The 115343-nt window shown below is 61.6% G+C and carries 94 protein-coding genes (1 of these 94 running past the window's edge); 52 read left to right on the top strand and 42 right to left on the bottom strand.

What is annotated here, in order from left to right:
• Nucleotides 1-315 precede the first annotated feature (315 nt).
• The 4 genes from VGU25_12570 (at nucleotide 316) to VGU25_12555 (ending at nucleotide 4739) form a co-directional block, all read left to right on the top strand.
• Complete coding sequence (locus VGU25_12570; GenBank protein HEV2578036.1) at nucleotides 316-1374, top strand: metallophosphoesterase; 1059 nt, start codon at nucleotides 316-318, stop codon at nucleotides 1372-1374.
• A gap of 151 nt (nucleotides 1375-1525) precedes the next feature.
• Nucleotides 1526-2170 carry a ribonuclease HI family protein gene (locus VGU25_12565; protein HEV2578035.1) on the top strand — a complete coding sequence of 215 codons (645 nt, stop codon included), beginning with the start codon at nucleotides 1526-1528 and terminating at the stop codon, nucleotides 2168-2170.
• Nucleotides 2171-2238: 68 nt separating this feature from the next.
• A complete protein-coding gene (locus VGU25_12560; protein HEV2578034.1) occupies nucleotides 2239-3075 on the top strand; it encodes a hypothetical protein in 837 nt (278 codons plus the stop codon).
• Between the two features lie 92 nt (nucleotides 3076-3167).
• Entirely contained in the window at nucleotides 3168-4739 is a 1572-nt protein-coding gene (locus tag VGU25_12555) for a TolC family protein (protein HEV2578033.1), read from the top strand.
• 58 nt (nucleotides 4740-4797) lie between these two features.
• On the opposite strand, the gene VGU25_12550 is transcribed toward VGU25_12555, so the two are convergent.
• Complete coding sequence (locus tag VGU25_12550; GenBank protein ID HEV2578032.1) at nucleotides 4798-5289, bottom strand: DUF4126 domain-containing protein; 492 nt, start codon at nucleotides 5287-5289, stop codon at nucleotides 4798-4800.
• 76 nt (nucleotides 5290-5365) lie between these two features.
• Nucleotides 5366-6631, bottom strand: a complete 1266-nt coding sequence (gene glyA, locus VGU25_12545; GenBank protein HEV2578031.1) for a serine hydroxymethyltransferase — start codon at nucleotides 6629-6631, stop codon at nucleotides 5366-5368.
• A gap of 517 nt (nucleotides 6632-7148) precedes the next feature.
• On the opposite strand from glyA, the gene VGU25_12540 reads away from it, so the two are divergent.
• Nucleotides 7149-7340 carry a hypothetical protein gene (locus tag VGU25_12540; GenBank protein ID HEV2578030.1) on the top strand — a complete coding sequence of 64 codons (192 nt, stop codon included), beginning with the start codon at nucleotides 7149-7151 and terminating at the stop codon, nucleotides 7338-7340.
• A gap of 13 nt (nucleotides 7341-7353) precedes the next feature.
• On the opposite strand, the gene VGU25_12535 is transcribed toward VGU25_12540, so the two are convergent.
• From VGU25_12535 to VGU25_12520, 4 genes are all read right to left on the bottom strand, one after another.
• On the bottom strand, nucleotides 7354-8583 hold the full coding sequence (locus VGU25_12535; protein HEV2578029.1) for an alpha/beta hydrolase family protein: 1230 nt from the start codon (nucleotides 8581-8583) through the stop codon (nucleotides 7354-7356).
• A gap of 51 nt (nucleotides 8584-8634) precedes the next feature.
• Complete coding sequence (gene alr / locus VGU25_12530; GenBank protein HEV2578028.1) at nucleotides 8635-9867, bottom strand: alanine racemase; 1233 nt, start codon at nucleotides 9865-9867, stop codon at nucleotides 8635-8637.
• Between the two features lie 91 nt (nucleotides 9868-9958).
• Nucleotides 9959-10519 (bottom strand): DUF882 domain-containing protein, encoded by a 561-nt coding sequence (locus tag VGU25_12525; protein ID HEV2578027.1) that lies wholly within the window; start codon nucleotides 10517-10519, stop codon nucleotides 9959-9961.
• A 304-nt stretch (nucleotides 10520-10823) separates the two neighbouring features.
• Complete coding sequence (locus tag VGU25_12520; GenBank protein HEV2578026.1) at nucleotides 10824-12848, bottom strand: ATP-dependent DNA ligase; 2025 nt, start codon at nucleotides 12846-12848, stop codon at nucleotides 10824-10826.
• Between the two features lie 92 nt (nucleotides 12849-12940).
• Between VGU25_12520 and VGU25_12515 the strand changes: the two genes are divergently transcribed.
• Nucleotides 12941-14083, top strand: a complete 1143-nt coding sequence (locus tag VGU25_12515; GenBank protein ID HEV2578025.1) for a carboxypeptidase-like regulatory domain-containing protein — start codon at nucleotides 12941-12943, stop codon at nucleotides 14081-14083.
• Between the two features lie 195 nt (nucleotides 14084-14278).
• A complete protein-coding gene (gene prfA, locus VGU25_12510) occupies nucleotides 14279-15352 on the top strand; it encodes a peptide chain release factor 1 (protein ID HEV2578024.1) in 1074 nt (357 codons plus the stop codon).
• Between the two features lie 58 nt (nucleotides 15353-15410).
• Here the strand turns inward: prfA and VGU25_12505 are convergent, their stop codons facing one another.
• Complete coding sequence (locus tag VGU25_12505; protein ID HEV2578023.1) at nucleotides 15411-15761, bottom strand: hypothetical protein; 351 nt, start codon at nucleotides 15759-15761, stop codon at nucleotides 15411-15413.
• A 188-nt stretch (nucleotides 15762-15949) separates the two neighbouring features.
• Between VGU25_12505 and VGU25_12500 the strand changes: the two genes are divergently transcribed.
• The 6 genes from VGU25_12500 (at nucleotide 15950) to VGU25_12475 (ending at nucleotide 23104) form a co-directional block, all read left to right on the top strand.
• On the top strand, nucleotides 15950-16330 hold the full coding sequence (locus VGU25_12500) for a hypothetical protein (GenBank protein HEV2578022.1): 381 nt from the start codon (nucleotides 15950-15952) through the stop codon (nucleotides 16328-16330).
• A 125-nt stretch (nucleotides 16331-16455) separates the two neighbouring features.
• Nucleotides 16456-18600, top strand: coding sequence for a prolyl oligopeptidase family serine peptidase (locus VGU25_12495; GenBank protein ID HEV2578021.1), 2145 nt, complete (start codon nucleotides 16456-16458; stop codon nucleotides 18598-18600).
• Nucleotides 18601-18620: 20 nt separating this feature from the next.
• Nucleotides 18621-19106 (top strand): heme-degrading domain-containing protein, encoded by a 486-nt coding sequence (locus VGU25_12490; GenBank protein HEV2578020.1) that lies wholly within the window; start codon nucleotides 18621-18623, stop codon nucleotides 19104-19106.
• A gap of 10 nt (nucleotides 19107-19116) precedes the next feature.
• Nucleotides 19117-20409 carry a rhamnogalacturonan acetylesterase gene (locus VGU25_12485; GenBank protein ID HEV2578019.1) on the top strand — a complete coding sequence of 431 codons (1293 nt, stop codon included), beginning with the start codon at nucleotides 19117-19119 and terminating at the stop codon, nucleotides 20407-20409.
• An 18-nt stretch (nucleotides 20410-20427) separates the two neighbouring features.
• Nucleotides 20428-21699: a class I SAM-dependent rRNA methyltransferase gene (locus VGU25_12480; GenBank protein HEV2578018.1), complete on the top strand. Its 1272-nt coding sequence runs from the start codon at nucleotides 20428-20430 to the stop codon at nucleotides 21697-21699.
• A gap of 76 nt (nucleotides 21700-21775) precedes the next feature.
• On the top strand, nucleotides 21776-23104 hold the full coding sequence (locus tag VGU25_12475) for an amidohydrolase family protein (protein ID HEV2578017.1): 1329 nt from the start codon (nucleotides 21776-21778) through the stop codon (nucleotides 23102-23104).
• A gap of 5 nt (nucleotides 23105-23109) precedes the next feature.
• On the opposite strand, the gene VGU25_12470 is transcribed toward VGU25_12475, so the two are convergent.
• Together VGU25_12470 and VGU25_12465 are read right to left on the bottom strand one after the other, a co-directional pair.
• The gene (locus tag VGU25_12470; GenBank protein HEV2578016.1) at nucleotides 23110-24225 is read right to left on the bottom strand and encodes a hypothetical protein; all 1116 of its coding nucleotides are present in this window, start codon (nucleotides 24223-24225) and stop codon (nucleotides 23110-23112) included.
• A gap of 9 nt (nucleotides 24226-24234) precedes the next feature.
• Entirely contained in the window at nucleotides 24235-25746 is a 1512-nt protein-coding gene (locus VGU25_12465) for a deoxyribodipyrimidine photo-lyase (GenBank protein ID HEV2578015.1), read from the bottom strand.
• 77 nt (nucleotides 25747-25823) lie between these two features.
• Here VGU25_12465 and VGU25_12460 point away from each other — a divergent pair, with 77 nt between their 5' ends.
• Complete coding sequence (locus tag VGU25_12460; GenBank protein HEV2578014.1) at nucleotides 25824-26453, top strand: N-acetyltransferase; 630 nt, start codon at nucleotides 25824-25826, stop codon at nucleotides 26451-26453.
• A 58-nt stretch (nucleotides 26454-26511) separates the two neighbouring features.
• Here the strand turns inward: VGU25_12460 and VGU25_12455 are convergent, their stop codons facing one another.
• The 6 genes from VGU25_12455 to VGU25_12430 form a co-directional block, all read right to left on the bottom strand.
• The gene (locus VGU25_12455; GenBank protein HEV2578013.1) at nucleotides 26512-28569 is read right to left on the bottom strand and encodes a hypothetical protein; all 2058 of its coding nucleotides are present in this window, start codon (nucleotides 28567-28569) and stop codon (nucleotides 26512-26514) included.
• Between the two features lie 202 nt (nucleotides 28570-28771).
• A complete protein-coding gene (locus VGU25_12450) occupies nucleotides 28772-30901 on the bottom strand; it encodes a hypothetical protein (GenBank protein HEV2578012.1) in 2130 nt (709 codons plus the stop codon).
• A 343-nt stretch (nucleotides 30902-31244) separates the two neighbouring features.
• Nucleotides 31245-33434 (bottom strand): hypothetical protein, encoded by a 2190-nt coding sequence (locus VGU25_12445; GenBank protein HEV2578011.1) that lies wholly within the window; start codon nucleotides 33432-33434, stop codon nucleotides 31245-31247.
• 435 nt (nucleotides 33435-33869) lie between these two features.
• The gene (locus VGU25_12440) at nucleotides 33870-34562 is read right to left on the bottom strand and encodes an RES family NAD+ phosphorylase (GenBank protein ID HEV2578010.1); all 693 of its coding nucleotides are present in this window, start codon (nucleotides 34560-34562) and stop codon (nucleotides 33870-33872) included.
• The gene (locus VGU25_12435; protein ID HEV2578009.1) at nucleotides 34563-35000 is read right to left on the bottom strand and encodes an MbcA/ParS/Xre antitoxin family protein; all 438 of its coding nucleotides are present in this window, start codon (nucleotides 34998-35000) and stop codon (nucleotides 34563-34565) included.
• Between the two features lie 268 nt (nucleotides 35001-35268).
• Nucleotides 35269-37338: a hypothetical protein gene (locus VGU25_12430; GenBank protein ID HEV2578008.1), complete on the bottom strand. Its 2070-nt coding sequence runs from the start codon at nucleotides 37336-37338 to the stop codon at nucleotides 35269-35271.
• 493 nt (nucleotides 37339-37831) lie between these two features.
• Between VGU25_12430 and rpoD the strand changes: the two genes are divergently transcribed.
• Nucleotides 37832-39544 (top strand): RNA polymerase sigma factor RpoD, encoded by a 1713-nt coding sequence (gene rpoD, locus VGU25_12425; protein ID HEV2578007.1) that lies wholly within the window; start codon nucleotides 37832-37834, stop codon nucleotides 39542-39544.
• 118 nt (nucleotides 39545-39662) lie between these two features.
• On the top strand, nucleotides 39663-40511 hold the full coding sequence (locus VGU25_12420; protein HEV2578006.1) for a TIGR03435 family protein: 849 nt from the start codon (nucleotides 39663-39665) through the stop codon (nucleotides 40509-40511).
• Between the two features lie 823 nt (nucleotides 40512-41334).
• Here VGU25_12420 and VGU25_12415 read toward each other — a convergent pair.
• Nucleotides 41335-42267, bottom strand: coding sequence for a TlpA disulfide reductase family protein (locus VGU25_12415; protein HEV2578005.1), 933 nt, complete (start codon nucleotides 42265-42267; stop codon nucleotides 41335-41337).
• 363 nt (nucleotides 42268-42630) lie between these two features.
• Here VGU25_12415 and VGU25_12410 point away from each other — a divergent pair, with 363 nt between their 5' ends.
• Together VGU25_12410 and VGU25_12405 are read left to right on the top strand one after the other, a co-directional pair.
• Nucleotides 42631-44184 carry an ATP-binding protein gene (locus tag VGU25_12410; GenBank protein HEV2578004.1) on the top strand — a complete coding sequence of 518 codons (1554 nt, stop codon included), beginning with the start codon at nucleotides 42631-42633 and terminating at the stop codon, nucleotides 44182-44184.
• Nucleotides 44185-44457: 273 nt separating this feature from the next.
• The gene (locus tag VGU25_12405; GenBank protein HEV2578003.1) at nucleotides 44458-47601 is read left to right on the top strand and encodes an aryl-sulfate sulfotransferase; all 3144 of its coding nucleotides are present in this window, start codon (nucleotides 44458-44460) and stop codon (nucleotides 47599-47601) included.
• A 130-nt stretch (nucleotides 47602-47731) separates the two neighbouring features.
• Here the strand turns inward: VGU25_12405 and VGU25_12400 are convergent, their stop codons facing one another.
• Both VGU25_12400 and arsM read right to left on the bottom strand, forming a co-directional pair.
• On the bottom strand, nucleotides 47732-48163 hold the full coding sequence (locus VGU25_12400; GenBank protein HEV2578002.1) for an arsenate reductase ArsC: 432 nt from the start codon (nucleotides 48161-48163) through the stop codon (nucleotides 47732-47734).
• Between the two features lie 10 nt (nucleotides 48164-48173).
• Nucleotides 48174-49082: an arsenite methyltransferase gene (gene arsM, locus VGU25_12395; GenBank protein HEV2578001.1), complete on the bottom strand. Its 909-nt coding sequence runs from the start codon at nucleotides 49080-49082 to the stop codon at nucleotides 48174-48176.
• 80 nt (nucleotides 49083-49162) lie between these two features.
• Between arsM and VGU25_12390 the strand changes: the two genes are divergently transcribed.
• The 5 genes from VGU25_12390 to VGU25_12370 all read left to right on the top strand — a co-directional run bounded on the left by VGU25_12390 (nucleotide 49163) and on the right by VGU25_12370 (nucleotide 54770).
• Complete coding sequence (locus tag VGU25_12390) at nucleotides 49163-49591, top strand: metalloregulator ArsR/SmtB family transcription factor (GenBank protein ID HEV2578000.1); 429 nt, start codon at nucleotides 49163-49165, stop codon at nucleotides 49589-49591.
• Between the two features lie 67 nt (nucleotides 49592-49658).
• Nucleotides 49659-50021: a VOC family protein gene (locus tag VGU25_12385; protein HEV2577999.1), complete on the top strand. Its 363-nt coding sequence runs from the start codon at nucleotides 49659-49661 to the stop codon at nucleotides 50019-50021.
• 56 nt (nucleotides 50022-50077) lie between these two features.
• The gene (locus VGU25_12380) at nucleotides 50078-52153 is read left to right on the top strand and encodes a SpoIIE family protein phosphatase (GenBank protein HEV2577998.1); all 2076 of its coding nucleotides are present in this window, start codon (nucleotides 50078-50080) and stop codon (nucleotides 52151-52153) included.
• Between the two features lie 199 nt (nucleotides 52154-52352).
• Nucleotides 52353-53930 (top strand): sulfatase-like hydrolase/transferase, encoded by a 1578-nt coding sequence (locus tag VGU25_12375; GenBank protein HEV2577997.1) that lies wholly within the window; start codon nucleotides 52353-52355, stop codon nucleotides 53928-53930.
• A 123-nt stretch (nucleotides 53931-54053) separates the two neighbouring features.
• The gene (locus VGU25_12370) at nucleotides 54054-54770 is read left to right on the top strand and encodes a LamG domain-containing protein (protein HEV2577996.1); all 717 of its coding nucleotides are present in this window, start codon (nucleotides 54054-54056) and stop codon (nucleotides 54768-54770) included.
• A 21-nt stretch (nucleotides 54771-54791) separates the two neighbouring features.
• Here VGU25_12370 and VGU25_12365 read toward each other — a convergent pair whose 3' ends face one another.
• Both VGU25_12365 and VGU25_12360 read right to left on the bottom strand, forming a co-directional pair.
• A complete protein-coding gene (locus tag VGU25_12365; GenBank protein ID HEV2577995.1) occupies nucleotides 54792-56030 on the bottom strand; it encodes a hypothetical protein in 1239 nt (412 codons plus the stop codon).
• 185 nt (nucleotides 56031-56215) lie between these two features.
• Nucleotides 56216-58117, bottom strand: a complete 1902-nt coding sequence (locus VGU25_12360; GenBank protein HEV2577994.1) for a pyrroloquinoline quinone-dependent dehydrogenase — start codon at nucleotides 58115-58117, stop codon at nucleotides 56216-56218.
• Between the two features lie 70 nt (nucleotides 58118-58187).
• On the opposite strand from VGU25_12360, the gene accD reads away from it, so the two are divergent.
• From accD to ruvA, 5 genes are read left to right on the top strand one after another with little or no spacing between them, the layout of a single operon-like run.
• Complete coding sequence (accD, locus tag VGU25_12355) at nucleotides 58188-59087, top strand: acetyl-CoA carboxylase, carboxyltransferase subunit beta (GenBank protein HEV2577993.1); 900 nt, start codon at nucleotides 58188-58190, stop codon at nucleotides 59085-59087.
• 2 nt (nucleotides 59088-59089) lie between these two features.
• Nucleotides 59090-59971 carry a class I SAM-dependent methyltransferase gene (locus VGU25_12350; protein HEV2577992.1) on the top strand — a complete coding sequence of 294 codons (882 nt, stop codon included), beginning with the start codon at nucleotides 59090-59092 and terminating at the stop codon, nucleotides 59969-59971.
• Nucleotides 59968-61395, top strand: coding sequence for a folylpolyglutamate synthase/dihydrofolate synthase family protein (locus VGU25_12345; protein HEV2577991.1), 1428 nt, complete (start codon nucleotides 59968-59970; stop codon nucleotides 61393-61395). Before VGU25_12350 ends, VGU25_12345 begins: the two co-directional genes overlap by 4 nt.
• Nucleotides 61396-61405: 10 nt before the next feature.
• Nucleotides 61406-62221 carry a lysophospholipid acyltransferase family protein gene (locus VGU25_12340; protein ID HEV2577990.1) on the top strand — a complete coding sequence of 272 codons (816 nt, stop codon included), beginning with the start codon at nucleotides 61406-61408 and terminating at the stop codon, nucleotides 62219-62221.
• A gap of 17 nt (nucleotides 62222-62238) precedes the next feature.
• The gene (ruvA, locus tag VGU25_12335; protein ID HEV2577989.1) at nucleotides 62239-62835 is read left to right on the top strand and encodes a Holliday junction branch migration protein RuvA; all 597 of its coding nucleotides are present in this window, start codon (nucleotides 62239-62241) and stop codon (nucleotides 62833-62835) included.
• Nucleotides 62836-62845: 10 nt separating this feature from the next.
• On the opposite strand, the gene VGU25_12330 is transcribed toward ruvA, so the two are convergent.
• Nucleotides 62846-63757 (bottom strand): phytanoyl-CoA dioxygenase family protein, encoded by a 912-nt coding sequence (locus VGU25_12330; protein ID HEV2577988.1) that lies wholly within the window; start codon nucleotides 63755-63757, stop codon nucleotides 62846-62848.
• A 107-nt stretch (nucleotides 63758-63864) separates the two neighbouring features.
• Nucleotides 63865-64800 (bottom strand): hypothetical protein, encoded by a 936-nt coding sequence (locus VGU25_12325; GenBank protein HEV2577987.1) that lies wholly within the window; start codon nucleotides 64798-64800, stop codon nucleotides 63865-63867.
• Between the two features lie 19 nt (nucleotides 64801-64819).
• Here VGU25_12325 and VGU25_12320 point away from each other — a divergent pair, with 19 nt between their 5' ends.
• Nucleotides 64820-65134, top strand: a complete 315-nt coding sequence (locus VGU25_12320; GenBank protein HEV2577986.1) for a hypothetical protein — start codon at nucleotides 64820-64822, stop codon at nucleotides 65132-65134.
• A 103-nt stretch (nucleotides 65135-65237) separates the two neighbouring features.
• Entirely contained in the window at nucleotides 65238-67064 is a 1827-nt protein-coding gene (locus VGU25_12315; protein ID HEV2577985.1) for a M20/M25/M40 family metallo-hydrolase, read from the top strand.
• Nucleotides 67065-67126: 62 nt separating this feature from the next.
• On the opposite strand, the gene VGU25_12310 is transcribed toward VGU25_12315, so the two are convergent.
• The gene (locus VGU25_12310; protein ID HEV2577984.1) at nucleotides 67127-67606 is read right to left on the bottom strand and encodes a hypothetical protein; all 480 of its coding nucleotides are present in this window, start codon (nucleotides 67604-67606) and stop codon (nucleotides 67127-67129) included.
• Between the two features lie 96 nt (nucleotides 67607-67702).
• Here VGU25_12310 and VGU25_12305 point away from each other — a divergent pair, with 96 nt between their 5' ends.
• Nucleotides 67703-69793 (top strand): SpoIIE family protein phosphatase, encoded by a 2091-nt coding sequence (locus VGU25_12305; GenBank protein HEV2577983.1) that lies wholly within the window; start codon nucleotides 67703-67705, stop codon nucleotides 69791-69793.
• Between the two features lie 21 nt (nucleotides 69794-69814).
• Here the strand turns inward: VGU25_12305 and VGU25_12300 are convergent, their stop codons facing one another.
• On the bottom strand, nucleotides 69815-70408 hold the full coding sequence (locus tag VGU25_12300) for a hypothetical protein (GenBank protein ID HEV2577982.1): 594 nt from the start codon (nucleotides 70406-70408) through the stop codon (nucleotides 69815-69817).
• 93 nt (nucleotides 70409-70501) lie between these two features.
• On the opposite strand from VGU25_12300, the gene VGU25_12295 reads away from it, so the two are divergent.
• Nucleotides 70502-71242 (top strand): DUF2461 domain-containing protein, encoded by a 741-nt coding sequence (locus VGU25_12295; protein HEV2577981.1) that lies wholly within the window; start codon nucleotides 70502-70504, stop codon nucleotides 71240-71242.
• 292 nt (nucleotides 71243-71534) lie between these two features.
• Nucleotides 71535-71831 carry an HU family DNA-binding protein gene (locus tag VGU25_12290; protein ID HEV2577980.1) on the top strand — a complete coding sequence of 99 codons (297 nt, stop codon included), beginning with the start codon at nucleotides 71535-71537 and terminating at the stop codon, nucleotides 71829-71831.
• Nucleotides 71832-71899: 68 nt separating this feature from the next.
• Here VGU25_12290 and VGU25_12285 read toward each other — a convergent pair whose 3' ends face one another.
• Complete coding sequence (locus VGU25_12285; GenBank protein HEV2577979.1) at nucleotides 71900-73564, bottom strand: DHA2 family efflux MFS transporter permease subunit; 1665 nt, start codon at nucleotides 73562-73564, stop codon at nucleotides 71900-71902.
• A 157-nt stretch (nucleotides 73565-73721) separates the two neighbouring features.
• On the opposite strand from VGU25_12285, the gene VGU25_12280 reads away from it, so the two are divergent.
• Nucleotides 73722-74513: a C4-type zinc ribbon domain-containing protein gene (locus VGU25_12280; protein ID HEV2577978.1), complete on the top strand. Its 792-nt coding sequence runs from the start codon at nucleotides 73722-73724 to the stop codon at nucleotides 74511-74513.
• Complete coding sequence (locus VGU25_12275) at nucleotides 74510-75100, top strand: 5'-3'-deoxyribonucleotidase (GenBank protein ID HEV2577977.1); 591 nt, start codon at nucleotides 74510-74512, stop codon at nucleotides 75098-75100. The genes VGU25_12280 and VGU25_12275 overlap by 4 nt, the downstream gene beginning before the upstream one ends.
• A gap of 9 nt (nucleotides 75101-75109) precedes the next feature.
• Here the strand turns inward: VGU25_12275 and VGU25_12270 are convergent, their stop codons facing one another.
• Together VGU25_12270 and VGU25_12265 are read right to left on the bottom strand one after the other, a co-directional pair.
• Nucleotides 75110-75895 carry an XRE family transcriptional regulator gene (locus VGU25_12270; protein ID HEV2577976.1) on the bottom strand — a complete coding sequence of 262 codons (786 nt, stop codon included), beginning with the start codon at nucleotides 75893-75895 and terminating at the stop codon, nucleotides 75110-75112.
• A 479-nt stretch (nucleotides 75896-76374) separates the two neighbouring features.
• Nucleotides 76375-77277: a hypothetical protein gene (locus tag VGU25_12265; protein ID HEV2577975.1), complete on the bottom strand. Its 903-nt coding sequence runs from the start codon at nucleotides 77275-77277 to the stop codon at nucleotides 76375-76377.
• A gap of 176 nt (nucleotides 77278-77453) precedes the next feature.
• On the opposite strand from VGU25_12265, the gene VGU25_12260 reads away from it, so the two are divergent.
• The 5 genes from VGU25_12260 to VGU25_12240 all read left to right on the top strand — a co-directional run bounded on the left by VGU25_12260 (nucleotide 77454) and on the right by VGU25_12240 (nucleotide 82700).
• Nucleotides 77454-78548, top strand: coding sequence for a type III polyketide synthase (locus tag VGU25_12260; protein HEV2577974.1), 1095 nt, complete (start codon nucleotides 77454-77456; stop codon nucleotides 78546-78548).
• Entirely contained in the window at nucleotides 78538-79347 is an 810-nt protein-coding gene (locus VGU25_12255; GenBank protein ID HEV2577973.1) for a methyltransferase domain-containing protein, read from the top strand. Before VGU25_12260 ends, VGU25_12255 begins: the two co-directional genes overlap by 11 nt.
• A complete protein-coding gene (locus tag VGU25_12250; GenBank protein ID HEV2577972.1) occupies nucleotides 79344-80555 on the top strand; it encodes an FAD-dependent monooxygenase in 1212 nt (403 codons plus the stop codon). Before VGU25_12255 ends, VGU25_12250 begins: the two co-directional genes overlap by 4 nt.
• A gap of 19 nt (nucleotides 80556-80574) precedes the next feature.
• Nucleotides 80575-81258 (top strand): YdeI/OmpD-associated family protein, encoded by a 684-nt coding sequence (locus VGU25_12245; protein HEV2577971.1) that lies wholly within the window; start codon nucleotides 80575-80577, stop codon nucleotides 81256-81258.
• A gap of 62 nt (nucleotides 81259-81320) precedes the next feature.
• Nucleotides 81321-82700 (top strand): A/G-specific adenine glycosylase, encoded by a 1380-nt coding sequence (locus VGU25_12240; protein ID HEV2577970.1) that lies wholly within the window; start codon nucleotides 81321-81323, stop codon nucleotides 82698-82700.
• Nucleotides 82701-82795: 95 nt separating this feature from the next.
• On the opposite strand, the gene VGU25_12235 is transcribed toward VGU25_12240, so the two are convergent.
• The 3 genes from VGU25_12235 to VGU25_12225 all read right to left on the bottom strand — a co-directional run bounded on the left by VGU25_12235 (nucleotide 82796) and on the right by VGU25_12225 (nucleotide 86950).
• Entirely contained in the window at nucleotides 82796-83881 is a 1086-nt protein-coding gene (locus VGU25_12235) for a hypothetical protein (protein HEV2577969.1), read from the bottom strand.
• Nucleotides 83882-83908: 27 nt separating this feature from the next.
• Nucleotides 83909-84994, bottom strand: coding sequence for a Holliday junction branch migration DNA helicase RuvB (gene ruvB / locus VGU25_12230; protein HEV2577968.1), 1086 nt, complete (start codon nucleotides 84992-84994; stop codon nucleotides 83909-83911).
• Between the two features lie 510 nt (nucleotides 84995-85504).
• Nucleotides 85505-86950, bottom strand: coding sequence for a glycoside hydrolase family 27 protein (locus VGU25_12225; GenBank protein HEV2577967.1), 1446 nt, complete (start codon nucleotides 86948-86950; stop codon nucleotides 85505-85507).
• 100 nt (nucleotides 86951-87050) lie between these two features.
• On the opposite strand from VGU25_12225, the gene VGU25_12220 reads away from it, so the two are divergent.
• A complete protein-coding gene (locus VGU25_12220) occupies nucleotides 87051-87395 on the top strand; it encodes an FmdB family zinc ribbon protein (GenBank protein HEV2577966.1) in 345 nt (114 codons plus the stop codon).
• Nucleotides 87396-87610: 215 nt separating this feature from the next.
• Nucleotides 87611-87778 (top strand): hypothetical protein, encoded by a 168-nt coding sequence (locus VGU25_12215; GenBank protein ID HEV2577965.1) that lies wholly within the window; start codon nucleotides 87611-87613, stop codon nucleotides 87776-87778.
• 68 nt (nucleotides 87779-87846) lie between these two features.
• Here VGU25_12215 and VGU25_12210 read toward each other — a convergent pair whose 3' ends face one another.
• Complete coding sequence (locus VGU25_12210) at nucleotides 87847-88293, bottom strand: hypothetical protein (protein ID HEV2577964.1); 447 nt, start codon at nucleotides 88291-88293, stop codon at nucleotides 87847-87849.
• Nucleotides 88294-88397: 104 nt separating this feature from the next.
• Here VGU25_12210 and moaA point away from each other — a divergent pair, with 104 nt between their 5' ends.
• Together moaA and VGU25_12200 are read left to right on the top strand one after the other, a co-directional pair.
• On the top strand, nucleotides 88398-89537 hold the full coding sequence (gene moaA, locus VGU25_12205; GenBank protein HEV2577963.1) for a GTP 3',8-cyclase MoaA: 1140 nt from the start codon (nucleotides 88398-88400) through the stop codon (nucleotides 89535-89537).
• 166 nt (nucleotides 89538-89703) lie between these two features.
• The gene (locus VGU25_12200) at nucleotides 89704-90816 is read left to right on the top strand and encodes a sensor domain-containing diguanylate cyclase (protein ID HEV2577962.1); all 1113 of its coding nucleotides are present in this window, start codon (nucleotides 89704-89706) and stop codon (nucleotides 90814-90816) included.
• 105 nt (nucleotides 90817-90921) lie between these two features.
• Here VGU25_12200 and VGU25_12195 read toward each other — a convergent pair whose 3' ends face one another.
• The 4 genes from VGU25_12195 to VGU25_12180 form a co-directional block, all read right to left on the bottom strand.
• Complete coding sequence (locus tag VGU25_12195; protein HEV2577961.1) at nucleotides 90922-92034, bottom strand: hypothetical protein; 1113 nt, start codon at nucleotides 92032-92034, stop codon at nucleotides 90922-90924.
• A gap of 44 nt (nucleotides 92035-92078) precedes the next feature.
• Entirely contained in the window at nucleotides 92079-94505 is a 2427-nt protein-coding gene (locus VGU25_12190; protein ID HEV2577960.1) for a glycoside hydrolase family 15 protein, read from the bottom strand.
• A gap of 74 nt (nucleotides 94506-94579) precedes the next feature.
• Nucleotides 94580-95458, bottom strand: a complete 879-nt coding sequence (galU, locus tag VGU25_12185; protein ID HEV2577959.1) for a UTP--glucose-1-phosphate uridylyltransferase GalU — start codon at nucleotides 95456-95458, stop codon at nucleotides 94580-94582.
• Nucleotides 95459-95597: 139 nt separating this feature from the next.
• Entirely contained in the window at nucleotides 95598-97364 is a 1767-nt protein-coding gene (locus VGU25_12180) for a DUF885 domain-containing protein (protein HEV2577958.1), read from the bottom strand.
• A gap of 347 nt (nucleotides 97365-97711) precedes the next feature.
• Between VGU25_12180 and VGU25_12175 the strand changes: the two genes are divergently transcribed.
• A complete protein-coding gene (locus VGU25_12175) occupies nucleotides 97712-98755 on the top strand; it encodes a hypothetical protein (GenBank protein HEV2577957.1) in 1044 nt (347 codons plus the stop codon).
• 143 nt (nucleotides 98756-98898) lie between these two features.
• The gene (locus VGU25_12170; GenBank protein ID HEV2577956.1) at nucleotides 98899-99069 is read left to right on the top strand and encodes a hypothetical protein; all 171 of its coding nucleotides are present in this window, start codon (nucleotides 98899-98901) and stop codon (nucleotides 99067-99069) included.
• Nucleotides 99070-99076: 7 nt separating this feature from the next.
• Here VGU25_12170 and mfd read toward each other — a convergent pair whose 3' ends face one another.
• Nucleotides 99077-103045: a transcription-repair coupling factor gene (gene mfd, locus VGU25_12165; protein ID HEV2577955.1), complete on the bottom strand. Its 3969-nt coding sequence runs from the start codon at nucleotides 103043-103045 to the stop codon at nucleotides 99077-99079.
• A gap of 50 nt (nucleotides 103046-103095) precedes the next feature.
• Nucleotides 103096-104037 carry a formate/nitrite transporter family protein gene (locus VGU25_12160; protein HEV2577954.1) on the bottom strand — a complete coding sequence of 314 codons (942 nt, stop codon included), beginning with the start codon at nucleotides 104035-104037 and terminating at the stop codon, nucleotides 103096-103098.
• 79 nt (nucleotides 104038-104116) lie between these two features.
• On the opposite strand from VGU25_12160, the gene gatB reads away from it, so the two are divergent.
• Nucleotides 104117-105595 carry an Asp-tRNA(Asn)/Glu-tRNA(Gln) amidotransferase subunit GatB gene (gene gatB / locus VGU25_12155; GenBank protein ID HEV2577953.1) on the top strand — a complete coding sequence of 493 codons (1479 nt, stop codon included), beginning with the start codon at nucleotides 104117-104119 and terminating at the stop codon, nucleotides 105593-105595.
• A gap of 13 nt (nucleotides 105596-105608) precedes the next feature.
• Here gatB and VGU25_12150 read toward each other — a convergent pair whose 3' ends face one another.
• Nucleotides 105609-106838 carry a carboxypeptidase-like regulatory domain-containing protein gene (locus VGU25_12150; GenBank protein HEV2577952.1) on the bottom strand — a complete coding sequence of 410 codons (1230 nt, stop codon included), beginning with the start codon at nucleotides 106836-106838 and terminating at the stop codon, nucleotides 105609-105611.
• A 96-nt stretch (nucleotides 106839-106934) separates the two neighbouring features.
• On the opposite strand from VGU25_12150, the gene VGU25_12145 reads away from it, so the two are divergent.
• Together VGU25_12145 and VGU25_12140 are read left to right on the top strand one after the other, a co-directional pair.
• A complete protein-coding gene (locus VGU25_12145) occupies nucleotides 106935-108398 on the top strand; it encodes a hypothetical protein (GenBank protein ID HEV2577951.1) in 1464 nt (487 codons plus the stop codon).
• A gap of 112 nt (nucleotides 108399-108510) precedes the next feature.
• Nucleotides 108511-108876, top strand: a complete 366-nt coding sequence (locus VGU25_12140) for a DUF6496 domain-containing protein (protein HEV2577950.1) — start codon at nucleotides 108511-108513, stop codon at nucleotides 108874-108876.
• Between the two features lie 71 nt (nucleotides 108877-108947).
• On the opposite strand, the gene VGU25_12135 is transcribed toward VGU25_12140, so the two are convergent.
• On the bottom strand, nucleotides 108948-110093 hold the full coding sequence (locus VGU25_12135) for a DUF5715 family protein (GenBank protein HEV2577949.1): 1146 nt from the start codon (nucleotides 110091-110093) through the stop codon (nucleotides 108948-108950).
• An 81-nt stretch (nucleotides 110094-110174) separates the two neighbouring features.
• Complete coding sequence (locus VGU25_12130) at nucleotides 110175-110696, bottom strand: lysozyme (GenBank protein ID HEV2577948.1); 522 nt, start codon at nucleotides 110694-110696, stop codon at nucleotides 110175-110177.
• Nucleotides 110697-110888: 192 nt separating this feature from the next.
• Here VGU25_12130 and lpdA point away from each other — a divergent pair, with 192 nt between their 5' ends.
• From lpdA to sucB, 3 genes are all read left to right on the top strand, one after another.
• A complete protein-coding gene (gene lpdA / locus VGU25_12125; protein HEV2577947.1) occupies nucleotides 110889-112355 on the top strand; it encodes a dihydrolipoyl dehydrogenase in 1467 nt (488 codons plus the stop codon).
• Between the two features lie 48 nt (nucleotides 112356-112403).
• On the top strand, nucleotides 112404-113144 hold the full coding sequence (gene lipB, locus VGU25_12120) for a lipoyl(octanoyl) transferase LipB (GenBank protein HEV2577946.1): 741 nt from the start codon (nucleotides 112404-112406) through the stop codon (nucleotides 113142-113144).
• An 87-nt stretch (nucleotides 113145-113231) separates the two neighbouring features.
• On the top strand, nucleotides 113232-114899 hold the full coding sequence (gene sucB, locus VGU25_12115; GenBank protein HEV2577945.1) for a 2-oxoglutarate dehydrogenase, E2 component, dihydrolipoamide succinyltransferase: 1668 nt from the start codon (nucleotides 113232-113234) through the stop codon (nucleotides 114897-114899).
• A 67-nt stretch (nucleotides 114900-114966) separates the two neighbouring features.
• Here the strand turns inward: sucB and VGU25_12110 are convergent, their stop codons facing one another.
• Both VGU25_12110 and VGU25_12105 read right to left on the bottom strand, forming a co-directional pair.
• On the bottom strand, nucleotides 114967-115281 hold the full coding sequence (locus VGU25_12110; protein ID HEV2577944.1) for a hypothetical protein: 315 nt from the start codon (nucleotides 115279-115281) through the stop codon (nucleotides 114967-114969).
• 24 nt (nucleotides 115282-115305) lie between these two features.
• Nucleotides 115306-115343, bottom strand: partial view of a hypothetical protein gene (locus VGU25_12105; protein HEV2577943.1) — the 3' end only. It continues 220 nt past the right edge of the window; 38 of the gene's 258 nt are visible here — the last part of the coding sequence; the start codon falls outside the window, past its right edge; it ends in the stop codon at nucleotides 115306-115308.

Here is a 115343-nt window from a genome sequence, read left to right as displayed (position 1 = left end):
ACCCCGGCGGCGTTCGCCGCCAAGGACGATCACATCACTAATGCTCATTCTCAGTCTGACTCCGGAGTCAGGTTCCTACTACATCTCGGTAGACGTCGCGCACGGGACAAAGGTGAGCGATAGAAAATAAACGGAAATAGTTTTCCCGAGCCGGATGAGAGCTTTGCCACGTATCGTTTGCGTTACCTCCGGACGATGAAAGAGCGAGGACGAAGCCGCCAATCTGACGCCTTTGTCATGGCACCGACGTCGCATACGCCTTAACATCGTTCTTGCGCGTCCTATGTATCAAAATTCGTGAGGACAGCGAGGCTGATGTCTAACCCGTTTGACAACAAATTGAACCGCCGCCAATTCCTACGCCAGACTTTCGCCTTCTCGGCCCTGGCGGCAGCCTCTCCACGCCTCGCTTTTGCGGCCCAGGCGGTCATTGGGCCCACCACGATTCCGCAGCCCGATCCCAACGGCCAGCACATGTTTATGGTCGGCGACTGGGGCACCGACAAGTACCTGGACCAGCAGACGGCAACGGCTCTGGCCATGAAGCAGTGGGTCGATCAGCGGCACATCCACCCCGGCGCGCTCTTCATGCTGGGCGACAACTGGTACGGCGACATGGGAGTCGGCTACATCTCGTCGCGCTGGCAGAGCCAGTTTGAACAGATGTACCCCACCTCTCACTTCCCCGGGCCGGCCTACGTTGTGCTCGGCAATCATGACTACGAGCGCAAGGTCTCAAGCAAGGTCGACCTGCAGCTCGGCTACGCCGCTCACGCTAAGGGCACTCGGTGGACGCTGCCCTCGCGCTGGTACACCTTCAAGTACCCCGAGAAAGACCCGGTCGTAACCTTTATCTGCCTCGACACCAACCTCCCGGGCCAGAAGCACGGTGCCGAGATGTTCGAGCCGTGGAGTTTTGACATGAGCAAGGAGGACCGCGACACCCAGGATGCATGGTTCCGGCAGGAGCTCGCCAAGCCCCGCACGACACCGTTTGTCGCCTGCGTCGCGCATCACCCGCTCTACACCAACGGCATCCACAAGGACCAGAAGATCCTGATCCACGACTGGGACGCGCTCCTCCGCCAGTACAAGGTCGACTTCTGGATCAGCGGCCACGATCACGACCTCCAGCACCTGGAGTTCGACGGCCACCCGACCAGCTTCGTCATCTCCGGCGGCGGCGGAGCCGAGCTGGTCGACTGGACCACCCCGCCCGCGAGACGTGGCCCCTTCGGCGGCAAGAGCATAGGCTTCAGCGATATGGAGTTCGCCAAGGACGGCATCATCTTCCGCCACGTGAACGCCCAGGGCCAGATCCTCCACTCCTTCCGCAAAACCCCGGACGGGAAGGTACAGATCTTCCCGGTCTGACCCCCTGTGCACTTTTCACCACACCCATGTTGCCGTTTGGACACAAGTCCAAGCCTAAAGTCTCTGTCTTGAAGAGTTTGCGCAATTTCAGGGGGGAGGGGGTCTACTCACCCCACAAAGCCTCCACGGGCGCTGGCGATACACTTGGGCGATGCCTTCGCTGTTCCCCGAGCCCTCCCAACCGCGCACTCCTCCAACCCGCCCGAACCCCCAGGCCTGGCTGATCGCGCACTGCGACGGCGGCGCCCGCGGAAACCCAGGCCCGGCCGGCTATGGCGCGGTTATTCAGACGGAAACAGGAGAAAAGCTGGCCGAGCTCAGCGAGTTTCTGGGCATCCGGACGAACAATTACGCCGAATACTCCGGTCTGCTGGGCGTGCTGGGCTGGGCGCTAGAGCACGGCCATCGCCGCGTCCGCGTGGTCTCCGATTCGGAGCTGATGGTCAAGCAGATCCAGGGGCGCTACAAGGTGAACTCGCCCGACCTGAAGCCGCTCTGGACTGAGGCCCACAGCCGCATCGCGCAGCTTGACGAGTTCCAGATCACCCATGCGCTGCGCCACAAGAACAAGGACGCCGACCGGCTGGCCAACGCGGCCATGGACCGCGGAACGGGCAAAGGAACTGCGGAAAAAGGAGCTCCGGAGCCGAAGCGCGAGGTGCGCGCGACTCCGTATCCGAAAGACCCGGCCTCCGCACCGCCGATGCTCCGCGGCTTCACGCGCGGCGGGGTGGTGCACCTGCTGGGCGGCGCGAAACTGCCCGACGGCGTCTTCGTCAAGATCGTTCCGGAGTAACCAGCCATCTCACTGTTTACGTCTTAGTCTGGGGTGTAATTGCATCCAACCCGCTTAGGATGAGGTATATGCGTCGTTTGAAGTTCCAGGGTCTTTTTTGGGCAGTTGTGTGTGCCCTCCTTTGCTTCTCTTCTCACAGCATTTGGGCCAGTCAGCAGAGGGGCTCCGACCCCGCCGCCGTCGAGCAGGTTCGCCAGGCCGTGATCGCTGAATTGGAAGCGAACCGGACCGATAAGAGTGTCTGGACCTATCGCGAGAGCGACTTCATGCCCGACAAGAAGGGCGTGTACACGACCATCGAAACGCCGCAAGGCACGTTGCGCCGGCTGATCGAACTGAACGGTCGCCCGCTCAGCCCGCAGGCGGCCGGGATTGAAATGCACCGGATCGACAATTACATTCATGATTCGGCGGCCCAGGCCAGGGCCCGCCGAAACGCCGCGCACGATGACGCCCAGGCCGAAGAGCTGCTGAAGATGTTGCCGGAAGCTTTCCTGTGGACGAAGGCCAGCGAGAATGGCGACTCCGACACGCTGAACTTTCGACCGAACCCTGGCTTCGACCCCCCAGACATGCAGTCGCGGGTGATGGGCATTATGGAGGGTCAGATGGTTATCTCCAAGGAGGGGCACCGCATCGTCACGCTGAGAGGGAAACTCAGCGATGATGTCCGGATCGGCTGGGGCATTCTCGGCAAGCTCGATCGCGGCGGGACGTTCGACGTCGAGCGCAGGATGGTCGGCGAGCACCACTGGCAGATTACCGAGACGCACGTTCACATTGGCGGTCATGCGCTCTTCTTTCACAACATAGGACAGCAGGAAGACGACGTGAAGACGGAGTGGAAGCCCTCCACCGCGCAGACCCTGGAGCAGGCCGCGCAACAGCTGGCGAACGGCCAGTAATCGAACGGGGCGTTGCCGTACGGTGCGGAAAATCCAAGTGGTTGCATCAGCTTTTCGCATCCCCAGCGGATGGGAGAGACTCTAATACTGAAGTGAACGAGCTTCCCCTCAGCTCCCGCCTGTGCCGGGTCCGCAGTGTTGTCGTGACGCTGCCTTTCGCGATGCTTCTCAGCGTCGCGCCCGCGCTTGCGCAGAACGACACGGGATCCGGAAAGAAAAAGAACGAGAATCTTCCATCGGCGCCAAGCGCCCTTCTGCTTTCGCAGCAGGATGAGGCACTGGGCAAGCCGGCGGGTTCCGGCTTCACCTTCAAGGCGCCGAGCACGACGCCCGGGCCGGACGGCATTCGCATCGAGCAGCCCACGGATACGCCGCTGGCTCTGTCACTCGACGACGCAATCTCATTGGGGCTCGAGCGCAACCTGCGGCTGGTCTACGACCGGGCAAAGCAGAAGACGGTGCATGGCGAGCAGCTTGGCGTCATCAACGCGCTGCTGCCTTCGCTGCGCGCGACTGCCTCGACCGGGACGGACGAGATAAACCTCGCCGCCCTGGGGTTCAAGCCGCAGTCCATTGCCGGATTGCTTTCGCAGCTTGGAATGAGTGCAACGAGTTTTCCGACCGTCCTGAAGGTCAATGTCACGCAGGCGCAGCTCAGCGCAAGCCAGGAGCTCTTCAATCTGCCGGATTATGAGCTCTACAGGGGCGCGCAACGCGAGGTAGAGGTTGTCGATCTCGACGTGCTCACCAGCCGCGGCGATTTGATCCTGACGGTCGGTTCGGCTTATCTGCAGGTGCTCGCGGACCAGACGAACCTGGCCAACGCGCAGGCGCAGGAGCAGGCGGCTAAAACACTGTTCGACCAGGCGAGTCAGCGCCGCCAGGCCGGCGTGGGTACCAGCCTCGATCAGCTTCGCGCGCAGGTGGAGTACCAGCAGCGGCAGCAGGCCGCGATTGCAACCGACAACCAGCTCGCAAAGGACATCATTCAACTCAATCGCATCATGGGTCTGCCGGCCGGACAGAAGCTTGAGCTGACCGATACGGCTCCGTTCGCGGAGTTCAATGACATGGATCTCGATCGCGCGAAAGAGACAGCCTACCGGCATCGCAAGGATCTGCTTAGCCTGCAGGCGCAGATCCTGGTGGCCGACCGCGAGATTCGCGCTGTGCGCTACCAGCGGCTGCCGACAGTCGCCTTCAATGGGTTCTACGGTGTGCTCGGCGAGACGACGGGGCTTTATCACGGCGTCTTCACCGCCGAGGGCAGCCTGAAGTTTCCAATCTTCCGCGAAGCCGAGCAGCGCGGACAGGAAGACCAGGTGAGCGCGCAGCTTACGGCGCTACACCAGCGCGTGAGCGATCTGCGCGAGACGATCGACGCGCAGATCCGAGCGTCGATGCTGGATGTCCAAGCGGCGGACGAGCTGGTGAAGGTGGCGCAGAGCAACGTACAGCTTGCCCAACAGGAGCTCTCTGACGAGCGTGAGCGCTTCTCCGCCGGGGTCGAAGACAACCTGGCCGTGGTGGATGCGGTGGCATCTCTTACGTCAGCACAGGCCCAGTTGACCCAGGCGCTGTATCAGTACAACGTGGCCAAACTGAACCTGGCGCGTAATACCGGCGTCGTCGAGACGCGGTACCGCACGTACTTGGGTAAGTAGCCATTGCATGGAGCAGACGCCTTCGGCTCGCTCACGATAAGGATGACGTCGCGTCCGGTTAGCTCATCGCCTTCTGAGCCTCGCCCACGATGCCATGATGCAGCTTCACAAGCGCCAGAACCGCGAGTGTGATCGCGGACGCTGACTCCAGCAGCGCCGCCGGTAGATCCCGGCGGAAGATACGCGCTACGGTCATGCGCACGAAGAAGCCGCCCCAGGTTCCGATGATCGCTCCAACACCGCCGAAGATAATGCCACCGGCGACGGGCTCGTCGATCGCGACCGCCGCCATCGCACCTACGAGCGACCCGACGATGACTCGGGCCAGCGCGGGACCGAGCGTGGTCCGCCGCGGTGTCTGAGGAAGCGTGTCGACCCCGTACTCGCCGAGTGCACAGACTGTAAAGATGAGCGCGACGATGAGATGTGCAATCCAGGTCGCCCAGCCGTGCTCCGGCACGAGCGCCAGCCATGCGGCCCAGGAAAGCGCGGCGATCGCCGTCATGCAGCGCATGCCGGTGACCACACCGAGCAACAGAACCATATCCATGGACCCACCCCTCCGCAGCGATAAGTGCACTGGGATCCAGCCGCAGCGATACTACATTACCTGCTGCGCAGCCGAGTTAGTTGCTGCGTAACCAGCCGTAGAGGGGAAACTGCTCTGCCAACTCGGCAACACGGCCGCGAATGGCTCGCAGGCGCGCCTCATCGGTGCGGTGGTCCAGCGCTTCGGCGATCCAGCCAGCGATCGTGCGCATCTCCGCCTCTTTCATGCCACGCGTGGTGAGCGCAGGGGATCCGATGCGGATGCCGCTGGGCTTCAGCGGAGGATTGGTGTCATAGGGAATCGCGTTCTTGTTCACGGTAATGCCGGCGACGCCCAGCGCAGCCTCGGCTTCAGAGCCCAGCATTCCGCGGCCGAAGACGTCGATGAGGACAAGGTGCGTGTCAGTTCCGCCGGAGATGACGCGATAGCCGGCAGCCTGCATGGCTTCGGCGAGCGCCCTGGCGTTTGCGACAACCTGCGCGGCATACGTCTTGAACTCCGGCTGCAACGCCTCGCCAAAGGCAACGGCCTTGGCCGCGACGACGTGCACCAGCGGACCTCCCTGTTGCCCGGGGAATACGCTGCGGTCGATGCCTGCGGCGAACTCCTGCTGGCACAGGATGAGCCCGGCGCGCGGGCCGCGCAGTGTCTTGTGCGTCGTCGAGGTCACGACATGCGCATGCGGCACAGGCGACGGATGCACACCGCCGGCGACCAAACCGGCGAAATGCGCCATGTCGATCACCAGCTTCGCTTCAACCTTGTCCGCGATCTGGCGCATGCGTGCGAAATCAAACTGCCGCGGATACGCGGATCCGCCGCCGATGATGACCTTCGGCTTCTCAGCCACGGCCTGCTCTTCGAGGTGATCGTAATCGACCGTCTCTGTGTCCTTGCGCACCTGATAGCCGACCACGCGATAGAGCTTGCCGGAGAAGTTCAGGCGATGTCCGTGCGTGAGGTGTCCGCCATGCGCGAGATCCAGCCCAAGAATCGTGTCGCCGGGCTCGAGCAGCGTCATGTAGGCGGCGGCATTCGCCTGCGAGCCGGAGTGCGGCTGCACGTTGGCATGCTCGGCGCCGAAGATCTTTTTCGCGCGGTCGCGCGCGCGGTTTTCTACCGCGTCGGCAAACTCGCATCCGCCGTAATATCGCTTGCCCGGGTAGCCCTCCGCATACTTGTTGGTGAAGACCGAACCTGCGGCTTCGAGCACCGCGCGCGAGACGAAGTTCTCGCTGGCGATCATCTCGAGGCCTTCGTGCTGGCGAACAACTTCGTTGCGGATCTGGGCCGCAATTTCAGGATCGGCCACGGCAAGTGGAGCAGACAAATTAATCGGCATATCTATGTGAAATTGTACGACGCTGAACGACAGGCCCTTCCCCAAACGTTGCACCGCGCCTCCCACTCACGACAGTCGACAGGCGGCTTGGGTGGGATAGCTGCTTTCGTACTCCGGATGCATTCTTCCTTTGGAACCGCAACTGGTTCTGAAATCACTTCGGGCCTGCGTGCCACTGTCGTCTTGTCTTTGGCAGACGGCATGCCTCCTTTAAGCGCTTCAGCAACCGCTGCAGGACCTACCCCACGGGAGGTCCAGGCCGATGCAAGTCGGGCCGTACTGACTGGCAGATGCTTCTCCTCCAGGGAACTTCTGCCAGTCTTAACCGCAGAGCAAGAAAGGCAGTGTCGTGGCAGCCCGCACAATACCCTTCCCCACACCACCTGGGAATGCTGCCACGCGAGTAACAAAGTCCCCTCCTCCTCTACCTCCAACCAGCGCCGCGAAGTTGCTATCAGCTCCGCGGCGCTATCGCGGCCTTCACCTGGTGACGCATGATCCCCTGCTCAAGATGTCAATGGAACTGAACCGGCTTGCGCAGACTCATGCGATCGTTGCGCAGGTAGAGCGCGAGATTGCAGAGCGTGCAATGCGCGACCGCAGTCGCACTGACCTTGTGCTTCTCGAGCCTGTGAAGAAGTCCGGAACCTCCGCGAGCGGACGCGCGGCTCACCGCATCGTGATGTCGTTATTTCCCGCCGGCCTATAAGCCCCGTAGAAATTTAGCTGCGCCGCTGGCGCATTGGCCGCTGTGACGCCATCCTGCGGAAAGCACTCCATATAAAGCTGCCGAGATACCATCCGTCGAGATACTTGTACGGCGCTTCCCCGGTCGTGTAGTGGCCGCACGGCAGCACCTTGGACACATACGGAATCCCGTACTCGTCGAAGCTCTTCAGCACATCCAGCGAGAACTCGCGCAGGAAGGTCAGGTCGTACGTGGCGTGCACGATCAGCGTCTGCCGCTCGGCGCTGCGTGAATACTCCTTCATGAAGCTCATGGGACTGATGCCGGCAAAGATCGCGCGCACGTCGTCGCGGGTGAGGCCGGCATGTTCGAGCGAAGCGTGCACGTGCCGCGTGCTCTGGCCGGTCCACACAACATCCCCGAACCACGTGGATGCGTGGTTGAACGCGCAGACTTCAATGCGGGGATCCATCGCTGCGGCAAGAAACGCATAGCAGCTTCCGAGGCTTGTGCCGAGCACGCCGAACTGCTCGTAGCCCTGCTGCTCCAGCCAGTCGATGGCGCTGCGCACGTCGACCACAGCCTGACGCGCAGCGGCAATGGTGCGGCCAATGTTTGAGCTGACTGCATAGTCCGCGCGCTCCAGCTCTGCCGGGCGACGAATATCGTGATAGGGCTTGGAGAGCCGCAGACAGGCAATGCCCCAGCGATTGAACATCTCGCACAGCACGTTGTGCGAGAACGCATCGGCGTTCCACTGCGGCATCAAAATCATCGCCTGACGCCGGCGCCGACCGGTGCGCCGATCGACGAAGCCCACGCCCGGCCTGGCGGGGTACCAGCGCGCGTTGGCGAAGTCGTTCTCAGCAACGCCGGTTTTCACCGCAGACGTCCAGCGCAGGAACGGCTCGCGCCGCAGTTCGCCGGCCTCAGCGCGGCGGCGCCATTCGCGCTCCTGCTCAAGCGTCTCCGGACGTGCGTTGGTCGGATGCAGCTCAGGAAAGCGCTGCTCGATCTGGAAGTCGGTCGGCGTCTTATAGGCGAAGAAGCTCTCCGGGTCAGCGAGGATGCGCTGATTCAACAACTTCATCGCTTCGAGCGGCGACCACTCCAGCCGTGCCACCTCGCGCGCGGCCTGCAGGCCGCCGCAGTCAGAGAGGTGCCGGAAACCCCATTCGAGAGGCCGCTCGACGCGGTTCTCGTCGCGGGTCGTTAGCGCGGTCTCCCACGCGAACATCCAACTCTCATAGAGCCCAGCAATCATTCTCTCTAGTCTATCTCCGCAAGACTCCGCGAACCTCTGAATGGGATGCGACTAATCGACGAGCCGACGCTTCGCGCGAATGCCGCACAGGATTTCGTAGGAGATCGTGCCACACCAGCGTGCATGATCTTGCGCATTCACGCCTTCGCCGAGCAGCAGAACCTCTGTGCCATCGGTTGCTTCGGCGATCTCACTGACATCGACCACCGTGAGATTCATCGACACACGGCCGATAACAGGAGCTCGCTGTCCCGCAATCCTCACCCAGCCGTTGCCAATGCCGCTCGATGCTTCCCTGCGGAAGCCATCCGCGTAGCCTACGGGAAGAAGCGCAAGCCGCATCGGCCGCTCGGCGATGAAGGTCGCACCGTAGCCGACGGTCTGGCCCGCGGCAATGTGGCGCGTCGCGAGGATGCGCGTCTTCCATGTGAGTACAGGTTGAAGCTGCCGGCAAAGATCTCCGGTCCTGACTGCAGGGCGGAGCAGGCCGCCATTCTCATTTTCGAGTTCAAGGCAATAACCGTAGAGCGCGAGACCCGGCCGCACAAGAACTCCGGCGCGCATCGCCGCACCGATGTGATGCACCCATTCGGTGGTCGAACCTTCGTCCAGTGCAGAGCTGTTGGCGAGGTGAATCCACTCGGGCAGAAGAATCTCGCCGTCCTCCGTCTTCAGCAGATCGAACGCACGCTGAAGGCGTTCAAGTTGCGCTGCCGTTTCGTGCCCGTCGCGCACTTCCGACGAGCTGAGGTGGCTGAAGACGCCTTCCATCCGCAACCATTTGGAGCGGTGCAGAGCATCGACCACGCTCTCCAGCTCGGCTCCCGGCGCGGCGCCCTGGCGAGCCATCCCGCTGTCGATCTCCAGGTGCACGGCCACGCGTCTTCCGGCGCGCTCGGCCGCAACCTCCAACGCCTGCACGTGCGCCGGCGTCCACACCACAGGAGTCAGCCGCTTGTCGACGATGCAGTCAGCGTCGCCTGGCTCAACCGGGGCCCCCGGCGAACGTTCTCGGTTCGCTGGGGTGGAAATGCCGCACATCACCAGAATGTGCGCGTCGCGCCTGCCGAGCACACGCCGAATGCACGCACCCTCGTCAGCGTCGGCGACGCCGAGCCACGTGACGCCGGCATCGACGAGCACCGGAGCAATGAGCTCAGCGCCGTGGCCGTAGGCGTCCGCCTTGATCACCGCGAGCACATTCGCGCCTTCACCCGCAGCCGCACGGATGGCGGACAGGTTGCTCCGCAGCCGCGACTCTGATATTTCAATCCAGCTCTTCACTGAAGACGATTGGCTCCTCGCCCATTATGCCGTCCAGAGACACGAAAGCCCGCGCTCATCGCACGGGCCTGGTGAGTGCAGCGGAAAAGCTTTACGCGAGGCGCCGGCGCCGACCGCGATGCCGCCGGACCGCTGAAGTGCCGCCGAAGCTCCACTCGCGAACCGGACCGACGTCAACATGAACGAACTGGCTGACAGGATAGTAGCCGACTCCGCCCGCGTGAAGGCTGAGCGCCGCGTGATCCAGCGTGCGGGTATTCACGCCTGGAATCCGGATGTCGATGGCCTTCGCGAGCATGTGCTGCGAGTGCTCGGCAACGCCGGTCTCCGCAGGAGTTTCCGTTCCGCCGCCGGTGCGCAGGAAGTTGTTCGACCAGGGCGTCCGGTAACCGCAAACGACATCGATCGTGGCGTTCGGCCGGTTCAGCCGGGTCAGCAGGTTGTGCAGGAGATCGAATTCCTTGGGATCGTAGCTGCTGACGTCCTGGGTGCGGTGGTCGCGGAGAAAGTGGTTGAGTTGTTCCAGTGCCGAGGGAATATAAGTATCCCCGATGCGGTAAACAACATCCAGGCTCTCGCCCGTGTGCAGGTGATAGAGCTTGAGCTCATATCGCTGCCCGGCGGTCGGGAGAACGGCTTGCGCGGCAGGCATTACACCTGGCGTGAGAAGAGGCGCTTCAGCGCGGGAACGCGGAGCGAACCCAATCAAGCCGATAAGAATGAATAAGATACCGAAGGTGCGCAGAACTCGGGGGGCCCGGTTAGGGGTCATGGAACAAAGCTCCAGTGAGAGTGACCTTAGGGAAGTGGAAGACACCAAATGCGATTTGCTGTTTTCCATTCGCCTACCTCCATTCTACCCAGAGAATCGCACAGGGTTGCGGCCGGGTCTGTAATGCTTTTGTCGCAGCGGTTGACCTCGACAGGTGCACGCGACGTGCCAAATCGGGGTAGGCTCAACCGGCTTCGGGCGGGCGCTTGTCGGGTTGCGATTCCGGGCCCCGGTCGGGCTGGGATTTATAGATCTCCTCGACGCGCTCGAGGGTGTCGATCTCCTCCACGGGCTTGTCGTCGCGAACACGAAGAATTCGTGGAAAGCGCAGCGCAAATCCGCTGGAGTGCCGGTCCGAGCGCATCACGTTGTTGAACGCAACCTCCAGCACGCGGATCGGCTCGACGGTTCGGAAGTAGCCAAGGTCCTCGACCGTGTGGGCCTTCAGCCAGTCGGTCAGCTCGGCGATCTCGGCATCCGTGACGCCGGAGTACGCCTTGCCCACATTCAGCAGCTCGCCCGGCTCTCCATTGGCTCCTCTCGGACCGCGGACCGCAAAGGTGTAGTCGCTCAGCAGGCCGGCACGGCGACCATGCCCATACTCCGCTCCCGTGATCACTACATCCAGCGTCGCGAGTTCGCGCTTGAGTTTGAGCCACGCGAGTCCACGCCGACCGGGCAGATACGCCGAGCCTGCAGCCTTGATCATCACGCCTTCGTTCGCACGGGCGCGTGCATCGCGATATGCCCGGTCGATTGCATCGGCGCTTTCGACCATGCTCGCGGGCGATAGGCGTAGCCGCTCAATTTCAGCGGAGGGGGCAGAAGAGAAGAGTTGCCCCTGCGGCTCACCCTCAAGCGGAGAGACCGCAACTTCGCCGAGGAGATTTACAGTTTGCTCGAGCTGAGCGCGTCGCTCACGCAACGGGCGCGGCAGCAACAGCTCGCCGTTGGCGTAGAGGAGATCAAAGGCCATGAAGATGACGGGAATGGCGCGCCGCATCGCATCATCGACACGTTTTCGGCCGATGCGCTGACCGAGCACCGAGAAGGGAAGCGCACGCTCGGCCTCGACGTCCCACCCCAGAATCTCACCGTCCATAATCAAACCGCTGCCGCCAATCAACCCGCCGGCTGAATCGACCTTCGCCAGCGCCTCGTGGAGCTCCGGAAAGCTTTCGGTGATGTCTTCGCGATTGCGCGAGTAGATCGCCACACGGCCGGGCTGGTCGGGATCGCCGCAATGCACCTGCGCCCGGATGCCGTCGTACTTGTCCTCAATGAGCGCATGAATCGCCGTGTCCTGCGGAGACTTTGCGCTGTCCGCCGCTTCGGCCTCGACATCCTCCGCAAGTCCCTCTTCGGCGGATGCCTCCGCAACGATTGCCGAGGGCTCCGGAATAATTTCAGTGGCCGACTTCTTGCCTCTTCGCTTTTTCGGCGTGGCTTCCAGCTTCTTCTCCGGCTTCGCGGTGAAGCGCTCAACCGCCTCCTCGGGAGTCTCGACGGGCGAAGCGAGCATGAAGCCGAGCGGATGAAAGAGCCGCATGCGCGCTTCCGCGAGCGTTCCCGCAAAGGCCCGCTCGACCGCGCGGCTCAGGTCCGCTTCAAGCATCACCGCATGGCGCACCGCCGCGACCTCTGCGCTGTTTCCGGAGAGACTGGCAGCCTCGGCGATCGCCTCCTCGACAAGGCTCTGCTTCACGCCGATGCGCATGTCGCCGAGCATCAGCTTGAGCAGATACTTTGCTTCGAGTGGGCTCGCGCGCTTGAGCAGGCTCTCGACGGCGGCAGACCGAACCGCGGTCGTGCGGGCGCGCGCCATGGTCTCGAACGCCTCCGCGACGTCAGCCAGCGCGAGCTCGCCCGGGAGATCTCTGATCTCTGTTCTGTGATCTGTGTCGGAGAGCAGATCGAACGCCGCGGCCCCCAAGTCTCCATGGCGGCGGTAGGCGAGATTCAGCGCGCTGTCGGTCGCTCCGGCAATCTCCTTCAATGCCCGCGAAAGAATTGCGCCCCCGGCGTTCAGCTTGCGCGGGTCGGCCTCGGCGAACGGCTGCCCGGCGAGATACAGGCAGAAGCGGCCGGCCTCGAATGCGCTCTCGTCAGCGGAGCGGCGCACTTCGGCAGCGATGGAGGCGCGCTTCTTCAGCTTGCTGGCCTCGCCGGCCAGGCTCTCGGCCAAGTCCGCCAGCCTTGCAAACCTCACGCTCACCTCCGACTGATTCGCCATAACTTACGGCCGCCAAACCACCGTTTTCAGCGTGGCGCTCTCCCATGTATGGTAGGGGTTCCTCGAAATTGAGTTCCGGTATCCATCGCGCGCGCCTCCGCCCGGCCATTTTCTGGGCCTGCATCGTCGCGCTTCTGCTCATTCGCGCAGGCGCCCTGGGGCAATCGTCCGAGCTGCGTGCGCCCGAGGCAGATGCTTCGGTCGCCGCCCTCCCTGAAGCGCCACGACCCACGCAGCGGCCGGCGCACCCGCCTGCTGAGAGCAGCCCGGCCCCGGCGATGGCCCGCATCAAGGGCGTCGTCTCAGACATCCAGGGCGGCCTCGTTCCCGGAGCCCACATCATCATCGCCTCCACTGCGCCCCCGACAACCCATGAAGCGACGGCCGACTCTGCCGGCTTCTTCAGCGTTGGCGGTCTCGTGCCCGGCACGTATTCGGTGACGATCAGCTCACCCGGCCTCAAGACGTACGTGGTCCACGATCTGCATCTTCGGCCCGGACAGATCTATTCGCTTCCCGAGATCTCTCTGCCCATCGCCCAAACCGAAGCTGATATCACCGTCACGCTCACGACCGAGGAGCTGGCTGAGACGGAGCTGCACAATGAGCTTCATCAGCGCGTGCTCGGCGTGTTGCCGAACTTCTACACCAGTTATCAGTGGGACGCGGCCCCGCTGACCGCGAAACAGAAGTTCAAACTGACGCTCCACGCGGCGAGCGATCCGGTCTTTCTTAGCACAACGGCGATCACGGCCGGCATCTCGCTGGCCCGCAACGATGAATCGGAATATGGCGGAGGCGAGGCCGGCTACTGGAGCCGCTACGGTGCGGCATACGGTGACGCCGTGATCGGCCGCTTTATGGGCAGTGTGGTCTTCTCGACCGTATTTCACCAGGACCCGCGCTACTTCGTGATGACGAACGGGAGCTGGCAGCGGCGGGCGTGGCACGCTGTTTCGTCTACCTTCATGCAGCGTGACGACAGAACCCGGCGCTTTGAGCCCGCGTATGCGCATCTGCTTGGCTCCGCAACAACAGGCCTGATTGCGAGCACCTATCACCCGGGTTCAAGCTCCGGAAAGATGGTGCTGGACGATACGATCCTGGACCTTGGGGATAAGGCGGCGAACAATCTAATCCGCGAATTCGTCCTGCGCCACCTGGCCAAGCACATCCCGAGTTACGCAAAAGGACGCCCGCCCGAGGACTAGCTATCGGCTACGGCTGTGAATCGGCGCGCTTCGCGGTACCATCTAAAGAGTGATGCTCCTACGCAGCGACAATCCGGCACCCCCTGCCGTGACCTCCCGCCACGACTTCCTCTAGCTGCGCCTAAGCCGCCTCCTGGCCCCTGCCCGGCCACCCCTAAAATCCGTTTTCTAATGTCTGTTCTCTGTTCTCTGACTATGTTCGACAAACTCGACCAAATTGAAGCACGTTACGAAGACCTCGGCCGCCAGCTCGGCGAGCCATCGCTGCTCGCCGACCAGAAGAAGTTCCAGACGATCGCCAAGCAGCACCGCGACCTGGAGCCGACCGTCGAAAAGTTCCGCGAGTATCGCAAGCTGCGCGACGCGATCGCCGAAGCGCGGGCCATGGCGGCTGACAGCGATCCTGACCTGCGCGCGATGGCCGAGGAAGAGCTAGCGGAGCTCGAGCCCAAACTCCCCGTCGTCGAAGAAGATCTGAAGGTGCTGCTGCTGCCCAAGGACCCGAACGACGACAAGAACATCATCATCGAGGTTCGCGCCGGTACCGGTGGAGACGAAGCCTCGCTCTTCGCGGCGGAGATATTCCGCATGTATCTGCGCTTCGCCGAGCAGCACAAGTGGCGCGTTGAGATCCTCTCCGAATCGCCCAGCGACGTAGGCGGCCTGAAAGACGTCACCGCGATCTTCGAAGGCGACAAGGTCTACTCGCAGATGAAGTACGAGTCCGGCGTGCACCGCGTGCAGCGTGTTCCCGCGACTGAGACGCAAGGCCGCGTGCACACCTCGGCGATCACCGTTGCCGTTCTGCCTGAGGCTGAAGAGGTCGACGTCAAGATCGAGCAGAAAGACATCCGCGTCGATACCTTCTGCAGCTCGGGACCAGGCGGACAGAGCGTTAACACAACTTACTCCGCCGTTCGCATCACACATCTGCCGACCAACACGGTCGTAAGCTGCCAGGATGAGAAGTCGCAGATCAAAAATCGCGAGAAGGCGATGCGTGTGCTGCGCTCACGACTCTATGAGGTCGAGATGGAGAAGCAGCACGCCGCGCAGGCGGCGCAGCGCAAATCCCAGGTCGGCAGCGGCGACCGCAGCGAGAAGATCCGCACCTACAACTTCCCGCAGAACCGCCTCACCGATCACCGCATCGGCCTCACAAATCACCAGCTCAACATGGTGATGGAAGGCATGTTGCAACCGACGGTCGACGCACTCATCGCGCACTACACTGCCGAAAGATTAAAAGCCGAAGCGACCGCGGCGTAATCCGCATGAGCAATCAAAAAGCCCAGCGCTCGCTGGGCTTTTCTCTTCGGACCAACTCTTACCTGTAGTATCCCGGCCCATACATGTGGCGAACAGCAACGTCATATCCGCGTCGGAAACCCATGCGATAGTCTTCGCGATCCGGCGGCGAGATGAAGTGCGGATTGCGGAACTCGTCGCGGTTCTCAACGTTCGGCGGCCGGTGATTCTTGAAGTCTCTCTTCGCGCCCTCGATGCCATCGTGAAAGCCTCGCTGCTGCGCGGCGCGAAACTCCGGCGGTGCCTGGTCCCATCCAGGTCCCTGCGCATATTGTTGCGGTGGCGGGCCATAGTACTGCGCAACCATCGCATTCCCACCCAAACCCATCATCAAAACAATCGCAGTTGCAGCCAGTGCTCGCGTCTTCATAGATCCTCCGCGCCGGGTTGTTTCCCGCGCACTGAGCTGAACCCACATCCTCCGCACAAGTTGCACGGGCGAATGACTTTCCGTCACGTACGTTGATGTTTTTGATCTCGCAATTCGCGACAACATCCGCAACTCCGCGGCCATCTAACTTCACGTGTGTGGCTAGTCTCTAGCCACGAGGAGAATGGATGAAAGGTATCGTTCGCTTAGTCACACCCGTAATATTCCTGGGCCTGGCAGGTGTCCCCATGGGGCGCACCGGGCAGGCACATGCGCAGGTTATTCAGTGGAACATCGAGACGCCGAACTACTACAACGATGTAGGCCGCCGCGGATTCCATGAGGGCGTTGAAGCCGCCCACCGCGACTTCGATGCACATCGCGACATGGATCCTTGGCATTATCCGCAGGTCCGCAATCCGCCCGTCCCCGGCCCGGAAAAAGAGCACTATCGGGACGCGTTTCTCCGCGGCTACAACGAAGCATTCCGCCGCGCTCGTGGATGGGACCAGGACCGCGGTTACGCCTGGCGCGATCACGACCACGACCACGATCAGTATCCTCACTAACCCCTGCACGACAACAAAGCAGGAGCCTTCGGGCTCCTGCTTTTTCGATAGAGCGCTCTTGACTCCGCGTTCACCCGGCAGTCTTTTCTATTAATCGCTCGCGCTCCTCCTGCTACCATCCGGCCATGACCGTCTGCACGCGCGTATCAGGTGGGCTCCTATTCCTGCTCGCCACCACCTTCGCGCTCCCTGCGCAGCAGCCTTTTTCGCTGCAGCAAGTGCTCAGCGCGCCCTACGCGTCGGAGCTCACCGCCGCTCCGGCCGGCGACCATTTCGCATGGGTCGAGGACGCCGAAGGGCATCGCAACCTTTGGATCGCCGCCGCGCGCTCGCCCGCACATCAGCTCACTCTGTTTGATAAGGATGATGGGCTCGATCTTTTCAGTCTCACCTGGTCGCCTGACGGAAGCGTGATTGCATTCACGCGTTCTACCGAAGATGGCCCGGACGAAAAGCCGTCGAACCCTGCGCACATTCAACAGATCCTGCAGCCGCAAATCTGGCTCGCTCCCGTTGACGGCCCCGTTCCGGCCGCACCGGCTGTGCGGGGGCAGAATCCACTCTTCTCGCGCGACGGCCACACGCTCTTTTTCATTCGCGACCACGCCATCTGGTCGCTTCCACTCTCACCCAGAGGTGTGCCGACACAGCTCGTTTTCGATCGCGGCCGCGCGTCGTCCCTGACGCTTTCACCCGACGGCAACCTGCTTGCTTTCGTGAGCGTGCGGGGCAACGGTCAGCGCGAGCACAGCTATCTCGCACTGTTCGATCTGCGCACGCATGTCCTCACCTTTCCGGCTCCGTCCACTGATAACGACTCCGCGCCCGCATTCTCGCGCGACGGCAAGCAGCTCGCCTGGCTGCGCTCACCCTTCGTTACGGCGCCGGAGTTCGCCGCCAACCGCACCTCCGCAAATCCCTGGTCGATCCAGCTTCTGGACATCGCCAGCGGCCAATCTCACGCTGCCTTTATCGCTGCGCCTAACGTCCCCGGCTCGGTGCTTCCGCACATGTCCTCCGGCGAGCCGCGGCTCCTCTGGTCAATCAACAATCACATCCTCTTCGCCAGCGAAGCCGATGGCTGGGTCCACCTCTACTCTCTGGATCCTGCGCACACCGACCACGCTCCGCTGCTTCTGACCGAGGGTCCTTTCGAGGTCGAGGACCCCGCGCTTAGCTCCGACGGCCGAATCCTTGTCTTTGCCTCCAATCAATCCATGCGCGATCCTCTCGACGTCGACCGCCGGCACATCTGGCGCATGAACCTCGACGCCGATCCTGCACCCGTTGAGATCACACGTGGCGCCGGCATCGAAGTTCATCCGGTCTTCTCATCCGCCGGCAACCTGGCGGCGCTCGTCTCCGACGCCCGCGGACCCATGCACGCGGCATTTATCAATTCGCGCGGAGACATGCAGCCGATGCATGCCAACGCGCTGCCCGCCGGCTACCCAACAGCGCAGTTCACTGCTCCACAGCAGGTCCTCTTCCCCTCGCAGGACAAGCTCTTCACGCTGCACGGCCAGGTCTTCTTCCCTCCGCACTTCAACCCGCAATCACGCCACGCCGCGATTCTTTTCTTCCACGGCGGCCCGCATCGCCAGATGCTGCTCGGCTACCCGGGCATGGACTACTACTCCAACGCCTACGCGATGAATCAGTACCTCGCCTCGCGAGGATTTATCGTGCTCAGCGTGAACTACCGCTGCGGGATCGGCTACGGCATAGTCTTCCGCGATTGCGAAAACTCCGGCGCGGCGGGCGCCGCCGAGTACAACGACGTTCTCGGCGCCGTGAGCTACCTTCGCTCGTCCTCCTACGTGGATCCGGCGCGGGTTGGCATCTGGGGCGGAAGCTACGGCGGATATCTCACCGCGCTCGCACTCGCGCGCAACAGCGACCTCTTCGCCGCAGGCGTCGACTTCCACGGCGTTCACGAGTGGGCCCGCGAGGACAACGCCACCGCCGACTGGCTTCGGGGCTCGCTCGCCGAGCAGGAACGCATTGCCGCCATCGCGCATGCCAGCTCGCCAATCGCTGACGTTGCCCGCTGGCACTCGCCCGTCCTGTTCATCCACGGCGACGACGACCCCGACGTCGCCTACCAGCAGACGCCCCGACTCGCCGATGCCCTCCGGGCTCGTGGAGTTTCGGTAGACGAACTCATCTTTCCAGACGAGGTCCACGACTTCATCCTCTACCGCGACTGGCTTAACAGTTATCAACACGCAGCCGCATTCTTCGAACGAACCTTGCATCCTGAACGTTGAGCCAGACGTCCCACTGTCATATGTCGATTGAGAACGACCTGGCCATCCTCGAGCAGCAGGAACAGATCCTCCGGTTCCAAAGCTTCAACCCCGGAACCGCATGGGAGCTCGGCTGCTACCTGCGCACCCTCCTCATGGACTGTCAGGCGGGTGGCACCATTGAAATCGAACTCGCCGACCACCTGCTCTTTGCCTGCGCGACGCCAACCTCCAACCCCGGCCAGGCCGACTGGGTTCGCCGCAAACGCAACGTAGTGCACCGCTTCGGCCGGAGCTCCTACGCGATCGGACGCATCCTGGAATCCAACAACGAGACTCTGCAATCGCGTCACTGTCTCAAAGCGGCGGACTATGCGGCGCAAGGCGGCGGCTTCCCGATCCTCCTCGAGGGCACCGGCGCGGTAGGCAGCATCGTCATGTCCGGCCTGCCGCAGCGTGACGACCACTGCCTCGTCATCGCTGCTCTAGCCCACGTGCTCAATAAAGACGTCCCCCGCCTGAGCTAAATTCAGAATCATGAAGCTGTTGAGATTCCTGCTGACCACGCCCATTTTTTGGGTGACGATCGCTGCTGGCCAGGCTACTTCGACAACCATCCCGGCTTACCATCGCGCGTTCGTCTTTGGGCAGAGCGCCCATGCCTCCGACGCCATCACCGCCGTCACCTCGCCCGCACCCTACTCAGCCGGCTGGGGGTTCGGCTTTGAAGGCGACCCTCCGTCCGTCGAAGCCTCGAGCATCGGCGGCAAGCCATTCTTCTTCAGCTTCGACGCCCCCGAAGGCAACTACCGCCTGACCGTGACCCTCGGTGCCGATGAGCCTTCCGACACCACCGTCAAGGCAGAACTCCGCCGCCTGATGATCGAGGCCGCCGCCGCGCCGGCAGGCGGAAGCGTCACTAAGACCTTCATCGTCAACGTCCGCACTCCGGCGCTGCCCACCGGCGGCGTCGTTCGCCTCAAAGCTCCACGCGAGAGCGAACAGGAAGCCCGTGACTGGGACAGCCGCATCACCCTCGAGTTCGACGGCACGAACCCAGGCATTCGCAGGCTCACCGTCGACCGCGTCGACGTGCCGACGATCTATCTGCTCGGCGACTCCACCGTTTGCGACCAGATGGGCGAGCCCTACGCCTCGTGGGGGCAGATGCTGCCACGCTTCTTCAAGGCCACCATCGCCGTCGCCAACCACGCCGAGTCCGGCGAGACCGTCGCCGCCAGCAACTCGCGCGGCCGCTTTGCCAAAATCCTCTCCCTCATTCAGCCCGGCGACGTCTTCATCGTCCAGTTCGGCCACAACGACATGAAGGAAAAAGCCAAGGACCCTGATGCCGCCAGCAAATATAAAGCCGGCCTCATCGCCTGGGCCAACGCCATCAAGGCCAAAGGCGCCACTCCCGTCATCGTCACGCCGATGAATCGTCACACCTTCCAGGACGGCCACGTCGTCAACAGCCTCGAAGAATATCCGCAGATGGCGCGCGAAGCTGCGGCCGAAACCGGCTCCGCACTCATCGACCTCAACGCGCAGTCAAAGATCCTCTACGAAGCCTTTGGTGAGAAGGGCTCGCTGCACTTGTTCGAACACAACGCCGACTACACCCAGATGGACGGCACGCACCATTCGCCCTTCGGCGCCTACGAGCTCGCCAAGCTCATCGTCCAGGGACTCATCGACGACAAGCTCCCCGTCGCCCAGCAGATCGTCGACGACTGGACGCCCTTCAACCCCGCCCACCCGGACGCCGAAGCCGACTTCCACGTACCACCCTCCATCACCTTCGCCACCGCCAAACCCTTCGGCAACTGATCACCTATCCTGAACAGGATGATCTCCACGCTGCCCATCACGCGCCGCGCCGCCGACCGCCTCCGCGCCGGCCACCTCTGGGTCTACCGCTCCGACATCGAACAGGCAGACGAAACACTCGCTCCCGGCGCGCTCGTCACCGTCGTCGACAACCGCAAGATCCCACTCGGCACCGCGCTCTACTCCACCACCTCGCAGATCGCAGCCCGCGTCGTCTCGCGTACGCCCGCACTCACGCGAGAGCAATATCTCGACGACCTGCGCAGCCGCATTCAGACTGCACTCGAACTTCGTCATGAGCTCGCGCCGCTCACCGCGGACAACAACGCCCACCGCCTCATCTTCGCCGAAGCCGACAACCTCCCCGGCATCATCGCCGACCGCTACAACGACCTCATCATCCTCCAACTCCTCAGCCAGGGCACCGCACAGGACGACGTCCGCGAAATCATCGTCGAAACACTCCGCCAGCATCTCGCGCCGAACAACGAACAGCTCACCATCTGGGAACGCCCCGACCCGCGCATCCGCGAGCTCGAGCAACTTCCTGCGCCGGCACCTGGCCCACTCTTCACCAACGCATCGGGCGAAGCCCCATCCATCACCACCTTCACGCTCAACGGCCTGCGCTTCCACTACGACGCATCCGCCGGCCAGAAGACCGGAGCCTTCCTCGACCAGCGCCTCAACTACGACGCCGCTGCACGCCACGTGCTCGCCTCCGGCCGCAAGAATCGCGCCCTCGACGTGTGCACCTACCAGGGCGGCTTCGCCCTCCACCTTGCGCAGGTGTGTGAACACGTCGTCGGCATCGACCAATCGCGCTCGGCTCTCGAAGCCGCGGAACGCAACCTCGCGCTCAACCCACACCTGCGCGCCACGGTGGACTGGATCGAGGCCGACGCATTCGCCTTGTTCCGCGCACTCGACGACGCCACGCGCAATCCCTCCGAAAATCTCCCGCTCGCGCCCGGCCCCTACGACGCCATCGTGCTCGACCCGCCCGCCTTCGCGAAATCAAAACGCGCCGCCGAAGGCGCCCTTCGCGGCTACAAAGAGCTCAACCTCCGCGCCATTCGCCTGCTCGCTCCCGGTGGCACGCTCATCACCTGCTCCTGCTCGCACCACGTCTCGCTCGCCGACTTCACCGAGACCGTCGCTGCAGCCGCAGCCGACGCAGGCCGCCGCGTGCAACTCCTCGAAACCCGCGCCGCCGCTCCCGACCACCCCGAAGTTCTCACGCTTCCCGAAACCCGCTATCTCAAATGCCTCATCTGTCGCGTCGACTGACGGCCCACCACGCTCGACCTCACAGCTCACAATTGAACGAACCATTTTCGAGACGCGCTGGGGTACGCTGTTGCGCATGAACTTTCGCGCCGCGCTGCTCGCTCTCACTCTCATCAGCACGTTCACCTGCGCGCCCGCTCAGCGGCCGGCCGTTGACCCGCAACTCGCGCGCGAAATCGACAGCATCCACGCGATCGACAACCATGCCCACCCAATGCTCTCTCCGCCCGCCGACTCAACAGATCGTGAGTTCGACGCACTGCCCGTGGACAGCATGGCGCCGCAGACCGATCCCGTCGCACTCCGCCCCGACTGGCCGCCGCTCACCGACGCGTGGCGAGCTCTCTTCGACATCGACCTCCAGCCTCCAATCAGACCCGACACCCAGAAGCTGCTCGACGCCGCGCGCGCCCGCGTCAAAGCCCGCGAAGGCGAGCACTATTCCAGTTACATCCTCGACAAATCCAACATCGGCACCATGGTCGCGAACCGTGTCGCGATGGGCACCGGCGTCGAACCTCCCCGCTTCCTCTGGGTGCCGTACGAAGACGCGCTGCTCTTTCCGCTCAACAACGCCGGGCTCGCCGCAGACCCCGATCGCGCACAATTCTTCGCCCTCGAAGACAAGCTCCGCGCGCGCTACCTCCGCGAGCGAGGCTGGAAAAAATTCCCGCCCACACTCGGCCAATACGTCGGCGGATTCATCCTGCCGACGCTTCGCCGTCAACACGACCACGGCGCCATCGCCGCAAAATTCGAGCTTGCTTACCTGCGCTCTCTTGCTATCGGAAATCCCACTCCCGCTCAAGCGGAAGCAGTTTACGCAAGATATATCAATACCAATACATCTCCTGACCCTGCCACTTATAAACCGCTCCAGGACTATTTATTTCGCGTGATCGCCGTCTACTGCGGTCAACTCGGTATGCCTGTGCATCTGCATTCCATGGCCGGCGCCGGTAGTTACTTCTCCATCACCGGCGGCAGTCCCATGAACCTCGAACCGCTGCTCAACGATCCCGGCCTGCGCCAGACGAACTTCGTCTTTCTCCACGGCGGCTGGCCCTTCGTGCACGAGATCGGCGCCATGCTCGAGAAACCGAACGTCTACCTCGACATCTCGCAGCAAGCGCTCGTCATTCCCGCGGCCACACTCGCAACCTGGCTGCGTGAGTGGCTCGAACTCTTCCCGGACAAAGTCCTCTTCGGCACCGATGGCTATCCGTATTCACCCTCGCTCGGCTGGGAAGAATCCACGTGGCTCGCCGCGCGCAACGCCCGCAACGCGCTCACAATCGCGCTCAGCGGCATGGAGCGCGACGGCGAGATCACGCCCGCACGCGCCTCACAGCTCGCGCACATGGTCCTGCACGACAACGCTGCTGCGCTCTACCACATCAAGTAAGAGCGCTACCTCAATCGCAACGCGCGCTCAAAGAACTGCACCGCCAGATCGTCCACCTGTGTGTGCACCGCCTCGCGATCGACATTCGCTGGATCCTCGCAAAATACACCGAGCTTCTGCTTGCCCTCCGCCGTGCACGTATCCAGAAACGTGTAGTGCACCACATTCGGCAGCACCGTCTCCTTCGCTCCGCGAATGTGCGCGCGAATATAGTCGGCATTGTCCTTCGGCGTCGCAATCGGGTCTGCCGATCCCACCACGATCTCCACCGGCACGCGCATCGCATGCAGGCTGTCGGGGGTCAACGTCATTCCCACCGCCGGCGCAATCGCAAAAATCGCATGCACGCGCGGATCGCGATAGCTCTCATTCGACTGCGCCAGCGACACACCGCTCGTCCTTCGTGCCGTCGCCAGCATCTGCTCGGGCGTTCCCATGTCCTTCATCTCCGGCACGTGGCACACCGTCGCGGCCGGCTGCTGTTTGCAAAGGTCGACAATCACGCTGATGTCGGTGCGCGCCCCGCCCAGCGCCAGCACTGTGTACCCGCCAATCGAAAACCCCGCCGCACCCACACGATCCACATCAATCTTCGGCCCGAACTCCGGATCCGCCAGCATGCCATCCAGCACCTCGCTCAAATCCGTCGCGCGCTCCCACCACAGCACAAACCCCTCCGCCGTGTACGGCTCCAGCGCGTTATTCCCCGGATGATTCACTGCGGCCGCAATGAACCCCGCGCGCGCCAGCGCCGTCCCCAGCCACGCCATCTGCATCGCAGATCCACCCGTGCCATGCGACAGCAAAATCAGCGGCCACTTCTCCAGCGCCGGAGCCATCGGCGCATGCTCCTCGGCCTTGCCCGCCAGCAGCAGCGGAGCATCCGGCGGGCCAATCACCTGTTGCGATTCCACCGCATTCTCCGCCGCCGGGTACCACACCGTCACGCGCAGCTCCTGGTGTTCCGCGCCGCGCCAGTTCCGCTGCGCCTTCGGATGAAACACGCGCGACGTCACTCCAACCTTGAACTGCTCCTGCGGTAATTCCTTCTTGTGCTTCTCCGCAGTCGCAGAGCCCACCACAACACAACTCAACAGCAGCAGATACGCGCCAATCTTCATGCCAACAGCTTATCTCTGCTGACCAAAGTCCAGGGTTCCGCCGCGCATCTGCGCGATATAACTCTTCGCATCAAACTTCCGCGCCGTGCTCCCGCCGCTCATATACCGCCGCTTCCCAAACACCGGCCGCTCGCCCCACGCGCGATCAAACTTTCCCAGGATCGCCCACGCGATTCCCGCATACCCGTTCGGATCACGCCCATCCAGAAAGTAGCGATCGTTCAGATAAATGGCCTGCTTCATCGCCGTCTCCGCATTCGGCGTCCATTCCAGAATCTTCTTCGCCCAGTACATCCGCATGTAGTTGTGCATCCATCCGTGATGCACCATCTGCATCTGCGCCGCGTTCCAGAGCTCATCGTGCGTGCGCGCCTCTTCCATCTGCTTCAACGTGTAGAGCACCTCGCGCTCATCGCGATCGTGCTCCGCAATCGTCCTTGCCGCCCAGTTGTCCGCGCATGCAGCCGAGTCATACCGCGGCTGCATGCGCACAAAGTTCACGCTCAACTCGCGCCACACGATCAACTGATCCAGAAATGCATCCGCCGCACTCTTCATCGCCGGATGCTTCTTCGCCGCCGCCTTCACCTTCAGAGCAATCGTCGCCGGACCAATATGTCCGAAGTGCAGATACGGCGACAGCTTGCTCGTCCCATCTGTTTCCGGCCGGTTCCGGTCCCGCTCATACCCCGCCAGCATTTCCGAAATAAATAAGTCCAGCCGCTTCATCGCAGTTTTGCGCCCGCCGCGCCACTCCTCGACCGGTGGCACCGTCCGGTCAAACTCCCGCCACCCGCGCGTGATGTCCGCGCGCACATCCTCCGCCTCCAGACCACGCGGCCGCTTCCACTGCACCTCCGCCCGGGGATTCTCATACCCCTGCAGAAACTCCGGCAGCCTCCGCATCAATCTCGGGCGAATGATACCCGCGCTGAACTGCGCCTTCTCGAGCAGCTTCGACGGCACAATCACATCCGCATCCACCGTCCAGAACGGCACACGCAGCGTCCCCGCCAGCCGCGCGCGCCACTCCTCCGGCACGCGCATCGGATTCTCATCTCCGATAACCATCGCGGCACCCACATCCGCAAAGAACCGCTCGTGGCTCTCATTAGGCGCCCGCCGCATCACAAATCCAACGCCCCGCTCCTCGCAGTCCTCTTCCACATCCGCCAGCCCTTGATTCATGAACGCATAGTGCCGCAGGTTCGCATGCGGAAAATTCTTCACCACCGCGAAGTACGCCACGCACGGCAGGCCAAGCGCATTCGCCACATGCACCGCAATATCCAACGCGTGATTATCGCGTCCCCGCTGCGCCCGCTGCATCCAGTACACGACGCATCGCCCACCCTCCGGCGCACCACCGCGCCGCACCGTCACCCGCGAATCCTCCGCCAGCCGCCGCAGCTCCTTCGGCACACGCCCATCCGCAGCGAACTCATCGCCAAGCCGCGCATACACCGCATCTTTCTCCTGTTGCGTGCTCAGTTCTTCCCCCACCTGCGCCGTCGGCGTCACCGGCTCAGCCTACTTCATTCGCCGCGACGAACTATCATCGGTCTACATCTGGATTCCACCCCACTGCGGAAACTCTCATGTCCTGTGATGTCACTGAAACCGCCTGGATCGTCCCCGCCTCAGAGCCCACGCTCGAACCCGTAAGGCTCCGTCGCGCCACCATCGGCGACGCACCCGCACTCGCTCTCGTCGGCGCCGCCACCTTCCTCGAAGCCTTCACATGGATGCTTCCCGGCGCCGACATCATCGCGCACTGCGCAAAGAATCACACCGCCGAAGCCTACCGCGACGCACTCGCCCAACCCCACACGCGCATCACCCTCGCCGAGACAGTCGCCAGCCGCGCGCCCGTCGGCTACGTCATGCTCACCGACCCGGACCTCCCCACCTTCCCGCTCCAGCCCGGCGACATCGAGCTCAAGCGCATCTACCTGCTCTCCCGTTTCCGCTCGCGCCGCTTCGCTCCCGTCCTCGACGACGCCGGCCAGCCGCAGCCCGAGCTCAGCGCCGGCCAGGCGCTCATGAATGCCGCCATCGCCGACGCCAGCTCCATGGATTGCCGCCGTCTTCTTCTCGGAACCAACGCCGACAACCAGCGCGCCATCAGCTTCTACCGCCGCAACGGCTTTGCCGAAGCCGGAACCCGCACCTTCCAGGTCGGCAGCCAACGCTGCTGCGACGCCATCTTCGCTCGCCCGCTCGGTTAGTGCTTAAAGACGTACGGGGCCCTTCAACATGGCCCCATACACGCTACGCTCTCGATCGTTACGGCTTTGTTCCCAGATTGCCGGGAATAATCGTGGTGGTCTGACTGTTTCCAGTACCCGTGATCACGGTCGCTCCGCCGTAGAACGGCATCGCAGTTGGTGTCGCCAGTCCGAGCAGTTGCGTAACAGATCCATCTGCATTCCCGGTCCACACGTTGCCCGACCCGTCCACGCCGATCACAATCGCCCCCGTTCCGCTGACTGCGCCAGTGCTGAAGCCGCTGGACGCCAGCCAGTTGCTGGTCGTGGGACTGTAGGCGCTCACCGTATTCGCGCCCGCGTTCGCAATCCAGATGGTGTTTGCACCATCCACCACGAGCTTATAAGGCTCATTCATGCCACCGCCGTTGTAGGAGGCAGTAACCGTCGTCGATCCGTTTGTGATCTCGTCCAGGTATGCGGTGCCCGTGTTCGTCGTAATCCAGACATTGCTGTTGCTGTCGCTTGCAGTCGTGTAGGACTGCGGCCCCGCCGACTCGTCGGCCTTGTAGGTTCGAGTTCCATTCTTCAAGGTGACCGTTAGGTTGGCCGTGTAAGCCGTACCCGTGCTCGGCAGCCATGACTGTCCCGTGTTGTCCACCGCGATCCAGCCAGGCGTGTTAATGTCCGGGAAACCGGTGCTTCCCTTCTCGTACTTAACCTTGGTGTAAGTGGAGCTGCTGGCGTCGAACAGCACGATTCCCGGTGTATCCTCGTTCGCCTGGTAAGCCAGATAGCCGCTGCCATCGGGGTCCAGCGCGAACGACGTCAAAATCGGCCCGTTGTTCTTAATGCTCGCCGTGACCGTCTGTGTAATGTTCCCTGAGGTGTCCAGCACATCCACAATACTGTTGCCGTAGTCTGAGACCCAGATCGTCCCGTCCGCCGGTGAAACGGCCACGCCCTTCACCATCCCGAAGCTGTAGTTATAGGTGTTCGCAGCGCCCAGCGGTCCAACCTTCACGACGCCCTTCACCCGGTCGCCAATCCAGGCGTTGCCGTTCGAATCGAAGGCGATATTGAAAGGACCACTGATGATTTTGTTGTTTCCATCTGTTGCCGGCTGACTCAAGAGGCTGTTATAGATCACCGGCATCGTCCAGTCCGCTGGCTGCGTCGTCAGTGTGGGTGTAAACACCGGCGTCGTCGGCGTCAGATTCCAGATGTTCGCTACTCGTGTCGGATTTGTCGAAGTGTTTGCCTGATTGTGCACGATATTAAATATCGCGTTCGCTTCGTCGGTCGCCTGCGTTCCGTATGTAGTCGTCGCAGCCTGAAATAGCGACATGCACTGCGACGAACTGGCGCTCGAGGTGTTCACGCACGTTGCCAGGATGTTGGCCAGCGCATAGATCTTGCTCTGCGGATTGACGCCGTTCCTGTTGCCGTTCGGCGACGCCAATCCTCCCCCATACCAGTTGGTGGTCGTAGCCGCCTGTCCGTACCACAGGTTCACAATGTTGTTCGCATTCGCGAATGCGTTCGCCAGCGCCGTCTCGCCCGCGACATCCGACGAGACGTTATACGCCGTCGTCGCAAAACCACCCACCGAATACGCGAAGGCGACCGTCGTCACCTCGTTGATCACCAGGTACGGCACCTGCGCTGCCATGCTGCCGGACGCGGGGCACTGGCCCAGCGCCGCCATCTGCACGATCGCCGTATTGTTCACAGTGCCGGACAATCCCGGATTGCCGCCCACCGCCACCATGTAGACCTGCTGCCCTTCAGTGCACGTGTAGTCACCGCCAACCGCGAAATTGCCGTTCGAGTCGGTCAGCACATAGCAGGCGCCCGCCACTGCACCATTGCTGCAACTCACCCCGCTCGCCCCCGATGTAAGCAGCGACGTCGCACTCGTGCCATAGCCGCCCTGTCCTGCCGCGAACAGATAAATCTGCGCGCCGCTGACAGGGAAGTTACCGCCGTGAACTTTGCCTTGAATTGTGCCAATGGGCGTCTTGTTCAACGTCACAGGCCCAGGCGCAAAGCTGCCGGAGCATCCCGTCAGCAGCAGAGCTCCGAAAATTAAGAGATGGAAAGGTACAGCACTCGCCTTACGGCCGCTGGAGCACATGAGGTTGCTCTCTTTCGAGTGAATTTGGACCGGTGCGACCGGGGCCCGACTGCCCGACTGCTTTGCCCAATTTCAACTACGTAGCCCGTACTGCTTGGCCCGAAAGAACTGCTGACCCGACCTCTACTTGACCCGAACTATTGCTGGCTCAACTTGACCTGAAGCAACTGCTGGCCCGACCTCCTTGCCCTTGCCCTTGCGGCTACGGCCTTGTTCCTAGATTTCCCTTCGTCACCGTGACCACATTTTTGGTTCCGACGACTGTCAGAGTTGTGTTGCCGCCATAGAACGGTGCAACCGCCGGCGTTGCGAGCCCCAGCAACTCCGTCACGGACTCATCTGAGTTCCCAGTCCACACGTTGCCGGAGGGATCAATGCCGATCACAACGCAGCTGGTGCTACCGAACGTCACCGGCGCATTGGTCCCCGCACCCGTTGTGGCCTGCGAGAGTGTTACGACACTGCCGCTGATGCTGGAGACGGTGGTTCCGCTCGGAATCCCGGTGCCTGTGACGACGCCGCCAACCGAGATGCCGGTGAAGCTGGCAACCGTAACAGTGGTGCTGTTGGCCGAGTAGGTGCCTGTCGTCGTGATACCCGGCGCGCCTGTGCTGAAACCGTTCGGCGACAACCAGGTTCCCTTCGATGCACCGCCGGAAACATTCAAAGCGCTCACAGTATTCGCGCCGTAATTCGCAATCCAAACGGTGTTGCTGCCGTCGATGACCATCTTGTACGGCTCATTTATGCCGCCGCCTGTGTAGCTTCCGCCGAGTGAGCCGGCCGACTGGTATGCGCCCTCCGTCGCGTAATAAATCGTCGGCTCGGTCGTCGTGTTTGTAGCCAGCCATACGTTGCCCAGCCCATCGGCAGCGGTCGTATAGGACTGGACGCCGGAGATCTGAAAGGGCGGATACTTCATGGTGCCCAACTTGTCCGAAACCGTCAGCTCGCCAAGAAAGTTCGTGTTATTGCTCGGAATCCAGACATCTCCTGCGTTGTCGACGGATATCCAGCCCGGCGTATTGATACCCGAGTAGTCGTCATTGCCGTCGGTGGTAGAGGTATAGTGCGACCCCGTGTAGGTGCCGGCGTCGTATGCCGAAATGCCCGTCGTGGTCTCGGTCGCCTCGTAGGCCAGGTAGTTACCGCCCGCGGGATTGGACGCAAAAGCAGTCAGGATGGGCCCGTTGTTTGCAAGGTGCGTGACAATCGTCGCCACCGGCGTCAGGCTCGTTCCGGTGGGCCGCATCACGTCAACCTGGTTTTTCCCGTAATCAGTAATCCAGAGCGTTCCATCCTGCGGCGACACCGCCACGCCCTTCACCATGTTGAATCCGTTAGCCGCATTCGAGAACGTCGTGGTTGTGCCCTGCGGATTAATCTCAATCACGCCATTGATGCGGTCCCCGATCCACGCATTGCCGCTCGCGTCGAACACAACGTTGTATGGGCCGCCGATGATCGCTGTTCCATTCACGTTCGTGCTCGGTGCGCTGATCACCTTGTTGTAGATCACCGGTATCGTCCAGTCCGCCGGCGCCGTGTTCAACGTCGGTGAGAAAGGTCCGGTCGATCCGCCAAGATTGAAAATGCTCGTAACGTTCTGTGCCTGGTTATGTGCGATGTTGAAGATCGCACTCGCCTCATCCGTCGCCGCTGCTCCCGACGAATTCGTCGCAGCGCTAAACAGACTCGAGCACGAGCCCGAGGGTGCTCCCGTCGAAGGATTCGGCTGCGTGTTCACGCATGTCGCCAGAATGTTGGCCAGGGTATTGATCTTCGCGTACGGGAGGACGCTGTTCGAATTGCCCGCCGCCACACCCCGGGCCACACCATTTCCTAGGTTCACAATGTTGCCCGCATTCGCCAGCGCGTTCGCCAGCGCTGTCTCGCCGCCCGCATCCGAAGAGACGTTGTAGGGCGTCGTAGCAAAGCCGCTCATCGCATAGGCGAAAGCGACCGTCGTCACCTCGTTCAGCGTCACGTACGGAACCACACTCGACAGGCTGTCGCTCGCCGGGCACGTTCCCAGCGCGGCCATCTGCACAATCGATGTGTTGTTAACCGTCCCGGTCAGCCCCGGGTTGCCGCCCACGCCGACCAGATAAACCTGTTGCCCTTCGGTGCATGTGTAGTCGGGCGTGAGCGTAAAGTTGCCACCCGAGTCGGTCGTCACATAGCAGGCGCCCGCCACTGCGGCGTTGCTGCAGCTCACCCCGCTCGCCCCGGAGGTAATCAGCGACGTCGCACTCGTCCCGTAGCCGCCCTGTCCCGCGGCAAACAGATAGATTTGCGCCCCCGTCACCGGGAAATTGCCGCCATGAACCATGCCTTGGATACTCCCAATCGGGGTTTTGTTCAGCGTTACAGGACCAGGGCTATAGCTCGAAGAACATCCGGCCAACACGCTTGTAGCAAGAGTTGCAAGAACAGCAGCAAACAACGGGAAACGAAATCGAATCGACATACGGGGCCCTGTCACTCTCAAAAGCTTTCCCCCAAATATGTTCCAAATCGGGACAAAAGCCTCTAGCCAGAGCGTGTGTTGTGCCTACAACTTCGGTTTCGGTCGGTTACCTCCTTCTCTACTGCGCTTCCACTGTCGATGCATCAAATCGCTGCGCTCCGCCGGTCCAACTCCCTGATTCCAAACGGCCGGACCCAAAAGTCGACTACGGCTCAATCCCCAGGTTTCCTTTCGTAACCGTCGTTACCGCAGTCCTGCCTGTGCCTGTAATGGTGGTCATGCCCGCATACATCGGTGACGCCGTCGGCGTCCCCAGCCCCAGCAATTCCGTGACAGACTGATCGGAGTTCCCTGACCAGACGTTGCCGGCAGGATCGACACCGATGACAGCGCATCCCGTCCCTCCCGGTGCATCCGTGCTGAAACCGTTCGTGGCCAACCAGTTCCCCGTCGACACATTCAACGCACTCACCGTGTTCGCGCCCGCGCTCGCCACCCAGACCACATTGCTCCCGTCAACGAACGTCTTCGACGGGTTGTTCATGCCGCCGTTCGCATACGCCCCCGTGAGCGTACCCGTGTTGACCGCGTAGAGCCCCGCGCCCGACGGAGCCCAGATGTTGCCCAGTCCATCCGCAGCTGCTCCCTCTGCCTCGGCGACCGTCTGGTACGTCGCCCCCATGTTCGGTTCAGATACCCCGTACCTCACTGTTCCGTTGTTGTTGTTGACTGTCAGGCCCCCGATGTAAGTGGTATTCGTGCTCGGAAACCACACGGATCCCGTATTGTCGGCGGCGAGCCACCCCGGATTGCTCACATTTGTATAGTTCGTGTTGTTTGCGAAGTGAACGCTCGCATAGGTACCGGCATCGTAGGATGCGATGCCCGTCGTCGTCTCCGTAACCTCATACGCCAGGTAGTTGCCGCCCGCCGGATTCAGCGCGAACGCCGTCAGCACAGGGCCGTTTCCCGTCAGGTGAGTCGTGATCGTCGCCAGGTGAGCTCCGGCCGACCCCATCACGTACACATCGCTATTTCCGAAATCAGAGATCCAGATCGAGCCGTCCTGCGGAGAGACTGCGACACCCTTCACCATCTTGAAACCGTACTTGCTGTTCGAGTACGTGGTGACCGCGCCCAGCGCCCCAATCTCCACCACACCGTTCACACGATCCCCAATCCACGCATTGCCGCTCGCATCGAACGCCATGTTGTAAGGCCCGCTCACGATCGGGCTGGACGTGCTCGGTGTGCTGATGACGCTCTTGTAAATCACAGGCATCGTCCAGTCCGTAGGCTGTGAACCCACCGGCCCAAACGGCCCTGTCGACCCGCCGAGATTCCAGATAGTCGCGACATTCTGTGCCTGGTTATGCGCGATGTTGAAAATTGCATTCGCCTCGTCGGTCGCCTTTGTCCCCCCTGACGTCGTCGCCGCTGCGAAGAGCTGCGTGCACTGTGTCGAAGCTTGTGTCGGCGAAACCGGCTGCGTGTTCACGCACGTCGACAGAATGTTCGCCAGCTCATTGATCTTCTGCTGCGGAGCGATGCTGTTCGCGTTTCCAGGAATTGTCGCGTTAGCCAGACCATTCGCCAGCGTCACAATATTGTTGGCATTCGCAAACGCAGCCGCAATCGCCGTCTCGCCCGATGCATCCGACGACACGTTGTACGCATTCGTCGCAAAGCCGCTCACCGAATACGCGAAGGCCACCGTCGTTACTTCGTTGATCACCAGGTAAGGTACCTGCGACGCCATGGTGCCCGACGCCGGGCACTGGCCCAGTGCCGCCATCTGCACCGCGCCCGTGTTATATACCGAGAACTTGACGGACACGTTCGTACCCGCAGCGGTGGTCTTGTTGCTCAGTGTGACCGTTGTCCCATTCACCGCCGTTACAGTTCCGCTTACTCCGGTACCGGATGCGGTTGACCCAATGCTGATCCCCGTCACACTCGCTACCGTGATCGTGCTGCTGTTGGTCGCGAACGTCGCGGTCGTTGTAGAGCCGGTCAACCCCGGATTACCTGCCACCGCCACCATGTACACCTGCTGCCCTACCGTGCACGTATAGTCGGGACCAACCGCAAAATTGCCGTTCGCATCCGTCGTCACATAGCAGGCGTTGCTTACAACAGGGCTGCTGCAGCTCACGCCGCTTTTCCCGGACGTGATCAGCGAGGTCGCGCTCGTGTTGTATCCGCCCTGCCCGGCCGCAAACAGATAAATCTGCGCACCCACCACAGGAAAATTGCCGCCGTGCACGCCACCCTGAATCACGCCGATCGGTGTCTGCTCCGGCGTCACCTCGCTCGGAACAAAGTTCGCGGAACATCCAGCCAGCGTGCCCGCGATTAGAAGAGTCGAGACGATCGCAACCAAACGCTTCAACATAGTCACCTGTTCAAAAATCTGTGACAACTATGCTTCTTAGCGGTACAGAAGGCTGTAACCCTTCGTGCATTAGGTACTGCAACTTGGGTCCAATTACGTAGGTCACATGACCCTAAAGTTGCTTGCCAATTTGGGAAAGATGCAGCCTATTTCGGCGTGCCACGACCCAATTTGGAACAAAAGGTGCCAAAAACCAACCTCCGACGAGCCGACCGGCTCATCCGAGCTTGGTTGCGTTGTCGTAGTAATGCGCCTTTAGGCTGATTACCTTGCTGCCGTATCACGAGGTACATCCGTGAGGACATCGGACTGTTTTGTTAAGGGCACGGCTGGTAGCCTCCCGCTTTAGCCCGAGGTCTCCGTGCCCTAACAGCGGGAAAAAAGGAAAGGTGCCTTAGCCCCCAGGTGTGTGTCTCCTCCGGACGCTAACATTCCTCACGATTGAGGCGTCGCAGCGATCACACTGGCGTTGGAGGCCGAGACGGTAACCCTGTACTGGTCCCCGCGACGGACCTTGTAAACCATCCCCGGCCGGAAACAGGCCACGCAAGTACCGCCTGCAAAGCGCACGCTCGGGTAAACGATGCCCGCTACGCCCTCGCTCAACAGCTTCGCCGCCAGCGACTGGCCGGGAAGATAGCAGTCCGGTACAGGCTCCGGCGCAAGGTAAGTATTCCGGTCTGAATCCTCGAGATTGTAGAACTCACCGCTAAAGTCTGCCAGGAAGGCCTGGTAGTCACTGGTCACATCGTCCTCTGCGCGTGTGTCTCGCAGGAACTTGCGCTTGTGGTAAGCGACTTCCATAAGGGATGTTTCGAACTCCTGACCCGCATACCATGCGCCCCGGCGCGAGTCGTTGAAGCGTCCACCCTGCGGGCCGGGATGGCAAAACGCCGCATTGATGATGGCGGCTTCCGGAACGCCCGCGACCAGCTCATCGCGGCTCACCCAAAGGCTCATACCTCGTTCTGCGGTGTTGCGGTCATTCGTGGCCGCGTCCAGCTCGCTCAGGTCCGAGAGCACGTCGGCGGGCAACGCGAGACTCTCCAGCACGCTGCCGCCATTGCTGTATTTGGTTGGGATGAGTCGAAAGGTGTCACGCGCTGAAAAGGGGCCAAGCTGTCCCACTCACTGTCCTCCGCGGCTCGCATCAAGGAGACGACGGATCTCCTGTAAACCGGGAATTCCCATTCGCAGCGCATACGACAGCGGCGTGTGCCCGGCGAACAGACGATTGTCGTTGGGACGGATCATCCATTGGTCTGCGAGAGCGTCAGGCAGAAGGATGTGAAGCGCCTTGTAGATGCCCACCACATAGGAAATGCGCGTGAGCTCATCCTGCGTCCGGGTCCCTGCAGCGGTCTTCAGCTTATGCATTGTGGACTTCCCGAGTCCGCCCAGAAGCTCGCCACCCTGCTCGATCGTAAGGTTCCAATGCTTGAGGATCGCGAAGAATCCATCCATTGCGGACTGGCTGAGCCGCTCACGAACTGCGTACTTGCTCAGGTCCGGAACCTCCTCGAACTTGTATCCGGGGGATATGTGGGATGGGTTGTAGGTGGCCACAGGACGAGCCCTCCTTCAAGAAACCACTTTACTCTCCATAAATGGATGCTTGCAAGTCCATAATCGGACAAAATCGGTAGGCAGCGGATCGGCACAGGGATTCTTCGTTGAGCGCACGGCTGGTAGCCTCGCGCTTTAACCCGAAGTCTCCGTGCCGTAACAGAGGCAAAAAAAAGGGGGGCTTTCGCCCCCCATTGCGTCAACCTAGACTTGCCCGGGCTGCGGGTCTTTCCCTGATTGCCCCCGCCCGGCAGAAACGCCCTCGCTATTAAGGCTTCACACCAATCTGTCCCGCATAGACCGGCGTCACCGTCGGCGCCGCAATCCCCAGGATCTCTGACACCGACCCGTCGCCGTTCACCGTCCACAGGTCGCCGGCTGGGTCCGTCGCTACCCCGTAGGTCGCGCCGGTGCTTCCCGTCTGGAAACCGTTGCTCGCCAGTGCCGTCGTTCCGTTGAAGCCGCTGACCGTGGACGCGCCGGAGTTCGCGGCCCACAGGTTCCCCGCGCCGTCGAACGCCAGCGCAACAGGATTATTCAGCCCACCGTTCGACAGGGTCGTCGGAGATGCAGCGATCGGAAGCCCGAAAAAGTTGGTCAGATTGAAGTAGTAGCCCGAGAGCGTCGGAATCTTATTGAAGAAATTCAGATCGTAATTCTGGTAGCTTCCGCTCGCATATGTCGCATTTTCAACAATGGTGTTGTTCGCTTGAGCTTGCCACGCGTGGTTGGACGAATCCATCGCAATGGCTGAAGCGCTGTTGACCTTCCCCGAATAATCATCGTATGCAACCTCCGTAGTGCCGTTATTCGCGAGAATGCCGACGCACGCGCAGCCGCCATTCTCCGCAAGGAACGCATTTCCATTTGTGTCGACTGCAATCGCCTCCGGTGTGCCAATGCTCCCGTAGCCATCAGCACCGCTCTGGTTGTAAGTCGCCGCCGTCTGGGCCACTCCCGAAGCGCTGAACCGGCTGATCGAGCTGTTGCCCGCGTTCAGCACCAGCGCGCTGCCGTTGCTGTTGAACGAGATCGCGTTCGGATTATTCAACTGGTTGCCGGAAATCGTGCTCAGCCACTTGCCCGTCTCGTCGAGCCGGTAAATCTGGCTGTTCGTGTAGTCCAGCGCCCAGATGACGTTGCTCGGGTCAACCGCCAGCGCGTAGATGCTTCCGTTCGCGCTTCCGTTATTCAGGTTGGTGAACCGCGTCACGACACCCGCCGGCGTAATCTCCACCACCGCGCCGCCATTGCTGCCATCGGCAGCCAGGCTGTTGCGGTCACTCACCCATGCATTGCCATTCGAGTCGAAGGCAATGTTGCCCGGATGCGAGCTCACCACGTTCTTGTAAGCGATCGACAAGGTCCAATCCGAGGGTGTCAGCTGGCTCGCAGTCCATACCGGTGTGGTCGGAAGAAGATTGAAGATGCTGCCAACGTTGTTGGCGGGATTCTGCGCCAGATAGATCATCGCCTGCGCCGTGTCACCGCTTGATGCCAGCCCCGTGCCCTCGGTAAATGTGTTGAAGCCTTGCACCGTGTTGTTCAACAGGGAATAGCAGGGTTGATAAACCGGCTTGTTGGCGTTTCCGCTGTTCAGCGTGCCCGAGGTGTTTACGCACGTAGCCAGAATGTCCGCAAGCAGCGTGAGCTTGCTCACCGGCGTCGACCCGATCGAGCCGCCGGTTAGCGTAGCGCCCGGAACCGTGCCACGCCCGATGTCGACGATGTTCGTCGAGTTCGCCATCGCAATCCGGATCGCTGTCGCTCCGGCCGTCGTGTTGTCTGTAGCGATGTCGAATTCGTCCTTCGCAAACGGCGCCATCGCATATGCAAACGCCACCGTTGTCATCTCATCCATGTCCAGGTACGGGACCTTTGCCGCCATATTCCCGGCCGCCGGGCACTCGCCCATGCCCACCATCTGAACGATGTAGTTGTTATTAGTGCCGCTCGAAAGCCCGGGGTTTCCGCCCAGCGCCACCAGGTACACCTGCTGGCCGGCTGTGCAACTGTACTCGCCGCCCAGGGAGAAGCTGCCGTTCGCATCCGTCGTCACATAGCAGGCACCGGCCAGTGCGGGATACGCGGTGCCATTCCATGTCGCGTACTTGTTGTTGCAGGTAACTCCAGGTGCTCCCTTGGTGATCAGCGAGGTCGACGCGGTCTTATAGCCGCCCGTCCCCGTCGCGAACAGGTAGATCTGGGAACCGGTGACCGGGAAGTTGCCGCCGTGGACCGCACCCGTGATGTTGCCGATCGGCGTCTTCGAGTCGCTTCCCGGCGCGATGGCCGAGGGGGCAAAGTTGGCTGAACATCCGGCCAGCAGGCTGGCCATAACGAAAACCGAAATCAACGCAAAAGGGACCCGCTTGAACATTAGTCGTACTCACCTTGTGAACTTTCGTGTTGAAACAACTATGCCGCAGCTAAGTACCAAAGGCTCTAACCCGTGCGGCTTTAGTACTGCAACTAGTGTCGAATTACGTAGGTCACGTGACCCTAAAGTTGTGCCCGCCTTTCTGCCGTTAATTCGGTCGTTTCCCCCTCCGAAAAGCATCCAAAACTGCATCTTTAAGCCCCCAAAACGCGTCTAAATTGGTGTAAACTGGCTCTGCTGGAGAACCTGCGCCTCCGAGTTGCCGAAGTAATTGGTTGTATTTCAATCACTTCCGCCCGCGCCCGCGGCCTTGACCGCACCCGAGTCCCCCGGCGACCCCTATAAATCAAGGGAGTTCCTCGCGCGAAGCACGTTACCTAGCGCAGGTCTGTCCCCACCATGACTTTCGCCCATCTAACCCCAGTGGGCCTTTTCCGAGGAGCGCCAAACCGTGGCAGAAGAGCTCGACAAGTACGAAGAAGACGTAGACCGCATCATCGACACCGGCAAGGAGAAGGGATATCTCACCTTCGGTGAGGTCAATGACCTCCTCCCCGGCGATATCACCTCGCCCGACGATCTCGACGACCTACTCACCACCATCAACACCCAGGGCATCGATGTGCTGTCCGGCGACAACCGCCGCGGCGCCGCCGAGCGGGATGAAGAGCACGAGGCCGGCGAAGAGTCTGACGACGTAGAGCTCGATCTCTCGCCCGGGACCCTGGAAAAGACCAACGACCCCGTCCGCATGTACCTCCGCGAGATGGGCACCGTTCCCCTGCTCACCCGCGAAGGCGAAGTCGAAATCGCCAAGCGCATCGAGCGCGGCCAGATGCGCGTCATGAAGGCCATCTCGCGCTCGCCCATCGTCATTCGTGAGATCGTCGCGCTTGGCGAGGACCTCAAACGCGGCGTCCGCAATATTAAGGAGGTCGTCACCTTCGACGAAGAGGAGCTCACCGAAGAGATCCTCCAGGCGCGCGTAAGGGCCACCGTCGCCCGCATCGACTCCCTTCTCAAGCACCAGAAGAAGGCCGCCGAGTGGCAGGCACGCGGCGAAGAGCCGCACGGCAAAGACGCCAAGGCCAAGGACCGTGATCGCCGCAAGTCCCGCTGGCACCAGGGCCGCGAGACCGTCTACGTCACCCGCGTTGTCCGCGAGCTGAAGTACACCAACGCCGAGAAGAAGCGGCTGCTGGACAAGGTCAACAAGACCGTCGACTCCATGCGCACGCTCGAGCGCCAGATCCGCTCGCTCGACGCCAAGCACGAAGCCTCCCGCTCCGAAGAGCTCAAGAAGGAATACCGCCGCCAGCAGAAGAACTGCCGCACGGATTTGGAACGCCTCGAGCAGGAGTCCGGCATCTCCATCGATGCGCTCAAGAAGACCCAGCGCGAGATGATCCAGGGCGACATGGACGCCGAGAAGGCGAAGCGGGAGCTCATCGAAGCCAACCTCCGCCTGGTCGTCTCCATCGCCAAAAAGTACACCAACCGCGGCCTGCAGTTCCTCGACCTCATTCAGGAGGGCAACATCGGCCTCATGAAGGCGGTCGACAAGTTCGAGTACCGCCGCGGCTACAAGTTCTCGACCTACGCCACCTGGTGGATCCGTCAGGCCATCACCCGCGCCATCGCGGACCAGGCCCGCACCATCCGCATCCCGGTGCACATGATCGAGACCATCAACAAGCTCATCCGCACGTCGCGTCAGCTGGTGCAGGAGCTCGGCCGCGAAGCCTCATCCGAAGAGATCGCTCGGCGTATGGACATCCCTGTCGCGAAGGTCCGCAAGGTCCTCAAGATCGCGCAGGAGCCCATCTCGCTCGAGACTCCGATCGGCGAAGAGGAAGATTCGCACCTCGGCGACTTCATCGAAGACCGCATGGCCGTCTCGCCCAGCGATGCCGTCATCTCGGTCAACCTGAAGGAGTACACCTCGCAGGTCCTCCGCACCCTGACGCCGCGCGAAGAGCGCGTCATCAAGATGCGCTTCGGCCTCGAAGACGGCTCCGAACACACGCTCGAAGAGGTCGGCCAGAGCTTCCAGGTCACCCGCGAGCGCATCCGCCAGATCGAAGCCAAGGCCCTCCGCAAGCTGCGTCACCCGTCGCGCTCGCGCAAGCTCAAGGCCTTCGTCGACGGCGTCAAAGAGCTCTAACCCAACATCAACTCAGCAACACCAGAGGCCGCGAGCAATCGCGGCCTCTTTGTTTGAACTTGACACAAGCAGCCGCCGGATAAGACCGCGTGTAGGATTCTGGCCGAGGGCTCAACCAATGATCCGCAGGATTTGCCTGGCTGGAATTTTGTCTACGAACCTGGCAGTGGCGCAGATCGCAACCGCTCCGTCTTCACACAAAACGTATGCATTCGATGTCGTATCGATCAAACCGGCGCATCCCGACGGGAGCTGGCACTTCGGCTTCCGTTCCACCGGTTATTCCGCCGCCGGAGTGACTCTCGGCATGGTAATTCAGCAGGCTTACTTCGGATTCAACATGGGAGGCAAAGACGCGGTCATCCGTGCTCCAGACTGGGCTGGAAAGGACACCTGGGACATCGAGGCCAAGGTCGCGCCCGAAGATTTAGCGGAATATCAACGGGGAGGCGCGTTGAGCCCGATGGACAATCCAGTCGCTCAGCAGATGCTTCAGAGCATGCTTGCTGAACGATGCAAACTCGTCGTACACCGCGTACCGGCTGAAGTGCCAGGCTTCGCTCTCGTGCTCGCCAAGGATGGCCCTAAGCTGACCGAAGCCCCCTCAGACCAGACCCAACCATCGGGAAGCATCCGTGCCCCCGGCGGCGGCTTTCTGGTCCCATATCAGCGAGGCCAACGAGCCGTAGTTGGTTACTACGCAATGTCCATGCCCGCATTCGCGTTACATCTGCGCGGCATGGCAGGTGGCCCCGTTGTTGATCGCACCGGCCTCACCGGCAAATACAATTTCACTCTCACATGGTTGAGCCTGGATCCAAATGAGCGCGAGGGCTCTGTCTCTTTCGATGATCCGTTTCCGCTCTCTCACTGGAACTTCGCCGCCCTCGGCCTCAAGGTTGAGCAGATCCAGGTTCCCACCGAGCACATCGTCATCGACCATATTGAGAAGCCTTCGCCAAACTAGTCTTGACCAGCGGGACGATACCGCCGGATCTGCTCGATGGAGATTGGCTGATGCCAAGGTTCAAAGTCTTGAAGAGTGTCGCGCATAACATCGGTCATTCCTTTACCAGCCCGATGGATTACGCGGTTGACGATTACTCGATGGGGCACATCTTGCGCTTCGCACGGGAAACCGGGATCAACGCTCTGACCATAGATTTATTGACGGGCCACGGAACTCCAGCGTCCCTATTGAGGGAACCCATCTCTGGCTTGCCCGAGTGGTACTCGAAGATGTTTCTCAAGATAGTGCAAAGTTCTGGGTCGGACCGGGAGCTACTTCAATCGGCCACACTGACCTTGGTCTATGATCTGCAACGCAGCAAACCCGGCCCGATTCCAGATGAACCTCAGAGTCCTTTCAACTGCGATGTCTCCATAGTTGACATTCGGGGCAAAAGCTACGCTGCTCACTTCGACGGATGGTGGTATGTCGAAAGAGCGACAAGCAGCATGCCGGACGTCTCACCTGTGCACCGCTCGTGGAATCCGTTTAGTTGGCTACGATCGCGATGAGGCACCGATCTGCCACGTAACGGGCTCCGGTTTTTTGTGAAGCAGCTCGGCTTCACCAACCGTTCACGTCACCGGATCGCGAAGCCAAAGCCCTCCGCAAGCTGCGTCACCCGTCACGCTCGCGCAAGCTCAAGGCCTTCGTCGACGGCGTCAAAGAGCTCTAACCCAACATCAACTCAGCAACAGCGAGAGGCCGCGAGCAATCGCGGCCTCTTTATTTCGAGTGAATAGAGCGCAATTCACGACGATTGACTCAGATTCTCCATCGCTCACATTGTCGTAAGGAGCCTATCGATGTTGCTGTGCAACAACCGAGTAGTTGCTTCATCTGTATCGAACCCATAGCGGCAAAGCCGAATGTGGCCGCGCTGATCGACGACGAGAAGGAGCGGCAGTCCCTCATTGTGTAGCTTGCTGCTCAGTTCGAGATAGGGTGTACCCGGATCAAGCGCAATCGGCATCGTAATCTGTTTGCGCTTCAGGAAATGCGTGATCTTTTCCTGCGTGTCCCCTTCGATCTCGGGGTTGACCAGCAAAAAGCGGACCTTGGCATTCCCTGAATACTCTTTATAGGTCCTCTCCAATGAGGGAAGCTCAGCAATACAAGCACCGCACCACGTTCCCCAAAAATCTAAGACAGTGACATGTCCCTGAAGTTCGGATGGACCGATCGGCGTCCCGTCCAACGCGGTTAGCTTCAGGTCGGGTAAGGGCATGTCAAAGCCGGATTGTGCATTTGAAGCCTGCAGAAACCGGGCTTTTCTATCGATAGACCGCAAGATTCGGAAGCCACACACCCAGGTCGCTACGACGCACCCCACGGAAACCACAACAGTAGCGAAGGAAAAGAGCCGACGCCGTTCACGCCATAGAGCCGTGCTTTGGGCGCCCAAGGATGTGATGACAAGAATAGACGCAAATCCAATCCATAGCGCGCCCGAAGGACGGCCTAACATATATCTCCATCCTCTGAGATCGGGAGACAGGGTATACAGGGCGATAACGAAGCCGGGAACACCCATACCGACCCCCGCCAGCAGGCCATGCCAGCATGCGTGGCTCCGTGCAGATCTCCCCGCCACAATCGCAAGAAGAATCACTGAGAGGCATAGAAGGTCGCCGAGCAGCGGTGTGCCGAAGATGTTCCGAAGATGAAACGTCGTCAAAACTCGGATCAACGCTATAAGAACGATCAGAACCAACAGTCCGGTGAGAAGAGCGCGGAGAGCGCCGTTGCGACCTTGCACCATTTTTTACAACCCCAGTCGACACTACTCACAAATCGGCTTATCTTCATTGCTCGCAACTAAATAGTCAAGGATGCGCACGATGACAGACTGGTTCGCGCGCCCAGCAACAGCTCAGAGGCCGCGAGCAATCGCGGCCTCTTCTTACTCGCCCGCGCACCTTTACCACGAATGGGTTATCGACCGCTGGCCTATATGATGGATTCAACGCAATCAATCGCAGAGAGTCCGCCCCTGGAACCCCGGAAGATGCTGCAGTCATCTGAGAAGCCGAACCATTCCACACATCCTAAGAGTCGCATTCACAGCTCGGGAGAGATGGCGGAGCTGGTGCGAAACTTCGACTGGGCGCAGACTCCGGTGGGTGCCATCGAAGACTGGCCGGAACTTCTGCTGAACACGGTAAACACGCTGCTGAGCTCAAGGCAGCCGATGTTCCTGTGGTGGGGTGAGGACCTCATTCAGTTCTATAACGACGCCTACCGGCCGTGTATAGGTGCGGACAAGCATCCTTCCGCGCTGGGGCAGCGTGGCTCCGAGTGCTGGTCAGAGATTTGGGACGTCATCGGCCCGCTGATTGAAAACGTGATGACCAAGGGCGAGGCCTGCTGGAGTGAGGACCAGCTGATCCCGATCTATCGCGACGGCAAACTGGTCGATGTCTACTGGACCTTCAGTTACAGCCCCGTGTGGGACGCAGCGGGAAACGTCTGCGGCACCCTGGTCGTCTGTTCCGATACGACTGGGAGGATTCAAGCTGAGAAAGCCATCCTCACCGAACGATCCCGGCTCCTCGAGGTGCTGCGGCAGGCCCCGGCCTTCTTTGCCTTGTTGCAGGGTCCGGATCATGTAATCACCATCGTCAATTCGCTGTATCTGCGTTTGGTGAATCACCGCGACGTCGTTGGGAAGCCTGTTCGTGCGGCACTCCCCGAGGCGGCTGAGCAGGGGTACCTCGAAATTCTGGATCGCGTTTATCAAGGCGAACCGTATGTAGGGCAGGGCGCTCGATTGGACGTGTACGCCGGAGAGGGTGTTCCGCCAGACGAGCGTTACCTTGATTTCATCTACCAGCCTTTGCGTGAGGGCGACGACACTATCTCCGGCATCATCGTTCTGGGCGTCGACGTCACCGATCGGAAACGGGCACAGGATGTGCTGCTGCAAACCGAGAAGCTGGCTGCGGTCGGGCGGCTTGCGAGCTCTATCGCGCACGAGATCAATAATCCGCTTGAATCGGTGACAAATCTCCTCTACCTGGCGCACCAGACCGCCGATGATCCCGAAACTCGCGGATACCTCGCAATGGCCGATGTGGAGCTGCGGAGAATGTCTTCCATCACCAACCAGACCTTGCGGTTTCACCGGCAAAGAACCAGCCCTGCGCCTATACAGCCGGGAGTCCTTCTCGAGAATGCGCTCTCGATCTATCAGGGGCGTTTGATTAACTCCAGCATCGAGACCTCTACCCGTATACGTGCAAGCCGCCCGCTGGTCTGCTTCGATGGTGAGATTCGGCAGGTGCTCAACAATCTTGTCGGCAATGCGATTGACGCGATGGCCGGTTCCGGCGGAAGGCTTTCGCTGCGAAGCCGGGAAGGAACGGACTGGGCTTCCGGAGCCAGCGGCATCGTCTTTACGGTTGCAGACACAGGGGTGGGAATGAGCCCCGAAACGGCATCCCGGATATTTGAGCCCTTCTTCACCACCAAGGGACTGAGTGGAACTGGGCTGGGATTATGGATAAGCCATGACATTATCCAGCGGCATCGGGGCAGGCTCAAGGTGAGATCGACCACAAAGCGCGGCCGGTCGGGTACAACCTTCACGCTTTTCCTGCCTTTCCGCTGCGACGACATCAAGGACATCTAAAACCTTCGAAAGGCGCGCTTTTCAGCGGGCCTTTTCTCTTTCTACCCGGTCTCGCTGCCCCTCTTCTCTCGAGATTCTCTCCCGGACCGCCCTTGCGTCCCAAAACGGGAATCACCCCCCTGTGCAGGTAACGTTACCCATCTGGTTGCCCCGGTCCAACGAACGTTATGCTCCCGAACCCAAAGTGGCAATAGTCGCGGGGCGAGGTTTGCACCAGACTGTGTGAGTGCCATTTCGGGAATCCACTTCCCCACATAGGAGTTTCTCCGTCAAATGAGGCCCGCTCGACTCGCCCTGTTCCTGCCCCTGGTTGCCTGCGGATGTAGCAGCATCTCCAGTCCGACCGCGTCCCCGAACTTCACTGTGGCCGCAGCACCAACAACTCTCGCGTTGCAGAGTGGCGGCGCGCCGCGTGCGCTCACCGTCACGGTTAACCCCGTCGATGGCTTTGCCTCGCCGGTTACAGTTGCGCTTTCGGGGCTACCCACCGGTATCACCGCCTCCCCCGCGACCCTCTCTGTGGCCCCTGGGCAGCTTGCGCAATTCCAGTTGAGCGCAGCCAAGTCGACACCCACCGTCTCCTCGGCTCCCGTCACCGTTATGGCTACCAGCGGCACAATGAGCAGCAGCGCGGTGGCAACGCTTGCCATCACCAGCGCGCCCACTCCGGACTTCTCCCTTGCCGCCTCGCCCACATCTCTCTCGCTTCAGGCCGGAGGCTCGGCTCGCTCCGTCACGGTCACCGTCGACCCGGTGAACGGCTTCACCGATCCCGTCAGCGTTTCGCTCACGGGACTTCCCGCCGGCGTGACTGCCACGCCCGCAACAGTCTCTGTCACCCCGGGCCAGCTCGCGCAGTTCCAGGTGAGCGCTTCCAAGTCGGCCGCCACAACCTCCTCGGCCTCCATCACCGTCACGGGCGCCGACGGCTCACTGAGCCATACGGCCGCGACGGCGCTGGCCATCACGTCCGCGTCGGTTCCGGACTTCTCGCTCACCAGTGCGCCCACCGCTATCTCGCTGCAGGCCGGTGGTTCGGCCCGCTCCGTGACGGTCACCGTTGACCCGGTGAACGGCTTTACTGATCCCGTCAGCGTCTCGCTCACCGGACTTCCGGCGGGCGTCACTGCCACCCCCGCAACAGTCTCTGTCACCCCGGGCCAGCTCGCGCAATTCCAGGTGAGCGCGTCCAAGTCCGCCGCCACAACCTCTTCGGCCTCCATCACCGTTACGGGTGCCGACGGCTCGCTGACCCACACGGCCGCGACAGCGCTGGCCATTACGTCCGCATCGGTTCCGGACTTCTCGCTCACCAGTGCGCCCGCCGCTCTCTCGCTACAGGCCGGCGGCACGCCTCGCTCGTTCACGGTCACGGTCAACCCGGTAAACGGCTTCACCGATCCCGTCAGTGTTTCGCTCACCGGACTTCCGGCGGGCGTCACTGCCACGCCTGCCTCACTCTCGGTTGCTCCGGGTCAGCTCGCGCAGTTCCAGTTGAGCGCAGCCAGCTCGACAGCAACAACCTCCTCGGCCTCCATCACCGTCACGGGCGCGGACGGCTCGCTGACCCACACCGGCGCGACTCCTCTGGCCATCACCGCAGCGGCGAACGTCGTCTCCAATGCCTCGCTCAGCGCCACCAGTTATGACTTTGGCGGCAACCTTGTCGGCTCCACGCTGACCAAAACGGTCGTGACGGTCACCAATACAGGAACAGCGGCCGTCACGCTCAATCCCTCGGTATCGGGCGATCCCAGCTACTCCATCGCCGCCGGCTCATGCGGCACAAGCCTTGCTGCGGGCGCCAGTTGCTCGGAGTCGGTGAGCTATGCGCCCACCACAGCCTCCGGTAGCACACCGCAGACAGCCACGCTGAATCTTGGCCTTGGCAACGTCCCGGCAGGCACCGCACAGACCGTCTCACTCACCGGCATCTCCGCGGTGCTCGCGCAGGGAACAGTCACCAGCAGCAACAACCCGCAGGTGGCTCTCTACACGATGACTCTGCCGTTTCCCGGCTCTGTTACCGTCAACTTCGGCAAGGACACCAACTACGGCCTGCAGACCTGGACGCAATCCACCACGCAGGCTGGCGGCTCCGTCAGCATCTATGTTGCCGGCATGCAGGGCAATACCGCCTACCACATGCAGGCCTCAGTCCAGCTTCAGAACGGCATCTCGGCCACCGACATCGATCACACCTTCACCACCGGGAAGCCGCTGCTGTCGCCGAACCTCACCGTCACCACCACTGCCGGCCTTACCCCACAGTCGGGGCTTGAGGAGCTCACGCTTCTGGCCGGCTCCATGGTCGGGATTGCAACCACCGATCTGCAGGGCAACGTTGTCTGGTCCTATACCCTGCCAAACTCGCCATCCACCGATGACATCGAGGGCGTCAAGCAACTGCCTAACGGCAATTTCGTGATCGGCATCGGCCAAGGCTCGTCGTACCCGATCATCAGCGGCAGCGCTCCTGGTCCGGGCACCGTTGTCGCCATCCGCGAGATCGATCTCGCAGGCAACATCGTTCGCGAAATCTCGGCCGCGGATCTCACCGATGAACTCAAAGCCGCCGGCTACAACATCATCCTGCAGCAGTTCCACCACGAGGTAACGCCGCTGCCCAACGGGCACATCCTGGTCCTCGCCAACACAACACAAACGTTCACGAATCTCCCCGGCTATCCCGGAAATACCAACGTGCTCGGTGATGTCATCATCGATCTCGATCAGAATCTTCAGCCCGCCTGGGTCTGGAACGAGTTTGATCACTTCGATGTGAACCGTCATCCGATGCAATTCCCGGACTGGACGCACACCAACGCCATCGTCTACTCCCCGGACGACCACAACATCCTCGTGTCCATCCGGCATCAGAACTGGGTCGTCAAGGTCGACTACGAGGACGGCGCCGGCTCCGGCAAAGTTCTCTGGCGCCTCGGTGAGGGCGGCGACTTCACCCTCCAGGGCGGCACGGATCCGACCGACTGGCAGTACGCGCAGCACATGCCCCACATCGTCGGGCCCACCAGTGCCGGCATCTTCTCGCTGATCCTCATGGACAACGGAGACGATCGCATCTTCCCGGATGGCGGCCAGTGTGGCACCGGCTCCGAACCCGCCTGCTACTCCACCATTCCGGTCTTCCAGATCAACGAGACCGCTATGACGGCCACACTCACCTTCCACCAGATTCTGCCAACCAGCCTCTATAACTTCTGGGGTGGCAACGCAGAGCAGCTGGCGAACGGTAACTACGAGTACGACATCTCCGGCCTCGCGGCGGCCTCCGACATCTTCGAGATCACGCCCGACAACACCAACCCCACCACCGTCTGGCACATGCACCTGAGCGGCGCAAACGCCTACCGCGGCTTCCGCGTCCCCAGCATGTACCCCGGCGTTCAGTGGTAAACAACTTCAACTCACACAAAGAGGCCGCGAGCAATCGCGGCCTCTTTGTTGTTGCGATTGCACCAGCTGTCCAGGCGTCCGGTCCTTTGCCTCGATCGGGAATTATCTGGTGGCCTGACACGAAGGTTCGTCAAGCGCTTTGTTGCGCAGACGAAACCATCGCCTCACTAACTTTCTCTCTCACTATCAACTCTTCCACGCGGCGCTTCACCTCGTCACGAACCGCGCGAACCTCCTCGACAGGCAAGCCCTTCGGATCCCGCAGCGGCCAGTCGTCGCGACGCAGGCCGGGAACAAACGGGCACTGGTCACCGCAGCCCATGGTGATGAGAAGCTGCGCGTCTTTTGCCAACTCCTCCGTAAGCTTTTGAGGCTTCGCATCGCTGAGATCGATTCCAACCTCCTGCATAACTGCCCGCACCTCGGGGTGAACGCGCTCGCCCGGTTGCGTGCCCGCCGATATGGCCCGCGCCTTATCCGAATCGGCAAGCTGGTTGAAGAACGCGGCGGCCATCTGCGACCGCCCTGCGTTATGAACACACGCGAAAATAACCTTCAGCATCTCCGGGCTCCTATGCGCAGCACGATGGCCCGCAGCATGCGGCAGGTGTCGCAGCGGCTTCGGGATCCTTCGTCGGCTTGATCGCGTAGACCTTCACGCTTGCGGCTGCCGTGTTCACGTCGTACTTCGAGAGCAAGTCCGATAATTCAGCATGGAGCGTCGGCGTATCCCCTGCCGGTGAGCAGCACGAACTTCCATCCATGCCAGGCGAGCAGCAGCCGGACTGATTCTCGACCTTCGCATACGCATTGAGGTCACTTCCGCTGTCTACGATTTCGACGTGCTCGAACCCTGCGGCCAGCAACCCGGCGCGGTACTCTTCAATCCTGATCGCTCCCGCAATGCAGCCCACGTAGGCTGCCATGCTGCGCGCCACGGCCTGCGGCAACTCGCCCTTCAGAGCAATGTCACTCACAGCAAAGCGTCCGCCCGGCTTGAGCACTCGCGCAATCTCACGAAACACGGCAGATTTGTCCGGCGCCAGGTTGATGACGCAGTTCGAGATGACACAATCAACCGAGGCATCAGGAAGCGGTATGCGGTCGATCGTCGATTCGTAAAACTCAACGTTCGTATATCCACCCCCTGCCGCGTTCGCACGTGCCCGTTCAATCATCGCCGGTGTCATATCGATCCCGATAGCGCGGCCCTCCGGCCCAACCTTCTTCGCCGCGAGAAAGACATCCAAACCGCCGCCGGAGCCCAGGTCTACCACCACCTCGCCGGGACGCAGATTCGCGGTTGCCGTGGGATTCCCGCACGACAAGCCCATGTTTGCCTCTGCCGGGATCGAGGTCAGTTCCTCCGCCGTGTAGCCGAACGCCTCAGCGACGGCCTTCACGCCTGCATCGTTGGTTGAAAGACTGCTCTCCGCTACAGCTCCATACTTCGACCGCACCGAATCAAGAATCTGCTCCATGACAACAACCTCCAGCGACATATTCGCCATGGTGAATATATGGGTTGCGGAACAAATTCGTCAAGGCGTATATATAATGTATGGCTCCCAAGGCAGCTTTCGACATGCAGCAGTTCTTCCAGGCGCTCGGAGATAACACGCGCCTCCGGCTGCTCAACCTCATGGCGGATCAGGAGGTTTGCGTCTGCTATTTCGTTGAGATCCTTGGCGGACTTCAGCCGAAAATCTCCCGGCACCTCGCCTATCTGCGGAATGCGGGCATCGTCTCAGCGCGGCGCGAAGGCAAGTGGATGCACTACAGGATTGTGATGCCGCCACACGCAGGAGCTACGCAGATTCTCCGCCAGACGCTCGACTGGCTGAAGGAAGATAAGGCGATGCAGGCAGACCGCGCGCGGCTCGCAAAGGCCTGCTGTGCGCCGGCCAGATACGATCTCGAGGGAGCTCCACTGCCCACGCGCTTATCGCAGAGGCGTGCATCTGCAGCGGCAGGTTGCGAGATGAAATGAAAATTTCCCCCCGCACCGTGACCCTGCCGGCGTAAGCTCTGGAGACATCTTCGTCCGAGGAGACCCTATGGCTTCCATCACTGGATTTGGCGGAATATTCCTGCGCGCCAACAATCCGAAAGCTCTGTACGCGTGGTACGAGCAGCATCTCGGTGTCGTAAAGTCCGACGGAGCGTTTCGATTCCCTGCGCCGACCCAGGGCGCCCAGGTCATCTTCGCCTTGTTCAAACAAGACGACGCCTACTTCCCTCCGGCACAAAAAGCCATGCTCAATCTGCAGGTCGACGACCTCGATGGTTTGCTCGACCGCCTGATCGCCGAAGGGGTCACCGTCGATCCGAAGCGCGACAGCTACGACTTCGGAAAGTTTGGCTGGATCACCGATCCCGAAGGAAATCGCATCGAGCTTTGGCAGCCCATCGGCGACTAACCCATACCGAGCCGCGACGACCGGCGTGTATAGTGCTCTCATTTCCCGCGAGAGTTATGAGACGTCATCGAATTCCAAGGCCATCGCCGACCTTCGTTGCATCGTGCGGCTTGCTCATTGTCCTGTCGCTTGTTGGCGTGAAGCCTGCGCTATCGCAGACACCTGCTCAAATCGGCAACCCCACGATCACTCTCACCGGTCCATGGAAATTCCAGATCGGCGACTCGCCCCTCGATCCAGTCACACACAAGCCGCTGTGGGCTGATCCTTCCTTCGATGATTCACGCTGGGAGAACGTCGATCTCACGCCGAACGGATCGGCAGACCCCTTCACAAACGATCCGCGATATGTCCGTGGCTGGACAGCAACAGGCCACCTGAACGACTGGGGCTGGGCGTGGTACCGCATCCGCGTTCCCGTACTGGCTCTGCCGGGCACGCCGATATCCTTTGCCACCTTCGGCTGGGTGGATGGCGCGGATGATGGCTACCAGATATTTTCAGACGGAAATCTGATGGGCAGTTGGGGAGACTTCCGCAACCAGAATGACCCGACCGTCTACTTCACTCAACCCGCCACCTTCTCTCTATTTCGCGCAACTGGAACTCCGCAGCAAGTAACGCTCGCCCTTCGCTTCTGGTTGAGCCCGGTCAGGCTCGCATACCACCCCTTTGTTGGCGGACTCCACTACGCTCCGCTTCTCGGAGAATCGTCTGCAGTCAACGCCGCCGCTGACATTTCGCTTCTGCAGAATCTTCGCCTGCAGGCTTTCCCGCCCTTCGATGTTTGCCTTGGCCTCTTTATGGCCATCGTCATCGCCAGTCTCGTCTTCTTCGACCGCTCGGATCGCGTTTATCTCTGGGTTGCAGGCGCTCTTCTACTCGATGTCATCAACGAGTTCGTATTTTTCCTTGCCAACTTCACGCAACTCGTCAGCCTTCGAATGTTCTTCGTCGAACTGGAAGCATTCTCGGCTCCGCTCATTCTCGGCGCATGGGGAATGGTCTGGTGGCTTTGGTTTCAACGGAAACCGGCCTGGGCTCCCAAGGCATTAGCTATCGGAACATGCATCTACATGACGGTCGGGCTATTCGGGCACGATCTCCTTTTTGAATTTGTGCCGCACTCCGTCAGCGCGGTGGTCGAAACTCTGTCATTACCCTGCGCACTCTTCCTCATTGTCATGCTGCTCGTCATCGTGTGGTCGGGCTTAAGGGCGCACAGACGCGAGGGATGGTTTGTAATTCCTGCGGTTGTTTTTCTGATCTTCGGCCAATTACAGGCGGTACTCATCAAGCTGCATTTTCACGGCTGGGTGATTGTGCATGGTGTCATGTTGTTTTACTCCAACATCGCCAATCTCCTTAATATCGCCGCCATTTCAGTGCTCCTCATCCGGCGCCTGCTTCAGTCGCTGCAACGGCAGCGCGAAACAGCCATCGATATCAAGAACGCCCAAGAGGTCCAGCAGGTCATTCTGCCCGAAGCCCGCACGGTGCTGCCCGGCCTCGTCATCGAAAGCGAATACCGTCCCGCACGCGAAGTCGGTGGAGACTTCTTCCAGATCATTCCCAACCAGGCCGACGACAGCCTGCTCATCGTAGCGGGCGATGTAACCGGCAAAGGCCTCAAAGCCGGCATGCTTGTCGCGTTGCTTGTGGGCGCCCTCCGAAGCACCGCCGATGAAAACAACGACCCAGCGTACATCCTCGAAACTCTGAACCGCCGTCTCGCAGGCCGCGCCGATGCACAAGCCACCTGCCTGGCTCTTCGCATCGCGAAGGACGGCCGCGCCGATCTCGCCAACGCCGGACACCTTGCGCCTTACCTCAACGGTGTTCCGCTGCCCATGGAAGGCGCCCTTCCGCTGGGCATGATCGATGCATTGGAGCCATCCACAATGCAGTTTCACCTGGAGGAAGATGACCGCCTTGTGCTGGTATCAGACGGCACAGCCGAAGCCACCAACGGCAAGGGCGAACTGTTCGGCTTCGATCGTCTGCAGAACCTGATCAGTTCTTCCTCAAACGCAGTTGAAGTGGCCACCGCTGCCCAGGCATTCGGTCAGGAAGATGACATCAGCGTGATCCTCATCACACGAACCCCGGTGTTGACGCCGTTGCTGGCATAAGCACAGCTCTCCGCGCCTCGACAATTCGACCTGTCACATTCGGCTTGCAACGGTTTCAGCGAACGTCCTTGCCGGCGGTGTGAGCGACAACAACACATGCGGCAGCTGGAATCCGATCATCATTCCCTGCCCGTTCTTCAACACGTACAGTCGTTTTGTGTACATCGTGAGTAGATTTAGGAAGTAAGCGGGAGACCGGATGAATCGCAGGGACTTCGTAAAATCGGCTGGCGCGAGTGGAGTCGCTTCCTTGGTCAAGAACAATAAGTCAGTTGCTGCAGGCAGAAGCAAGTCCGCGAATCCGCGGCAGGTGGTCATCATCCTCGGTGAGTCGGTTCGCTACGACATGTTGCATTGCTACCGGGACACTGGCCTCAAGACCCCGAATCTCGACCGGCTCGCGGCTGCGGGCTGCCGGTTCGACAAGGCCTACAATTGCCAGCCGGTGTGCGCACCGGCCCGTTCCTCTATCTGGACCGGCCTATATCCGCACTCCAACGGAGTCTGGGGAAACAGTATGCCGGTCGGGGAGACCGAGCACTCCATCGGCAAGCGGCTGCACGACAAGGGAATCCATTGCGCCTTCATGGGCAAATGGCATCTCAGCGGGACCGATTACTTCGACACGGGCATTCCCGCACCGGGCTGGGATCCGGCTTACTGGTATGACATGCGCACCTATCTCAATGAGCTTTCGCCCGAAGACAGGGTGCGTTCGAGAGATCCGAAAACTGCGCGAGACGGCTCCTGGACCGCCGACAAATGTTATGGCCACCGCGTCACGAATCGCGCTGTTGATTTTCTGACCAATCACACCGGTGAAGACTATCTCCTCGTCGCCGCATACGACGAGCCACACGGTCCTTCCTTATGCCCGCGCGAATATATCGACATGTACGAGCAATATCAGTTCCCGCGCAGCGTCAACGTGGACGATTCCCTGGAGAACAAGCCGGTTGAACAACGGATTTGGGCGGATGGCCGCCTCAACAAAACGCAACCACCCATTCACATGCCCCAATTCTTTGGTGCCCATACATTCATCGATCACGAAATCGGCCGGCTGTTGGATGAAATCGAGAAGTCTGCTCCCGGTGCGCTCATCATCTATACGTCGGATCATGGCGTGTTTCTCGAATCTCATCGGCTGACAGATAAGGGTCCGGTGATGTACGAGGAGATCACGCACGTCCCCTTTCTGGTGAGCTGGCCCGGACATACGCCACCGAAAAGCACCTCAAGCAGTCTCGTGTCACACATCGACCTCAACGGCACATTGATGGAATTCTTCGGCTTCGATATCCCGAAGACTCTCCAGGGAAACAGCATGCTGGCCCTGCTTCGAGACCCGGCGGCGAAGGTGCGCGACGAAGTGTTCATCGAGTGGGGACGCTACGAGGTCGATCACGACGGATTCGGTGGATATCAACCGATCCGCTGCGTTTGCGACGGACGTTACAAACTCTCCATAAACCTGCTCGTGACCGACGAACTGTACGATCTGCAGACCGACCCGAGTGAGATGAATAATCTGATCGACTCCGGAGAACACGCTGCAATCCGGAATGGGTTGCACGACAAGTTGCTGGATTGGATGAACACGTCTCGCGACCCGTTTCGCGGATACTACTGGGGCCGCAGGGCCTGGCGGCCCGAGTTTCCGGAGAAATGGGAGAACGCGGGAATGACGCGTCAACGGGAAGATGACGGGTATCTGCCGCGCGAACTCGACTATGACACGGGTCTCACAATGGTCAAGGCGACGCGGTCGAAGTAGACGGCTTGGACTCAGCGCGTTGGCTGCGGGCGGGTTCGAACAAGCGTAAATACGTGCCGCCGGGAACGAGGTGCTACGAACAGCTCACCTGTTGCGTGAGCGCTTCCGTATGCTGGTGTGCACATGAAGCTCCTCGCCGCCGCAATTCTTTCCCTCGCCATTCCTTGCTCCGCTCAGCAAGCGATCAGCTGGCGCTTCGACAACCTCACCCGAATCGGCGGCACACCCGTCACCACCATCGGCAATCCGCAGGTCGTCGACACATCCATCGGCAAGGCCATCCATTTCGAGGGCCACGGAAACACAAACAGTGATCCAGACACCGGCAACCCCACCGGCGATGCGCTCTTCCTGAACACCGCTCCGCTCACCGGTGACTCCACTTATACCTTCGAAGTCCTCTTCCGCCCATCTTCGAAAGGCGCCCCGGCCCAGCGCTTCTTCCACATGCAGGACCAGAACTCGCCATCGCGCCGCATGTTCGAGATCCGCATCGTCAACAACCAATGGTGTCTCGACACCGTCGGCATCGATCTCCGCGGCGGCCCCGAACAGCATGGCGTCATTCTCGCCTGCGACGCCCCGCATCTCCATCCGCTCGATCGCTGGTACGCCGTCGCCGCCACCTACGACGGCAAAACCCTCCGCGGATATGTCGATGGCGAGCTCCAAGGCCAGATCACCATCACCCTCGCGCCGCTGCCGCCCGGCACCACCTCGGTCGGCACACGCATCGACAAGCGCGACTTCTTCACCGGCGAAATCTACTCCGCCCGCTTCACCCGCACCGTTCTGCCACCGGCAGATTTCCTGAAAGTGCCCGCTTCACCGACGCGTTAGGTTTGCATAACGGCACCACAATCACCAAATGCCGCCAAATGCGCCCCTGTGCCGCAGCGTGTCGTTCTGCGCGAAACCCTTCCTAAGCTGTGCCTGCGCGAGCGGAGAATCTTCAAACACGCCACAGAAGTCCAACTCCGTCATTACGAAGTTTGCCCCATACCAGGGAACAAGAATGTATCGTTTCCCGGCTATCAAACTCTCAGCCGCATGCGATACCTGCACGTCTCCTGGGTCAGGCTCTACCGTAAACACAGCTCCTGGAGCCAGTGGAATCGTCCCCTTGATTGGCTGCATCAGCCGCACCTTTGCAGTCTCGATGTCCCGCGACTCCCCATAGACGTCTTGCTTCGTCGTTCCGACCGACAGCACATCCACAAGTAAGATTCGCTCCGCGTCCCGGGCCACCACGAACAGCGGGATGTCGCATGAATGCGGCGGCGGTGGCACGTCCTTATAAGGTGGTTCAGTCGTCGGATAAAGATGCCAGTCCCGCGCAATCGGCAGAACGTCCGGAATGTTCACGCAACGATGAAAGCGCGTTATGCAGGATAGGTTGTAGTCCGTGACACGCTTCAACTCCTCGGGCGAGATCGCAGGCGTGAACGTCACTTCCGCCATTAAACACATCTCACATCCGCCCGGTCTTCCCGCCTTGTAGTTTGGGTGTTGCGCGAGCTGATCGTCCGTTCCCAAAACCCACGGACCAACAGAACGACCGCGCACGAAGTCCCACCTTTGGCGAAGAGAATCGCTGGCTTTCGCTGACACCCCGATCCAATATCCATAGTCGTCTTCCTTGTTCACGGTCCGTGGCGGAACATCGAAGCCCAGCCACACGCCGCTGCGCCATATGGTGCCGTCCTGCACCACGAAGGCAACGCGCATGACAGCACCTTTCCCGCCTAGCAGTTCGTACGAACGGAACACCCAGGGGAGCCACCACCAAGTCCATTTTGAATGAACGCCTCCCTCCAGATCCGTCACAGCATCCGTGAGGGTGATTGTGTAATCGCAGTCTTCGGAGGTGCATTGCCCGTCAGAGTGCCCCCACGCTCCCCATCGATTCATCAAACGCTGCGCGTCCGCCCACTTACTCTGGTGCAGCCGGATCGACTGGAAGTCCGCAAGCAGCCGCTCCGCGCGGTGCCGCAACAGATGCTCCTGCAACTGAGCAAAACAGAATGCAACGAAGAACAGGGCAAAGACCACAACCACGACAGTACGGCCGATCGCCAGCAAACGTACCTTCGAGGTCACAGGACTCTGCTTGCCTCACGCTTCATGCGACCACTATGTAGCATGCTACATCAAACCGTGTCAAACAGACTGGGGGGGTCCTGAGCACTTTTAGACACACCTGTCTCTTTGTTCGCCACAGGTCCGGACCTAAAAGTCTCTGTTCTGAAGATTTTGCGCAATATTAGGGGGAGGGGCACCCGCCCTCATTTCAACCCAAATGCCACCAATCGATCCGGCTGCTTGCCATCATCCGAGCCCGTCGCCACGACCAGAAACTGCCGCCTCTTCACCAGGTAGGTCATCGGCGTCCCGGTTGCCGGAGCCCGCAACTGCCCCTCCCACAACTCCCGTCCGGTCGCCGCGTCGTAGGCCCGCAGGAACGCATCCCTCGACGCACCCACAAACACCAGCCCACCCGCTGTCACCACTGGCCCACCCATCCCAATCGACCCCGCCCGCCCCGCCATCCTCCCATGCGTCACCGACCACACCTGCTTCCCCGTGTTCAGGTCGGTCGCTACAACCCGCCCATAAGGCGCGCCACCACACGGCGTCCCATTCGGCCCGACCAGCGCCGCCATATTTACGGCATACGGCGTTCCCCCCATCAACATCCCCCCACCCCCCAGCGCTGCATCCGGCGGCCGAAACAGGCCTGATTTCAGCTGATCTCGCGGGCTCGTTGAGCTCTTCTCTGCACCCTTCGGTGCGCCCTCGCTCAGCCACACCAGGTACGCCATCGAGTTCACCCGCACGTACATCACACCGGTCGTCGGATCAAAAGCCCCGGACCCCCAGTTCGGCCCACCCAGCGACGCCGGATAGATCACCGTCCCCGCCATCGAAGGAGGCGTGAACGGGCCTTCGTACCGGACGTCTTTCATGAGCCGCTCACAAAAATCCTGATCGGAAGCATCAGTGGCTGCCATCTGATCCACTTTGAACTGCATGGATAACAGCGGCTCGACTGCAGAAAACGGCTGCGTCGGCCAGGTCTGCTCTCCCGCGATATCGCTCTGCGGAACGGAACGTTCTTCGATGGGGAACAGCGCCTCGCCATTGAGGCGATTGAACACATAAATCATGCCCGTCTTATTCATCACTGCAACCGCAGGCACCTTTCGGTGCCACATGAACAGGAGCGGCTGCGACGCCGTGTCGTAGTCCCAGAGGTCGTGGTGAACAAGCTGAAACGCCCACACCTTCTCGCCCGTTGACGCTCGCAGCGCCACGATGGAGTCGGCATCGCGGTTATCGCCGGGCCGCATGCCGCCGAAGTAGTCCACTGAGGGACTGCTCGTCGGTACGAACACCAAGTCATGCTCGGCGTCCGCGGCCAGCGGCGCCCAGGCATTTCCCGCTCCACTCTTGTGCGGCCCCGGCCCGTTCACCGAAGCCAAGGGCTCCCACTCCCACAACGGTTTACCGGAACGCACATCAAACGCGCGTACCGCACCGGAAGGCGTGTCGATGTTCTGGTTGTCCGCGATCGATGAGCCGAGGATCACTCGATCTCCAACCACCACCGGCGGCGACGTGTAGTACAGATAGTCCTTGTTCGGCAGGTACAGACCAACGCTAAGGTCGACTGCGCCGGCGTTGCCAAACCCCTTGCACGTTGCGCTGGTTCGCGCATCGAGGGCAATCAGCCGCCGATCCAATGTAGCCACGAGCACGCGATCGGAGCACGTTGCACCGCCGTGCCGGTCATGCCACACCGCCACGCCGCGAGAGGTCCCGATGTAGTGGACATCTGCATCCTTCACACCGGGGTCGAATGTCCACAGTACCTTTCCGGTCGTGGCATCGACAGCAAGCACCACATCCTTGGGCGTCGTCAGGAAGAGCGCTCCTCGCCAGAGCACCGGAGTCGCCTCGAAGCTGCCGCGCGGCCTGTCTCCTTCGTACTGGCGGACGTCCAGCGACCAGACCTGCCGGAGCTGCGCGACATTGCGGCGGTTGATCTGCGCTGCAGCCGAGTACCGCTGGCCTTCGAGCGTTCCGCCGTACTCCGGCCATCCCGGCTCAATCCTTTTCCGGGCACCGGTTTGGCTCCAGCCAGCGATTGCGAAACAGGCCAGCAAGCCCACAGCTAACCAGTTCATTCGTCAGCTCCTACTTCGCCCATGGCGTTACAATCTCAGATGGGCATCCAGCCGACCAAGGAGCCGATCGATGACCTGGTTCAAGCGCGACGAACACGAGATTGTCCCGCCCTCCGACCACGAGGTTCGAACGGAGGGGCTCTGGACCAAGTGCCCGCAATGCGGCAAGCCCATCTGGAATGCGGACCTTGAGGCTAACCTGCAGGTTTGTCCTTACTGCAGCAATCATTTCAAGATAGGCGCGCGTGAACGGATCGAGATGCTTCTTGACCCCGGCTATGAGCTTGTGGACGGCGACCTGCGCTCGACCGACCCGCTCAACTTTTCTGATCTGAAGCCATACAAGGCACGCCTGCAACAGGCGCAGAAGAAGACCGGCCTGAATGACGCCATCGTGAATGCGGTTGGCAAGATCAATGGGCTGGATGTCGTTGTCTCCGCGATGGAGTACAGCTTTATTGGCGGATCGATGGGCGCGGTGGTGGGCGAAACCATTGCACGCGCCGTAGACCGCGCTTTGGAGAGCCGCACACCGCTGATTATCGTGTCAGCGTCTGGCGGCGCGCGCATGATGGAGGGCATCGCCTCGCTTATGCAGCTTGCCAAGATCTCTGCTGCCCTGGCGAAGCTGGACGAAGCACGGATTCCCTACATCTCGCTGATGACCGACCCGACAACTGGCGGCGTGACAGCCAGTTTTGCGATGCTAGGCGATCTGAATATTGCGGAACCGGGCGCGCTGATCGGCTTCGCCGGGCCGCGCGTGATTGAGCAGACAATCCGGCAGAAGCTGCCTGAGGGATTCCAACGCTCGGAGTTCCTTCTGGAGCACGGATTCCTGGATGCGATTGTGTCGCGCAAAGAGCTTAAGGCGTATCTTGCGAATGCGATCGACTGGATGAGCCACCGCGAGGTTGTGGAACTGGAAAGCGCAGCTCCCGCGGACACGACCGCCGCCGCAGCCGATTAGCAGTGGACGAGGCACGGCCTTCACGCACCGCGCTTCGTGTGGCCATGCGGCGCGCGGCGCACCAGCTCCACGACGAACGCCCGCTTGTCTTCGAAGATCCCTTCGCAGTCAGGATTCTGCCGCCGGAGATTCGGCTCGAGCTGCAGCGCACACCGGCAGCATCGCGTAAACCGTTCTCCGCCGCGATGCGAGCGTTTATGGTGTGCCGCGCGCGGTTTGCAGAGGATGTGCTGGCTGATGGCGTTCGCGAGCAAGGCGTGCAGCAAGCGTTGATTCTCGGTGCCGGGCTTGATACGTTCGCGCTCCGCAACCCTTTTTCGAATCTTCGCGTGTTCGAGGTCGACCATCCTGCGACGCAATCCTGGAAGCGCGAACTGCTGACTGCGGCGGAGCTGACGGTTCCGGATAACCTGCATTTTGTTCCGGTAGATTTCGAGCGTCAGTCGCTTCGACAGCAGCTTTTGCATGCCGGCTTCGATTTCAATGTGCCTACAGCGATTGCATGGCTTGGTGTTGTGCCGTATCTCACGGCGGAGGCATTCGCTGCGAGTGCACGTGTTCTCGGCCGCTTGCCTGCGGGGTCAAGCCTGGTGTTCGATTACTCACTTCCGCGCGAGGCGCTGCCGCCGGTTGAGCAGCTAATGCTCGATTCGCTCTCCGCTCGATTGGCGCAGGCGGGTGAACCCTTCCAGATCTTCTTCACGCCAGAGTCGCTCGCCGAGGAGCTGGCTCGTTACAACCTGGCAGTGGTTGAAGATCTCGATTCGCCGGCGCTCAATGCGCGGTATCTTGCCGGCCGCAAAGACGGACTGCATCTGCGTGGGCGTGCGGGGCGGCTGTGTCATGCGCAGGTCGGGGCAGCTCGCGAGACAATGAACAAATGACCTACGACGAAGTGCTGGCGCGGCTGGCGACGATGGGTCCCGAGCTCCGCACAGGCAAAGCCGGTGTGCCGCGCAAGTGGTCGCTGGAACACATTCGTATACTGCTGCACGCGCTCGGCGATCCGCATCGCGGGTTTCGCTCCGTGCTGATCGCGGGCACGAACGGCAAGGGCTCAACGGCCGCGACGCTGGCCTCGATCCTGAACGCAGCCGGCCTGCGCACCGGGCTTTATACATCGCCGCACCTCTTGCGCGTGAACGAGCGCATTCGGCTCTCGACCGGCAATCCATCGCAGCTTACTGAGATCTCCGACGCTGATTTCGCGCTTCTGTTTACGCTCGTGGATGAGACGGCGGCGAAGCTCGTGAATGAAGGCGAGCTTCCCTATCCGCCGAGCTTTTTCGAGCTTCTGACTGCGATTGCGTTCTGCTTCTACGCGGAGCAACGAATTGATATCGCCGTGCTCGAGGTTGGGCTGGGCGGCCGACTCGATGCGACCAACGTTGTTGAGCCGATGGTGTCGATTATCACGGACATTGGCCTGGATCATGTTGAGTTCCTGGGGAACACGCTGAGATCGATTGCCACAGAGAAGGCTGGGATTTTGCGGCAGGATGGTGTGCTGGTCACGCTGTCACAACATCCTGAGGCCAATGCGGCTATCGGCGAAGCGGCTGTAGCACTCAATGTTCGCGGTGTGGATGCATCGCGTTGCCTGCCGCCGCGAGGCTATCTGGGCACGGTCAGCGATTCTATTGATATCAAAGCATCTCCGGACTCGCCCTGGCGCAACAAGTATGCGATATCCATTGATGGCAAAGTAATTCACGTGGATTCCCCGCTGGCGGGGCAACATCAGCAGCGGAACCTGGCGCTCGCGATTGCGGCTGCGCTGGAACTTCGAGCGAATCATAGGATTGAGATCTCGAACGAAGCCATTGAGGAGGGGATTCGCAAGACGCAATGGCCGGGACGGCTGGAATGGATTCGATCCTCCGCGGGGCATGCGCCGGTTCTGCTGGATGTTGCGCATAACCCTGCCGGTGCGTGGGCGCTGCGGGCTGCGCTTTCGCAGCTTGCGGAGGAGATGCCACGAACGTTGATCTTCTCGTGCCTTGCGGACAAACCGATTGCCGAGATGGCGCAGATTCTGTTCCCGCTATTTGACGCGTCCTCTGCTGACCCGACACGCGGCCGCGACCATATCCTGGTCACGCATATCGACAGCCCACGCGCGGCGCGCGTGGAGGAGATCCTTGCTGTAGCCGAGCGGCTGGAGATTCTCGCCGTGAGCGCGCCGGATGCAGCCAGTGCGATCCGGCAGGCGGAGACGATCACGCCGGCAGAGGGTGTGATCGTGGCGACCGGCTCGCTGTTCCTGGTGGCGGAGATTCGCGCTCAACTGCTCGCCCGGTCACAATAAGATGGAGCAGATGCCGTCCAACGAATTCCTGCAGCCGGAAGAGCACGTCGCGGCGACCGAAGCTCCGCGCAAGGTTGTGGGCGTCGGGCTTCGCTGGCTGACGTACCTGCTTGTGTGGCCTCTGATTGGGGTCGCAACGGCGTTCTTCGGGTCCATCTCGCTGGTTGCGGGCCTTTGGGACAGGTCCGGCCGACAGCAGCACGATATCGCGCGAGTGTGGGCGCGGGTGCTGCTGCGAGTTGCGCTGTCACCGGTTGTAGTCGAGGGGATGGAGAGGCTGCAGCCGCTGCGGCGCGAAGGCAGCCACCGGCCGCTGGCGGTGTATGCGTCGAATCATCTGAGCTATTACGACACGCCAATGCTGTTTGCGAAGCTGCCGTTTCAGTTCCGGATTCTGGCGAAGGCGTCGTTGTGGAAGCTGCCGTTCATTGGGTGGTATCTCCAGAGGTCGGGACAGGTGCCGATTGATCAGAGCTCGGCGCGCGCGGGTGTGGCGAGCCTGATGCGCGGGGTGAAGACGCTGGAAGCAGGTATGCCGCTGATGCTGTTTCCGGAGGGTGGGCGCTCGGCTACCGGCGAGCTGAAGCCGATGGTGTCGGGCGCGGCATGGATGGCGATCAAGGCGCAGGTGCCGCTGGTGCCACTGACGTTGATCGGAACATATGAGCTGCTGCCGATTCACACCTACACGCTGCGGCCGCGGCCGTTGAAGCTGGTGATCGGAGAGCCGATCTCGACGGCCGGGCTGACGACACGGGATGCGGATGCACTGACAAAGCGGCTGCGGGCGGTGATTCATGAGACGTACGTCGCGCACCACGGCTAGCCGATACAATCGCATTCGTGATTGCACATCTTCGCGGACAGATTCTTTCGAAGTCGCCCAGCTCGGTCATTCTTGATTGCAACGGCGTTGGTTATGAGCTCGCCATCTCGGTGACGACGTTCACGGACCTCGGCGACCAAGGGGCGGAGGCGAAGCTGCATGTGCATACCCATGTGCGCGAGGATGCGCTGGCGCTGTTCGGGTTCTCCGAACTGACGGAGAAGCGGCTGTTCGAGAAGCTGCTGACGATCTCGGGGATTGGGCCGAAGCTGGCGCTGACGGTTCTCAGCGGGATTTCGGCTGAGCGGCTGGTGGGAGCCATTCGCGGTGGAGACCATGCGACGCTGACGAAGATTCCAGGGATCGGGAAGAAGACCGCGGAGCGCGTGGTGCTGGAGCTGAAGGACAAGCTGGACGACATGACGGGCGTCGCCCCGCAGCAGACTGCGGCGCCGTCGCTCGGGGCGGTGGCGGATGATGTGTTGTCCGCGCTGGTGAACCTGGGCTATCCGCGGCCGGTGGCGCAGAAGGCGGTCGAAGCCGCGGCGAAGGACAGCGCGGTAGCGGGGGATTTCGAGAAGCTGTTCCGGGCGTCGATGTCTGCGGTGCGCTAGTTGTAGCTGCTCAACAAACGCGCCCGCGCTTGCCTGCAGAGCCGTGGCCGGGCGGGTTTTCGCCGATCCAGCGCTCGTCTACAGGCTCGCTGGCGAGTTGGTAGCGCGAATCGGAGGACAGGCGCAGGCGATTGGAGCGGTTGTCCAATCCACCATGGACTAAATCCATGCAGAAGACGACCGCGTCGCCTGGTTGGTATTCCGCGACAAGCCAACGCTCGCCAAGCTGACGGCGGACCTTGTTTGAGTCGGGCGAGAGGAAGCCGTTGTAGCCATTGGAGGTGCGCGCCTTGTCTTCTGTGCGGTTCTCGCAATAGCTGTCAACGTCGCGCTGTCCGTAGGTCTGCTGCAAGCGGGCGTTGGTGTGGCTGCCCTCCAAGACCATCAGGCCGCCGGTTTCGAAGTCGGCTTTTCCAAGCGGGACCCATGCGGTGTAGAGGCGGCGCGTGCCGCGGCCCATGTAGACGATGTCGCAATGCGACGGCGTGCCAGGGCCAGGCGAGATACAGCGCAACCATGTGAAGTCAAAGTGACGCACGGCGCCGCCGAGGAAACGATGGAAGAAGGACATCAGCTCGCCGTCTTCGGCGTAGAGCAGCTCCTGCAGCTCGGGGTTGTTCTTCTGCGCGAGCTCGGGCTGGAAGTACAGCTTTGCGCCGGGGCGGGGAACTCCGTCCATCATCGGCTTCTCGGGGTCGAGCTGGCCGGCGTCGGAGAGTTGCTGCATTACGCGGCGTCGCGCGGCGAGAACCTTTTGCGGGTCAAGCAGGCCACGCAGCAGAAGGTAGCCGTCGGTCTGCATCTGTTCCTGCAAATGGGCGATCGACGCGGTGCTCTGAGTCTCTCGCATCAGGCCGACGTATTCGTCATCCAGATGGATTCCGCAGGACCACAACTCAGGAAGCGATGCCACGGCAGCCATGGTGATTCCCTCCGTCAGAACAACATCATAGTCGTGAATGAAGACGAAAATCCAGATGAAACCGGTATCTGACGGTTTACATGCAGGGGCTAAGGAACAGCGCGGTGTCAGGCGCGCCGGCGATAGCGGACGCTGAATTGATAGCCTTGGTTCGGCGGGAAAAGCTCGGCTACCAGCTTGAGGCGCGCCGCGAGAGCTGCCGGGGCCAGAAGCGGGTACTCGCGCTCACGCAGCTCGGAGTAGTCGAAGTCGAGTGCCAAGGAGAGCAGGTAGATGGCCACGGCATCGGAGAACGCCGCTTCCAGGTAGATTCCGCGCTCCTTCTCATCGATGACCGGCTGGGCTGAAGCGGAGGCTGGCGCGTTCCCGGTCGAAAATGGCCGCGACTTTGCGGTGTAGGTCTGGATGCGCCGTTTGGGTTCGTCGCCGTTTGCGTTGGGCTCGCGGCCGAAAGCGAGATTGCGCGACTCCCAGGCGTCGAGGCTGGTCTCGCCGCGGACACCGTCGATTGCCTGCTGCCAGGCCAGCGCCGCGAAGCTCTCGGGGACACCTGCAGCATCGACGAACGCGTGCGCGACGTTGATGAAGAACTCAAAGCTCAGGGCGAAGCGGTCGCCCATCAGGCGGGTCGAGATGAAGACGCCACGGTGGCCGCTGCCGAGCTCCACATTGCGGTGACAGATCGCCGACTCGCCGAGCTCGTCGGTCCAGGCGCGCGCCACCATGGCCAGCTCCGGAGACTGTGAGGCTTTCTTTGCGAAACCTTCCGGTTCATCCGCTTGACCCGGCTCGGGGGACTCTCGCAGAGCCAGCGGCACAAAGTAGTAGGTGTTCGCTCCCAGGGCCGCGCCGATGGCCGGCGGGACGGCTTCGAGCATGCGATCGAGATCGGTACCCGGGACACCAGTCTCGCCAAATGTAGCAAAACGCAGGCCGTTAGCCGACTGCCGCACCTCTGCCTCGCGGGCCACCTGGGCCGCCCGCACCAGTTCCTCGCGCCGAACTGTGTTGGTTGTTAGTACGCCCTGCAGGCCTTCTGCCATCAGGTTTATTCTACTTGAGATGGAAAGTATTCACGATGTTGCGCGCGCGCGCCGCGAAGGCGTCTTCCTCGGCATTCCGCTTGGCGATCTTGGCTGGTTTTCTTCGCTTTTGATGGGAATGGCGACGGGTTTTGCAGCGTTTTTTGCGACTACGTTTTTCAGCATCATGACACTGCTGGTTTACCGCATTTCCAGCGGGCACAATCCGGACTTCGCAATCGCCTACCGCGATGTCGGTTTCCCGGTTGGGGTGGTTGTGTTGATCGCGGCGCTCAGCTATCTCGGCTTCCTGTATGCCCGCCGGATGCGCCGCCGCCACGCGCAGCAGAGCTAAGCCACAGAGCATCCTCAGGTTTTCCGAGACTTTTTCCAAGGCACCACGTAAACTCCTCATCTGCAAGATTTCCATCTTCACTGCACCTCCAGGAGTTTGCTAGATGTCCTTCGTGCGCTGTTCTTCGGCCGTGACCGCCTGCGCGGCCGCTCTCATCCTGTGTTGCTCCGCCCATGCCCAGAAGAAGCGGTCTGCGGCTCCGGAAGCTGCCGAGAAGCCTGTTCCGAGCTACTACGGACCGCAGCCGGCGACGGAAGACATTGATCTGAACATGTATGCCCGCATCCGCGAGGAGGGCTTCCAGCACGGCAAGGTGATGCAGTTCGGCGATGCGCTGGCGAACGGGATTGGGCCGCGCCTGACCGGCTCGCCAAACATGAAGAAGGCGAACGAGTGGACGCGCGATACGCTGACCGCCATCGGCCTTTCGAACGCGCACCTGGAGGACTGGGGCGACTTCGGCATGGGGTGGCAGCAGATCAACACCTGGGCGCGCATGGTCTCGCCGGATCCTGAGCCGCTGTGGATGCAGGCCGCGCCGTGGTCTCCGGCGACGAACGGCGCCGTCACGGGCGAGATTGCGTACGTCGTGCTGACGGATGCTGCCGATCTGAACAAGTGGAAGGGCAAGCTGAAGGGGAAGATCGTTCTGCTGGGCGCTATGCGGCCGACGCCGGACATCACTGAGCCGCTGTTTCATCGCTACACCGATGAAGAGTTGAAGGACATGGAAAGCGCGGAGCAGCAGGGCCCACGGCGTGCGCAGGCTGGCCCGCCACAGACAATTGAGCAGCGCATGGCCGAGCGCACCCGTCTGCTGCGGTTGCGTCAGCAGGCTTTGAAATTGTTTAGCGATGAAGGCGTGATTGCGATCATCACGCCCACACGCGATGGCGGCGATGGAGGCGGCACCGGCATCATCTTCGACGACAACGGCGCAAACCTTGTTCGCGATGCGCAGAAGCCGGAGAACGCGGTCAAGATTCCGAACGCCGTGATGATGATCGAGCACTACAACCGGCTCGCGCATCTCGCCGAGGCCCATGTGCCGGTCACGCTCGAGGTGAACATTGACACAAAGATCACTGGCGATCACGAGCACGGATTCGACACCGTCGCGGAGATTCCGGGAACCGATCCGAAATTGAAGGACCAGGTGGTAATGGTCGGCGGCCATCTCGACAGCTGGATTTCAGGCACGGGAGCGACCGACAACGGCGCGGGCACGATTGTCGCGATGGAGGCTGTCCGGATCCTGAAGGCGCTGGACGTTCACCCGCGCCGGACGATTCGCATTGCGCTGTGGTCCGGAGAAGAAGAAGGTCTGTACGGATCGCAGGGTTACGTGAAGCAGCACTTCGGCACCTTCGCCGAGCCCGCGCATCCTGACACGAGCGGTCTGCCAGCATTCATGCGGCGCGAGCGCGGTCCCCTGACGACAACGAAGGAGTGGGAGACGCTGGACGCCTACTACAACCTCGACAACGGCACCGGTAAAGTTCGAGGCGTGTACACGCAGGAGAACTTCCCGATTGGCCCGATCTTTGCACAGTGGATCGCGCCGCTCCGGGATCTTGGCGTGACGACGATCAGCTACCGGAACACCGGCGGCACGGACCACCTGAGCTTCGATGCTGTCGGCCTGCCAGGCTTCCAATTCATCCAGGATCCGATGGACTACGAGACACGCACGCACCACTCGGACATGGACACGTTCGACCGGCTGCACCAGGCTGACCTTGAGCAGTCAGCGATCGTCGAGGCAATCTTCCTGTGGAACACGAGCCAGCGCGACGCGATGATGCCGCGTAAGCCTTTCCCGCACCCGGAGCGCGAGCATGAGCTCTCGGCGCCGATTCCAAATCTCTACCCCAATGCGCAGGTGCCTCCGCCGGATGACGGCAAGCCTGCTCCGCCGCAGCAGCACTAATCAGTTTGCACGCAACTCGAACGGCGGAGAGAGATCTCCGCCGTTCTGCTTTAGCCCACGACCTATGCTTCCCGCTCGCACTCCACGACCATGAACTCCGTCCACTCTTTACCATCCTCAGAACTCTCACCTCGCCACGTGAAGTGCTGATCGGAGATGTCGGTGTAGGTTGCGCGAGTGAACGTGTGCCCCACCATCGGCTCCCTGAACTGATAGCTCACCGAAGCTCCCTCAAAGTGCACTCCACCAAGCTCCTGCGAGCCCAAATCGGTCCATCTTCCCAAGAGCGCGTCCAGCCATTTGATGTTCCACTGCTTCTTCGCAACGTCGTATGCGCGGATGTTCACGCCGAGCACAAGCGTCTCTCCGTTCGCGCCGAACATCCGGTACTCATCGACAATCGCGTGACCGTCGAGGGCCCAGCGACCTTCCCACAGCGCGTCGAACCGCTGCGATTCTTCGGCGGGCAATTTCAGCTCTGCCTGGCAGCGATACCGGCCGACGAGAAAAGCGAAGCGCTGCAATTCCGATGGGGCACTCACATGTCATCTCCTTGAAGGGAACCATTTTGCGCGCCGAGTACGTATCCTGCAACGGGGCTACGCTAAACTCATCTGCACTACTCCAGGGCATCTTTCATGAGCGCCTCAACACCACAATCCGGCACCGGTTTCCGGGCATGGTTCAAACGCCGGAGCCGCATTGGCCGCGTCAGCTTCGTCCTGACTGCGCTGATCGTCATGCTGGCCCTGCTTGGTCAGATCTCTCACGTTCTTGAGCTCGTGGTGATTGGCCCGATTTTTCTCTGCTCGGTCATTCTCTTTCCGCTGCTCGTTATCCTGCTGTACCGCTGGACGACGCGCCGCTTTCTGTGGAAGGTGCGCAACCGGCTCATCCTCACCTATGCGCTGATGAGTCTTGCTCCGGTTGTCCTCTGCCTCACGCTTTTCTGTATCGCCTCATACGTATTCGCCGGGCAGTTTGCGACGAACAATGCAATCACACTGCTCGACCGAGCCTCCATTGAGCTCCGCGATGAGACCGCCGGGCTGGCGCTGCTCTCGAGTGCCAAGACGCCTCGCGGCAAGCAGTCGGCGGAACCCGTTGTGGTGAGTCCGCTGCCCATCTCGCTTGCTGTGCTCAAAGGCGACACGTTTCAGCCGGCCACACCGGAGGCTGCACCTGGCAATCCCTTTTTCGGGCAGCCGATGCCTTCGTGGCTGCACAACGGCTACCACGGCATCGTTGTGCTGAACGGAAAGCTGTATTTGTGCACCTTCGTCGTGATCCCGCAGTCAGGCCGGGAGCTATCAGTACTCGGCACGCGTCTCCTTGATGAGTCGACTCTGAAGGCAAGCGTCAACAGCCTTGGCCGCATCCTCGTCGTCCCCGGGTGGATGGGCAAGAACGGTCCCAACGGCAAGGGCAGAGTGAACGTAAACGTCAAGGACGACGAGGACAACGTCGTTGTCGGAAGCCCGAAGGTTGACATTCCTGATGCAGCCGAAGCGGGCGCGGAACACTTCGACACGATTGACTCCGGGCCTCTCCCACGACGCACTCACTTCTTCGATGCTCCAGTCTTCTTCAGCGCTCCGTTGAACGTCACCTCCTGGCAGACAGGTGACAGGGTCCGCTCTGTCATCGCTGTCTTTTCGCGGCCGTCGATTCTTTACGGTCTCTTGTTCTCCTCTACGAACGGGCTCGGCACAGTCGTGCGCGTCGTGCTCATCGCGATAGCGATCTTCTTTGCGCTTCTTGAGCTTTTCGCGCTGCTGATGGCCGCCGGCCTCAGCCGCACGATCACGCGCTCGGTTGCCGAGCTCTACCGCGGCACACGCGAGATCGATCACGGCAACTTCGAGCATCGCATCGTCATCAAGCGCAAGGACCAGCTCGGAGCGCTGGCGAATTCGTTCAACGGCATGACCGCGTCGATCGTGGACCTGATGGCGCAGCAGCGGGAGAAAGAGCGCCTGTTGTCGGAACTTTCGATCGCGCGCGAGGTGCAGGCGAATCTCTTTCCGCATTCTCCCGTCGCGCTACCCGGCTTTGAGATCCATGCTGTGTGCCAGCCTGCGCGCACGGTCTCCGGCGACTACTTCGACTTTATCTTCGGTCGTCACCGGGATGATCTCTACCTTGCGCTCGGCGACATCAGCGGCAAGGGTATCTCCGCCGCTCTGCTCATGGCCTCCCTGCACTCCGCCGTCCGCGCCTTCGGACTCAGCTCCACCAACCGGGCCGCAAGCGAGCCGGTGCGTTCCTCACCCGCGACGCTACTCGAGCTCCTCAACAAGCACCTCTTCACCAGCACGCCACCCGAGAAGTACGCGACACTCTTCCTGGCCTACTACGACGCCGCCACGCGCAAACTGACTTACTCGAACGCCGGACACCCGCCGCCCATCATTCTCTCCTGCGACGGCAAGTTGAAGCACCTGGACTGCGGCGGCCCTCCTGTCGGTCTGCTCAACGGCGCCGAGTACCAGGAGGAGGCCCTCGAACTTCAGCAGGGCGACCTGCTGATGGCCTTCTCTGACGGCCTCACCGAGCCCGAGCAAAATGATGAGCAGTTCGGCGAAGACCGCCTCTTCTCTTACATCCGCCAACACTGCACCGAGCCGCTGCCAACATTGGCGAGCAACACGCTGCAGTGCTTGCAGGAGTGGATCGGCAATCACGAGCAGCCGGATGACATGACGCTGCTGCTCGCACGCCAGCTTTAGCAACTTGTAGATTCGGTCGCGCTACTTGGACTTGACGAGGACGAAGCGACTGGGAACGACGCTGCAGGAATCCGGTGTGGGCGCCCGCCAAACGCTTCCGTCCGCAAACGTTGCGCTCATCAAATGCACGCTCGTGATCGTCGCCGCCGGGCCGACCAGGAGATCGGCGTCAACCTTCATCGCCGCTTCGCGATCCAGGTTGAAGTTCTTCTCGCGCTCAGACGTCGCGGTCGCGGACCCATTCGTTCCCGGCGCAACCGGCACCCGCTTGAGCCCGAGCGGCTCATAGCTGACGCGCAGTTCTAGTTGCTTGACGGCATTGTGGGCGACCTGAAAATCGACGTGCACCCCAAGGCCGCTGGGCCTGACCTTTGCGGCGTCCTTCTGATCCTCGAGCGCCGTCGTCCACACGGTTGCGCCGCCGGTCGCCTGTTGGGACGCTCGCAGCGCACCAGGGCATGACCCCTGCAGCGCGGTTTCCCTGCCCTGCAGCACGACCATCGCCTTCTTCTGCTGCTCTGTCGGCACCTGCGGCTCCGGCGCCTTCACCTGCTGAGCCTGCGCCACGCCTACCGCCATCATCAACCCGGCTACCGCTATCACATCGAACCGCATAGGACCCTCCCGCGACTGCGCAACCATTGTGCGCCCGTTCTGTTGGAGGCGTCCACAGCCCGCACAGCTCTCTGCTCGGCTATCCTCACCTGCATGCCCACGCATTTCACGCCGGCTGCGATGACGTTTCTACGCGGCCTGGCGCGGCACAACGACCGCAACTGGTTCAACGACCGCAAGCGCGTCTACGAGACCGAGCTCAAGGTGCCAATGCTCGCCCTCGTTGACGAGATCACGCAGTCCATGGCCGACTATGCGCCCGAGCACATGCGCCCCGCGCACAGATCGATGATGCGCATCTACCGCGACATTCGATTTTCGCCGGACAAGCGTCCGTACAAGACACACGTGGCGGCTTGGTGGTCGCGCCGCGGCATGGAGAAGACTTCAGGCGGCGGCTTCTACCTGCACATCGATCCCAAAGGCTGCTATGTCGCCGGCGGCGTCTACATGCCCGAGCGCGAGCAACTGCTCGCGTTGCGACGCTGGATGGCGGAAAATCATCGCGATTACAACAAGCAGCTCAACAAGCTGCTCAAGCCTCGTTCCTCACGCGCGCCCGCAATGCACCCGATCGACCCGGAGGCGCTGAGCCGCATGCCCAAGGGCTTCCCCGCCTGTCACCCCGCGGACGAACTGCTGCGCGCGCGCAATTGGGGCGTGCGCTGCTCGCTTCCGCCGGCGCTGGCGCTTCGAACGACTCTCGCGCGCGAGGTCATCGCTCGCTTCCGGCTGATGGCGCCTCTTGTCGACACACTCAACGAAGCGATACTGTCCAGCGCCCCGGCCTCTTCCGAGCCTCTTCGTCGCATCCGGGCGAACGCCTTTCTCTGACACTCCAGTTGCATTTCTACCCTCGTTTTCCGCCGAAAATGGGCCAATTCTGGGTACTTTCGGCTGAAAACCCTAAAAATACCTGTGGAAACAGGTGTTTTCTCATTGACAAACACTCGCTAAAGGGCGATGGTGAATCACGGCGCGGTTCTCCGCACCCGCATAAACACTGACGATTTGGTGCGGTGCAGAAGGCGGCAAGCGGGTCCCGGGGGCCCCGGCGGATGTCTTTATCCAATGGGTCGTCCTCATCAGCCCCCTAAAATCTGTTTCAAAAAAAAGGAGTCCCTCAATGGCAAAAGGCATGACCAAGACACAGCTCGTCCGTCACCTCGCAGAGAAGAACGAGCTCACCAGCAAGCAAACCGCGAACTTCATGCAGCTTCTCGCAGAGACCGCGGTCAAAGAGACCAAGAAGAACGGCGAGTTCACCATTCCCGGCCTCGGCAAGCTCGTCAAGGCGGAGCGCAAGGCGCGCATCGGCCGCAACCCGCAGACCGGCGAGGCCATCAAGATCAAGGCCAAGACTGTCGTGAAGTTCCGCGTTGCGAAGGCCGCGAAGGATTCGATCGCTCCCCCAAAGAAGTAGTTTTTGTTTTACTTCATGCAAAGGCCGAAGCTTCACGCTTCGGCCTTCGTGTTTTCTGGCGGCGCTCTCTAGTGGCCCGCGTGCATTCCCTTCGGCGGCTTCGGAATGAAGAACAGCACGGGGATCATGAACGCGCAGAAGAGCGTCAGGTAGCGGATGATGTCGATGTAGGCGAGCATCGCGGCCTGCCTGTGCATCTGGTTGTAGATGAACGCCTGCGCCTGGTGAATCGCACCCAGCGACGCTCCGCCGAACGGACCTCCGGTTACTCCCTTGCCATTGCCCGCGGCGAATCTGCCCGCAAGCGCCGTCACCTGCCGCGTGAACCCGGCGCTGCCCGCGGTCATGTTGCGGACCATTGAGGTCTCGTGCGCGGCAGTGCGGCGTATCAGCATCGTCGCCATGAACGCCGTGCCCGACGAGCCTCCGATGTTGCGCGCGAGATTCATCAGGCCCGACACATCGTTGCTCTCCGTCTGCTTCACGCCGATGTACGAGATCGTGTTAATCGGAATGAACAGGAACGCCAAGCCTGACGCCTGGAAACATCGCATGAACACGAGCTCGCCGTAGCTCAGGCCCAGGTTCATCTTGCCCATGTAGAGCAGCGCCATCGTGAGCATGAAAAAGCCATAGCCGATCAGCTTGCGCGCGTCCACCTTGCCCGACAGCACACCAACCACCGGCATCATCGCCATCATCATGAAGCCGGCCGGAGACAGGACTTTCCCCGAGAGCTCCGCTGTGTACCCGAGCAGCGTCTGCACAAACTGCGGAATCAGGATCGTCGTGCCATAGAGCGCGAACCCGAGCACAAACATCAGCGTGAAGCTGATGGCAAAACTTCGGCGCTTGAAGAGCGTGAGGTTCAGGATGGGCCGGTGACCCACGCGGAGCTGTCGCAGCTCCCACCAGATCATGACCACGAACGCGACGACTGTCATCACCGCGAACAACGTGATGACGTGAGAAGAGAACCAGTCGTCCTCCTGGCCTTTATCGAGCAGGAACTCCAGCGAGCCAAACGTCAGTGCGAGCAGCGAGAAGCCGATCAGGTCCAGCTTGATGCCGCCCTTTTGCGATTCCTTCACTTCTTTCTCGATCCACGGCGGATCTTCAACGATGCGCGAAGTGAGAAAGAGCGACAGCAGGCATACCGGAATATTCAGGAAGAAGATCCAGCGCCAGTTGAAGTTGTCCGTGATGTAGCCGCCCAGCGTCGGGCCAATCGCGGGCGCGCACACGACAGCCAGGCCGTACATCGCAAACGCCTGCCCGCGCTTGTTGGGCGGAAAGGTGTCGGCAAGGATTGCCTGTTCGCTGGGCGCCAGACCGCCGCCGCCGATGCCCTGCAGCACGCGGAAGAAGATCAGCAGCGGAAGTGACGGCGCGAAGCCGCACATCGCCGAACTCACGCCGAACAACAGCACGCAGATCATGTAGAACTTCTTGCGTCCGATGAACGTCGTCATGTACGCGCCGGCCGGAAGGATGATCGCGTTCGCGACGAGGTAGGCGGTGATCACCCATGTCGCCTCTTCCTGTGTGGAGCCCAGCCCGCCTGCAATATGCGGCAGGGAGACGTTGGCGATGGAGCTATCCAGCACCTCCATGAACGTCGCCAGCGTCACGGTCATGGCGACGATCCACGGATTCACGCGTGGACGCCACGCCGCATGCGGGTCCATTGGCTGCGAAGCGCTCTCGACCTCAGATAAGGTAGCGGTGGCCATTCGGTCGGTAGTTGGATACTACGGGTCGCGACGCAGATTCAGGAAATCCGCTCGACGTCCACAACAAGATAGTCGTTCGACGAAGGTGCTACGCTTAATGTTTGGCTCGCCCCTTGCAATTGTTGCAGAGCGCTGCCCTCGGAAAGACTCCCAAGCAATGAATCCCGACCTCGAACATCTCGTCATCCTTCAGGCGCAGGACCTGGAACTGCAGCGTCTTCGCCAGGAGCAGGCCGAGGCTCCGCGTCGCGTCGCCGCTGCCGAAGCCGCGTTCAAGTCCGCAGAGCAGGCGCTCGCGAAGATTCGCCAGGACCTCGCGCGCGAAGAAAAACTTCGCCGCAGCCAGGAGTCCGATACCGACGGACATCGCAGCAAGATCGCGCGCCTCCGCAGGCAGATGGAGACCGCGACCAGCGCTGCGCAGATCACCGCCCTCGAGCACGAGATCAGCTTCGCCGAATCCGCCATTCGCAAGTTGGAGGACGAAGAACTCGCCTCGCTCGAACGGACCGAGTCGCTCGAGGGCGCGGAAGAGACTGCTGCAGCAGGCGTGGAGAAGACCCGGACCGCGCTCGACGAAGAACGTGTGCGTGCCGCAGCCACAGTGGACCGCACGCGTACCGGTCTTGAGGCCATTGAAGCCGAACGCAAAAATCTGCGCTCACAGATCAGCGAGGCCCCGCTGGCCAATTACGACCGCGTCGCGAAATCGCGAGGCACCGGGCTTTCCGAAGCGATCGATCACAAGTGCTCCGCCTGCCAGATGATGGTTCGCCCGCAGCGCTGGAACGACCTCACCGGCAGCGAGCACGAGGACCAGATCTTCACCTGCGAGACCTGTGGCCGCATGTTGTTCTGGGATCCGCGCCGCGACACGCCGCGCTCCTGGGAGGCCGGCGAACGGCTCTCCTCTGCACAATCCCACGCCGCCGCGGAGCCGCGTAGATGAGCGTTCAGCAACCCAACGGGTCCCGACGCCTTGAACCTAAACCAGCCCGTCGCATCATCTGCGTGGACATGGATGAGGTTATCGCCGACGCGCTCGGCGAGCACCTGATGCGCTACAACCGCGATTTCGCCGAGCGAATCACGCGCGCCGATCTCCAGGGCCAGTGGCTCTGGGATTTCGTTCCGCCCGAACGCCAGCAGGCTCTTGCCGATTACATGATGTCGGAGGATTTCTTTGCCGTCCTGCGCGTCATGCCGCATGCCCAGCGCGTTCTGGAGCGCCTGCAGGAGCACTACGAAATCTACATCGCCACAGCAGCGATGGAAGTGCCATCCAGCTTCAATGCCAAGTTCCACTGGCTGAAGCAGCACTTCCCATTCATTCCGCCATCGCACATCGTCTTTTGCGGCAATAAGAGCATCCTGCGCGGCGACTTCCTCATCGACGACAACCCGCGCCAGCTTCGCCTGTTCCATGGCGAAGGCATCCTGTTCAACTCACCGGCGAACGTCAACGTCACCGGCTTCCGCCGGGTACACGACTGGCTGGAGGTCGAAAGGCTGTTTCTTCCGGTAAACGCTGTCTAGCTGGCTGCGCTAATCCCCGGCTTGGCGGGCGCGCTTCTTGGCGATTGTACCGTTGGCTGCGCTCTGTGTCTGCGGAGCCATTCGGATGGGCGCCTGGCTGGAGCGCATTCCCTCCGGCATGGTCAGGATCAGGGCTGTACACTGCTCGTCCCCGATCCGCTCATAGCTGTGCTTGACCGCCGGATCGAAGTAGACCGCATCCCCGCGCTCCAGGATTTCCGAGCGGCCCTCGTGCAGAAGACGCAGGCGTCCGCTCAGCATGTACAGGAACTCGGCGCCCGTGTGCTGGTGAGGAGTCGGCGTGCGGCGTCCGTTGCCGGGCAGAAACTCCGCCACATACGGCGCAATCATCTGCTCCGCCGGCACCTGTCCCAGGCTCTCGAAGAAGTAGTCCGGGTCTGCGGCTCCGGTCTGCGGCAGCCGCTGCCGATCCGTTGCGCGCTGAATCTTGAACAGTTCCGGCCGTTCCGGCTCGAAGAAGTAGCTCAGGTCCCGCGAGAAGACCATCGCAATGCGCGCGAGGTTCCGCAATGTAGGGACCACCCGCCCCGTCTCCAATTGGGAAAGGAAGCTGGCGGACAGGCCCGTATAGCGTCCGAGCTCCACCAGACCCATGTGTTTGCGCTGCCGCAGAAACTTGATCCGTTCGCCGATTCGCTTGCCTTCGATCAGGGCCTCGGCTGCTTCGGGCGGCACACCGATATCGGAAGCTCCGTCAACGCGCTCCGCCAAGCCCACTGCGCCCGAAGGTTCAGCGTCCTGGATTCGCTTATGCGGAGGTCTGGTCTCCAGCATGCGCATCGCCTGAGGTGAGAGTTCGATCCGACCATTGTGAGGGCCCGGAATTGACGACGGCGAGGGTTGCCCTGCGCTAGCCGGGAAAACGACCTCCAGCCGACGTTGGCTGTTGAGGGGATTGGATGATTCCATCGCGGACTGGCCTCGGACAAGAAAGTGGTGCGTACGGCATGGCCAGACTCAAGAAGCCCTGCCGTTTAGAGGGATGTTTCTATTCCACGAAAAGGATGTATCGCCGGTAACCGGAATCGGCAACCGATGTGCTCACAGAGCGCAAGCTCGCGAAGAAGACATCCCCACCGGATGTCTTCAATGCGGCCGGCCGGGCTCGACCCGGCTCGCGCTGCTCCTTGGCGGCCACCCCGAAACATAGCACCCAGAGCCGTCGGCACACCGTACGCCACCCGACACAACTCGCCCCAGGCGAAAGAAAAAGGCGGCCAGGGCTGGCCGCCTCTCACGTGAGACTTCAGTAATTACCTCCGGCCGCGGAAACCACCGCCATGGAAGCCATATCCACCACCAAAGTAGGTAAAGCCCAGCCCGAAGCCGTAGGGATAGAACCCGTAGCCGTATGGGTAGAAGCCATAACCGTAAGGGTAATAGCCATACGGATAGTAGGGATATCCCCAGCCCGGATAGCCATAAGCGTAGTACGGGTAGAAGCCGTCACCATACGGCCCGTAGCCGAAACCCGGCGCCATGCCACCGCCGCGCTCGCCGTAGCCGCGTCCCGGCAGGATGTCTGCGCTTGCCTCATAAGGAACGAATTCGTGCGGACGCTCCTTGGTCCCGCTGTAGACGATCTTGTTGTTCTCCTTGACTTTCATCGGCTTGGCGTCTGCGGCACCGCCCGCCGGGAACGCCAGCGCCTCGCCCTTCAGTACGCGCGCGGTGTTGGTCTCCGCGTTGAAGGTGTAAAGGCCATCCTTCAGGATCTGCGTCTGCCCGCCCGGCAGGTCCACCAGGATAATCGTGTCCTTCGCCGGCTTGTGCACGTTGACGTTCGCCAGCCCGTGCTCCACGCGCAGTTCCAGCTTCTGGGCGTCGGAGCTCACCTCCCGCACCTTGCTCTGCGGCCCCACCCGCAGGATCACTCCCTCGATCGGTGTGGCCTGCGCCTCTCCGGTCGTCGGGGAAATCTCCTGCCCCGGGCCGATGGTCACCGGCGAGATCTGCGGCGGCCCCACCCGCTGGGGATATGCGTAGTGATATGTGTTCTGGTTTGCATAGGCATGCTCAATCGGCGCTGCCTGCTGTTCCTGTACGGTCGAGTTCACCGGGCCCGGCTGATTCGCGGTTTGCGCAGAGCAAACTGCGGTCGCCGCAAACAGAGTGGCCGCAGCGAGCATCGTTGTCATCTGCCTTGGCGTTGTCATCGTAAAAAACTCCTATCCATCAGGAGCAAAAATCTCCTATCCAATTAGATGGGATGTAAAGGAAAAAGTTCCACTTCGCCCATCGCCAGCGCCGCTCGCGTACCTTGGTCGGATACGCAACGTTCTGCTGACAATTGCAGGACAAGCTTCGCATCCAACCCTGCAAGGATGGTGCTGTGAACGACGTTTACCTGAACCGCATCGCAACTGCTGTCCCCGACCACGACGTCCACACTGCGTTCGTAGACTTTGCCGACAACCTGCTCTCCGAGTCGCCCGACCCGCGCATGCGCGCCCTCTTCAACCGCATGGCTTCGCGATCGGGAATTCAGCACCGTTACTCCATCCTCTCGCCGCACCGCGACGCACCTGAAGATCACACCTCCGAGTTCTGGATCAACGCGCACCGCTTCTACACCCGCGGCAGCTTCCCCGACACCTCGAACCGCATGGAAATCTTCGAGCGCTTCGCTCCCGTGCTCATGCGCCGGGCCGTAGACCGCCTCGAGCTCACCCCCGCGGAGCGCCGCTCCATTACGCACGTCGTCGTCACCACCTGCACCGGTCTGTACGCGCCGGGACTGGACTTCGACGTCGTCGACCATCTCGGGCTCTGCCCCTCCGTCGAGCGCACCATGATCGGCTTCATGGGATGCTACGCCGCGATCAACGGCCTCAAAACGGCGCGTCACATCATCCGCTCCGAACCCCATGCGCGTGTCCTGATGGTGAACCTCGAGCTCTGTTCGCTGCACTTGCAGGAATCCCACGATCTCGAGCAGGTGCTCAGCTTCCTGCTGTTCGCCGACGGTTGCGCGGCCAGCATCCTCTCCGCCGAACCCATCGGGCTTGCGCTCGACAGCTTCCGCGCGGTCACGATCCCGGAGACGCGCGAGCTCATCACCTGGAAGATCCGCGGACTCGGCTTTGACATGTTCCTCTCCGGCCAGGTGCCTTCAGCAATCGCGAAGGGCCTCGAATCCTGCAGCGAGGACATCGTCGGCCCGTTCACCGCCGACGACATCACGCTCTGGGGCGTGCATCCTGGCGGCCGCACCATCCTCGACGGCGTGGAGCGCGGGCTAGGCCTTCCGCCGGAAGCCCTCACCTCCTCGCGCTCCGTACTCGAGCGCTTCGGCAACATGAGCTCTGCGACCGTCATGTTTGTTCTGGACGACATCATGCGCACCGCCCAACCTGGCGAACGCGGCTGTGCAATGAGCTTCGGCCCCGGCCTCACCGCAGAGACGATGCTCTTCCATGCAGCCTGATTCCATCACGCCGGCCCCCGTCACTCCACTGCCCGAACTCACGTATGCCCGCCGCGCGGAGCCTGCCGAGCTGCCCGAGCTGATGGACCAGCCTTGCAGCTACGAAGAGTTCCGCGACTGCCTCCGCGACCTCGGCGAGGTGAACCGCATCACCCACGCATACAAGCCCACCCTGGAGTTCCTTGCCCGCGTGGCCAAACGCCACGACACCGCCCAGCCATTGCGCATCCTCGACGTCGGTTGCGGTGGCGGCGACATGCTGCGCACGGTCGCTCTCTGGGCCCATGAGCGCGATCTTCCCGTCGAGCTCACCGGCATCGATCTGAACCCTTACTCGGAGCGCGCGGCCCGTGAGTTTGGCGATAGAACCTCAGTCGCGTCCAACGCCCGCGCCCGCGAGCTTGCTCGCTGGAGTGGAAACATCACGTGGCTGACCGCAGACGTCTTCTCGTACGCGCCGGAAGTTCGGCCCGACGTCATCATCAGCGCGCTGTTCACGCACCATCTCAGCTCGCCCGAAATCGTGCATTTCCTGCGCTGGAGCGAGCAGAACGCCCGTCTCGGCTGGTTCATCAACGATGTGCACCGCAGCCGCCGCGCCGCATTCCTATTCCGCTTTCTCCCCATCATCTTCGGCTGGCACCACTTCATCTTCCACGACGGTCCGGTCTCGCTGCGCCGCGCGTTTGTTCCCGCCGACTGGCAGCGCATGCTTGATGAGGCAAACATTTCTGGTGCGGAAATCGAGTCGCACGCGATGAACCGCCTGTGCGTTGCGCGCATCCGACAAGTCTCATGACCGTTTCGAATCCAACCGCCGATCTCGATGCCGTCATTCTCGGCGGGGGGCCGGCGGGCGCCGCCGCCGCCATCGAGCTCGCGCTGGCTGGTCGCCGTGTCGTACTGCTCGAGCGCACGCTGCACGCGCACCACAAAGTCTGCGGTGATTTTCTCTCCGGCGAAGCGCTCTCCAGCCTCGAGGCTCTCGGGCTCAACGTCGCCGCGCTTGGAGCTGTTCCCATTCACCGCGTCCGGCTCGCCGGCGGTTTCGGCGTTCCCTCTGCAACTCTCCCCTTCGCTGCGCAATCACTTACCCGTCGTGCGCTGGACGATGCGCTTCTGCGCCGCGCCTCTGCCGCCGGAGCGCTGGTCCTGCGCGGTCACACGGCCCAGGCGCTTCACCGCAGCGGCAATCTCTGGCAGGTCGGCGTCTCCGGCCCGAGCCGCAGCTACACGCTCAGCGCGCGGCACATTCTGCTCGCCACCGGCAAGCACGATCTCCGCGGGCTTCCTCGCCCTGAGGGCACGCACACCGATCTTGTCGGCCTCAAGATGTACCTGCGCCTCGCACCTGAGCAGAGCGACGCCATCCGGGACACGATTGAGCTCGCACTCTTCCGCGGCGGCTACGGCGGCCTTTCGCTGGTCGAAGACACTGCTGGAAAAAGAGCGGAAGGCGACAGGGCCAACCTGTGCTTCGTCATCCAGCGTAGTCACGTGCGCGACCTCGGCCGCGACTGGTCCGCCATCACTGGAGTCCTCACGCGAAACCCGCACCTTCGCACGCGCCTGGCCGGCGCACATCCGCTACTCGAGCGGCCGCTCGCGATCAGCCCGATCCCGTACGGGCATCTGCTGCGGCAAGCCATCGCCGAGGACCTCTTCGCCATCGGCGACCAGGCAGCGGTCATCCCGTCCTTCACCGGCGACGGCCTCGCAATCGCGCTGCACAGCGGACGCCTTGCCGCACGCGCCCTGCTCGCAGGTCACTCGTCCCACGAGTTTCATGCCGAGCTTTACGGCCAGCTTCACCGCCAGATTTCCCTCGCCACCATGCTCTCCCGTGCGCTGGTAACCCAGCCGCAACGCTCCATCCTCTCCGCGGCGGCGTGCGTCCTACCCGGCGTGCTCCGCTCCGTAGCCTCCTGCACTCGACTCGCCTCCCAGCACCAGGTTCCTGCGCAGCCGTTCCCGGCGTCGCACGAAAACACTTGCACGGCAGCGTGACGCGCGTATGCTGTTCCGCATGGCTCCCACCCAAGTGAAGTCCCCGCCTTCGCGCAAGGCGGCCGGGCCGGTTGCGCACAACAGCTTCTATTCACCCAGAGTCGATGCGTACATCGCGTCCGCGGCTCCCTTCGCGCAACCAATCCTCACGCATATCCGCGAGCTCGTTCACAAAGCGCTCCCGGATGTCGAAGAAGACATCAAGTGGTCCATGCCATTCTTCATCTATCGAGGGCTCATGCTCGGCAACATGGCCGCTTTCAAGCAACACTGCAGCTTCGGTCTATGGGGCAAGGAAGCCGCCGCCGACCTGCGCGAAGACGGTCTCTATGACCGAAAAGCGATGGGCGTGCTTGGCAAGCTGACCTCCGTCAAAGACCTTCCCTCTGACCGCGAATTCACGAAATACATCCGCTCCGCCGCTGCCGAGATCGAGACCGGCGCGCGCACCCAGAACTACTCGCGGCCCAGGAACGCCGCCCCCAAACCACCACCTGAGGTCCCACCCGCACTCACCGCTGCGCTCAAGAAGAACAAGGCAGCAGCTACCCAGTTTGCCGCCATGCCTCCCGGCTGCCAGCGCGAGTACTGCGAGTGGATCTCCGAAGCCAAGCGGGACGAAACCCGCGACAAGCGCGTTGCCACGGCCGTCGAGTGGATATCCGAGGGCAAACGCCGCAACTGGAAGTACGAAAACTGCTAGAACCAGGCTAGCGGCTGACTTGACCGATACATGCAATCCATTTCGCTGTTCTCTGCCCACGCATGATCACGCGCACGCCTGTACCCAATCCGCTGACCCGTCGCACACCCCGCCCCCGTTCCGGCGAGAGTGTCGCTGCAAATCTATCTGGTGCGCGGCCTGCACCGCCCGCCCTCCCGTTTGAGGCCGAGCCCTTCCGCCGCGCGCTCCTCTCCTGGTATCGGCAGCATGCGCGCGACCTTCCCTGGCGCGGCATCCGCAATCCTTACGGAACGTGGCTCTCCGAGATCATGCTGCAGCAGACGCGGGTCGCCACGGTCGTCGAACGCTACAACGAATTCATGCGCCGCTTTCCCACCCTGGAAGCGCTTGCCGAGGCGAGCGAAGAGGACGTCCTCGCGCTCTGGAGCGGTCTGGGCTATTACCGCCGCGCTCACCTCCTGCATCGCGCCGCGCAGTTCGTTCAGCGCGAGTTCCGCGGACGTCTCCCGCGCACTGCGCACGGTCTGCGCACGCTGCCCGGTGTCGGCGAATACACCGCGGCCGCCATCGCCAGCATTGCCTTCGGTGAATCCGTCGCCGTGCTGGATGGAAACGTCGAGCGCGTCCTGCTGCGCATCCTCGGCCTCGCTGAAGATCGCTCCGGCAAAGCGCGCGCTCGTCTTTCCGCGGCCGCGCAGACGCTCGTCCCTCCGCCCGCTAAGAGGAAGGAGCGCAGCAACCCTCCCGGCGACCACAACCAGGCCATGATGGAGCTCGGCGCCACAATCTGCCTGCCGCGCCAGCCGCTGTGCCTCGAGTGCCCGGTGATGAGCTTCTGCCGCACGCGCGGCGAGCATGCTACGGCCTCGCGCGACAAGCCGCAGAGCCGCATCGTCGCCCACCTGCTCACGCTTCGCAAGCGCGGCACCGCAACCGAGGTCCTGCTGTTGCGCCGCCCGCCCGACGCCGCGCTGATGCCGAAGATGCTGGAGCTGCCGCCGCTTCCGCTGGAGGCCACTGATGGACGCGAACCCGTGCTGCGCCTCCGCCACTCCATCACCAACACCAACTACTACGTCCAGATCTTCGCGGAGAGCGCGCCTGGAGTCGCTCCGCACGCGATCCATGTCGCCGGCGAAGAGGAGTCCGAATTATCCGGGTCCGGGGATGACGAGCTGGTCTCGATTACGACCAATCCTCGGCCCTCCGCGGATGGCGCGGCGAGGAAGGTCTACGAAGAAGGCCTGTTTGTACCCGAGGATGCGGACATCCCGGGAATCGATGCCGACCCGCGCCTCACTGCTCCTGAAGGTGCGCTGCTCAGCCAGATTCCGGCCAGCAAGTCTGACCTGGAGTGGATGCCAACGTCGCGGCTGGCCTTTCTGCCGCTCACCGGCCTGACACGCAAGGTGCTTCAGCGGCTGGGCGTGATGAGCCTCCCACGGCTGCAGATCAGTTGAGAATTGTCGGGGAACCCCCGCCCGGGCAAAACTGCGCAAAATCTTCAGACGACAGGACTTAGGCTCGGACCTGTGTCCAATCATGGGTGTGCCCTTTATGGCACAGCGTCCACGGTTGCGGTCTGGCCCTCGACACTCTTCTTGGAAACTGCCTGGACGGTATAGCGATAGCGAACTCCCTGCTTCGCGGTCGCGTCGTGGAAGGCGGGGAGTTCGACCGGCTGGGGCGTCAGGCGCTCGGGGGAGCCGAGCGGCGTGCCGGCGGCATCGATCGCCTGCCGCGTGACGACGTATCCCTTCAGGCCGGGCTCCTCCACGGGCTCCCAGACAAGGTCTACGGCGAAGGCTCCAGCCTCGGCAAACGGCGCCGCACTCAACCCGGACGGAGCCGGCGGCGGGAACGCGTTGTGCCAGGTGATGACCACGGGAGCCGACGCCGCGCTGTCGATCTTCACGGTCTGCTGACCGAGGGTTACGGTCTTTCGCCGGACCGCAATGTACCGGTATGGCGTGTCCTCAGCGGCCGTGCTGTCGATGGTCGAAGCTGCACCCGTCGCGTGGCTGTCGAGCCAGACCGGCTCCAGATCCTCGCGCTTAGCCTTCATCGGCGGCGAGACCAGCTCGCGGCGCAGCAGAACATTTCCGCCAGACGGGCCTTCGGCGGACTGCCAATGCAGCAGGATGCCCGCGCGCGTTTCTTCGGCGGTGAGGCCCTGAACAGCCGGCGGCGCCGCGCCCGCGGCGGTGAGCGCCGGTTCCGACCATCCGGCGGTTTTGTCTTCGAGGTTGCTGAGTCGCACGCGATAGAGCAACAATCGCGGCTCGCCGGTCGACTCGGCTGCAGGGAGTTGATCCTGCCATGTGATAGCGCGATCCGCTGCGGTGGTGCGGGGCGACACGCTGATGCCAACGTCCTTGAGCGACGGGACCGGAACACAAGGCTGTGCCTCTGCACCGCGGCAGACGGACGCCTTCAGCAGCCCCTCACGAATCGGCAGACTGTCGGTGGTGCGTTGGGGCAGTGTGAAGCGAAGCGTAACCTGATCGCCTTCGCGCGTTGCACTGAGGTCGCGAACTGGCTGAGGGAGCTGCAACGACGGCGGCCTTGGCGGCCCGGGGCTCGCGCATCCCACCAGCACGATGGCCCCGCTAATTAGTCCTGCCGCGCGTCCTCTCACCACCTGAGCCTAGCATCCGTTCTCACGCCGTTACTGGAAGAGCGTCGGAGCTGGCGGGTTACGGCGCGGCATCTCGATGCCGAGGTGCTCGTATGCCCGGCGCGTCGCGACGCGTCCGCGAGGCGTGCGGTCGAGGAAGCCAATCTGAATCAGGAACGGCTCGTAAACCTCTTCGAGCGCGTCCTGCTCTTCGGCGAGCGCGGCCGCCAGGGTGTTCAGGCCTACCGGGCCGCCGTCGTACTTCTCAATGATTGTTCGCAGCAGGCGGCGGTCGAGCTCATCGAAGCCATGCGCGTCGACCTCGAGCAGTTCAAGCGCGCGCATCGCGGTCTCGCGGTCGATGCGGCCGGCGGCACGCACCTCGGCGAAGTCGCGCACGCGGCGGAGCAGGCGATTTGCGATACGTGGGGTTCCGCGGGAGCGCACTGCAATTTCGGCCGCCCCGTCTTCATCGATCGGCACACCAAGAACTTCAGCCGAGCGCGTGACGATGAAGCGCAGATCGTCCTCGGTATAGAACTCGAGCCGCAGCAGAATTCCGAAGCGCGACCGCAGCGGCGAGCTCAGCAGGCCGGGCCGCGTGGTTGCGCCTACCAGCGTGAACGGCTTCAGCTCCAGGGTGTGCGTGCGCGCGCTCGGCCCCTGCCCGATGATGATGTCCATCTGGTAGTCCTCGAGCGCGGTGTACAGCTTTTCCTCGAGGACGGGCTGGAGACGGTGAATCTCGTCCAGAAAGAGCACCTGCTTTTCGCGCAGGTTGGTGAGGATGGCGGTCAGATCACCCTGGATCTGCAGCGCCGGACCGGAGGTTTGCTGGAAGGCGACCTCGAGCTCGTTCGCGATGATCGTCGCCAGCGTGGTCTTGCCGAGACCGGGTGGGCCGAAGATGAGGACGTGATCGAGGGCTTCGCCGCGGGCTTTGGCGGCTTCGAGCGCGATGGAGAGCTGCTCCTTGGCCTTGGACTGGCCGATGAATTCCGCCAGACGCTTGGGCCGCAGCTTGAGTTCAAACTGGGAGTCGTCGTCGACCGGACCGGCCGAGACAATACGGTCCGCGTTCTCGGCGCGGTCCTTCGATCCGGATTTTCGTTGCGGAATCTGGAACGGAGCGGGCACTGAGGCGAGGATACGGCGAAGATAGCGCTAATACAATGCATGGCTTGAGGCCGCCTGTGCAAAGTGAGCCAGCAAAGCCAAGGGGCCGGCACACAAATGCAAGGGGCCGTCCCGGCAGGACAGCCCCTTGCAAAAGTAAGAGCCAACAGATGTACAGACCGGTGTAGGCGAGCCCCGCGTTCTCTCCCCCAAGAGAACGCGGGTTCCTGCCTCGCCCCCCGCATGCTCAGGCTGTTTCGCCTTCCAGCATGGTGCACAGTACCCGGATCAGCTCTTTTCAGAGCCCCCGTGATCAGGTCTGCGCTTGCGCGAGCACCTCGAACAGATTCGGACTGCGAGTGCCCTTTTTGACCCGGGAAAAGGATGGGCTCTCAATGTCTCTTTCCTGTCTGGCGCTTCTTGAAATCAAAACTAAGGGCTGACTGGCAAAGCGTGAAGATTCACTTGGTAATCTTGCGCGCAGCTCTGGTAACTGCCTATTGGCCGGGAAGTAACGTGACAACGGTGCGACTAGCTCCCCTCCAGCAGCACGCAGCCGTGGGGTGGAATGGTGAGCTTCACACGGTCGTTGCGCCACAAGGTAGTGTGTGCCCAGACATCGAACAGCTCCGCAAGTGGGCCCTTGACCTCGCCCGAGAAACCAAGCTCAGTGCGCGGGCGGTCGATCTTCATCGGAGCGTCGCTCAGGTTGAATAAGGCCACAGCAAACGCCGGTGTGTAATCCAAACCCGGCTTCAATTTAACTCGCCACACGCGCAGATCGCCGGTTGCGAGGCCGTCCACAGGTTTGCCGCGCACCGATGTGTATTGATCGAGGTCCAAAACTCCGCGATTCGTCAGCAGCTTCAGGGTCTCTCGATCGAGCATCGTCAAATTCGCGCCAAGGATCAGAGGGCTTTGCGTGATCGACCAGAGAGTGATCAGCGTCTTCTGCTCGTCCGGTGTCAGGCGGGTGTGGCGAGGATCGCCCCATCCGGGAGAGGGCCGCAGTTCGCCGAGCGGGAGCATGTCGGCGTCGGGCCACTGGCCGGGCTTGAAGTCGAACTGCGACCACGTGGCGAGCCGGTCGAACTGGCCCTTGAGCGACTGCGGGAAGCCATCGGCGAAGTTGCCACCGCTCCAGAGGTCCCAGAAATCGTTCGAGATGCGCCACATGTTGGCGAGCGAGGCGACCTCGGTGGCGTGCGAGGGGTTCGTGGGGCCGGGTGAGAGGCTGAGCACCATGTTTCTGCCGGTCTTATCGATGGCTCTGCGAATCTGGCGGATCTCGCTGACCTTGTAAGGGTGGTCGGCGATGCAGTCCACCTTCAGTAGGTCGACGCCCCAATCGGCGTACTGCTGGAGGAGGGCGTCATACCAGGCCTGGCCGGCAGCGTTGTCCTTCACGCCCCAGTTGGTCGGGTCCCACGGGCAGGCGTCGCTGGTGTCGGCTGCATCCTCGGCGTGGAAGCTCGAGTTGGCGATGGGTAGGTTGCGTTCGACCGAAGCGCGTGGGATCCCGCGCACGATGTGAATGCCGAACAGCAGACCTTTCGCATGCACCCAGTCTGCGAGCGGTTTGAAGCTTGTCTCCTCGATGGTCGCGGCGAGCCTAGGCTTCGGCCCCGCGTATCCATCGCCAAAGACCATTGGCTTTCCGACAGCCGACGGGAACCTTGCCGGCACGGGCACATACCTCCCGTACTGATCGATCGCATACCGCAGCGTCTCGGGCTTCGGCCTGTCCTGCGGGTTTTCGAAGAACCAGCCCTCATCGATGACTCCGTAGCGCCAGCCGAAGGGCAGCAGCTTGTCGTGCAGGACCTCGACGTTGGCGCGGAACTGCGCTTCGGTGATGGTGAGCCCGTAGGCGTCCCAACTGTTCCAGCCCATCGGCGGAGTGGACGCGGGCGATTGCGCGATGGCGGAGAGCGCGGAGAGCATCACAGTAATGAGCACCAACAGCCGACGGAGCATGCCCGGAGCATACATCGGCTGCACCGGTTCATTGGCAGCCCGATCGCGCCAGACTGTATTCTTAAAACAGCGAACGTTTTCAAGCCCAGAAGGACCCGCAATGCCGCTTTACGAGTACGAATGCAAAGAGTGCGGACGCCGCACCGAAAAGATCCAGAAGTTCTCCGACGCTCCGTTGACCGTATGCCCGCACTGCGGTGGCCCGATCGAGCGCACCCTGACCGCCCCTGCCGTCCAATTCAAGGGTGGCGGATGGTACAAGGACCTCTACTCTTCGGCGAAGCCGGCTGCGTCCTCGAACGGCGACACGGCCAAGTCGGGTGGTGAGACTTCCAAGCCGGCTGAGAGCACGGCCCCGGCGAAGAGCTCCAGTGAGAGCTCGGGTGCTGGCTCATCGAGTTCGACGTCGACATCATCGACGCCTGCGACCACGTCAAAGAGCTGATTTGCGGGTTCTGATTGCAAGAGTTTCGCCGCGAGCAGCGCTCCCGGCATCTGATTCAAACGCCGGATGTTGACTTCTGGGTTACTTGCACAGAGGTGGCAGAAGGCGGGAATACCCAACGTTAACAGGGGTGCGCTATTATCCTTCGCATGAGATGTAATCACTCACTCCGCGGTGCCGCTCACGAGGACGCCTCGGAGGGGGGCCGGACCTTTATGCGCAACGTAGGACTGGTTTCAGCCGGGATTACCGTGCTGGCCATCGGTGTGGTCGTGGGACGAGAACTGCGCGAGCGGTACAAGTTCCATCGCCGCACGCCGTACGACGTTTACTCCCACTCGGGAGACCAGACGCAGGAGATGGAGTTCGGCGTCGGGATTTAGCCGCGCTGCCGAGATTCACGCATGCGCTGCCGCCTGGCTGGATCGGGCGATTTGAGTCTGCCCACGGTCTAGGCAATCTCCGTTCTGATAATCCGCGGCTCGGCCTGGAGAAGGCGTATCAGGTCCTCGACCGTGACGAGCGGAGTGGGCTGGAGACCCGGGCTGTACTCCCGCCGCAAGGCGAGCGATAGATCGCGGACGGTCTGCTCGACATCCTCCGGCGTCAGGCCCAGGTCTTTTTCCAGATCGTCGCCCGGAAGTACCGGAAACGGCACGAGTTGTACCTCGCGCAGGTAGCGGAATGTAGACGAGGTGATGACCGGATCGAAGCCGTACTGCTGAAGCTGTGCGGTGAAGGTCTCATGCGTTACGCCGGCGCGCTTGCGGCGCAGCGTGTGCTCACGGGACCAGGCAGACAGTCGTAGCAGGACAATACACAGCACCGCGGCCGCGAGAAGCAGCCAGAGGGGCCAGGCGTGGTGCCCCAGCCATGCCGTAATGGAGGTCGTCCGCACGAGATTCCTGCCTCGCAGGAGGGAACAGCGCAGCCTGCCGCTGGGGGGTGCGGACCTGGATGGTTCCTCTGTAAGTTGCCCTCAGTATGACATGGATGCCGGGAATGGGCTTCCGGAAACTGCATCTGAAGAAGTACTGTTTCCTTATGGCCGCTGCGCTGCCGCCCATCCTGAATCCGGTGCAAGACCCGAGCCCTGCCTTCCAGGCGGAGCCCTGGAGCGTTCGGCCGGATCCAGCCGAGCCTGGGACGAGGCTGCGCGATAAGCACGGGCGAGCCATCACCGACCTGCGGCTCTCCGTCACAGACCGCTGCAACTACAAGTGTGTCTACTGCCGCACCGGCAACGAGGGAGCCCAGTACACCGAGCTGCCGATCGAAGAGTACAGCAGGATGGTGCGGCTGTTCGTCTCTCTCGGCGTGGAAAAGGTGCGGCTCACCGGCGGCGAGCCACTGCTGCGCCGGGGCCTCGTCGAGCTCATCGGCGAGATCGCCGGCATGCACGCGGCTTTCACGCCCGATCCTCTCGACATCGCGCTGACCACCAACGGCCACCTGCTCGCCGGAATGGCGAAGAACCTCAAGCGCGCCGGGCTGAACCGCGTGACGGTCAGCATGGATGCCGTCGACGCCGAGACCTTTGCGCGTATCACGCGCGTTCCCGGCAGCTTCGAGCGTGTGCGTGATGGCATCCGCGCCGCGCAGGATGCGGGCCTCGGTCCGGTGAAGGTGAACGCGGTTCTGCTTCGCGGCTTCAATGACAACCAGGTCGAGGCCTTCGCGGAGTTCTCGCGCGCTGAAGGCGTCATCGTGCGCTTCATCGAGTGGATGCCGCTCGAAGAGGACCGCACCTGGACGCCGGAGGCCGTCGTACGCATGGACGAGATCATCCATCGTCTCAACCATGTACGCCCGCTCGTCGCACTGCCGGCAAATCACGCGTCCGAGACTGCGCGGCGGTTCACCTTCGACGACGGCATCGGGGAGATTGGAATCATCGCGCCTGTCTCCCATCCTTTCTGCGGACACTGCAGCCGCATTCGCGTCACATCAGACGGCAAAGTCAGGACGTGCCTCTTCTCGCAGAGTGACCACGATCTTGTGGGGCCGATGCGGAGCGGTGCGAACGATGATCAGTTGCGCGAACGCATTCGCAAGATTGTTGATCGCAAGGAGTCTCGGCATCACATCGGCGAGCCCGGCTTCCTGAAGCCGTCGCGATCCATGGTGCATATCGGCGGATAATTCGCTTGTTCTTAATCAAAACAATCCTCGCGTTTCATCCTGATACGCCGATGCACCTAGTATGCAAACGCGTACACTGGCAAATAGGCAAGAGACCGGTACATTCTTGCGCTATGCTTGTCAGACTGATGATGAGTACGTCCTGACCCGATACCCAGGAAGGAACGTGACAAACAGTCGGCATCCCGAGCTAATGGACAGCAGGCAGCTGGACCACCTGCGCGTCTTCCACGAAGTTGCGCGTGCGCTGACGGCCAACCTTGAGTTGGAGCCGCTGCTGCGGGCGATTCTCTCGCAGATGGAAGAGTACTTCGGGCCTGAGCAGTGGTCGCTGCTCATGCTTGATGAAGAGGCCAACGAGCTCTACTACGCGCTCCACGCCGGCATCGATACAGAAAATATCGGGGACCTTCGCATAAAGATGGGCGAAGGCATCTCCGGTTACGTTGCACTCACGGGCAATCCGCTCGTGATCCCCGATGTGACCGCCGATCCGGACTGGTCCGTCTTCGCGCGTCAGCATCCGGAGATGCACCTGCTGTCGATCGCCTGCCTTCCGCTGCGCCACGGCGGACGCACGCTGGGCGTGCTGCAGTTGCACAACAGCAAGCTTGACCTGCTGCCGGAGGCGTCGATCTCGTTCCTTCGCGTGCTCTGCGACTACGCAGCGATCGCGCTGGCGAACGCGCGTTACGTCAAGCTGGTACAGCACCTGACCATCACGGACGACTGCACAGGGCTGTTCAACTCGCGCTATCTGTACACGATGCTCGAGAACGAGATCGCTGCGGAGAATGATCCGCGCGTTATCCCGATCAAGCCGCACTTCAGCCTGCTGTTTCTCGACCTCGATCATTTCAAGAGCGTGAACGACACGCACGGCCACCTGGTTGGCTCACGCCTGCTTGCAGAGGTCGGCAACGTGATCAAGCGCACACTTGGACCTGCACATGCCGGCTTCCGGTACGGCGGTGATGAGTTCGTCGCGCTGCTGCGCGGACTCGACAAACCCGCAGCGACCGAAGTGGCGGAGAAGCTTCGCGAAGCGATCATCACCAATGCCTTCCTGAGCGGCGAAGGGCTCGGGCTGCGGCTGACCGCAAGCTTCGGACTCGCGACGTATCCACAGGATGGAGATACGCTGCACTCGATCATTCGCTCCGCCGACACGATGATGTATCACGCCAAGGCGCGGGGTCGCGACCAAATTGCTATAGCTGATCCCGACTCGCTGGCGTCGATGCCGATGTCGAAGACCTCACGGCATGCCACGGCGTGAAGAAGTTAGCGAGTGAGGAGTTAGTGAGTTAGGAAGGCAGTGCCTTCGTTCTCGCCTTATTCACTATTCACTACTCACTATTCACTCCAATCGCTGAGTCGGAACTCATCTCGACCTGTGCTCCAGAGTGGGCGGCCGCCTCGCCTCCGGATGAATCGCCTCGATATTTTCAGGCGCGTCCGAGTGCACGCCGAAGTCCCACACATCAAGATTCACCGCGTTGGCTCCGAGCACCTCGATCAGCGCATACTCGCCGAAATCCAACGGCTGAAGCGGCGTGAGTTTCATCCAGTGCCCGCCGGGCAAAATCTCCGCACGCGTCTCCACAATGTCGCGCTGCGTGCGGCCAGTGCCGAGCCACGCGATTCGTAGGCTGTCCACGATGCGCGCGTCCTGACGCACATCCACGCGTTCAATCACATACCCATTGTTCGGATCGCCACCAGAAGGCGTGGCGCGTCCGCTTGCGCCGTGCGTGTCGACCGTGAACGTGCCGCCGCTGGTGTAAACAGCGTCATCCGGATTGCCGCCATTGACGCGCACATAGAAAACCGGATCAGGCACATGAAGCTGAATATCGGCGCGTTCCCGCGGAATATCCGTGATGCGATGCGGAGCAGAGGCCGGATTGATCGCGCCCTTCTGCACCGCGTGCGCCGTCTCCTTGTTCAGGTCGGAGGCAGACTGCGGCATCGGCACCAGCTCCGGCGTGCCGCGGAACGTATCGAGCGCGAGCACGCTGTCCTCTTCGGGCAGGTGCAGGTCAGGCGCAATCTCCGGCGTCAGCGCGGCGCGTGCGGCTTCCTCCTTCGCGAGCTCCGGACTGATCACCGGCGCATGCGACTGCTCCGCCTTGCGCGCCCCGGGCTCGTGGTCTTTCTTCCACTTCTCGGTCGCGGGCAGATCGACCAGCGCGAGTGGAATCTCTTCTTCTTCACCTTCGCGCTCCGCACTGCGATAGTGCACCACGTTGCCGACGACCTGGTAGCTCAGCACAAGCTGATAAGTTCCGTCCTTCAGGATGAGCCGTGTGCGCGCAGGTTCAATCGTGTTCTGCGTAGGGCTGGGAACTTCCATCGGCCGATGCTGCTGTCGTTGCTGGCCGATGCCCGAGAACGAACAAGCCAGCAACACGCCTACAACAGCCGCGCGCTGCACTGTCGTTGAGCACCAGATTCTCCCACCGCCAAACACCTGCAGCCTCCCGCGCGTCGTCACAACAACTCCAAGCTAGCAGAGTCTGGCAGACGCGGTCTCGACGCTCACGGCTTCACGCGCACGATGAACGATGACGGAATCTCAGTCTTGTCTTTCGACTTGCTCTTTCGCTCGAGCGAAATCCGAATCACCGCGCCCGCTCGCAGCTCGCGGGTGGGCAGCGTTGCATAATGCAGGCCGAGGCCCGTGTCGCATGTCTCTGCTGTACCGCTGTCTCTGCCCGAGCTCCAATTCACCTGCGCAGCCACGGGAAGATCAAGGCGAAGATCTTTGCCGTGCGTGAGCCAGCCGCGCCGCTGCTCCGGCGTCCAGATTTGGAAGCTCGCCGTGTGGCGCTCGTGAATGTATCGCTGCTGAAGCGCCGGTATGCAGTCCCACACGGCGCCTTCGTGCAGCGACCGCAGCAGCTTGATGTACTCCGCATGCGCCCACGCCAGCGGCATGCCGGAGCCGGACGGATGTCCATTGAAGAGGAAGCGCTCCGGGATGTCTTCCGCATCCCAGACCTGTTCGGGGATCATTCCGCACTCGCTCGTCTGTCGCGCCATGGTCTTCAGCAGCTCAAGTGCCACGTCCGCGCGGCCCGCAGCGAGCTCATAATGCCCGCGCTCTCCGGCAAGCAGCGGCCAGCAGCGGCCAATGCCGCGTTTGTCGTAGGGCCTCCCGTCGGCTTTCTCACCATAGCCGTCATCGGTCGAGCGCCTCCAGCCCGGCCCGGTCTTCGTCTCTCTACGCAACGTCGCATCGATCACCTTCAGCGTGTCGACAATGCGTGGATCGTCCGGCGCGCGCAGGCCGAGACGAACCAGCGTCAAAAAACCCGGACTCACAATATCGATCGCGCGACGGCTGAGCGGACCCGATACAACGTTCGGCATGCGAACGCGGAGATGGCCGACCTCGCGAGTCTCGATCCGTTGCGGCGGAGTCATCCGCACGTAGTAGCCGCGCACGCCATGCTTGCGTGCAAGCGGCGTGTCCTCGACGTAGGTCAGCTCGTCGATGGAATCGTTCCATGCATCGGCAGTTTCGCGAATGAACTCGGCGTGATCGTGTTTGCCCGCGAGCTCCGCGAAATCCGCGGCCATGAGCAATGCCGCGACCTCGGCACCCATTGTGTTGGGCGAATATCCGGGCGTCGTCTCCCATCGGTCCTGCTGGGTCACCGGCCCGTGGCGCAGCAGAAACCGCGTTGCGTTGCGCACCATCGGGACCGGGTCGTAGCCGTCGAGCGCATGATCGCGGCGCATCTTGTCCGCAAGCAAAATCGGCAACGCAATCGCGTCCATCTGGATCGCGGTCCAGTGCGGCGTTCCGTCCAGCCACATGTTCTGGCTCCAGCTGCCGTCCGCGTTCTGCGTGCAGGCGAGGAAGAAAAGCGACGACCGCGCTGCGTGAGCGTCACCGCTGGCGAGTTTGCCCATCGCCGTTTCGACCGAGTCGCGCGGCCAGAGAACGTGATACCCACCGATGTCCTTGTCACCACGGGCGAAGCCCCAGGGAACAGAAAGGCCTGCGATGAAGCCGCCCGGAAAGCGCTTGGATTGATGCGTCTCAAGCACCGCGGTGCTGACACGATACATATCGAGGCGTTGGCCGGAGAGATCTTTGAGGTCGCGGTATCGCCTCTGCTGCTCGCGCCACTGCCGCAGGAAGAGCTCGCGTGCTGCACCGTAGTCTTGCAGAAGCCCGGCACGCGTCTGGCGACCTGCTTCCGCCGAATCATCACCACCAGCCAGGGAGATGAGGAAGCTGCCGTCCCCTGTGCTTTTGTAATCGATCTCAATTGTTAGGCCGATGTTGCCATTGGGTGCGTAGTTGGATTCGGGCAATGGTTCGCCTCGGCGCAGAACGGTGAAGCCGTCGGACTTGCCGATGTATCCGACGCTGCACTGCAGCGGGCGCGGTGAGCTGCCGCACGCCAGGCACAGGGCTCCCCGCTGTGCAAACACCATGGGCTCGCCTTTGTACTCGCCGACCCAGGCTTCATTGTTCGCACCACGATCACCGATGTGTGCGTCGATGACCAGATAAAGCCGCAGTTGCTGCTTCTCGGCCGGGAGGAAGCGGCCGCGCAGAAGCAGCCCGTCGCGCATCGGATCGGGAATGATCTCTTTCGTCAGTCGATAGGCGCCCGATTTGCAGGCCGATTCGATGCGGCAGCCGGGGACGCCGGTGTCGAGCCATTCGACCTTGTGCTCCGCGTCCCACATCTCGTCAGAAAAAAAGCCGTCTTCACCCGTGACGACGAAACGCACCGAGCGGGTGTTCGCCTGATCGACATCCGGGAAGTAGACCTCGGCGATTGTGCCGTCGTTGATGGTGTACCAGATGCGGCTCTCGGGAAGAACCGCCGTGCCGACCATGGTCTTCGCGCCGGATGCCCAGCGCGGCTTTGCGCCGGGCTGGCCCCGAGCCTTCTTCCGCTTGCGCGGACGCGTGATGTCTGGTTGTTCAATCCCCTTGTCCATAGATGCCAGAGCTCAGTAAGTGCCCTGAAGACCTAGGATGCAGAGAACCAGCCTCTTCGTTTGCGCTGAATGACTTAGAACGTCTGCTGCTGCAGCCATCGTCTGAAGCGCGGTCCGAGATCATCGCGCCGCAGCGCGAACTCTACCGTCGCCTTGAGGAATCCGAGCTTGTCGCCGGCGTCGTAACGCGTGCCCTCATACGTGAAGCCGTAGACCTTCTCGTACTCCAGCAGCGCCTTGATGCCGTCCGTAAGCTGAATCTCGCCACCGGAACCCGGTGTCACCTTCTCCAGCATCTCGAAGATGCGCGGCGTGAGGATGTACCGCCCAATGATGGCATGCTGGCTCGGCGCCTCCTCCGGCTTCGGCTTCTCCACCATGTTGCGTACGTCCAGCAGCCGCGGATCGTCCGGATCCTGCTCGCAGTCCAGGCAGCCGTAGGAAGAGATGGCCGCGCCTTCCACGATCTCGGACGCAAGAATCGATGCCTGTGTCTGCTCGAACGCATCGACCATCTGCTTGAGGCAGGGAACCTGCGCGTCCACGACATCGTCAGGCAGAATCACCGCGAACGGCTCGTTGCCGACAAGCTGCTTGGCCTGCAGCACCGCGTGGCCCAGCCCCAGCGCATCCGGCTGGCGCGTGTAACTGATCTTCGCCAGATGCGAGACGCCGCGCACCATCTCCAGCAGCGCGGTCTTGCCGCGCGCCTCCAGCGCTGTCTCCAGCTCATACGATTTGTCGAAGTGATCTTCGAGCGACGACTTGCCGCGGCCGGTAACGATGATGATCTCTGTGCAACCGGCGGCAACAGCTTCCTCTACTCCGTACTGGATCAGAGGCTTGTCAACGAGCGGAAGCATCTCCTTGGGAGTTGCTTTGGTGGCGGGCAAAAAGCGAGTGCCAAATCCGGCTGCCGGAAAGACAGCCTTGCGCACCTTCATGGATGGCATTGTGTTGTTCCTACTCCTGAATGACTGCAGTAATCCTACCAACGCTTCGATGCAAAATTTCGCCGTGAGGCCGCGAAACTATCATCGTGCGCGCCTCAGCCCGGGGTCCCCAGCGAACTTGTTCGCTGCGGTGGACAGCCTAGAGCACAGGCGAGTCATCATGCAACATTGTTTTCCGGATTACCTTGATCGGCGCAAATCCCTGGCGCATGAAGTCATCATGAAAGCGTTGTAAAGAAAACTCTGCGCCCTGCCGCTTCTCGACATCCGCGCGCAGCTTCAGGATCTCCAGCTTGCCGAGTGTGTAATACAGATAGAGCGCATCCGATGTGCCGCGCTTCGTCTCCACCTCGGCGATCGGCCGCGCCTGATATCCCTCCTTCACGAAAAAGTCCTCAGCCTCGGGAATCGTGAGCTCACCGCCAACACCTGTATGCATCCGGATGGCGACGATGAAACGCGCGTCGCGTAGCAGAGCGTCCTGCAGCTGACCGAGCCGAATCAGCTTCGCTTCATGTTCATCCTTAGCACCGACACCCGGTGCGTTGTAACCCTCGTCCAGCATCATCTGCTCGCAGTAGTGTGCCCAGCCTTCGATGTTCGTGTTCGCGCCGATAATCTTGCGGATTTTGGAAGGGAACTGCGGCGTCCACAGAAACTGCACATAGTGACCGGGATAAGCCTCATGCACGCTCGTAGACACGATGGTGCCAATGTTGAACGCAGCCATGTATTCGCTCGTCTTCTGCGCGGGCCAGTTCGACTCCGGCAGCGTGACGTTGAAGTACGCCTTTGTCGAATGCGTCTCAAACGGTCCCGGTGGATCCATCGAAGCCTGCGTCGTCGCACGCATAAACGGCGGCGTCTCTTCGAGCGTCGGCTGCACATCGCTGGGAATCGTGATGATGTTGTGCGCGCGGATGAAGCTGATCTCCGAATCGAAACGGTCGTGGAACGCTTTGAGGAGATCGGCCGGGGCTGGATGAATTGCGGCCAACTCCGCCAACTCCTGCTGCGGCGTTTTCGTCGGATCGATCTCCTTCGCTACGCGCGCGAACTCCGCCTGGTTCTTGTGCAGGTCGTCGTAGCCGATCTGCAGCAGCTTATCCAACGGGATATCAACCATCTCGTTGTCCGCAAGCGCCTTGCGGAAGTTGTCCGCGCCCCAGCGAAAATCGCCATTGGAGCGCGGCAGAAGATCGCTCTTCATCCACGCCGCATACGATTTCATCGCCTCAATCACCGCCGCATTCGTCTTCGCGAACTCCGCCTTCGTCTGCGCATCTGTTGCCGCGTCGAAAGCCTTTGGAACATCATTCTGGAAGAAACTGACGTCGTCATCGATCTGCTCGAGCGCAATCTCCGTGTAGATGCGCGGCGGGTTCTTCAGATTCTTCCGTGCCTCAGCGAACACCTGCGGAATCAGCTTCTCGCGCTCCACCGCCGCGCGCAGCCGCGTATCCACGGGAGCATACGGCCGCTCCATGATCGTGAAGATCGCGTTCGTCACGCCGGTTGAATAGTTATCCGGATTCTTCTCCCACCCGCGAATTACCTCGAGCTGGAGGAGCTGGCCACGGATAGAGCCCAGCAGAATGTCGCGGTCCGCCGCAGGCTCCGCGTCCAGCGCCGAGCCATCGATCGCCGCAATCTTTCGCTCCCACTCATGCAGCGCCGCAATCTCCTTCTGAATCCCCGCCGCCGAGTAGTCCTCAAGCTGCGTGTCGTACTGATGCAGACCCGCCGTCGTGCCTGCGGTCGGCGCGTACTTGAAGTACACCTGCTCGAAGTACTGCTCGGACAGCGTGTTGAATGTCTGGCCTGCGCCATCGGCGGAAGGATGTTGTGCGAACATGGGAGCCGCAAAAAGGCTGAGGGCCAGCGAAGCAATGGTAAAGTGCCGCATGTGTCCCAGTGTAGTTGCTGAGCAGATCCAGGAGAGCCGTGAAATACGACCGGATACCCGCAGTGATATTCCTATTTTTCGTCTGCACAATGACCGCCCAGAACGTCCGGTCTATCCACGTGATCGGCTCTTGGGGTGGGCTCGGTACACCCGCTAAATCGGAGATACACATCCACAGTTCAGCAACGGAAACCAAGGAGAAGGGGATTGCCGTCAGTCCAATCGCACTAGCTCGACTCGTCAGTGCGCTTCAGGAACCCGCACTCGCTAAACCCTCTGCCTCAAATCTTGGGATCAGTACAGCTTGGCTGCGGAGTCATGTAGAAGTGGCTGGACGGAACGCGAGTATGCTCTGGTTCGATCAGGGTACACCAGCTCAAAAACAATTCTTCCGAGAAAAATTTGCTGATCTCTCGACTCTCCAATCACGGCTCGACGACGTCTATGAAGGACGCCACACGGACGATTATCCGGGGATGAAGATCGATATTCATCTAGAAAATGGCGACACAATGACCGCGACTTCACGATCACAAAACCCATTGATGCTGCCTTGGTGTGTCGGCTTGGGCAGTGCGCCATGCGCAGAGACCTTTAATTCTCATATTTCAGAGGCGCTGTATGACCTGCTACCAAAGAATTTCACGAACAGAGAGCGGTTACGCGATACCGACACGTTCGTCGGTCTGGCTCCCCAAATGGGGCTGTATATGTCCTCGGCGCTCGAGAAGGACTGGAACATGATCGGTGTCCAAGACAAGGACGCTACGTCACTTGCAAAGCTGCGACAGCACTTCACGATAAGGTATGCCGACATCAACACGTATAACGATCTACCCTTCAACGAAGTGCCGAATCAGGGCAAGAAAGTAGACGAGAATCTTCAGGTGATCTTGTGGAGGCCAGAATTTCCGCCCCACTTCACAATCGAAGCACACCTGTTGCGTGAACAGGGCCAGACGCTCGGGGTCGATGAGGTCTTCGACAAAACCAATCACTACGCGAATACAGTACTTGCGGTTCCGTGGCTCGCGGGTTTCCTCCGTGCTCACCCAGAGCAAGGGGCATATATCGTCTATGTGCACGGCACATCCATGACCGACAAAGCGATGCGGATATTTGCTCAGGATATGCACTTAACCGGACACGACGCCTTGGTACAGCGATCCCGCGCCTCGCAGAATGAGGATGTCCTCTTGGAGACCGGCAGTGGTGATTGGTGGATCATACTGCCCGATCACTCGATGATCCTGTGGCGCTGGGCGAGCCTGCACCCCATCCTCAAATGGCCCACGAATACGTTCAGTGCCAAACGATGCACGGACTATCAGGAAGTAACCGGAGGATGCGATGGCTCGCTAATTTCCCCAACAGGTGAAATTGTTCACTAACGAGTTGAGCAGGACTCAGTGACCACCGGATTCTGTATTCAGCATCGCCAGCAACTCCGGCGCCTCCTTCAAGACCGTCTTCGCGCAACCGGCCGGGCGGAGACGCCGCGCCTAGTCGATCCCGCATCAGACAGGGAATGCAGATGCCACGACCCGCTGCGCTCACCCTGCTCACCGTTCTGCTGCTCTCCTCAACCGCTCTGACCGGCTGTGTGGTCGCCGGCGTCACGAGTGGCGGACACTTCTTCATCTTCCCGGGCATCGCTGTGCTCGTGCTGATTTTTATTGTGCTGATGGTGTTCCGCCGGCGTTGAGCGGCCGTCAGTCCGTTGCGCCGCCTAGTTGCGCCAGCAACTCGCGCGTTTCCTTGAGCACCGTCTCCGCATTCGACCCCGACAACGGCCAGCGCAGCACACCCTGCGGTGTAAGCTGCGCGCCATTCTTCGCGTTGCGCGAGACAAGCTTCATCAGCACGCCGACGTTGATGCCTTTCCCAGCCTCCGCCGGCGCGGCGTGCAGCTTCTCGCTGAAGGTGATGAAGAGCATGTCGCGCATCGGCTTCATCTTGCCCGCCTGCGCGAGCGGCGAGTTTGTTGCGCGCGTTGCTATGGCATCACGAGCAGCCTTCGCGGCGTTCGATTCGCCGCTGCGATTCAGCGCTGCTCGCGAGGAAAACTGTAGGGATGCGACCTGCGGCGCCTGTCCATGGCGGCCGGCCAGCGGTTGCTGCGTCCGATTCAGCATCGTCGACGGCTGCCACGCGTTGGTCGGTCGCGCGACTTCCCGTCCCGCCCAATGCACTGTCTGCGGGCGGGCGGGTGGCTTCTGTTGCGGAGCGGGAGCACCCTTCTTCGCCTCGGCCTTTTCCTCCACCGCCACGCGCTTGCGTTCGATCTGCGCGATTGACAGCCGCTCGCAGATCAGCCGAATTTCGCCGACTGCCATCAGGTGCTGCACGTTTTCCGGAGGCTGCCCGTAACGATCCTGCAACTCGTCACGAATCTCAGTGAGCATCGCGTCCGTGTTCGCGCCGGCGATGCGCTTGTACATGCGCAGTCGTTGATTCTCCTCAGCGATATAGCTCTCGTCGATGCGCAGCGAGATGCCGAGGTTGATCGTGACCTGCAGGCGCTCCTCGTGGCCTTCGCCTTTCAGCTTGCTCACGGCCTCTTCAAGCATCTGCGTGTAGAGCTCAAAGCCGATCGCCTCGATGTGGCCAGATTGCTCGCCGCCGAGCATGTTGCCCGCGCCGCGCAGCTCCAGGTCCAGCGCGGCGATTTTGAATCCCGCACCGAGATCCGAGAACTCTTTCAATGCTGCAAGCCGGCGCCGCGCAATCTCCGTCAACTGCTGCTCCGGCGGAATCAGAAGGTACGCATAGGCGCGCCGATTCGACCGCCCTACGCGTCCGCGAAGCTGATATAGCTCGCTCAATCCGTGACGGTCTGCGCGGTTGATGATGATCGTGTTTGCGCGCGGAATATCAAGGCCGTTTTCGATGATGCTCGTCGCGCACAGCACGTCGTACTCGCCGTTCATGAACGCGAGCATCGCGCGCTCGAGCTCCGCCTCCGGCATCTGGCCATGGCCCACAACGACGCGCGCCTGCGGCACGAGCTCGCGAATCTTCGTCGCCATCTCGTAGATCGTCTCAACGCGGTTCGACACAAAATACGTCTGCCCGCCGCGCTCCAGCTCCACTTCAATCGCTGTGCGAATCAGCTTCTCGTCGAACTTCGCCACGACCGTCTGAATTGCCATACGGTCCTTCGGCGGCGTCTCAATGACACTCATGTCGCGCAATCCAACCAGACTCATATGCAGCGTGCGCGGAATCGGCGTCGCCGACATCGACAGCACATCGATCGCGGCGCGCATCTGCTTCAGGCGCTCCTTATGCCGCACGCCAAAGCGCTGTTCCTCATCCACCACCAGCAATCCGAGGTCCTGGAACTTCAATCCCTGCGCAAGAATCGCGTGCGTTCCGATCAGGATGTCGACTTTACCATCGGCCACACGCTCCAGAATCTCCTTGCGCTCCTTGGCCGTGCGGAAACGCGAGATCATCTCGACGGTGACAGGGAAGTTTGCGAAGCGCCGCTTAAAGCTTTCGAAGTGCTGGAAACAGAGCACCGTCGTCGGGGTGAGCACAGCAACCTGTTTTGAATCCTGCACGGCCTTGAACGCCGCGCGCATCGCCACCTCGGTCTTGCCGTAGCCCACGTCGCCGCAGAGCAGGCGATCCATCGGCTGCGTCGACTCCATGTCCGACTTGATGTCCGCAATCGCACTGATCTGGTCGTCCGTCTCGTTGTAGTCGAACGCGTCCTCGAACTCGCGCATCATGTTGTTGTCGGGCGAAAACGCTGTGCCCATCGCGGCCTTGCGCTGCGCGTAGAGCTTTAGCAGCTCCTCAGCCATGTCCTCCATGGCTTTCTTCACGCGCGCCTTGGTCTTGGACCACGAAGGATTTCCAAGCCGATTCAACTGCGGCGCGGGTCCTGCTTCCGTTGAGCGATATTTCTGAATCAGATCGAGGCGTGTGAGCGGAACATACAGCTTCGCGTCCTCGGCAAAGGTGAGGATCATCAGCTCAAGCTGCGAACTCCCATCGCCGTCGCTGCTCGTTTTTTCGTCAATGACACGCAGGCCGTCGTAGCGCGCGATTCCATGCTCGACGTGCACGACATAATCGCCCACCGCAAGATCGCGCAGGTCCGAGACAAACGCCGAGGTCTTGCCGCGGCGCACGGGGCGCGCGTGCACGTCGACCTCGTCGTTCAGATCATTCGCGCCGAAGAGTACAAACTGCCGAGCAGTCGCCCGATCGAGATCGAGCACCTGCACGCCATTCGCAATCGCGGCGCGCACCAGCACTGGCGTGCGCAGGTCGCCGGCGAGATAGCTCGACTCCGAAAACACGGTCGCCGACGCGCCGTGGTCCGTGCGCCAGCCGATGCGGTACGGCACGTTGTATTCCTGCAGTAGCCCGGCAAGCCGCTCCAGCTCACCCTGATTGGGAGCAGCCACGAGCACGCGCGCCTCACTCTCCATCAGCTTCTTCAACTCATCGATGAAACTCGGAATCGATCCATGAAAGCGCAGCGTTGGCCGCGTCGCAAACTCGATCTCGCTCGCGTCGCTCCGCGTGCTCTCGAGCACGTCTACCGCGCCGAGTTGATCGAGATCACAGCCCGAGAATGCACGCAATCTGTCCTCAAGCTCCCACGGCGAGAGATACAGATCCTCCGCGCGCACCAGCGACCCGATGCCGGAGCGTTCATGCCGCTGCTCGACCTTGTTCCACCAGCGCTCGCCCTGGTTCAGCACCATCGCGGGCTCTTCCACGAATACCCGCGTGTGCTGCCCCATCAGTTCCAGCAGCGACGACCGCGCTCCGGCGACTGGCGCGTAAAACTCCCACCCGGGAAAGATCGTCGCCTCACGCGCATTGCCACCGACATGCGTCTGCAACTCCGCTGGAGTATCACCGCCCTCCAGCGCAGCGCCCGCACTTCCGCTGCGCGTCAGCCGTGCATTGATCGCCTCGAGCAGCTTCTCGGTCGCGGGTGTCTCTGTGAGCGGAAGCAGCAGCGCCTCGTCGATCGACGTCGAAGAGCGCTGGGTCTCCGGATCAAAGCGCCGAATCGACTCGATCTCGTCACCGAAGAAGTCGATGCGCACCGGCCGCTCCATCTCGGGCCCATACACATCCAGAATGCCGCCGCGAATCGTCACCTGCCCCGGCATGTCGACGACATCCACGCGCGTGTAGCCGACCGAGATCAAATGATCGACCAGCATCTCCGGTATGTGTTCCTCACCGCGACGCAGCATCAGAGCGAGCGCAGCGTAATGATCGCGCGCAAACAGCCGCATGCATGCAGCCTCAATCGGCACGATCACGAGCCGTGCCTGCCCGCTTGCAATCTTCCAGAGCGTAGCTGCGCGCTGCTCCTGGATCTCCGGATGCGGCGAGAGATTTTCAAACGGAAGCACATCGTGCGCGGGAAGCCGCAGCACCTCTTCGGCACTCAGCGCGCCGCTCAACTGGCAGGCCGCGAGCACATTTGCATGCAGCGCCTCGGCGGCCTTGTTGTCCGCCACAAGCACGAGCGCTGGCGCCTCAGCGGCCTTCACGAAGTAGGGAAGATAGAGAGCCCGCGCGGTCGCGGTCAGTCCGGACACACGTCTCCGGCCCGTGCCGCCCGCTAGATGGCGACGCACACGCTCAAAGACTGGAGATCGTTCAAGGTCCGCGACCAACTCGCGGACGAACGGAAGAATCATGCAGTCTCCAGTGTAGCCCGGCGCCTGTCGCGGCGAACGCTCGCCCTCGGCTACGGCTCGACCGGTGTGTCTCCCTTGGCCAGGATCGCCTGTCCGTACTCCAGCAGCGTGACCATGAACACGCCCCCGCATACGTTTCCGGCGACAGCAATCCAAAGCCAGTGAAAGTAGCTGCCTGTGCCAAGCTGGTGACCCAGCACGGCGGAGAAAATTTCACCCGAGGTCGCGATGCAATGAGCGAAGTTCCCCAGACCCACCACGTAAGTGAGAATCCACAGGATCATCACTGAACCCGTAATCGAATGCGATCCGGAGACGAGCCATGCGGCCGTCGCGATGATCCAGCCCGCGGTGACAGCGCTCCAGAAAATCGTTCCCGGCGCGGTGTGCGCGGCTTGCAGACCGAGCTGCATCAGCGCCTGTCGAGTCTCCGGCATAAGCGCGCCGGTGCGTGTCGCCAGCGCCGCAAACGTCAGCGCACCCAGCACGTTGGCTGGAAGCACCGTGCACCACAGCCGCAGCGTATTCCACAGTTCGCGCTTCTCCGAGAGAACAAGCGCAACCGGATACAGAGTGTTCTCCGTGAAGAGCTGCGCCCGTCCGATGATCACCACGATGAAGCCGATCGGATAAAACATGGCTGCGATGAAGTGCGTCCTGGGCGACGTGCCGAACAGGCCGAGCACCAGCGCCGTACCCAGCCCCGAAAGCCCCATGAAGATGCCGCCGGCGTACCCAGAGATCGCGAGCGACAGCGTTGATCGTTTCAGCTCCGTCTTCGCATTAAGGGCGACCTGCTCGTAGATGTCTTCTGCAGTGGGCCGCTCCAGGTTCTTCTGGCGCGATCCGCCGGTGTCGCCACCGCCTCCATTACCGCCTCCACTGCTGTCGCTGTTCGCCGCGCCTGCGTTCTGTCCGGCCCAGCCGCTCTCCTTGCGATGTTCTTCGCCGGCCTGCTCTGGTCCTGACGCGCTCGTCGACTGCTCTGGCATTCACCGCCTCCGCGAAACTGAAGCTATGAGATGCAGCGGCGGCCCGCCAGCGAGGGGTGCGCATTGATAAACTCAAACCATGCCCGCTCTTGCCGGTCTCGCGCCCGAGGTGATTGCCAAATACCAACCCGTGATTGGTCTTGAGGTCCACGTCCAACTGCTGACGAAGACCAAGGCCTTCTGCGGCTGCAAGAACGAGTACGGCGGCGAGCCCAACACGCACATCTGCCCGGTCTGCCTGGGTCTGCCCGGCGCTCTGCCCGTGCTCAACCGCCAGGCAGTCGAGTTCGCGACGCTCGCGGCCGAAGCGCTTGGCTGCACCATCAACACACGCAGCATCTTCGCGCGCAAGAACTACTTCTACCCCGACCTGCCCAAGGGCTATCAAATATCGCAGTTCGATAAACCACTCGCCGAACATGGCTCACTGACTGTGCCTGACGCTGATGGCAATCCGAAACGAATCGGCATCACGCGTCTGCACATGGAAGAGGACGCCGGCAAGAGCCTGCATGACGGCTTCGCGGACTCCGGCACACGCACCTACATCGACCTCAACCGCTGTGGCACGCCACTCATCGAGATCGTCTCCGAGCCCGACATCCGCACGCCCGACGAAGCCTTCGAGTACCTCACGCGCCTGAAGGAAATCCTGCTTTACACCGGCGTCAGCGATTGCAACATGGAAGAGGGCTCGCTGCGCTGCGACGCCAACGTCAGCGTGATGCCCAAGGGCTCTGACAAATTCGGCACCAAGGCTGAGGTCAAGAACGTCAACAGCTTCCGCTACATCCGCGCCGCGCTGGAGTACGAGATCGAGCGGCAGATCGGCGTGATTGAGGAGGGCGGCCGCGTCGTGCAGGAGTCGCGCCTCTGGAACAATGCCGAGGGCCGCACGTATTCCATGCGCTCGAAAGAGCAGGCGCACGACTACCGCTATTTCCCGGAGCCTGATCTTCCGGCGCTGATCGTCGGCGATGCATGGAAGAAGGACATCCTCGCTGGAATGCCGGAGCTGCCGGAGGCACGCCGCGCGCGTCTCACAACTGAGTTCGGCTTGAGCGCACAGGATGCCGCAACGCTTACAACAGACCGCGAACTCGGCGATTTGTTTGAGCAGGCCGCCAAGCGCGCGAAGTCACCCAGGCGCGTCGCGTCCATCCTGCTGAGCGAGATCACCATGCGTCTCCGCGCAGCCGACATCACGCTCGATAAGAGTCCCATTTCGCTCGACGGTGTCGTGCTCGCCGCCGACCTCACCGAAGGCGGCGCCATCAGCTCGAAGCAGCTCAAGCAGCTCCTCGACACCTGTTTTGCCGAGGGCCGCGACTTCGCCTTTGTCTACGACCGCGACAAGCCGCAGCAGATCACCGACAGCTCCGCCATCGAGAAGATGATCGACGAGGTCATCGCCGCGAACCCCGCGCAGGTTGCGCAGTTCAAGGGCGGCAAGCGCACCGTGGCAGCGTTCTTCGTCGGCCAGGTGATGAAGCTCTCGAAGGGCCAAGCGAACCCGGCGCTGCTCAATGAGCTCGTCGTAAAGAAGCTCGACGCATAGAGGACCCGCCTCCTTACTGAGCAGGCGCGGTTGCCGTTTTCTTTGATTGTGTCGCCTGTACCACCACAGCGCTCTGGTCACTGGTCAGTTGAATCGGAAGAGACGCATCGCCAAATGTGGCGAGACCCTTCAGCTCCAGGTGTGTTGGCGGAATGCAACCCTTGCAATTGGGCACGTCAGTGCGCTCAACGTTCGCAATATTGGTTGCGCGCAAGATGTAGTTACCCCCCGGTACAAAGTCAAAGCGAAAGCTCCCGTCGTCAGACTCCACGTCCGTGAACGTGAGTTCCTCGCCCGTATCGGCAAATACAAGCGTCAGGCGGGCCGAGTTCACAGGCAACTCGGAGTTCGGTTGAATCACGGTTCCGCTGAGCGTGTATAGCTTCGACAGCGGTATATCAACGTCGACACTTGTCGCGTCTTCGCCCTCCTCGACCTTCACCGGCTTGGCGTCGCCAGGACGAAACGCGTCGCCGGGATAGACACGGAGATGATAGCCATCACCGTAGCCTGTACTGCCGCCGGAGGCAAAGATGTAACTGACAGTAACCTTGTTCAGCTCGACATTGGCACGCACCATGTACTCACCAGCTGCAAGTCCGCTGAAGCGATACGCTCCCTGGTCATTCGTATAGCTCGTGCCACCCATGCCGTGACTGGCGAGTCTTCCAGTACGCACAGTCTGCCATTCACCCTTGTCACTGCGCTGCAATAGCTGCACCCCGACATTGATGCCTGGTGATCCATCCTCAAAGCGCACCATTCCGGCGATGACAGCACCGCGAATAACCGTGACATCGGCCTGAGTGGTGTGCCCGGCCGTGACCGAGATCGTTGTCATGTAGCGCGCTATCTTCTGCTTCAGCGCCTCGTCCGGATCGTTGAGTTGCGCACGCGTAAACAGTGCGAGCGGGGTAATATAGCCATCCTGCTCCGCGATCACATAGTAACGACCCGGCGGTACCGCGGGAATGGTAAACGAACCGTCGAGGCTCACGGTCTGCAGCTGAAAAGTTCCTTCGGGGTGATACCCACGGTCGTCCTTCCTGAGCACCGGCGAGTTTAGGTCCACGACCGGTTGAAGCACAACGTGCGCCAGCCGCGCGGGCTGCTGTGTGTCCGAACACTGGACGTGGCCCGTGACAGCGCCGAGCGCCTCGTTGTTCTGCGCGCCCGCCGCAGCGATATCAACGCAGCCAAAGATTGCAACAAAACAGAGCGCGCCGAGGACCCGGTGAGTCATATCGCGAGCCAGTCTACCAGCCGATCTCGGGAGAGCGCAGTGTAGTCTCAACGCATGCGGAGGTTCACCGGACGAAGACGAAGGGCCATTCTTCTTGTGGCGACACTGCTCATGGCCGGGTGCATGCGGCGCTACACACCGCCCGAATCGCCGATGCCCCCGAACACCATCCTTCTATCGCAGACGATGCGCGAGCTCTCTGCGAGGCCCGGCTTCACCGAAGCGCTGCTGAAAGAGCTCCAGGGACAGTCGCACGGCGGCAAGCACGGAGCTGCGCTGCTCACGCCTGCTCTCATCGATGATTTTCGCAAGTTGATTCTGGGGAAGAACTGGCAGGGCCTCGATCGCTTCCCTGGATGGTCCATGCGCGCGATCACGCCGACCGTGGGCGGGATCGACAAACTCGTTGCAAAGAATCAGTCGCCTGCTGACACTCAGAAGTTCCTCGACCTCGGTCCCTATGCTCTTGATCGTGAGCAGACGGTCTCGCTCGATGAGCCATCCACCTTTTCGCCGTTCACAACTGAAGGGATCGTCACGCAGCTTGCGCCAGATGTGACACGCGGCGACGGCCCCAACAACCTTGCACCCGAGCACGCCGCAAGCCAGCGCCTCGCCGACGTGCTGAACCGACTGGCGGCGAGCGGACTCGCCGGCGCGAAACCCATGACCGTTACGATCACCGGACAGGCCGCGGCAACTCCGCAGGACCTCATCGCTGCGCTCGCAGCCACAGGTCACACTGTCACTGTGATCGATGCGCGATACTTCGCCAACTTCGGGCACCTCCACTACAAGGGCGCCGACGTGATGATGCCCTTCTGGGTCAATACCGGCTTCGCTGTTCCGATTACCGGCGGTCCGTTCGGCATCGGCGCGCGACCACTGCTTGTTCCTGTTGCACATGCCGAGTACGAATGGCAGATTCGCGGACCGAAGATCAACGCCGACATCAGCTATTACTACGGCATTGACGGCAAGAGCGAGTGGCGCACCATGGACACACTCGACCAGGCATGGGTGCTCAAGCGCGCGGCCCACACCTACACCGGCTCGCAGGCCGTCGAAGTTACGCGCCTCGCGGGCCTGCTGACCATTGCATACATGCATCAGCATGAGCGCCATCCCGATCTTCCCTTCGGCGGGTATTACACGCTTGGTGTCTGTCAGGACGGCGTCGCCGCCATCGAGCATCGCATAACCGGGAGGACGACGCTGTTCCCGAACACGGCTGACGAGACGCTCTTCGACGATCCGCGCGATTCGGAAGTGAACGCACTCCTCGCTGCCATCCCTAAAGACCGCAACGGCGCGCCGCCAGACGCCGAGCGCATCTTCGGCTCACTTCCCGCTGAGCCCGGCGCCGACGGCGCGTTCAGCGCGATCACGATTCCCGGGCTCGCCGACGATCTGCAGCTCAGCTACGCTGCGTGGCGGGCGGGCAAGCTTCACCACACGCGCAGCCGCACGTTCGACTGGATTCTCGGGACTCTCGCAAGCATTAGCTTCGCTGGTGCGGGCGTGTTGATTGCGCTGGTTCTTCTTCGCCGCAAACGTTAATTCCGAAGTACACTCCAATCGCGACGCAGGGTCAGGCTCAACGAACGAAGATCCGGCGATGCAACGAAGTTGGTGCAGCAGTGCTCCAACTTCACGGGAGGTAGTAACCCAAATGGCAACCAAGAAATCCAGCAGCAAGAAGAAATCCTCGGGCCGCAAAGCCTCAGCCAAGAAGTCCTCCAGCAAGAAGAAGAGCAGTCGAAGTACTAAGCAGTCGGGCCCCAAAAAGAGCTCCGCGAAAAAGTCTTCTGCGAAGAAATCCTCTTCGAAGAAGAGTTCCTCGAAGAAGAGCTCTGGCCGCAAGTACTCGAAAGGCGCTGGCAAACAGGTGAAGCGCGAGATGCACGAGATGCATCAGGGCAAGCTGAAGAGCGGCCGCAGCGGCAAGAAGGTCACGAATCCGAAACAGGCCATTGCAATCGGACTTTCGGAAGCTCGCAAAAAAGGCGCGAAGGTTCCGGACAATCCGAACAAGTAAGCGCGAAAAATTCCGGCGCGGTCTCCATGGGAGCCGCGCCTTTCTATTTGCCTTCAATGGCTCGATGCCGATTAGTTATTGACCCCGGTGTGCGACTGCGCCTGCGCCAGGTCCGCGGTCGATCCGCCCGTGTATTTGCGATAGACGCTGATGTGGAAGCACGCCTGCTGGAATTCCTCTTCCACGTCGATCATACCCGCGTTCATCAGCGGCGCGAGATACAACCGCATCCACGCGATCTGCGCTACTGTCATGCCCTTCTTTCCGAAGTCAATCGCCTGGCCGGTCAAATGCGGTGATGCAGTTTCTCCTTCGATCGCGGCCGCATTGCCGTTCACGTGCTGCAGCCGAAGCTGATAAGAGATCGTGCGCACCGCCGAGTTCAATTCCAGCGGCTGGCCAAATCGCGCATAATAGGCGCGCGCAATGTCGCTCGCAAACTTCGCCGTCCATGGCCGCGCAAAGCGGCGGTTCTCCGGAAGCTCCGGATTCACGTGCAAGGCCGGAGATCCCGCGACCTCAATCAGCTGATGCGAGTAGCGCAGCCGGTCAAGCTCTTCATCATTCTCGATGCGCTCCAGCCCGGCGGCATCCGCCATCTGGTTCTGGTGCACAAGGATCTCGCGCGATCCACGCAGCGGCGGCGGAACAATCAGCCGTCCCGTGCGGGTGTACATCGGAGTCACGCGCGGCTGAATCGCAGCCTGTGCCATATCGTTTGCAGCGCTTCCGGTAGGGATGTCAGGCGCGGAAACATGCGGTGCTTCCGCCGGATTCAACGGACCTGCCGGACTGCCAGATGCTGCCTCTACCAAACTGTTCGCTGTTGGCACCGGCCGCGCTAGCGGTTCCGGGTGCCGCACAACAACGCTCTCTCGTAACGGGTGAGCATTGCGCAGCGCGACCGAACGCCGCAACCGCCGACCCGTCATCCGGTCAGCCACAGCGTTGCGGATCTTCGGTGCACGCGGAGCTCGCCGGGCCGAGACTTCGACAGCCTCATGCCGGCTGGAGCGATGTGAACTCGCCGCGCGCGACTTCGTTCCATGCCGGGACACCGCATACGAATGCATCAACACATGAGGCGGCGCACTCGAGCGCGAATGTCGCACCAGCCGCTCGCGCGAGGCCGCTTCGGCCGCCGGACATACTGTCGCGGCGAGAACAAGTGCGATCACAAAGAAGATCGCGAGCGGACGAAGCAGAGAAGACTGCACCTCTGCGTTCTCCTCACATCGGGAGGCGGGGTTCAACATGGGCCAGGTTTTCGAAGGAGGCGGAGAGCCACCAGAGCTCTTTCAGGCTATCGTCACTCCACCGTTCGGGGCCAGTGCCGATCCGGGTTCTGCCACTGCCACCTCTGTGGAAGGAGTGCAATTCCCTTGCCCCGAAAACAGTGCAGCCTCCGCCGCGCGCCGTCGCACCAGGCCGGGAATCACGCGCCCACCCGCATGCACCCACAGGCCAAATTGTGCTGCGGCGCTGGCGAAGTTGCAGCGGTTCACGTCGTGCAGCAGCGTGGACCCGAGGAAGCTGCCGCGCCCGGCGTTGAAGCAGAAGTCCGCCAGCGCATCGAACTGGTGCTGCGTGAGCGGCACCTTTACGGCCTGCCGCACGCATTTGACCGATGCGTCCAGGTCGGCCCGCAGCAGCGCTTCGGCCTCGGCCTCATTAATATGTTGTCCCGCGCGCACCTCGGACCCCGTGTGTCCGAAGCCGATCGTCCACACGCCGGCCGAATCCTGGTAGGCCGTGAGTCGCAGCCCCTCGAAGCTGCGCGTCAGCGCCAGCCCCGCGCTCGAATATTCATAGTCGTTCATCGTGATCGCGCGCCTCCTCCGCGCGCAAGTTCAGGCAAAGCCAGCGGCTTGAATCTTTACGCCGGGCTGGCGCATCGAATACCGTTTGGTACGCGTCTTTACTCAAAGGCGCGGGAGCGCCGCAGGGGTAAACTTAATAGCGTTCCCCGCACCCGCGCGTGCAAAGCCCCCTGACGAATGGAGCGCATTCCCTTGGCAACTGAGACAACCTATGACCTCGCGGTCCTCGGCGGCGGACCCGCTGGATACACCTGCGCCATCCGCGCCGCACAACTCGGCCTCAAGGTCGCGCTGATTGAAAAGACCGACAAGCTCGGCGGCACCTGCCTGCACTGGGGCTGCATTCCCACCAAGTCGCTGCTCTTCTCCGCCGAAGTGTGGGACCACCTGAAGGCCGCCAATGAACTCGGCATCGAGAATGTCGACAAGCCCACGCTGAACTGGGACAACCTGCTGAAGCGGAAGGACAAGGTGGTCTCGACACACACCAAGGGTCTCGACTTCCTGATGCGGAAGAACAAGATCACGGTCGTGCGCGGACACGGCCGACTCACCGGCGCGGCAAATGGCGGCGTCTTCACCGTCCAGGTCACTGACGAGGACAAGGGCAAGCCGCGCGACCTGCAGGCCGAAGGCTTCACGCAGCAGACCAAAGCCGAAGTGAAGGCCAAGAAGGTCGTGCTCGCGATGGGCTCCGACGCGCGCATGCTGCCGGGCTACCAGGCCGACGACACGATCCTCACCAACATGCAGATCCTCACGCTGCCGAAGATGCCCAAGTCGCTCGTCGTCATCGGCTCAGGCGCTGTCGGCGTCGAGTTTGCCTCCGTCTTCAAGAGCTTCGGCGCAGATGTGACCGTGCTCGAAGCACTGCCGCGCGTGGTTCCCGTCGAGGACGAAGACGTCTCCAAGGAGCTCACGCGCCAGTACAAGAAGCGCGGCATCGAGATCTCGACCGGCTGCAAGGTTGAGAAGATCGAGAAAACGAAAAACGGCGCGAAGGTTTCGTGGACGGATCCGAGCAGTAAGGCGCAGACCAAGGAAGTAGAAAAAGTTCTCGTCGCCGTCGGCCGCGCACCGCGCACCTATGATGCCGGCCTCGACAAGGTAAATCTCCAGCTCGACCGCGGCTTCGTCACGGTGAACGAGTGGATGGAAACCTCGGTCCCCGGCCTCTACGCCATCGGCGACATCGTCGGCGGGCTGCCGCAGCTTGCGCACGTCGGCGCGATGGCCGGCATCGTCGTTGCGTCGAAGCTCGCGGGCAAGTACGCGCGGCCGGTCCGCAAAGACCGCACGCCCGGTTGCACCTACTGCGACCCGCAGATCGCCAGCGTCGGCCTCACCGAGGCACAGGCCAAGGAGAAGGGCTACCAGGTCAAGGTCGGCAAGTTCCCGTTCGTCGGCAACTCCAAGGCCACGATCGTCGACGCGCACGACGGCTTCGTGAAGGTTGTCTCCGACGCGAAGTACGGCGAGATCCTCGGCGTGCACATCATCGGCCCGCAGGCGACCGAGCTCATCGCCGAAGCAGTCACCGCGATGGAGCTTGAAGCCACGGTCGAAGAGATGATGTTCACCATCCACGCCCACCCCACGCTCTACGAGTCGTTGCTCGACGGCTTCGCCGCCGTGGAGAACATGGCGATCAACGTCTAAGTAGAATCAACCGAATGAGCCGGGCGCGAAGCCCGGCTCTTCTCTCGCATGCACCTTCATCTTCTCCAACTCGGCCGCATCCCCTATTCGGAGGGACTCCGTATTCAAGCCGAGGTCGTCGCCGCACGCAAATCCGGCGTCATCGGCGACACGCTGCTCCTCATGGAGCACCCGCCAGTCCTCACGCTCGGCCGCAACGCCACGCGCGCCAACATCGTCGCGAGCGACGAACTCCTTGCGCGCAAAGGCGTCGAGATCGTCGAGACCAACCGTGGCGGCGAGGTTACCTACCACGGCCCCGGCCAGCTCGTCGGCTATCCCATCTTCGACCTGCGCGGCGACCTGCCCAACAAGCGCGGCCCGTTCCTCGGCCCCGTCGACTTTGTCCGCCTCATGGAAGAGGCGCTCATCCTCTCCTGCAAAGACTTCGGCGTTCCCGCGCAGCGCATCTGCAAGCGTACCGGCGTGTGGACCTACGCGGGCGGCTCGATACAGGAGAAGAAGATCGCTGCCATCGGCATTCACGTTTCGAACGCCATCACGTCGCACGGCTTCGCGCTCAACGTCACGACCGACCTGCGCGACTTCAACTGGATCGTGCCTTGCGGCATTGCCGATCGCGGCGTCACTTCGCTCGAGTTGGAATCGCCACAAGACCCTCCGCCCACGCTCGCGCAGGCTTCGAACTCTATCGCCGCCAAGTTCGGCCACGTCTTCCATCGTCAGGTGCTCGCATCCAACTCTCTCGACGAGCTGCTTGCGACCGGAGCTGCCGCGTCAGTTCGCTAACCGAACGGCCCGAGCGAAGCCCCACCTCGCGCTCGTATAATCCACAATTGCGCCTTGCGCACTGATTGAACCCCCGGAGAAGGCCCGATGCCGACCGACGTAGTCATGCCCCAGATGGGCGAATCCATCACCGAAGGCACCCTCACCAAGTGGCTGAAGAAGCCCGGCGACACCGTCCAGCGCGACGAGCCGCTCTTCGAAATCTCCACCGACAAGGTCGACGCCGAGATCCCCTCGCCCGTCGCCGGCACGCTCGGCGAGATCAAGGTGCAGGAGGGCGCGACCGTCGGCATCAACACCGTCGTCGCCACAATTAATGAGGACGGGGTCAAGTCGTCGGCGGGCGCCGCTGCCCCCGCAAGCTCCGGCGCGGTTCCGACGAAGGAAGACACCGTCACCCCCGGCGCCGTCGACACCGCTGTTCGCGACGAAGAGGCGGAAAAAGAAGCGCTCGCTCCGGCCTCCGGCAACGGCGCTGCCTCTGCCGGCCCTGGCACCGAAGTCCTGATGCCGCAGATGGGCGAGTCCATCACCGAGGGCACCATCACCAAGTGGCTCAAGAAGGTCGGCGACACCGTCCAGCGCGACGAACCCATCTTCGAGATCTCCACCGACAAGGTCGACGCCGAGATTCCTTCGCCGGTCGCCGGCACCCTCACCGAGATCAGGGCCGCCGAAGGCTCTACGGTGAGCATCAACACCGTCGTCGCCGTCATCGGCGGAGGCGCCGCCGCTCCTGCCGCGAAGCCTTCAGCACCAGCAGCCGCTCCCGCGAAGGCGCCCGCAGCCGCACCAGCACCCGCTGCTCCGGCCGCCGCAGCAGCCTCAGCCGGCGAGCGCCCGCGCTCCTCGCCGCTGGTCCGCAAGATCGCCACCGAGAACAACGTCGACCTCTCGCAGGTTCCCGGTACCGGAGCCTCCGGCCGCATCACCAAGCAGGACATCACCTCGCACATCAGTGGTGGCGGCGCAGCCGCAGCCCAGCCAGCCGCTGCGGCACCCGCTCCCGCGAAACCCGCAGCTCCGACAGCCCCGACTTACGCGCCTATGCCCGGCGAGCTCGTCCCAATGTCGAAGATGCGCGCCATCATAGCCAAGCGCATGATCGAGTCCAAGCACACCAGCGCGCACGTCCACACCGTCTTCAAGGTGGACATGACACGCATTGTGAAGCTGCGCGAAAAAGAGAAGAACAAGTACGAGCAGCGCAACGGCGTGAAGCTCACGTACATGCCGTTCATCACGCGCGCCGCCGTGCACGCGCTCCGCAAGCACCCCATTGTCAACGCGGCCACGCAGGGCGAGGCAATCCTCTACAACAAGAACATCAACATCGGCATCGCCGTCGCGCTTGAGTGGGGACTCATCGTTCCCGTCATCAAGCAGGCGGAGGACAAGAGCTTCCTGGGCATCGCGCGCGCTATCGTCGACCTCGCCGACCGCGCACGCTCGAAGAAGCTCGCTCCCGATGACGTTGCTGGCGGCACGTTCACGCTGACCAACTCCGGTATCTTCGGCGAACAGTTTGGCACGCCCATCATCGCGCAGCCACAGTCGGCGATCCTCGGCATCGGCGGCCTCAACAAGGAGCCGATGGTCCTCACCGACAAGGACGGCAACGACAGCATCGCTGTTCGTTCCATCCAGCGCTTCACGCTCGGCTTCGACCACCGCATCATCGATGGCGCCGATGCCGGCAAGTTCATGAGCGACTTCAAGGCCTACCTCGAGAACTGGAGCGAGGACATCGGATAAAGAGAAACCAGCAGAACGTCTTTCACAAACACAGCGGCAGACTCCACGAGTCTGCCGCTTTGCTTTGCTAGGCAATCAGCCCAAGCGCCTTCAGGTCAGACTGGATCACACCATCACCGGTCTCCGCATCCGCGATGAGCTGCTTGATGTCGGCGACCACCGCCGAATCCAGCGCCAGCGACAGCCCGCCGCCCTGCGCGGCCGCGGTCGCATCCTTCACGGTCTTGATCGCATCCGAACCGACGGTCAGCAGAATCGCGCGCGTCTGCGGGCTGGAAATAATCAGCCACGCCTGCTTCGCCTTCTGAAAGTCTGCCGACAGCTTCGTGTAGAAGGTCTTGATGTCATTCCCCACGGTCGACAATACAGTTGCAACGCTCATTCTTCTCTCCTCTTGCTTGTTGAACTAACCCTTGTGCCACACGCTCGCGTTCAGACACGCGA

It is taken from the genome of Acidobacteriaceae bacterium (genome assembly GCA_035944135.1).
Taxonomy (GTDB): Bacteria; Acidobacteriota; Terriglobia; order Terriglobales; family Acidobacteriaceae; genus Granulicella.
This window is presented reverse-complemented; position numbering and strand designations above follow the sequence as displayed.

Bases quoted from the DNA above. Each gene is read 5' to 3' on its own strand.
- VGU25_12240 (HEV2577970.1), top strand. From the start codon at position 81,321: ATGATCACGCGCACGCCTGTACCCAATCCGCTGACCCGTCGCACACCC.
- VGU25_12445 (HEV2578011.1), bottom strand. From the start codon at position 33,434: ATGTTGAAGCGTTTGGTTGCGATCGTCTCGACTCTTCTAATCGCGGGC.
- gatB (HEV2577953.1), top strand. From the start codon at position 104,117: ATGCCCGCTCTTGCCGGTCTCGCGCCCGAGGTGATTGCCAAATACCAA.
- VGU25_12420 (HEV2578006.1), top strand. From the start codon at position 39,663: ATGATCCGCAGGATTTGCCTGGCTGGAATTTTGTCTACGAACCTGGCA.
- VGU25_12170 (HEV2577956.1), top strand. From the start codon at position 98,899: ATGCCACGACCCGCTGCGCTCACCCTGCTCACCGTTCTGCTGCTCTCC.
- VGU25_12390 (HEV2578000.1), top strand. From the start codon at position 49,163: ATGGCTCCCAAGGCAGCTTTCGACATGCAGCAGTTCTTCCAGGCGCTC.
- VGU25_12340 (HEV2577990.1), top strand. From the start codon at position 61,406: ATGCCGTCCAACGAATTCCTGCAGCCGGAAGAGCACGTCGCGGCGACC.
- sucB (HEV2577945.1), top strand. From the start codon at position 113,232: ATGCCGACCGACGTAGTCATGCCCCAGATGGGCGAATCCATCACCGAA.
- VGU25_12215 (HEV2577965.1), top strand. From the start codon at position 87,611: ATGCGCAACGTAGGACTGGTTTCAGCCGGGATTACCGTGCTGGCCATC.
- VGU25_12400 (HEV2578002.1), bottom strand. From the start codon at position 48,163: ATGCTGAAGGTTATTTTCGCGTGTGTTCATAACGCAGGGCGGTCGCAG.
- VGU25_12430 (HEV2578008.1), bottom strand. From the start codon at position 37,338: ATGGCCAGCCTGCTGGCCGGATGTTCAGCCAACTTTGCCCCCTCGGCC.
- glyA (HEV2578031.1), bottom strand. From the start codon at position 6,631: ATGCCGATTAATTTGTCTGCTCCACTTGCCGTGGCCGATCCTGAAATT.
- VGU25_12505 (HEV2578023.1), bottom strand. From the start codon at position 15,761: ATGAAGACGCGAGCACTGGCTGCAACTGCGATTGTTTTGATGATGGGT.
- VGU25_12470 (HEV2578016.1), bottom strand. From the start codon at position 24,225: ATGAAGATTGGCGCGTATCTGCTGCTGTTGAGTTGTGTTGTGGTGGGC.
- VGU25_12180 (HEV2577958.1), bottom strand. From the start codon at position 97,364: ATGCGGCACTTTACCATTGCTTCGCTGGCCCTCAGCCTTTTTGCGGCT.
- VGU25_12455 (HEV2578013.1), bottom strand. From the start codon at position 28,569: ATGTGCTCCAGCGGCCGTAAGGCGAGTGCTGTACCTTTCCATCTCTTA.
- VGU25_12330 (HEV2577988.1), bottom strand. From the start codon at position 63,757: ATGGCTGCCGTGGCATCGCTTCCTGAGTTGTGGTCCTGCGGAATCCAT.
- VGU25_12255 (HEV2577973.1), top strand. From the start codon at position 78,538: ATGCAGCCTGATTCCATCACGCCGGCCCCCGTCACTCCACTGCCCGAA.
- VGU25_12190 (HEV2577960.1), bottom strand. From the start codon at position 94,505: ATGGACAAGGGGATTGAACAACCAGACATCACGCGTCCGCGCAAGCGG.
- moaA (HEV2577963.1), top strand. From the start codon at position 88,398: ATGGGCTTCCGGAAACTGCATCTGAAGAAGTACTGTTTCCTTATGGCC.
- VGU25_12375 (HEV2577997.1), top strand. From the start codon at position 52,353: ATGAATCGCAGGGACTTCGTAAAATCGGCTGGCGCGAGTGGAGTCGCT.
- VGU25_12225 (HEV2577967.1), bottom strand. From the start codon at position 86,950: ATGCTCCGTCGGCTGTTGGTGCTCATTACTGTGATGCTCTCCGCGCTC.
- VGU25_12290 (HEV2577980.1), top strand. From the start codon at position 71,535: ATGGCAAAAGGCATGACCAAGACACAGCTCGTCCGTCACCTCGCAGAG.
- VGU25_12460 (HEV2578014.1), top strand. From the start codon at position 25,824: ATGTCCTGTGATGTCACTGAAACCGCCTGGATCGTCCCCGCCTCAGAG.
- VGU25_12220 (HEV2577966.1), top strand. From the start codon at position 87,051: ATGCCGCTTTACGAGTACGAATGCAAAGAGTGCGGACGCCGCACCGAA.
- VGU25_12380 (HEV2577998.1), top strand. From the start codon at position 50,078: ATGAGACGTCATCGAATTCCAAGGCCATCGCCGACCTTCGTTGCATCG.
- VGU25_12160 (HEV2577954.1), bottom strand. From the start codon at position 104,037: ATGCCAGAGCAGTCGACGAGCGCGTCAGGACCAGAGCAGGCCGGCGAA.
- mfd (HEV2577955.1), bottom strand. From the start codon at position 103,045: ATGATTCTTCCGTTCGTCCGCGAGTTGGTCGCGGACCTTGAACGATCT.
- VGU25_12370 (HEV2577996.1), top strand. From the start codon at position 54,054: ATGAAGCTCCTCGCCGCCGCAATTCTTTCCCTCGCCATTCCTTGCTCC.
- VGU25_12345 (HEV2577991.1), top strand. From the start codon at position 59,968: ATGACCTACGACGAAGTGCTGGCGCGGCTGGCGACGATGGGTCCCGAG.
- VGU25_12570 (HEV2578036.1), top strand. From the start codon at position 316: ATGTCTAACCCGTTTGACAACAAATTGAACCGCCGCCAATTCCTACGC.
- VGU25_12245 (HEV2577971.1), top strand. From the start codon at position 80,575: ATGGCTCCCACCCAAGTGAAGTCCCCGCCTTCGCGCAAGGCGGCCGGG.
- VGU25_12495 (HEV2578021.1), top strand. From the start codon at position 16,456: ATGACCGTCTGCACGCGCGTATCAGGTGGGCTCCTATTCCTGCTCGCC.
- VGU25_12250 (HEV2577972.1), top strand. From the start codon at position 79,344: ATGACCGTTTCGAATCCAACCGCCGATCTCGATGCCGTCATTCTCGGC.
- galU (HEV2577959.1), bottom strand. From the start codon at position 95,458: ATGCCATCCATGAAGGTGCGCAAGGCTGTCTTTCCGGCAGCCGGATTT.
- VGU25_12535 (HEV2578029.1), bottom strand. From the start codon at position 8,583: ATGATTGCTGGGCTCTATGAGAGTTGGATGTTCGCGTGGGAGACCGCG.
- VGU25_12410 (HEV2578004.1), top strand. From the start codon at position 42,631: ATGGCGGAGCTGGTGCGAAACTTCGACTGGGCGCAGACTCCGGTGGGT.
- VGU25_12295 (HEV2577981.1), top strand. From the start codon at position 70,502: ATGCCCACGCATTTCACGCCGGCTGCGATGACGTTTCTACGCGGCCTG.
- VGU25_12490 (HEV2578020.1), top strand. From the start codon at position 18,621: ATGTCGATTGAGAACGACCTGGCCATCCTCGAGCAGCAGGAACAGATC.
- VGU25_12130 (HEV2577948.1), bottom strand. From the start codon at position 110,696: ATGAACGACTATGAATATTCGAGCGCGGGGCTGGCGCTGACGCGCAGC.
- VGU25_12285 (HEV2577979.1), bottom strand. From the start codon at position 73,564: ATGGCCACCGCTACCTTATCTGAGGTCGAGAGCGCTTCGCAGCCAATG.
- prfA (HEV2578024.1), top strand. From the start codon at position 14,279: ATGTTCGACAAACTCGACCAAATTGAAGCACGTTACGAAGACCTCGGC.
- VGU25_12275 (HEV2577977.1), top strand. From the start codon at position 74,510: ATGAGCGTTCAGCAACCCAACGGGTCCCGACGCCTTGAACCTAAACCA.
- VGU25_12385 (HEV2577999.1), top strand. From the start codon at position 49,659: ATGGCTTCCATCACTGGATTTGGCGGAATATTCCTGCGCGCCAACAAT.
- VGU25_12315 (HEV2577985.1), top strand. From the start codon at position 65,238: ATGTCCTTCGTGCGCTGTTCTTCGGCCGTGACCGCCTGCGCGGCCGCT.
- VGU25_12480 (HEV2578018.1), top strand. From the start codon at position 20,428: ATGATCTCCACGCTGCCCATCACGCGCCGCGCCGCCGACCGCCTCCGC.
- VGU25_12265 (HEV2577975.1), bottom strand. From the start codon at position 77,277: ATGACAACGCCAAGGCAGATGACAACGATGCTCGCTGCGGCCACTCTG.
- VGU25_12325 (HEV2577987.1), bottom strand. From the start codon at position 64,800: ATGGCAGAAGGCCTGCAGGGCGTACTAACAACCAACACAGTTCGGCGC.
- VGU25_12360 (HEV2577994.1), bottom strand. From the start codon at position 58,117: ATGAACTGGTTAGCTGTGGGCTTGCTGGCCTGTTTCGCAATCGCTGGC.
- arsM (HEV2578001.1), bottom strand. From the start codon at position 49,082: ATGGAGCAGATTCTTGATTCGGTGCGGTCGAAGTATGGAGCTGTAGCG.
- VGU25_12560 (HEV2578034.1), top strand. From the start codon at position 2,239: ATGCGTCGTTTGAAGTTCCAGGGTCTTTTTTGGGCAGTTGTGTGTGCC.
- VGU25_12175 (HEV2577957.1), top strand. From the start codon at position 97,712: ATGCTCTGGTTCGATCAGGGTACACCAGCTCAAAAACAATTCTTCCGA.
- VGU25_12270 (HEV2577976.1), bottom strand. From the start codon at position 75,895: ATGCTGGAGACCAGACCTCCGCATAAGCGAATCCAGGACGCTGAACCT.
- VGU25_12140 (HEV2577950.1), top strand. From the start codon at position 108,511: ATGGCAACCAAGAAATCCAGCAGCAAGAAGAAATCCTCGGGCCGCAAA.
- VGU25_12500 (HEV2578022.1), top strand. From the start codon at position 15,950: ATGAAAGGTATCGTTCGCTTAGTCACACCCGTAATATTCCTGGGCCTG.
- lipB (HEV2577946.1), top strand. From the start codon at position 112,404: ATGCACCTTCATCTTCTCCAACTCGGCCGCATCCCCTATTCGGAGGGA.
- VGU25_12110 (HEV2577944.1), bottom strand. From the start codon at position 115,281: ATGAGCGTTGCAACTGTATTGTCGACCGTGGGGAATGACATCAAGACC.
- VGU25_12305 (HEV2577983.1), top strand. From the start codon at position 67,703: ATGAGCGCCTCAACACCACAATCCGGCACCGGTTTCCGGGCATGGTTC.
- VGU25_12320 (HEV2577986.1), top strand. From the start codon at position 64,820: ATGGAAAGTATTCACGATGTTGCGCGCGCGCGCCGCGAAGGCGTCTTC.
- VGU25_12300 (HEV2577982.1), bottom strand. From the start codon at position 70,408: ATGCGGTTCGATGTGATAGCGGTAGCCGGGTTGATGATGGCGGTAGGC.
- VGU25_12565 (HEV2578035.1), top strand. From the start codon at position 1,526: ATGCCTTCGCTGTTCCCCGAGCCCTCCCAACCGCGCACTCCTCCAACC.
- VGU25_12280 (HEV2577978.1), top strand. From the start codon at position 73,722: ATGAATCCCGACCTCGAACATCTCGTCATCCTTCAGGCGCAGGACCTG.
- VGU25_12450 (HEV2578012.1), bottom strand. From the start codon at position 30,901: ATGGTTCATGGCGGCAATTTCCCGGTGACGGGGGCGCAAATCTATCTG.
- VGU25_12525 (HEV2578027.1), bottom strand. From the start codon at position 10,519: ATGCCTGCCGCGCAAGCCGTTCTCCCGACCGCCGGGCAGCGATATGAG.
- VGU25_12405 (HEV2578003.1), top strand. From the start codon at position 44,458: ATGAGGCCCGCTCGACTCGCCCTGTTCCTGCCCCTGGTTGCCTGCGGA.
- VGU25_12475 (HEV2578017.1), top strand. From the start codon at position 21,776: ATGAACTTTCGCGCCGCGCTGCTCGCTCTCACTCTCATCAGCACGTTC.
- VGU25_12550 (HEV2578032.1), bottom strand. From the start codon at position 5,289: ATGGATATGGTTCTGTTGCTCGGTGTGGTCACCGGCATGCGCTGCATG.
- VGU25_12485 (HEV2578019.1), top strand. From the start codon at position 19,117: ATGAAGCTGTTGAGATTCCTGCTGACCACGCCCATTTTTTGGGTGACG.
- accD (HEV2577993.1), top strand. From the start codon at position 58,188: ATGACCTGGTTCAAGCGCGACGAACACGAGATTGTCCCGCCCTCCGAC.
- VGU25_12540 (HEV2578030.1), top strand. From the start codon at position 7,149: ATGGAACTGAACCGGCTTGCGCAGACTCATGCGATCGTTGCGCAGGTA.
- VGU25_12150 (HEV2577952.1), bottom strand. From the start codon at position 106,838: ATGACTCACCGGGTCCTCGGCGCGCTCTGTTTTGTTGCAATCTTTGGC.